The organism is Ancylobacter novellus DSM 506 (genome assembly GCF_000092925.1).
Lineage (GTDB): Bacteria > Pseudomonadota > Alphaproteobacteria > Rhizobiales > Xanthobacteraceae > Ancylobacter > Ancylobacter novellus.
In genome coordinates this window covers 4,431,990-4,544,597 of record NC_014217.1, presented here as the reverse complement: position 1 = coordinate 4,544,597, position 112,608 = coordinate 4,431,990, and the positions used below count along the sequence as shown (strand labels likewise).

Annotated in this window: 105 protein-coding genes and 3 pseudogenes (2 of these 108 running past the window's edge); 50 read left to right on the top strand and 58 right to left on the bottom strand. The window is 66.8% G+C overall.

The features are described 5' to 3' along the window. Together SNOV_RS21405 and SNOV_RS21400 are read right to left on the bottom strand one after the other, a co-directional pair. On the bottom strand, positions 1–666 hold the start of the coding sequence (locus SNOV_RS21405) for an ATP-binding protein (RefSeq protein WP_013169066.1). 1,278 nt of this gene lie to the left of the window's left edge; 666 of the gene's 1,944 nt are visible here — the first part of the coding sequence; the start codon lies at positions 664–666; its stop codon lies beyond the left edge, outside the window. After that, positions 663–2,039: an ABC transporter substrate-binding protein gene (locus SNOV_RS21400; protein WP_013169065.1), complete on the bottom strand. Its 1,377-nt coding sequence runs from the start codon at positions 2,037–2,039 to the stop codon at positions 663–665. Before SNOV_RS21400 ends, SNOV_RS21405 begins: the two co-directional genes overlap by 4 nt. Before the next feature lie 157 nt (positions 2,040–2,196). On the opposite strand from SNOV_RS21400, the gene SNOV_RS21395 reads away from it, so the two are divergent. The 6 genes from SNOV_RS21395 to SNOV_RS21370 all read left to right on the top strand — a co-directional run bounded on the left by SNOV_RS21395 (position 2,197) and on the right by SNOV_RS21370 (position 8,127). Further along, positions 2,197–3,276 (top strand): LacI family DNA-binding transcriptional regulator, encoded by a 1,080-nt coding sequence (locus tag SNOV_RS21395; protein WP_013169064.1) that lies wholly within the window; start codon positions 2,197–2,199, stop codon positions 3,274–3,276. Positions 3,277–3,278: 2 nt separating this feature from the next. Further along, positions 3,279–4,043, top strand: a complete 765-nt coding sequence (locus SNOV_RS21390) for a glucosamine-6-phosphate deaminase (protein ID WP_013169063.1) — start codon at positions 3,279–3,281, stop codon at positions 4,041–4,043. A 52-nt stretch (positions 4,044–4,095) separates the two neighbouring features. Next, positions 4,096–5,259 carry an extracellular solute-binding protein gene (locus SNOV_RS21385; protein ID WP_013169062.1) on the top strand — a complete coding sequence of 388 codons (1,164 nt, stop codon included), beginning with the start codon at positions 4,096–4,098 and terminating at the stop codon, positions 5,257–5,259. 80 nt (positions 5,260–5,339) lie between these two features. Further along, positions 5,340–6,410 carry an ABC transporter ATP-binding protein gene (locus SNOV_RS21380; protein WP_013169061.1) on the top strand — a complete coding sequence of 357 codons (1,071 nt, stop codon included), beginning with the start codon at positions 5,340–5,342 and terminating at the stop codon, positions 6,408–6,410. Continuing rightward, entirely contained in the window at positions 6,407–7,288 is an 882-nt protein-coding gene (locus SNOV_RS21375; protein ID WP_013169060.1) for an ABC transporter permease, read from the top strand. The genes SNOV_RS21380 and SNOV_RS21375 overlap by 4 nt, the downstream gene beginning before the upstream one ends. Positions 7,289–7,296: 8 nt before the next feature. Next, entirely contained in the window at positions 7,297–8,127 is an 831-nt protein-coding gene (locus SNOV_RS21370; RefSeq protein ID WP_013169059.1) for an ABC transporter permease, read from the top strand. A gap of 71 nt (positions 8,128–8,198) precedes the next feature. Here SNOV_RS21370 and uxuA read toward each other — a convergent pair whose 3' ends face one another. Genes uxuA through SNOV_RS21355 form a run of 3 tightly spaced genes read right to left on the bottom strand, consistent with a single transcriptional unit; the run spans position 8,199 to position 11,664 of the window. Next, positions 8,199–9,413 (bottom strand): mannonate dehydratase, encoded by a 1,215-nt coding sequence (uxuA, locus tag SNOV_RS21365; protein WP_013169058.1) that lies wholly within the window; start codon positions 9,411–9,413, stop codon positions 8,199–8,201. Continuing rightward, a complete protein-coding gene (locus SNOV_RS21360) occupies positions 9,410–10,927 on the bottom strand; it encodes a mannitol dehydrogenase family protein (protein WP_013169057.1) in 1,518 nt (505 codons plus the stop codon). Before SNOV_RS21360 ends, uxuA begins: the two co-directional genes overlap by 4 nt. Next, the gene (locus tag SNOV_RS21355; protein WP_041782501.1) at positions 10,924–11,664 is read right to left on the bottom strand and encodes a GntR family transcriptional regulator; all 741 of its coding nucleotides are present in this window, start codon (positions 11,662–11,664) and stop codon (positions 10,924–10,926) included. The genes SNOV_RS21360 and SNOV_RS21355 overlap by 4 nt, the downstream gene beginning before the upstream one ends. Positions 11,665–11,775: 111 nt before the next feature. Between SNOV_RS21355 and SNOV_RS21350 the strand changes: the two genes are divergently transcribed. Next, positions 11,776–13,314 carry a UxaA family hydrolase gene (locus SNOV_RS21350; protein ID WP_013169055.1) on the top strand — a complete coding sequence of 513 codons (1,539 nt, stop codon included), beginning with the start codon at positions 11,776–11,778 and terminating at the stop codon, positions 13,312–13,314. A 25-nt stretch (positions 13,315–13,339) separates the two neighbouring features. Continuing rightward, positions 13,340–14,527, top strand: a complete 1,188-nt coding sequence (locus SNOV_RS23180; RefSeq protein WP_013169054.1) for an AGE family epimerase/isomerase — start codon at positions 13,340–13,342, stop codon at positions 14,525–14,527. On the opposite strand, the gene SNOV_RS21340 is transcribed toward SNOV_RS23180, so the two are convergent. From SNOV_RS21340 to SNOV_RS21270, 15 genes are all read right to left on the bottom strand, one after another. Next, positions 14,492–14,935 carry a Rossmann-fold NAD(P)-binding domain-containing protein gene (locus SNOV_RS21340; RefSeq protein WP_013169053.1) on the bottom strand — a complete coding sequence of 148 codons (444 nt, stop codon included), beginning with the start codon at positions 14,933–14,935 and terminating at the stop codon, positions 14,492–14,494. The two genes, SNOV_RS23180 and SNOV_RS21340, sit on opposite strands and share 36 nt — an antisense overlap. Positions 14,936–15,039: 104 nt before the next feature. Then, positions 15,040–15,999 carry a LysR family transcriptional regulator gene (locus SNOV_RS21335; RefSeq protein ID WP_013169052.1) on the bottom strand — a complete coding sequence of 320 codons (960 nt, stop codon included), beginning with the start codon at positions 15,997–15,999 and terminating at the stop codon, positions 15,040–15,042. A 15-nt stretch (positions 16,000–16,014) separates the two neighbouring features. After that, entirely contained in the window at positions 16,015–16,890 is an 876-nt protein-coding gene (locus SNOV_RS21330; RefSeq protein ID WP_244413031.1) for an HpcH/HpaI aldolase/citrate lyase family protein, read from the bottom strand. A 29-nt stretch (positions 16,891–16,919) separates the two neighbouring features. After that, positions 16,920–18,122, bottom strand: a complete 1,203-nt coding sequence (locus SNOV_RS21325) for a CaiB/BaiF CoA transferase family protein (protein WP_013169050.1) — start codon at positions 18,120–18,122, stop codon at positions 16,920–16,922. Between the two features lie 14 nt (positions 18,123–18,136). After that, positions 18,137–19,258 carry a zinc-binding dehydrogenase gene (locus SNOV_RS21320; protein WP_041783745.1) on the bottom strand — a complete coding sequence of 374 codons (1,122 nt, stop codon included), beginning with the start codon at positions 19,256–19,258 and terminating at the stop codon, positions 18,137–18,139. A 20-nt stretch (positions 19,259–19,278) separates the two neighbouring features. Next, a complete protein-coding gene (locus SNOV_RS21315; protein ID WP_013169048.1) occupies positions 19,279–20,562 on the bottom strand; it encodes a TRAP transporter large permease in 1,284 nt (427 codons plus the stop codon). Beyond that, positions 20,553–21,137, bottom strand: a complete 585-nt coding sequence (locus SNOV_RS21310; protein WP_013169047.1) for a TRAP transporter small permease — start codon at positions 21,135–21,137, stop codon at positions 20,553–20,555. The genes SNOV_RS21315 and SNOV_RS21310 overlap by 10 nt, the downstream gene beginning before the upstream one ends. Positions 21,138–21,144: 7 nt before the next feature. After that, positions 21,145–22,149 (bottom strand): TRAP transporter substrate-binding protein, encoded by a 1,005-nt coding sequence (locus SNOV_RS21305; RefSeq protein ID WP_013169046.1) that lies wholly within the window; start codon positions 22,147–22,149, stop codon positions 21,145–21,147. A gap of 57 nt (positions 22,150–22,206) precedes the next feature. Beyond that, positions 22,207–23,655, bottom strand: a complete 1,449-nt coding sequence (locus SNOV_RS21300; protein WP_013169045.1) for an aldehyde dehydrogenase family protein — start codon at positions 23,653–23,655, stop codon at positions 22,207–22,209. A gap of 614 nt (positions 23,656–24,269) precedes the next feature. Continuing rightward, positions 24,270–24,452, bottom strand: coding sequence for a hypothetical protein (locus tag SNOV_RS21295; protein ID WP_041782498.1), 183 nt, complete (start codon positions 24,450–24,452; stop codon positions 24,270–24,272). A 246-nt stretch (positions 24,453–24,698) separates the two neighbouring features. Beyond that, positions 24,699–26,240: an amidohydrolase family protein gene (locus SNOV_RS21290; protein WP_013169044.1), complete on the bottom strand. Its 1,542-nt coding sequence runs from the start codon at positions 26,238–26,240 to the stop codon at positions 24,699–24,701. Further along, the gene (locus SNOV_RS21285) at positions 26,228–27,091 is read right to left on the bottom strand and encodes a carbon-nitrogen hydrolase family protein (protein ID WP_013169043.1); all 864 of its coding nucleotides are present in this window, start codon (positions 27,089–27,091) and stop codon (positions 26,228–26,230) included. The genes SNOV_RS21290 and SNOV_RS21285 overlap by 13 nt, the downstream gene beginning before the upstream one ends. 6 nt (positions 27,092–27,097) lie before the next feature. Beyond that, positions 27,098–27,886, bottom strand: a complete 789-nt coding sequence (locus tag SNOV_RS21280; protein ID WP_013169042.1) for an ABC transporter ATP-binding protein — start codon at positions 27,884–27,886, stop codon at positions 27,098–27,100. Further along, entirely contained in the window at positions 27,883–28,800 is a 918-nt protein-coding gene (locus SNOV_RS21275; protein WP_013169041.1) for an ABC transporter permease, read from the bottom strand. The genes SNOV_RS21280 and SNOV_RS21275 overlap by 4 nt, the downstream gene beginning before the upstream one ends. Before the next feature lie 73 nt (positions 28,801–28,873). Next, the gene (locus SNOV_RS21270) at positions 28,874–29,932 is read right to left on the bottom strand and encodes an ABC transporter substrate-binding protein (RefSeq protein WP_013169040.1); all 1,059 of its coding nucleotides are present in this window, start codon (positions 29,930–29,932) and stop codon (positions 28,874–28,876) included. 580 nt (positions 29,933–30,512) lie between these two features. Between SNOV_RS21270 and SNOV_RS21265 the strand changes: the two genes are divergently transcribed. The 9 genes from SNOV_RS21265 (at position 30,513) to SNOV_RS21225 (ending at position 40,984) form a co-directional block, all read left to right on the top strand. After that, positions 30,513–31,259 (top strand): GntR family transcriptional regulator, encoded by a 747-nt coding sequence (locus tag SNOV_RS21265; protein ID WP_013169039.1) that lies wholly within the window; start codon positions 30,513–30,515, stop codon positions 31,257–31,259. Positions 31,260–31,982: 723 nt separating this feature from the next. Beyond that, positions 31,983–33,476, top strand: coding sequence for an ABC transporter substrate-binding protein (locus tag SNOV_RS21260; RefSeq protein WP_244412811.1), 1,494 nt, complete (start codon positions 31,983–31,985; stop codon positions 33,474–33,476). A 67-nt stretch (positions 33,477–33,543) separates the two neighbouring features. Further along, positions 33,544–34,599 (top strand): ABC transporter permease, encoded by a 1,056-nt coding sequence (locus tag SNOV_RS21255; protein WP_013169037.1) that lies wholly within the window; start codon positions 33,544–33,546, stop codon positions 34,597–34,599. Beyond that, the gene (locus SNOV_RS21250) at positions 34,599–35,435 is read left to right on the top strand and encodes an ABC transporter permease (RefSeq protein WP_013169036.1); all 837 of its coding nucleotides are present in this window, start codon (positions 34,599–34,601) and stop codon (positions 35,433–35,435) included. Before SNOV_RS21255 ends, SNOV_RS21250 begins: the two co-directional genes overlap by 1 nt. Then, a complete protein-coding gene (locus SNOV_RS21245; protein WP_013169035.1) occupies positions 35,435–37,099 on the top strand; it encodes an ATP-binding cassette domain-containing protein in 1,665 nt (554 codons plus the stop codon). The genes SNOV_RS21250 and SNOV_RS21245 overlap by 1 nt, the downstream gene beginning before the upstream one ends. Further along, positions 37,100–38,029 carry an NAD-dependent epimerase/dehydratase family protein gene (locus tag SNOV_RS21240; RefSeq protein WP_013169034.1) on the top strand — a complete coding sequence of 310 codons (930 nt, stop codon included), beginning with the start codon at positions 37,100–37,102 and terminating at the stop codon, positions 38,027–38,029. Beyond that, a complete protein-coding gene (locus SNOV_RS21235) occupies positions 38,026–38,781 on the top strand; it encodes an SDR family NAD(P)-dependent oxidoreductase (protein WP_013169033.1) in 756 nt (251 codons plus the stop codon). Before SNOV_RS21240 ends, SNOV_RS21235 begins: the two co-directional genes overlap by 4 nt. Before the next feature lie 10 nt (positions 38,782–38,791). Further along, positions 38,792–40,219 carry a dihydropyrimidinase gene (gene hydA / locus SNOV_RS21230; protein ID WP_013169032.1) on the top strand — a complete coding sequence of 476 codons (1,428 nt, stop codon included), beginning with the start codon at positions 38,792–38,794 and terminating at the stop codon, positions 40,217–40,219. Positions 40,220–40,222: 3 nt separating this feature from the next. Then, positions 40,223–40,984, top strand: a complete 762-nt coding sequence (locus tag SNOV_RS21225) for an SDR family NAD(P)-dependent oxidoreductase (protein ID WP_013169031.1) — start codon at positions 40,223–40,225, stop codon at positions 40,982–40,984. Here the strand turns inward: SNOV_RS21225 and SNOV_RS21220 are convergent. Genes SNOV_RS21220 through SNOV_RS21205 form a run of 4 tightly spaced genes read right to left on the bottom strand, consistent with a single transcriptional unit; the run spans position 40,981 to position 43,975 of the window. Continuing rightward, a complete protein-coding gene (locus SNOV_RS21220) occupies positions 40,981–42,027 on the bottom strand; it encodes a CobW family GTP-binding protein (protein ID WP_013169030.1) in 1,047 nt (348 codons plus the stop codon). The genes SNOV_RS21225 and SNOV_RS21220 overlap by 4 nt on opposite strands. A gap of 2 nt (positions 42,028–42,029) precedes the next feature. Next, entirely contained in the window at positions 42,030–42,332 is a 303-nt protein-coding gene (locus SNOV_RS21215; RefSeq protein WP_013169029.1) for a hypothetical protein, read from the bottom strand. A gap of 9 nt (positions 42,333–42,341) precedes the next feature. Continuing rightward, entirely contained in the window at positions 42,342–43,241 is a 900-nt protein-coding gene (locus SNOV_RS21210) for a polysaccharide deacetylase family protein (protein ID WP_013169028.1), read from the bottom strand. A 47-nt stretch (positions 43,242–43,288) separates the two neighbouring features. Beyond that, positions 43,289–43,975, bottom strand: coding sequence for a FadR/GntR family transcriptional regulator (locus SNOV_RS21205; RefSeq protein ID WP_013169027.1), 687 nt, complete (start codon positions 43,973–43,975; stop codon positions 43,289–43,291). 214 nt (positions 43,976–44,189) lie between these two features. On the opposite strand from SNOV_RS21205, the gene SNOV_RS21200 reads away from it, so the two are divergent. Then, positions 44,190–44,804 carry an ureidoglycolate lyase gene (locus SNOV_RS21200; RefSeq protein WP_244412809.1) on the top strand — a complete coding sequence of 205 codons (615 nt, stop codon included), beginning with the start codon at positions 44,190–44,192 and terminating at the stop codon, positions 44,802–44,804. A gap of 122 nt (positions 44,805–44,926) precedes the next feature. Then, positions 44,927–45,133 (top strand): annotated as a pseudogene (locus tag SNOV_RS21195) (DUF763 domain-containing protein); the annotation flags it as partial. Between the two features lie 683 nt (positions 45,134–45,816). On the opposite strand, the gene SNOV_RS21190 reads toward SNOV_RS21195, so the two are convergent. Beyond that, on the bottom strand, positions 45,817–46,701 hold the full coding sequence (locus SNOV_RS21190; protein WP_013169024.1) for a LysR family transcriptional regulator: 885 nt from the start codon (positions 46,699–46,701) through the stop codon (positions 45,817–45,819). 172 nt (positions 46,702–46,873) lie between these two features. On the opposite strand from SNOV_RS21190, the gene SNOV_RS21185 reads away from it, so the two are divergent. From SNOV_RS21185 to argE, 8 genes are all read left to right on the top strand, one after another. Continuing rightward, a complete protein-coding gene (locus SNOV_RS21185) occupies positions 46,874–47,287 on the top strand; it encodes a RidA family protein (RefSeq protein WP_041782488.1) in 414 nt (137 codons plus the stop codon). A 100-nt stretch (positions 47,288–47,387) separates the two neighbouring features. Further along, positions 47,388–48,170 carry a transporter substrate-binding domain-containing protein gene (locus SNOV_RS21180; protein WP_013169022.1) on the top strand — a complete coding sequence of 261 codons (783 nt, stop codon included), beginning with the start codon at positions 47,388–47,390 and terminating at the stop codon, positions 48,168–48,170. A 39-nt stretch (positions 48,171–48,209) separates the two neighbouring features. Continuing rightward, complete coding sequence (locus tag SNOV_RS21175; RefSeq protein ID WP_013169021.1) at positions 48,210–49,583, top strand: MmgE/PrpD family protein; 1,374 nt, start codon at positions 48,210–48,212, stop codon at positions 49,581–49,583. Positions 49,584–49,611: 28 nt separating this feature from the next. Then, positions 49,612–50,292: an amino acid ABC transporter permease gene (locus tag SNOV_RS21170; protein WP_013169020.1), complete on the top strand. Its 681-nt coding sequence runs from the start codon at positions 49,612–49,614 to the stop codon at positions 50,290–50,292. Next, a complete protein-coding gene (locus SNOV_RS21165) occupies positions 50,289–50,933 on the top strand; it encodes an amino acid ABC transporter permease (protein ID WP_013169019.1) in 645 nt (214 codons plus the stop codon). Before SNOV_RS21170 ends, SNOV_RS21165 begins: the two co-directional genes overlap by 4 nt. Positions 50,934–51,007: 74 nt before the next feature. After that, positions 51,008–51,820 (top strand): amino acid ABC transporter ATP-binding protein, encoded by an 813-nt coding sequence (locus SNOV_RS21160; RefSeq protein WP_013169018.1) that lies wholly within the window; start codon positions 51,008–51,010, stop codon positions 51,818–51,820. A 116-nt stretch (positions 51,821–51,936) separates the two neighbouring features. Then, complete coding sequence (locus SNOV_RS21155) at positions 51,937–52,890, top strand: agmatinase (protein ID WP_013169017.1); 954 nt, start codon at positions 51,937–51,939, stop codon at positions 52,888–52,890. Between the two features lie 117 nt (positions 52,891–53,007). Next, positions 53,008–54,138 carry an acetylornithine deacetylase gene (argE, locus tag SNOV_RS21150; RefSeq protein WP_013169016.1) on the top strand — a complete coding sequence of 377 codons (1,131 nt, stop codon included), beginning with the start codon at positions 53,008–53,010 and terminating at the stop codon, positions 54,136–54,138. Positions 54,139–54,413: 275 nt separating this feature from the next. Here the strand turns inward: argE and SNOV_RS24290 are convergent. The 3 genes and pseudogenes from SNOV_RS24290 to SNOV_RS21135 form a co-directional block, all read right to left on the bottom strand. Beyond that, a pseudogene (locus tag SNOV_RS24290) lies at positions 54,414–54,725 on the bottom strand (LysR substrate-binding domain-containing protein); the annotation flags it as partial. 146 nt (positions 54,726–54,871) lie between these two features. After that, a complete protein-coding gene (locus SNOV_RS21140; RefSeq protein ID WP_013169015.1) occupies positions 54,872–55,543 on the bottom strand; it encodes a pyridoxamine 5'-phosphate oxidase family protein in 672 nt (223 codons plus the stop codon). Between the two features lie 48 nt (positions 55,544–55,591). Beyond that, positions 55,592–56,593 carry an MBL fold metallo-hydrolase gene (locus tag SNOV_RS21135; RefSeq protein WP_013169014.1) on the bottom strand — a complete coding sequence of 334 codons (1,002 nt, stop codon included), beginning with the start codon at positions 56,591–56,593 and terminating at the stop codon, positions 55,592–55,594. Between the two features lie 105 nt (positions 56,594–56,698). On the opposite strand from SNOV_RS21135, the gene SNOV_RS21130 reads away from it, so the two are divergent. After that, the gene (locus tag SNOV_RS21130) at positions 56,699–57,595 is read left to right on the top strand and encodes a LysR family transcriptional regulator (protein ID WP_013169013.1); all 897 of its coding nucleotides are present in this window, start codon (positions 56,699–56,701) and stop codon (positions 57,593–57,595) included. Positions 57,596–57,639: 44 nt separating this feature from the next. Here the strand turns inward: SNOV_RS21130 and SNOV_RS23640 are convergent. From SNOV_RS23640 to SNOV_RS21095, 8 genes and pseudogenes are all read right to left on the bottom strand, one after another. Beyond that, positions 57,640–57,714 (bottom strand): annotated as a pseudogene (locus SNOV_RS23640) (methylated-DNA--[protein]-cysteine S-methyltransferase); the annotation flags it as partial. Positions 57,715–57,764: 50 nt separating this feature from the next. Then, complete coding sequence (locus tag SNOV_RS21125; RefSeq protein ID WP_013169012.1) at positions 57,765–58,094, bottom strand: cytochrome C oxidase subunit IV family protein; 330 nt, start codon at positions 58,092–58,094, stop codon at positions 57,765–57,767. A gap of 5 nt (positions 58,095–58,099) precedes the next feature. Then, on the bottom strand, positions 58,100–58,822 hold the full coding sequence (locus SNOV_RS21120) for a heme-copper oxidase subunit III family protein (protein WP_013169011.1): 723 nt from the start codon (positions 58,820–58,822) through the stop codon (positions 58,100–58,102). Between the two features lie 27 nt (positions 58,823–58,849). Then, positions 58,850–59,575 (bottom strand): cytochrome c oxidase subunit 3, encoded by a 726-nt coding sequence (locus SNOV_RS21115; RefSeq protein WP_013169010.1) that lies wholly within the window; start codon positions 59,573–59,575, stop codon positions 58,850–58,852. Beyond that, the gene (locus SNOV_RS21110) at positions 59,572–61,344 is read right to left on the bottom strand and encodes a cbb3-type cytochrome c oxidase subunit I (RefSeq protein WP_013169009.1); all 1,773 of its coding nucleotides are present in this window, start codon (positions 61,342–61,344) and stop codon (positions 59,572–59,574) included. The genes SNOV_RS21115 and SNOV_RS21110 overlap by 4 nt, the downstream gene beginning before the upstream one ends. Before the next feature lie 30 nt (positions 61,345–61,374). Beyond that, a complete protein-coding gene (locus SNOV_RS21105) occupies positions 61,375–62,208 on the bottom strand; it encodes a cytochrome c oxidase subunit II (RefSeq protein WP_013169008.1) in 834 nt (277 codons plus the stop codon). A gap of 51 nt (positions 62,209–62,259) precedes the next feature. Then, positions 62,260–63,120 carry a DUF2189 domain-containing protein gene (locus SNOV_RS21100; protein ID WP_013169007.1) on the bottom strand — a complete coding sequence of 287 codons (861 nt, stop codon included), beginning with the start codon at positions 63,118–63,120 and terminating at the stop codon, positions 62,260–62,262. A 305-nt stretch (positions 63,121–63,425) separates the two neighbouring features. Further along, the gene (locus tag SNOV_RS21095; protein WP_013169006.1) at positions 63,426–64,193 is read right to left on the bottom strand and encodes a LamB/YcsF family protein; all 768 of its coding nucleotides are present in this window, start codon (positions 64,191–64,193) and stop codon (positions 63,426–63,428) included. Between the two features lie 188 nt (positions 64,194–64,381). Here SNOV_RS21095 and SNOV_RS21090 point away from each other — a divergent pair, with 188 nt between their 5' ends. The 13 genes from SNOV_RS21090 to SNOV_RS21030 all read left to right on the top strand — a co-directional run bounded on the left by SNOV_RS21090 (position 64,382) and on the right by SNOV_RS21030 (position 80,207). Beyond that, entirely contained in the window at positions 64,382–66,724 is a 2,343-nt protein-coding gene (locus SNOV_RS21090) for a xanthine dehydrogenase family protein molybdopterin-binding subunit (RefSeq protein WP_013169005.1), read from the top strand. Beyond that, the gene (locus SNOV_RS21085; protein WP_013169004.1) at positions 66,721–67,560 is read left to right on the top strand and encodes an FAD binding domain-containing protein; all 840 of its coding nucleotides are present in this window, start codon (positions 66,721–66,723) and stop codon (positions 67,558–67,560) included. Before SNOV_RS21090 ends, SNOV_RS21085 begins: the two co-directional genes overlap by 4 nt. Next, positions 67,557–68,777, top strand: a complete 1,221-nt coding sequence (locus SNOV_RS21080; protein WP_013169003.1) for a xanthine dehydrogenase family Fe-S subunit — start codon at positions 67,557–67,559, stop codon at positions 68,775–68,777. The genes SNOV_RS21085 and SNOV_RS21080 overlap by 4 nt, the downstream gene beginning before the upstream one ends. A 162-nt stretch (positions 68,778–68,939) precedes the next feature. After that, complete coding sequence (npdG, locus tag SNOV_RS21075; protein ID WP_013169002.1) at positions 68,940–69,590, top strand: NADPH-dependent F420 reductase; 651 nt, start codon at positions 68,940–68,942, stop codon at positions 69,588–69,590. Between the two features lie 14 nt (positions 69,591–69,604). Beyond that, positions 69,605–70,387: a coenzyme F420-0:L-glutamate ligase gene (gene cofE / locus SNOV_RS21070; RefSeq protein WP_013169001.1), complete on the top strand. Its 783-nt coding sequence runs from the start codon at positions 69,605–69,607 to the stop codon at positions 70,385–70,387. Next, positions 70,384–71,358, top strand: a complete 975-nt coding sequence (gene cofD, locus SNOV_RS21065) for a 2-phospho-L-lactate transferase (protein ID WP_013169000.1) — start codon at positions 70,384–70,386, stop codon at positions 71,356–71,358. The genes cofE and cofD overlap by 4 nt, the downstream gene beginning before the upstream one ends. Next, positions 71,355–72,053 carry a 2-phospho-L-lactate guanylyltransferase gene (gene cofC / locus SNOV_RS21060; RefSeq protein ID WP_013168999.1) on the top strand — a complete coding sequence of 233 codons (699 nt, stop codon included), beginning with the start codon at positions 71,355–71,357 and terminating at the stop codon, positions 72,051–72,053. The genes cofD and cofC overlap by 4 nt, the downstream gene beginning before the upstream one ends. A gap of 4 nt (positions 72,054–72,057) precedes the next feature. Then, positions 72,058–74,502 carry a 5-amino-6-(D-ribitylamino)uracil--L-tyrosine 4-hydroxyphenyl transferase CofH gene (gene cofH, locus SNOV_RS21055; RefSeq protein WP_013168998.1) on the top strand — a complete coding sequence of 815 codons (2,445 nt, stop codon included), beginning with the start codon at positions 72,058–72,060 and terminating at the stop codon, positions 74,500–74,502. 102 nt (positions 74,503–74,604) lie between these two features. Further along, complete coding sequence (locus SNOV_RS21050; protein WP_013168997.1) at positions 74,605–76,095, top strand: pyridoxal-phosphate dependent enzyme; 1,491 nt, start codon at positions 74,605–74,607, stop codon at positions 76,093–76,095. A gap of 39 nt (positions 76,096–76,134) precedes the next feature. Then, positions 76,135–77,097, top strand: coding sequence for a CoA transferase subunit A (locus SNOV_RS21045; RefSeq protein ID WP_013168996.1), 963 nt, complete (start codon positions 76,135–76,137; stop codon positions 77,095–77,097). After that, complete coding sequence (locus tag SNOV_RS21040; RefSeq protein ID WP_013168995.1) at positions 77,090–77,860, top strand: CoA-transferase subunit beta; 771 nt, start codon at positions 77,090–77,092, stop codon at positions 77,858–77,860. The genes SNOV_RS21045 and SNOV_RS21040 overlap by 8 nt, the downstream gene beginning before the upstream one ends. Before the next feature lie 25 nt (positions 77,861–77,885). Beyond that, the gene (locus SNOV_RS21035) at positions 77,886–78,869 is read left to right on the top strand and encodes an LLM class flavin-dependent oxidoreductase (RefSeq protein ID WP_013168994.1); all 984 of its coding nucleotides are present in this window, start codon (positions 77,886–77,888) and stop codon (positions 78,867–78,869) included. A gap of 63 nt (positions 78,870–78,932) precedes the next feature. Beyond that, the gene (locus SNOV_RS21030) at positions 78,933–80,207 is read left to right on the top strand and encodes an ArgE/DapE family deacylase (RefSeq protein WP_013168993.1); all 1,275 of its coding nucleotides are present in this window, start codon (positions 78,933–78,935) and stop codon (positions 80,205–80,207) included. A 181-nt stretch (positions 80,208–80,388) separates the two neighbouring features. Here the strand turns inward: SNOV_RS21030 and SNOV_RS21025 are convergent, their stop codons facing one another. The 10 genes from SNOV_RS21025 to SNOV_RS20980 all read right to left on the bottom strand — a co-directional run bounded on the left by SNOV_RS21025 (position 80,389) and on the right by SNOV_RS20980 (position 90,161). Further along, positions 80,389–81,111, bottom strand: a complete 723-nt coding sequence (locus SNOV_RS21025; RefSeq protein WP_013168992.1) for an ABC transporter ATP-binding protein — start codon at positions 81,109–81,111, stop codon at positions 80,389–80,391. Then, the gene (locus tag SNOV_RS21020) at positions 81,104–81,913 is read right to left on the bottom strand and encodes an ABC transporter ATP-binding protein (protein WP_013168991.1); all 810 of its coding nucleotides are present in this window, start codon (positions 81,911–81,913) and stop codon (positions 81,104–81,106) included. The genes SNOV_RS21025 and SNOV_RS21020 overlap by 8 nt, the downstream gene beginning before the upstream one ends. After that, positions 81,910–82,944 (bottom strand): branched-chain amino acid ABC transporter permease, encoded by a 1,035-nt coding sequence (locus SNOV_RS21015; protein WP_013168990.1) that lies wholly within the window; start codon positions 82,942–82,944, stop codon positions 81,910–81,912. Before SNOV_RS21015 ends, SNOV_RS21020 begins: the two co-directional genes overlap by 4 nt. Then, positions 82,941–83,813, bottom strand: a complete 873-nt coding sequence (locus SNOV_RS21010) for a branched-chain amino acid ABC transporter permease (protein WP_041783736.1) — start codon at positions 83,811–83,813, stop codon at positions 82,941–82,943. Before SNOV_RS21010 ends, SNOV_RS21015 begins: the two co-directional genes overlap by 4 nt. A gap of 92 nt (positions 83,814–83,905) precedes the next feature. Next, complete coding sequence (locus SNOV_RS21005; protein ID WP_013168988.1) at positions 83,906–85,066, bottom strand: ABC transporter substrate-binding protein; 1,161 nt, start codon at positions 85,064–85,066, stop codon at positions 83,906–83,908. 239 nt (positions 85,067–85,305) lie between these two features. After that, a complete protein-coding gene (locus tag SNOV_RS21000; RefSeq protein ID WP_013168987.1) occupies positions 85,306–86,517 on the bottom strand; it encodes a diaminopropionate ammonia-lyase in 1,212 nt (403 codons plus the stop codon). A 55-nt stretch (positions 86,518–86,572) separates the two neighbouring features. Further along, positions 86,573–87,001 carry a CBS domain-containing protein gene (locus tag SNOV_RS20995; RefSeq protein ID WP_013168986.1) on the bottom strand — a complete coding sequence of 143 codons (429 nt, stop codon included), beginning with the start codon at positions 86,999–87,001 and terminating at the stop codon, positions 86,573–86,575. Between the two features lie 25 nt (positions 87,002–87,026). Beyond that, entirely contained in the window at positions 87,027–88,424 is a 1,398-nt protein-coding gene (locus tag SNOV_RS20990; protein ID WP_013168985.1) for an NAD(P)(+) transhydrogenase (Re/Si-specific) subunit beta, read from the bottom strand. A gap of 10 nt (positions 88,425–88,434) precedes the next feature. Beyond that, entirely contained in the window at positions 88,435–88,905 is a 471-nt protein-coding gene (locus tag SNOV_RS20985; RefSeq protein ID WP_013167484.1) for an NAD(P) transhydrogenase subunit alpha part 2, read from the bottom strand. A gap of 92 nt (positions 88,906–88,997) precedes the next feature. Continuing rightward, the gene (locus SNOV_RS20980; protein ID WP_013168984.1) at positions 88,998–90,161 is read right to left on the bottom strand and encodes a Re/Si-specific NAD(P)(+) transhydrogenase subunit alpha; all 1,164 of its coding nucleotides are present in this window, start codon (positions 90,159–90,161) and stop codon (positions 88,998–89,000) included. Between the two features lie 533 nt (positions 90,162–90,694). Between SNOV_RS20980 and SNOV_RS20975 the strand changes: the two genes are divergently transcribed. Next, the gene (locus SNOV_RS20975) at positions 90,695–91,519 is read left to right on the top strand and encodes a GntR family transcriptional regulator (RefSeq protein WP_144296028.1); all 825 of its coding nucleotides are present in this window, start codon (positions 90,695–90,697) and stop codon (positions 91,517–91,519) included. 114 nt (positions 91,520–91,633) lie between these two features. On the opposite strand, the gene SNOV_RS20970 is transcribed toward SNOV_RS20975, so the two are convergent. The 4 genes from SNOV_RS20970 to SNOV_RS20955 are packed head-to-tail and all read right to left on the bottom strand — an operon-like array spanning position 91,634 to position 96,045. Further along, positions 91,634–91,987 carry a helix-turn-helix domain-containing protein gene (locus SNOV_RS20970; RefSeq protein ID WP_041782479.1) on the bottom strand — a complete coding sequence of 118 codons (354 nt, stop codon included), beginning with the start codon at positions 91,985–91,987 and terminating at the stop codon, positions 91,634–91,636. Between the two features lie 60 nt (positions 91,988–92,047). Further along, on the bottom strand, positions 92,048–92,833 hold the full coding sequence (fabI, locus tag SNOV_RS20965; protein WP_013168982.1) for an enoyl-ACP reductase FabI: 786 nt from the start codon (positions 92,831–92,833) through the stop codon (positions 92,048–92,050). A 27-nt stretch (positions 92,834–92,860) separates the two neighbouring features. Continuing rightward, on the bottom strand, positions 92,861–93,826 hold the full coding sequence (locus SNOV_RS20960) for a phosphate acetyltransferase (RefSeq protein ID WP_013168981.1): 966 nt from the start codon (positions 93,824–93,826) through the stop codon (positions 92,861–92,863). A 5-nt stretch (positions 93,827–93,831) separates the two neighbouring features. Continuing rightward, positions 93,832–96,045, bottom strand: coding sequence for a DUF3141 domain-containing protein (locus SNOV_RS20955; protein ID WP_013168980.1), 2,214 nt, complete (start codon positions 96,043–96,045; stop codon positions 93,832–93,834). A gap of 235 nt (positions 96,046–96,280) precedes the next feature. Between SNOV_RS20955 and SNOV_RS20950 the strand changes: the two genes are divergently transcribed. Both SNOV_RS20950 and SNOV_RS20945 read left to right on the top strand, forming a co-directional pair. Next, positions 96,281–97,603, top strand: a complete 1,323-nt coding sequence (locus SNOV_RS20950) for a DUF3300 domain-containing protein (protein ID WP_013168979.1) — start codon at positions 96,281–96,283, stop codon at positions 97,601–97,603. A gap of 10 nt (positions 97,604–97,613) precedes the next feature. After that, positions 97,614–98,525 (top strand): DUF2950 domain-containing protein, encoded by a 912-nt coding sequence (locus tag SNOV_RS20945; protein WP_013168978.1) that lies wholly within the window; start codon positions 97,614–97,616, stop codon positions 98,523–98,525. 19 nt (positions 98,526–98,544) lie between these two features. Here SNOV_RS20945 and SNOV_RS20940 read toward each other — a convergent pair whose 3' ends face one another. Beyond that, on the bottom strand, positions 98,545–99,045 hold the full coding sequence (locus tag SNOV_RS20940; RefSeq protein ID WP_013168977.1) for a hypothetical protein: 501 nt from the start codon (positions 99,043–99,045) through the stop codon (positions 98,545–98,547). Between the two features lie 307 nt (positions 99,046–99,352). On the opposite strand from SNOV_RS20940, the gene arcD reads away from it, so the two are divergent. From arcD to SNOV_RS20915, 5 genes are read left to right on the top strand one after another with little or no spacing between them, the layout of a single operon-like run. Then, entirely contained in the window at positions 99,353–100,849 is a 1,497-nt protein-coding gene (gene arcD, locus SNOV_RS20935) for an arginine-ornithine antiporter (protein ID WP_013168976.1), read from the top strand. An 11-nt stretch (positions 100,850–100,860) separates the two neighbouring features. After that, positions 100,861–102,243 carry an amino acid permease gene (locus tag SNOV_RS20930; protein ID WP_013168975.1) on the top strand — a complete coding sequence of 461 codons (1,383 nt, stop codon included), beginning with the start codon at positions 100,861–100,863 and terminating at the stop codon, positions 102,241–102,243. Next, the gene (locus SNOV_RS20925) at positions 102,243–103,247 is read left to right on the top strand and encodes an ornithine carbamoyltransferase (protein ID WP_013168974.1); all 1,005 of its coding nucleotides are present in this window, start codon (positions 102,243–102,245) and stop codon (positions 103,245–103,247) included. Before SNOV_RS20930 ends, SNOV_RS20925 begins: the two co-directional genes overlap by 1 nt. Positions 103,248–103,252: 5 nt before the next feature. After that, positions 103,253–104,227: a carbamate kinase gene (gene arcC / locus SNOV_RS20920; RefSeq protein ID WP_013168973.1), complete on the top strand. Its 975-nt coding sequence runs from the start codon at positions 103,253–103,255 to the stop codon at positions 104,225–104,227. Then, positions 104,224–105,465, top strand: coding sequence for an arginine deiminase (locus SNOV_RS20915; protein ID WP_013168972.1), 1,242 nt, complete (start codon positions 104,224–104,226; stop codon positions 105,463–105,465). Before arcC ends, SNOV_RS20915 begins: the two co-directional genes overlap by 4 nt. Here the strand turns inward: SNOV_RS20915 and SNOV_RS20910 are convergent. Continuing rightward, entirely contained in the window at positions 105,459–107,243 is a 1,785-nt protein-coding gene (locus SNOV_RS20910; RefSeq protein ID WP_049785767.1) for a tetratricopeptide repeat protein, read from the bottom strand. The two genes, SNOV_RS20915 and SNOV_RS20910, sit on opposite strands and share 7 nt — an antisense overlap. Positions 107,244–107,450: 207 nt before the next feature. Between SNOV_RS20910 and SNOV_RS20905 the strand changes: the two genes are divergently transcribed. Further along, entirely contained in the window at positions 107,451–107,975 is a 525-nt protein-coding gene (locus SNOV_RS20905; protein WP_041782477.1) for a hypothetical protein, read from the top strand. A 74-nt stretch (positions 107,976–108,049) separates the two neighbouring features. On the opposite strand, the gene SNOV_RS20900 is transcribed toward SNOV_RS20905, so the two are convergent. The 6 genes in view from SNOV_RS20900 to SNOV_RS20875 are tightly spaced (at most 11 nt apart) and all read right to left on the bottom strand, a layout consistent with a single transcriptional unit that may run on beyond the window. Further along, positions 108,050–109,015: a YncE family protein gene (locus SNOV_RS20900; protein WP_013168969.1), complete on the bottom strand. Its 966-nt coding sequence runs from the start codon at positions 109,013–109,015 to the stop codon at positions 108,050–108,052. Beyond that, positions 109,012–109,536, bottom strand: coding sequence for an SRPBCC family protein (locus SNOV_RS20895; RefSeq protein ID WP_013168968.1), 525 nt, complete (start codon positions 109,534–109,536; stop codon positions 109,012–109,014). The genes SNOV_RS20900 and SNOV_RS20895 overlap by 4 nt, the downstream gene beginning before the upstream one ends. 11 nt (positions 109,537–109,547) lie before the next feature. Beyond that, positions 109,548–110,552, bottom strand: a complete 1,005-nt coding sequence (locus SNOV_RS20890) for a vWA domain-containing protein (RefSeq protein WP_013168967.1) — start codon at positions 110,550–110,552, stop codon at positions 109,548–109,550. Beyond that, positions 110,549–111,109, bottom strand: coding sequence for a hypothetical protein (locus tag SNOV_RS20885; RefSeq protein WP_013168966.1), 561 nt, complete (start codon positions 111,107–111,109; stop codon positions 110,549–110,551). The genes SNOV_RS20890 and SNOV_RS20885 overlap by 4 nt, the downstream gene beginning before the upstream one ends. Beyond that, positions 111,106–112,176 carry a vWA domain-containing protein gene (locus SNOV_RS20880; RefSeq protein ID WP_013168965.1) on the bottom strand — a complete coding sequence of 357 codons (1,071 nt, stop codon included), beginning with the start codon at positions 112,174–112,176 and terminating at the stop codon, positions 111,106–111,108. The genes SNOV_RS20885 and SNOV_RS20880 overlap by 4 nt, the downstream gene beginning before the upstream one ends. Further along, a protein-coding gene (locus SNOV_RS20875) for a hypothetical protein (protein ID WP_013168964.1) crosses the window boundary here: on the bottom strand, positions 112,173–112,608 show its 3' portion. It continues 491 nt past the right edge of the window; 436 of the gene's 927 nt are visible here — the last part of the coding sequence; its start codon lies off the right edge, out of view — the gene reads right to left on this strand; its stop codon occupies positions 112,173–112,175. The genes SNOV_RS20880 and SNOV_RS20875 overlap by 4 nt, the downstream gene beginning before the upstream one ends.

Genomic DNA, 112,608 nt, shown 5'->3' with positions numbered 1-112,608 from the left:
GGTAAGGTGCGCCTGTGCGTTGAGCACGAGGATGGCCTCGGTCTTGGCATTCTCGTCGCGCAGCACCTTCTGCGCGTTGGAGGCGGCGTCAGGCTCGCCGACCTGCTCCAGCGCGGCGTGGATGTTGAAGCGGGCGTCGTCCACCAGCGGCTCGACTTCGTCCACGAGATCGGCCTGTAGCCAGCGCAACTCCTCGACGATGGTGCGGGTGCGACCCTCTATGTCGAAACGCTCCGTCGCAGTCCGGTCCACCGCGTCGAGATTGGCGGTGAGGGACTCGGCCTGCCGGCGCAGCGCGCCGAAGCCGGTCGCCGCCCCGGCGGCCGGAGCCGTGTCGAGCAGGCCGCGCAAATCGTCCAGCCGCGCGCGGGCACGGGCCATGGCGCCGGCATGGGCCTCGCGCCGCTCGGCGGTGGCGAGCTCGGTGGCGGCAGCGGTGAGCCGTCCGCCGGCCTCCGACAGGCGCGCGGCGAAGACGAGCGCCGGCACATGCCCGCGCGCCGTCGATTCCAGCTCGGCGCTGAGCCGCGCATAGGAGAGCCAGCCGACGATGCAGGCGCCGACCGCCAGCGCACCGACGCCGATGAAGGCGGTCAGCAGCCGCCCGCCAATGCCGAAGCGCAGCGGTTGCGGAGGATCGGTCGGCAGCGTGTCCGGCGCGGTCATGGCGCGGCAGTTCCCGTTTCGCCTTCCGGCAGCCGGCCGAGCGTCACCAGCCGGGTGCGCGCACCGGCGGCGGCCGCCTTCGCCGCGGCGAGGTTGTCGCCGATCCAGTCGCGCAGCCGAGCCATCAGCTTCGCCTGCGCTTCTGGCGGCTGGAGGCCACGCGGCACCCTTGCCAGCCGCGTCTCCTCTACGATTCGGGCCGCTTCCGCCTCCGAGAAGGGAACGGCACCGAGCAGGGCGCGGGCCTGCGTCGCCGCCTTGGCGGCAGCCTCGTCCGGCGCCTGCGCCAGGCTCGCCTCGACCTCGTTCACCGTTCGCCAGATCGTGGCGCTATCGGCGAGACGGAAGGTTACCAGTTCGTCGAACATCAGATTGATCAGCTCGTAGCGCGCGGCGGAACGGCCGGCGTCGAAGCGCCAATCATCGGCGCCGTCGGCAGTCTGGAACGGGTTCGGTCCGTCGCTCCGACCCTCGGCATAAAATTCCGGCCGGATCGGCTGCCGGCCGACCGCCGGATCGAGCAGCAGCCGCTGGCCCGCTACCGAGAGCAGGAAATCGACGAAGGCATCCGCCGCCTCGCGGTTCTGCGCCTGCCGCAGCAACGCAATGCTAGCGGGGGCGAAGATCTCGGGGTCAGGCACGGTGAAGCGCACGGGGCCAGCATCGAGCCCCGCTGGCTGGGCCAGGAAATCAATGGTGATGCCGATGCCGAAACGCCCGCGCGCCACGCCTCCCGATACGCCGAAGCTGCGCGCCGTGACGGTGGCGAGATTGCCGCCGATCTGGCGCCAGGTCCGCCAGCCCTGCTCCCAGCCTTCAGATTGCAAGAGCGCCTCGACCACCAAATGCGTCGTGCCGGAGCGGGAGGGCGAGGAGATGCCGACATGGCCGGCATAAATCGGTGCTGTCAGGTCCCGCCAGCTGCGCGGAACCAGAAGCCGGTGGCGATCGAGATAGGCTTCGTTCCAAGCGAGCCCGTAGGCGGACAGCGCAAAGCCCAGATAATGGCCATCCGGGTCGTTGACCGGATAGCCCGCCACGGTCGCTGGGGCGCCGGTGTCGCGCGGGGCGAGCGGCAAGAGCAGGCCTTCCAGTTTCAGAAGCTCGAAGGCGTCTGGCGCCGAGGCCCAGAACAGGTCGGCATTGAGCCGATCGCCGCCCGCGAGCTGGGCAACAGCGGCGGTGGTCTTGCGCTGGATGAACTCGATTTCAATGTCACGATGCGCAGAGCGAAAGGCGTTGCGGTAGACCTCGATCATCGACGGAGGGAAGGAGGTAACGACCCGCAGGGGACGCGCCTCGCACGCCATCGTCCAGCCGAGGATGCATAGCCCGGCAACGAACAACCCGTTCCTGAGGATGTTTCCGGCCAAGCATCCACTCCGTCAGCCCACAAGCACGAGGGTGTGCTCGTGGCGCTAGGACCAAAGCAGCTTGGACCTTGCATGGCAAACAGGCTGACAACGACATTGACACGAAATGAAACCGGTTTCATTCTCATCATGAAACCGGTTTCATTGGTGCGAAACTTTGGCCAAGCCACCGTCACACACGTCCGCTCCCACCATCCGCCTCGTCGCGCGTGAAGCAGGCGTGTCTCAGGCCACGGTGTCGCGGGCTTTCTCGCAACCCGAGTTGCTGACGCCCACGACGGTGCAGAAGGTCCTCGGAACGGCACAACGTCTCGGCTACGTGCCCAATCAGGTGGCGCGGGCGCTTTCGACGGGACGCGCAGGCAACATCGCTCTGATCCTTCCGGACGTGGCAAATCCCTTCTTCTCCACGCTCATGCGTGGTGCGCAGGCGCAGGCCTACAAGCGCGGCTATGCCACTTTCCTCGGCGACTCGGACGAGACCGCGCATCTCGAGGAAGTCCTGCTCGGCAAGCTCGCGGCCCAGGTCGACGGCTTCGTGCTCGCCTCTCCCCGTCTTGACGAACAGGTCATCCGCAAGCATGCCGCCCGCCGGCCCGTCGTGGTGATCAATCGCGATCTCGATGGCATTGGCCGCGTGCTGGTCGACACCGCCAGCGGTTTCGAAGCCGCCGTCGGCCTGGTGGCAGAGCTCGGACACCGCACGATCGCCTATGTCGGCGCGCCGGTCTCGTCCTGGTCGAGCCAGCAACGGGCATGCGCCGTCGCCACCGCCGGTGCCGCCCACGGGCTGCGCGTCGTCGAGATAGCAGCGGGCCGCCCGAGCCACGAGGCAGGACGCTCCTGCGTGGCGCGTCTGCTGGAAAGCGGCGCCACCGCGGCGCTCGCCGTCGACGACGTGGTGGCTCAAGGAATCATGGCCGGCCTTGCCGAGCGCGGTCTGTCCATACCGCGTGACTTCAGCGTGGTCGGCTGCGACGACGTCATCGCCTCCACCACCTATCCGCCGCTGACCAGCGTGAACGCCCATTGTGCGCTTGCGGGCGCCAATGCCGTCGATCTGCTGCTCAACGGTTTTGCCAATCCGACCCCGCCGATCGAGAGCCACATCATCAAGGGCGAACTCATCATCCGCGGCTCGACCGGGCCTGCACCCGCCCTTGCGCCGGCACTCGGCGGCAAGGCCCGCGGCCGGAAGGCGGCGCCGACCGAACCCGATCCGTCCAGCAGGAAGTGAACATGATCGACATCCACCTCTACGAGACCAAAACGGCGAACGGCAAGGCGGCTGCCGATTTCGGCGCGACCGCCATCCGCAGCGCCATCGCCGCAAAGGGCAAGGCCAATGTCGTTATCGCGACGGGCGCCAGCCAGTTCGAGATGCTGGAAGCGCTGGTCGCTGCGCCGGGAATCGACTGGTCCAAGGTCACCGCCTTCCACCTCGACGAATATATCGGCATGCCCGAGACGCATCCGGCGAGCTTCCGCAAATACCTGAAGGAGCGCTTCACCGGTAAGCTGCCGACGCTCGGTGCCTTCCACTTCGTCGTCGGCGATGCGCCGGATCTGGATGCCGAACTGGCCCGCATGAACGCGCTGCTCGACGCGCATCCTATCGACGTGATGTTCGCGGGGATCGGCGAGAACGGCCATCTCGCCTTCAACGATCCGCCGGCCGATTTCGAGACCGCCGCCGCCTACAAGGTGGTCGAGCTCGAAGAGCGCTGCCGTCGCCAGCAGTTCGGCGAAGGCTGGTTCCCGACCTTCGACGATGTGCCGACCGAAGCCATCTCGATGACCGTCCGGCGGATCATGTCGAGCGCCGTTGTCGTGCTCACCGTGCCGGACGAGCGCAAGGCCGAGGCCGTCCGCCACGTGCTGGAGGGGCCCGTCACCAATATGTGGCCGGCTTCGATCCTCCAGCAGCACCCCTCTTGCCACCTTTTCCTCGACCGCGCCGCGGCAAGCCAGCTCGCCAAGAAGCCGGCGCCTGCGAACGCGTGAACCTTCCTGCCTCAGTGCCGATCACCAACAACAGCCAGAGTGGAGAGAACGAATGTCTTGCATGAGCTGGAAATCCAGCCTGTTGGCGGCGGGCGCCGTGCTCGTCTCGACGACCTTCGGCGCCATGGCCGAACCGGTCGTGATCAATGTCATCGACGTCGCCGGCGACCTTGAGGTTAGTGGGCCGGCGCTGGAGAAGTTCCAGGCCGAGCACCCCGACCTCGTCTCGAAGTTCGTCTTCACCCAGGCGACCGCTCCCGAGCTCGCCGGCAAGCTCAAGGCGCAGCAGGATGCCGGGCGGGTCGACATCGACTTCGTGCTGACCGGCAATGACGCGCTTGCCGCCGGCATGGAGCAGGGCCTCTGGATGGAGATCCTGCCGAAATACGCCGACAAGTTCCCTAACCTGAAGGAACTCTACATCCCCGGCGCCTATCTGATGCAGGAGATGGCGCGCGGCCAGGCCTTCGTCATCGACTGGTATCCGTCCGGCCCGCTGCTCGAATACGCGCCCGATCGCGTGAAGGACGTGCCGAACACCCCCGAGGCGCTTATGGCCTACTGCAAGGCCAATCCGGGCAAGTTCATGTATGCCCGCCCCGCCAACTCCGGCCCCGGCCGCACCTTCGTGATGGGCCTGCCTTACCTGCTCGGCGACAAGGATCCGAAAGATCCGATCAACGGTTGGGACAAGACCTGGGCCTATCTGAAGGAGCTCGACAGCTGCATCGAGTACTACACGGCCGGCACCACGGCCTCCATGAAGGAGCTGGCTAACGGCACGCGCGACATCATCGCCACCACCACCGGCTGGGACATCAATCCCCGCTACCTTGGCATCGTCCCGGAGGAGTACAAGATCGGTGCCTTCAAGAACTTCACCTGGGTGGGCGACGCCAACTACATGGCGGTGCCGAAGGGTGTTTCCGAAGCCAAGCTCAAGGTCGTGCTCGAGCTTATGGCCTACCTGCTCAAGCCCGCCCAGCAGGCCTACATGTATGACCACGGCTACATGTATCCCGGCCCGGCCATCAAGGGCGTGACGCTCGACATGGCGCCGAAGGACAGCCAGGAGACCATCGCCAAGTTCGGCCGTCCCGAATATGCGAGCCTGATCGCCGACAACCCGACCGAAGCCCCGCTCGATGCCAAGCCCCTCGTCGCGATGTTCGACAAGTGGGACCGCGAGATCGGCGCGGCCAAGATGAAGAAGTGAGGCGTTTCCGGCGGGCCGTCGAGAGGCGGCCCGCCGGAACTCTTTCGACCGTTCCTTTGCACCAGCAGGATTTACGCGCGATGGCGATAGCTTCCGCCGGCTTTCGTGAGCTGCGGCTCGACCGCATGAGCCGGAATTTCGGAGCGCACAACGCGCTGAAGGAAATCAGCTTGACCGTGCAGCGCGGCGAGTTCATCGCCCTGCTTGGTCCTTCCGGTTGCGGCAAGTCGACCGCGCTCAACTGCCTGGCCGGGCTGCTGTCGCTCAGCGACGGGTCGATCTGGCTCGACGACAGGCGCATCGACACGTTGAAGCCGGAAGAGCGTGGCTTCGGCATGGTGTTCCAGAACTACGCCCTGTTCCCGCACATGGATGTGCGCCGCAATGTCGGTTTCGGCCTGCAGATGCACGGCGTCTCCAAGAGCGAGATTGCGCGCCGGGTCGACGAGGCCCTCGGCGTGGTTCGTCTGGGCTCGCAGGCGGCGAAACTGCCCGGCCAGCTCTCCGGCGGCCAGCAGCAGCGCGTCGCCATCGCCCGCGCCATCGCCATCGAGCCGCCGCTCGTGCTGATGGACGAGCCTTTGTCCAATCTCGACGCCAAGCTGAGGCTGGAGATGCGCGCGGAAATCCGCCGCATCCATCGCCTGCTGGGCTCGGCCACCATCTACGTCACCCATGACCAGGACGAGGCGTTGTCGCTGGCCGACCGCATCGTCGTGCTGCGCGACGGCGAGGTCCGGCAGATCGGCACGCCGCAGGAACTCTATCGCCAGCCGCTGCACGCGGACGTCGCGGAGTTCATGGGCTTCCGCAACGCCCTGCGCGGCAACGTGGTGCGGCGCGAAGGCCGCGGGATCGAGGTCGATTGCGGCTTCACGGCACCGCTTCGCGGCCAGGCGGTCGACGTCGCCGGCGACCGGATCATCGTCTCCATCCGCCCCGCCGATCTCGTCCCAATACCTGATGGTCCCATCAATGCCGAGGTGACCGGTCTCGAATATCGCGGCGAGGCCTATTACGGCACGGCGACCGGCCCGGCCGGCCAGGAACTCTACTTCCGCACCGACGAGCCGCTGGCGGTCGGCGAGGCGGTGCGGCTCGGCGCACCCGCAGATCGGACGCTGGTCTATGCCGCGGGGAACGAAGGATGACGGCCCCTCCCGCACGACGGCCCACGCTCGCAGACCGCGGCATAGACGGGGTGACGCTCCTCGTCCTGCCCGCCGCGCTCTTCGTGGTGCTGCTGTTCGTCTACCCGTTCCTCTACGGGCTGCTGCTGTCCTTCGCGCCGAAGGAAGGCGGCCTTCTCGGCAACTACACCCGCTTCTTCTCCGACCCGTACATGTACGGGACGATCTGGCTGACGCTTCGCCTCGCCCTGCCGGTGACGCTGCTCAACATCGCGCTGTCGGTGCCGATCGCGATGCAGGTGCGGCACATGAAGCATCAGCGTCTGCTGACGACCATTCTAGTGCTGCCGATCACCCTCGGCACGGTGCTCGTCGCCGAGGGGCTGCTGAACTATCTCGGCCCACAGGGCTGGCTGAACCGCACGCTGATCTTGTTCGGCCTGATCGAGCGGCCGATTCGCCTCGTACACAATTACTGGGGCGTGTTCATCTCGCTGGTGATCACGGGCTTCCCCTTCACCTTCCTGCTCACCCTGTCGATGATCTCGGGCATCGATCCGGCGCTGGAGCAGGCGGCCGCGACCCTCGGGGCTCGCGCGCGACAGCGCTTCCGTCACATCGTACTGCCGCTAATCGTGCCCGGCCTGGCGGTGACGTTCTGCCTCGCCTTCGTCGACGCCTTCTCGGTGTTTCCCTCGGCGGTGATGCTGGGCGCGCCGGCCGGCGAGACCCGCGTCATCTCCTTCGCGGCGGCGCAAGCGGCCTTCGAGCAATACGATTACTCCTACGCCTCGGCCATCGCGATGATAATGGCCGTGGTGCAGTTCGGCTTCGTCGGATTGGTGCTGACGCTGCGCGGCCTGTTCTACAAGGGCCCCGCGGGCGGCGGAAAGGGCTGAGCACGGCCATGGAAAGCGCGCTGGAACGCCTCTGGCGGACCCTTATCTGGGCCTTCGTCGTCTTCTTCGTGGTCAATGTGATCGCGATGATATCGACGGTCGTCGTCAACTCCTTCGGCACGCGATGGCTCAATTCGTGGCTGCCGGCCGCCTTCACCTTCCGCTGGTACGCCGCGGCGTGGAAGGAGTTCCAGCTCGGCGACGTGCTGCTCGTCACTTTCCAGATCGCTGGGGCTGTGGTGCTCATCTCGGCGCTGATTGGCGTCCCGGCGGCTTACGCGCTGGCCCGGCGCAACTTTCCCGGCAAGCCGCTGGTGATGCTGCTGTTCCTGCTCCCGCTGCTCGTGCCGCCGATCACCTTCGGCGTGCCGCTGGCGACGGTGCTCTACAAGGTCGGGCTCGCCGGCACGATGTGGGGCGTCATCATCGCCAATCTCGTACCGACGGTGCCGTTCACGGTGATCCTGATGATCCCGTTCATCGAGCAGATCGATCCCCGGGTGGAGGCGGCCGCGCGGGTGTTCGGCGCCGGCACCAGGCGCCTGTTCATCCACGTGCTGGTGCCGCTGCTGGTGCCCGGCATCCTGGCGGCGACGCTGCTCGCCATGGTGCGCACGGTGTCGATGTTCGAGCTGACCTTCCTGACCGCCGGTCCGACCAGCCAGACCCTCGTCGTGTCGCTCTACTATTCCGTCTTCGCGGCGGGCGTGCGTGCCGGCCAGTCGATCGACGCTATGGCGGTGATCTACATGCTGAGCACGCTGATCTGGCTCATCGTCGCTCTGCGCTTCGTCAACCCGACGCAGATCGTGGCCCGGGTGAAGAAGGCACCCGCCTGACGGCTCCACGGGCAACGAAAAAGGCCCCGTTCCGGACTGGAGCGGGGCCTTTTCTTTGAAGCGGGAAACGCTCAGCGGAAGCTGGCGAGCATCTCGTCGGGCAGGCGGTCGAGCACGCGCATGATGCCGCGCAACTCGCCGAGGCCCTTCAGGCGCCCGGCAGCGGTGTAGCCGGGGTTGACCACCTTGTCGGATTCGAGATCGACCAGCATACGATGGCCGTGATCAGGCCGCAGCACGATCTTCCGATCCTCCGGCCGCTTGCGGTTCTCGGCCATCAGCATGGCGAGCACGGCGGGCATGTCCACATCGCCGTCGAGATGGTCGGCTTCCTGGAAGCCGAGCTGATCGTCGTCGCGCCGCGTCGCCCGCAGATGGGTGAAATAGATCCGGTCGGCGAAGCGGGCGGCGATGGCCGCCAGATCATTATCCGGGCGCACGCCGAGGCTGCCTGTACAGAAGCACAGTCCGTTTGCCGGTGACGGCACAGCGGTGAACAGCGCTTCGAAATCCTCGGCCGTCGAGGCGACGCGCGGGAGGCCGAAGATCGGGCGCGGCGGATCGTCCGGGTGGATCGTCAAGCGGACCCCGAGCGACTGCGCGATCGGCGCGACGATGTCGAGGAAGGCGATCAGGTTGTTGCGCAGGCGCGCGGCATCGGTGCCGGCATAGGCGGCGAGATAGTCGCGAAACTCGTCGATGCTGAGCCCCTTGGTCGTCCCGCCGGGAAGGCCCGCCAGCACGGTGCGGATAAGGCTCGCCACGTCCTCCTCGCCGAACCCGTCCGCGGTTCTGCGCGCCTCGGCCCGCTGCTCCGCGCTGTAGTCGGCCTCGGCGCCGGGACGCTTGAGGACATGAAGATCGAAGGCCGCGAAGCGCTTCTGGTCGAAGCGCAGCGCCGTGGCGCCGGTCGGCAGCGGCCAATCGAGGTCGGTGCGCGTCCAGTCGAGCACAGGCATGAAATTGTAACAGACGATCCGGGGCCCGACCGCGGCCACGGCCTCGAGGCTGGCGATCCAGGCCTCGATGGCGACGCGTGCGGCCCGTCCCTCACGCTTGATCTCGTCCGCGACGGGGATGCTCTCGACGACGGACCAGCGCAGCTTCGTGCGGTCGCCGGGGGCGTCCTCGATGATGGCGCGCCGCTCCTCGACCTGTCCGCGGGTCCAGGCGACTCCCGGCGGCACGTGATGGAGCGCGGAGACGATGTCGGTCGCTCCCGCCTGCCGGGCATGGTCGAGCGTCACGGGATCGCTCGGACCAAACCAGCGCCAGCCCTGTCTCATCGTCCTGCCTCCGGCTTGAATTCGAATTCCGCGACGGCGCGTCCGGCGCCGACGCGGTAGAGGGTCGACAGCGCCTCACGGACGGCGCCGACAAGGCGTGGATCAGCCGCGAGATCGGTATCGAAGATCTCGCGCGTGCCGAGCAGGCTGGGAACCAGCGCATCCGGCGACGGCCCCGCCGCATCGGCGAGGGCGCGCAGGCGCGCGGCGAGTGGGTCGCGCACATCGATGGCCCGCCCCTGCTCGTCGATCCCGCTCACGAAGCGCATCCAGGCGGCGAGCGCCAGAGCGAGGCGCGCGATGGGCGCGCCGTCGGCGAGGCGGGCGCGGATGGTCGCCAGCAGCCGCTGGGGTATCTTCTGCGAGCCGTCCATCGCGATCTGCCATGTCCGATGATGCAGCGCGGGATTGGCGAAGCGACGGAGCAGCGCTGCCTTGTAGGCGGCAAGATCGGTCTGGACCGGCACACGGAGTGTCGGGGTCACTTCGCGGTCCATCAGGCCGCGGATGAAGGTCTTGAAGCCCGGTGCCGCGATCGCCTCCGCCACCGTATCGTGACCGGCGAGATAGCCGAGATAGGCCAGCGAAGAGTGCGAGCCGTTCAGCAGGCGCAGCTTCATCGTCTCATAGGGCGCCGCATCGGCGACGAGCTCGGCGCCTGTCTCCTCGAAGCGCGGACGGCCGCCAGTGAAGTCGTCCTCTATGACCCACTGCCGGAAAGGCTCCGTCACCACCGGCCACGTATCGGTCAGTCCAAGCCGTGCATCCACGGCTTCGCGGTCGGCCTGCGTCGTCGCCGGGACGATGCGGTCGACCATCGTGCAGGGGAACGCCACCTCGTTCTCCACAAAGTGGCCGAGACCGGCGTCGCGAAGATCGGCAAGACGGCTGGCGACGCGCCGGACGAGCCTGCCATTGGCCGGGAGATTGTCGCAGCACAGCACGGTGAAGGGGGCGATGCCAGCCGCGCGGCGGCGTGCCAGCGCCTCGACCAGGAAACCCGGCGCGCTGCGTGGCTGGTCGGGCGTTGCGAGATCGTGGAGGATGTCGGGATGGTCCTCGCGCAATTCGCCGGTCGCAGGATCATGGCAATAGCCCTTCTCCGTCACCGTCAGCGACACGATTCGCACCTGCGGGGCGCTCATCGCCTCAAGCAGGGCCGCGGGCGCTTCCGGTGCGACCAGAAGGCGGGACACCGAGCCGACGATCCGCGCGCGCTCGCCCTCCTCGTCGCGCTCGACCAGCGTGTAGAGGCCGTCCTGTGGCGCCAGCGCGTCACGCGTCTCGGGCGAGCGCAGGCTCGCGCCAAGGATCGCCCAGTCGCGCTCGCCGGCCGCCATGCGGTCGTCGACGAAGACGGCCTGATGCGCCCGGTGAAAGGCCCCGATACCCAGGTGAACGATGCCGACACTCTGGCCGGCGCGATCATAGGCCGGCGACGCGATGCCTGGCGCGAGTCGCCCCAGCGACGCAGCCGAAAGCCTTGGCACCGAGAGCCTTGGCAGCGAATTCATCGCGTGGGCCTGTCCTTATGCCGCACGGTGCGAAGCGGCACCGCGGCCGGCTCGCCTTCCGAGGTCGTGCGCACATCGGCGTCGAAATAGTCAGGGCGCGCGCGTAGCAATTCGTCGAGGCCAGGCAACACGTTGCCGAGATGCTCCGCCATCGCCCGGTCGGCGGCGTTGGGGTCGCGGGCAGCGAGGCCGGCGAGAATCGCGCGGTGCTCGCCCATCACCATTTCGCGGCGGCCGGAGATGGGCAGGTGAAGCACGCGGCAGCGATCGACCTGCACCTTCTCCTGCCGCGCCACCCGCCAGAGGTTCGGATGACCCGACAATATTGCGATGCGCCGATGGAATTCCTCATCCTCGGCGTGGAAGCCGGCCCAGTCGCTCGCCTGCTCGCTGGCCTGCTGCCGGTCGAGGATGAGACGCAGTTCGGAGATGTCAGCATCCGTCACCTTCGCGGCGGCGTGGCGGACCGCCACGCGTTCCAGCGCTTCGCGGATCACCATACCGTCGCGCAGCGCCTCGACGCTGATATGCGACACGAAGGTGCCGCGCTGCGGGAAGATGTCGATGAGCCGCTCATCCGCGAGACGCAGCAGCGCCTCGCGGATCGGCGTACGGCTAACGCCATAGCGCTCGGCCAGCTCTTTCTCCGACACAGGCGCACCCGGCAGCATCTCGCCGCCGACGATGCGCTCACGCAGCAGCTCATAGATGCGCGCCGAGGCGGGGATAGCCCGCATCGAGACTCCGGAGATCGGCGATGAGGAGAGCTGCGGCTCTGGACTCTTCATGGTTGGCATGTCCAAACTAATATATTAGCATATCACAAAAGGCAAACTGATCGGCGGGCGATGAGCGACGTATCCCTATCCTCATTTCGGGCAGAGCCGCGCATCCTTCGGCTCGACGGGGCTGACAATGTCGTCGTCGCGGTGGACGCGATCCAGCCGGGCGACCGCACGAGCGGGGTCCTTGCCTGCGACAGGATTCCTCGCGGGCACAAGATGGCCCTGCGCCGGATCAGCGCTGGCGAGCCGCTCATAAAATTCGGACAGCCGATCGGCGTGGCGAGCGCCGACATCGCGCCCGGCGAATGGGTGCACGTCCACAATGTGAGCGCGACCACCCTGCCCCATGGCGACTTCGACGCAGCCACGCTCGCGGTCGATCAGCCCGCCTTCGGCGTTCCCTCGACCTTTCAGGGGTACCGCCGCAGCGACGGGCGTACCGGCACGCGCAACTACATCGGCATCCTCACCTCCGTGAATTGCTCGGCCTCGGTTGCGCGCTTTGCCGCCGAAGCGATAGAGCGCTCGGGTCTTCTGGATTCTTATCGGAACATCGACGGCATCGTGCCGATCGTCCATGGCACGGGCTGCGGCCTCGCCGAGCGGGGCGAGGGCTACGAGGTTCTGCGCCGGACGCAGTGGGGCTATGCCTGTCATCCCAATTTCGCCGCCGTGGTGATGGTCGGCCTCGGCTGCGAAGTGCTGCAGATCGCCCGGATGAAGAAGGAATGTGGGGTCGAGGAAAGCGACGGCTTTCGGACGCTGACGATCCAGGAGACCGGTGGTACGCGCCGTACCGTGGACCAGATCTCCGGCACCATCCGCGAGATGCTGCCGCGCGCAGCCTCCGCACGGCGCGAGACGCGCCCCGCCAGCGAACTCATGCTCGGCCTGCAATGCGGCGGCTCGGACGGTTACTCCGCTCTCACCGCCAATCCCGCGCTCGGCTTCGCCTCGGACCTTCTGGTGCGCGACGGTGGCACCTCGATCCTCTCCGAGACCCCGGAGATCTACGGCGCCGAGCATCTGCTGGTGCGCCGCGCATCTCCCCGCGTCGGAGACCGGCTGATGGAGCGGCTGCGCTGGTGGGAGGGCTACACCGCGCGCAACGGTGCCGAGATGAACAACAACCCCTCTCCCGGCAACAAGGCCGGCGGGCTCACCACCATATTGGAGAAGTCCCTCGGCGCCGTCGCGAAGAGTGGCCAAGCCGTACTGCAGGCGGTCTATGAATATGCGGAGCCGGTGCGCTCGCACGGCCTCGTCTTCATGGACACGCCCGGCTTTGATCCGGTCTCGGCCACCGGCCAGGTCGCCGGAGGAGCCAACCTCATCTGCTTCACGACCGGGCGGGGTTCGGTATTTGGCTGCAAGCCGGTGCCTTCGCTGAAGCTTGCTACCAACAGCGAAATGTACCACCGCATGACAGATGACATGGACATCAACTGCGGCGAGATACTCGAGGGCGTCTCGCTCGAGGCAAAGGGCCGCGAGATATTCGATGCCCTGCTGCGCGTGGCATCCGGCGAGCGGACCAAATCGGAGCGGCTCGGCTATGGAGACGCCGAGTTCGTACCCTGGCAGATCGGCGCGGTGATGTGAGCGGCGTCACGATAGAACCCGCTCAATGACCGCTATTTTCGCCCCTGCACAGGCCACCGACCTTTCGGCATGGCTGAAAGGCCGATTCATCCCTCGCTGGGTCGAGCGCACCTGCCGACCGGGCCTCCGCGGATATGTGGAGGAGTATCGCGCGAGCGAGCAATGGCAGCCCCTGCCGAGCGAACACACCACCATGGTGACCGGCCGGCTCGTCTACACCTTCAGCATGGCATATCGGTTCGACAAGGCGCCGGGAACGCTGCGTGGCGCCGAGCATGGGCTCGCTTTTCTCCTCGATAGCTGCCGTCTCACAACGGGGCATTTTGCGCATCGCGTGGGCAGCGACGGGCGGGTCGTCGATCCGCGCGGCGATCTGTACGATCTCGCCTTTGTCCTTCTGGCGCTTGGCGGCTACAGCGCGGCGACCGGAAAGACGGAAGTGCTAACGGTCGCCGAAGAGATCGCCGTTCGTCTCGACAGCGAATGGCTCGACCCTCTGGGAGGCTATCGTGAGCCTTCGGGGGCGGAGCTTCTCCGTCTGCAATATCCCCAGATGCACCTGTTCGAGGCGTTTCAAATGCTCGCCGCTGCCGATTCGAATGGTGGATGGCTCGGACGTGCAGAACGGATCGTCGACCTCGCGGCGCGCCTCGTGGACGAACACGGCGCGATCGATGAGTGGTTCGGCCCCCAATGGGATGCCGTCGAGCCCAAAAGGCGGCAGAGGGAGATCGGCCATCATTTCGAATGGGCTTGGCTCCTCTTCGTCTATGCCACGAAAACCGGCTCGACACGCGCAACTCACCTGGCTTGGCGTCTGTTCGACTTCGGCCTCAAAGCCGCCGGAGTTCCTGCCACAGGACCAGATCAAACGATCCCGAATTCCATCGACGCCTGGGGTACGTTCACGTCGGCCCGCCGCCCATTCTGGCCCACGGTCGAATTGGCGAAGGCATCCCTCGCAGCTGCGACCTTGGACGGAAAAAATGACCGCCGCACCTTAGCGGCGCGAAGCTTGGAAACTGTTCTTTCGCAAATTGATCAAAATAATGATACTTGGATAAATGAAATAGAATTTCATAGTTTAAATATCTGCGCCTCCCTACCAACCAGGACATTATACCACATAATTCCGTGCCTTATATTCTATGCTAACATAAATAATCCAGAAGTATATTTAGATAATATCAATATTCTCGATCCATTTAGATAAAGATAAACGCATATTCGCATATGTCACGCGTATCTTTCTAGAGACGTTGACTGTTACATTCCGCTGATGCGGTGATGGCTCCAGAGCCCAAAAATTAGCAAAGCACCTCCTGGCTTTTCTCTCCTTTTGGCGGAGAACGTCCTGCGCTTCCTCGCGCTCGATGACGTCGTAGCCGGTCGCGACGACGGCGATGAACCGCAGCCGCCGCACCTTCGCGAGCGCGGCGGCGATGACGGGCACCTTGTTGGTGATGACGACGTCCGCCCGCTCGATGTGCGCGCTGACCTCCTCGGGCGCGGACGCCTGATGGAGAACTACCTCGCTGGAACGCGAAGAACTACCTCGCTGGAGGGCGAAGGACGGCAAGGACATGTCGTTCAGGAAGGTCGAGCGGTCGAGAAACAACACGTAGCGGCTCAGCCGTCATCGGTCGATCTCCGGTTCTCGCTTGAAGGGAACCATGCCGTGGGGGGCGGACGGGATTGATGCGTTTGCAGGCGCCGAGGCCCTAGCTATCTCAGGCGTCTGGCTTTCCACTCGTCGGTGGCTGCCAGCGACAGCAGTGTTTCCACCGCCACCTCGGCAACCGCCATCGTGGCCCGCGAAGACGGCCGGTTCAGCGGCGTCGCCAGGTAGACGGTACGACGGAAGCCCGGATCGACAATGCGGAACGTATGGATCGGCAACCTGCCCGCCAGGCTCGATATCGATCCGGGATGACGGGCCGCCAGGGAACAGATCGTCGCGCCGTGGCCGCGACGCACCAGTTCGAAGATCTGCGGCGAGGCATCGATCTCGATGGCGATATTCAGGGGGACGGCGTGGCGCCGTGCCGTCGCCTCGACGAGCACCCGCAGACCATGCTCAGGACCCGGCATCACCAGTTTCAGATGCTGCACGTCGCGCATGCGGATCTCGTCCCTGTCGCTCAGGAAGGGAGCAACCACGGCCCGATCATACGTGGCGATATAGAGCTCCTCCTCGGCGATAGGGCGCAGCGAGGCACTGCGATCGCTCGCGGCACCACCCCCGAACACCACGGCAGCGTCGAGCGTGCCCTCGCGCAGCCAACTCGTAATATAGCCGGACATGCTCTCGACCACCCGCAGGCGGACCTGCGGAAAGCGCGCGAGACAGGTCTCGATAAGCTGTGTGGTCAGCAGCCCGACCAGCGAGCCGGGCACGCCGAAACGAACGGTGCCGACCGGAGGCTTCTCGCGGCTGAGCATGCTCGCCTTGGCATCCTCCGCCTGTTTGAGAATGGCATAGGCATGGGAGAGAAACTCCCGCCCCTGCTCGGTGAGCGTGAGCCCGCGCGCCCACCGCTCGAACAGCGCCGCGCCCAGTTCGTCCTCGAGATCCCTCAGCCGGGCGCTCAGCGAGGGAGGGCTGCTATGCAGAACCTTCGCGGCGGCTGCGAGCGAGCCGGTTTCGGCGATCGCTACGAAGGCACGCAGATCACGAAGGTCCATATCGCTTCAGGCCCGCTATGCGACTCGCGCTCTTTGCACCCTCATATCAGCCAGACTTGCCGCCCGGGCAAGAATGGCGCGGGCGCGATCTGCCACGGGCAGATCGACCATCGCGCCGCGGAAGGTGACCGCTCCCCGGCCTTCGGCGAGCGCCTGCTCGAACACATCGAGCGCCCCCCGCGCCCAGTCGATCTCGCTCGGCGAAGGCGCGAACACCTCGTTGAGGATGGGCACCTGACTGGGATGGATGCAGAAGCCGCCGGTAAAGCCCATTTCCCGCGCCTGCTGGATGGTGCGGCGGAACTTCGCCTCGTCGGCATAGTCGGCGACCGTGCCGACGAAGCCGATGGGCTGGATGCCGGCATTGCGCGCGGCGACCACCGCCTGCGCGTTGTGGATGTAGAGCGTGTCGTAGGTGGGCGAGGCGCCGAGCGAGACGGCGAGATCCTCGGCCCCGACGATCATGCCGGTGACGCGCGGATGGGCGGCGGCGATCGCCGGCATGTTGAGCAGGCCCTCCGCGGTCTCGATCATCACCACGAGCCGCGTGTGGCCCGACGCCATGCCACGCTCGCGCTCCAGTTCGTCGATGATCTCGGCGATGGCGCGCACATGGGAGGCATCGGGGACTTTCGGCAGGGTGAGACAGCAGACATGCGGGCAGATCGAGGCCTCGATGTCGGCCGTCGCCTGCCGCCATGGCCGGTTGATGCGCACCACCACATCCACCCCCTGCCCGGCGAGACGCGCGGCCGCCGACGCCACGGCGCGGCGGGCCTCCTCCTTTTGGCCCGGAGGAATGGCATCCTCCAAGTCGAGTTGGATGCAGTCCGCATCGCGTTCCGCCGCACGGGCGAGGAAGCGTTCATTGAGGACGGGAACAAACAGCATGGAACGCCATGCCGATGGAGAATTCGTCATCAGGAAACCTCTGCCGGCTGCGGGGTTGTCGCCATCCCGAGCTCCCGCCGGAGCTCCTCCGTGTGCTCGCCGATTTCGGGAGCGGCGCGGCGGAACGGGGCGGGCGTGGCGGAGAAGCGCGGAATGATGTTGTGCATCGGCACGGAGCCGAGATCGCGGTCCGGGATCTCGACGATTGCCTCGCGACCCTCCACGAAGGGGTGGTCCATGAGGTCGGCCACCGAGCAGACCGGCCCAACGGTCACCCCGGCGGCTTCGAACAGGAGAAGGTTTTCGGCCTGGTCGCGGCCAGCGATGAAAGCGGCGATGATCGCGTCCAGCTCGTCACGATGGGCGACACGCGCCGCATTATCGACGAAGCGCGGGTCGGTCTTGAGCTCAGGTCGGCCGATCGTGTCGAAGATGCGTTCGGCCATGGACTGCATCGAGCCGGACAAGGCCACATAGGCGCCATCCGCGCATTCGTACACATTGCGCGGCGCGGTGTGCGACGACTGGTTGCCGGCGCGGGGCGTCGGCTCCCCGGTGAGGCGGATCTGCGCCGCTTCGGCGCCGATCAGCGAATGGATGGGCTCGAACAGCGACAGGTCGAGCACCTGCCCCGGCGCATCGCCCAATTCGACCGCCCGCAGCGCTGCGAGGATCGCCGCCGTGCCGTAGAGGCCGGCCACCATGTCTGCCATGGCGAGCGGAGGCAGCGTCGGCGGCTTGTCGGCATGCCCGTTCATGAAGGCCCAGCCCGACATCGCCTCGACCAGCGTGCCGAAGCCCGGACGCAGCCGCCAGGGGCCCGTCTGCCCCCAGCCCGAGACGCGCAGGATCACAATCTTGGGGTTGCGGGCGAGCAGTTGGTCCGGCCCGAGCCCCCAGCGCTCCAGCGTGCCCGGTACGAAGTTCTCGACGAGCACCTGCGCCGTATCGACGAGACGCAGCAGCATCTCGCGCCCGTCGGCGGCGTGGATGTCGAGCGCGACGCTCCGCTTGTTGCGGGCATAGACCTTCCAGAACACCTCGACGCCCTCGACGCGCCAGTTCCTGAGGTCGTCGCCCTTGCCGGGACGCTCGATCTTGATGACGTCGGCGCCGTAGTCGGCCAGCACATGCGTCGTCATGTTGCCCGCGACGAGGCGGGACAGGTCGACCACGCGCACGCCGTCGAGCGGGCCGCGCCCGTCGGGCGCGAAAGGAATGGTTCGGGGCATGACCGACCTCCTCCTCAATCCATCACGATGAGCGGCTTGATCTCCTGCAACGCGTGCATGCGCTCGAGTGCCGTGTTGACCTCGTCGAGGCTGTAGCGGCCGGTGATCATCTTGCCGAAGGGGATGCGATCGATATGCGCGGAGGCGAACTGCAGCGCCTTCCAATAGGATTTCACGTCGCCGGAGAACGAGCCGATGACGCGGATGTTCTTCTTCACGATCGTGGAAGGGCTGAAGGTGGTGGTGCCGCTGCCGAGTTGGCCGACCGTGAGGTAGCGTCCGCCCTTGCGCACCAGGTCGAGGCCCTCGCCGAAGGCATTCGGATGGCCGGTGAACTCCATCACGATATCGGGGCCGCGTCCGTCCGTGACCTCGCGCAATGCCGCGAGGCGCTCGTCATGGGTCGTGCCCTCGATCGTGAAGGTGTGCGTCGCCCCGAAGTCACGGGCGAGCGCAAGCCGGGTCTCCGGCGCGCCGATGACGCTGACCGTGCACGCGCCGTTGACGCGGGCGACAGCCGCCGCCAGCACGCCGAGCGGCCCCGCACCCTGGATCGCCACATGCTCGGAGGGCTCGATACCGCCGAGATTGTCGAAGGCGTTCATCACCGAGCGGAAGGCGCAGCTGCACAGGCTGGCGACGCCGTCGTCGAGGTTGTCCGGCACACGCACGCGGCCCGATTCCGGCAGCACGTAGCCGTATTCCGAGAAGCCGCCGAGAAGATAAGGCGGCTTCTCGATGTTCTCGTACATATAGGCGCGGCGGTTCTCGCACAGCGTCGGCTGCCGGGCGATGGTGCAGTAGAAGCAGTGGCCGCAGGCGGTGTGCGTCCACAGGATGCGGTCGCCAATGGCGAGTTTCTGCCCGACGCTGTCGCGCTCGGCGCCCTCGCCGATGGCGACGACACGCCCCACCATCTCATGGCCGAGGATCACCGGCAGGTCGACGGCCAGGGACAGGTTGCCCCGCGACAGATGCACGTCGGTACCGCAGATCGAGCAGGCGGTGGTCTTTACGATCAGGGCGCCGGGTTCGGGGCCTGACGGAACCGGCACGCATTCAATCTTCACCGGCTGGCCGAACTGGCGGACCACCGCCGCGCGCGAGAAGTCGGGAAGCTTGGTTTCGCCCTTCATCAGCATTGGGTCACACACGTTTAGAGGTAACGGAACCAGAGGGTCACGAACGGCACGAAGGTGATGATCGCCTGACCAAGCAGCGCCGCGCCGAAGAACCATCCGAGGTAGGGGAGCATGTCGGCGAGCCGGGCATTGGCTGCCCGCGCCGCGACGTAGAGATTGGCCGCCATGGGCGGGGTCAGCAGGCCGATTTCCAGATTGGTCGCGGTGACGATGCCGAAATGCACCGGGTCGATGCCGAACTTCTCTGCCGCCGGCGCCAGCAGCGGCCCCATCAGAAGGATCGAGGCATTGGTCTCCATGAAGGTGCCGACCAGCAGCAGGACGATGTTGACCATCAGCAGGAAGGCGAACGGGCTCTCGATATGGGTCGCCACCCACAGCGCGATGTCCTGCGGCACCTGGTTGAGCACCATGGCGCGGTTGAAGACGCCGGTCATAGCGATGACGATGAGGATGCCCGAGCCGGTGATCGCCGCCGAGCGGAACGCCCGCGCGAAATCCTGCGCGGTGAGCAACCTTCGCAGCAGCGAGACGCCGACCGCGTAGAGGCAGCCGATCGCCGCAGCCTCGGTCGGGGTCATGATGCCCCCGTAGATGCCACCGAGAATGACGACCGGAAGCGCCAGAGCCGATGAAGCGTCCAGCAGGACAAGTCGCTTCGGCTTATCCTTGGCGAGCACGTCGCCGCCATCCGGCCGCGCCTCGGCCCCGTTCTCCAGCAGCCGGCGCGACAGCGCGTTGTGCACGACGAGGAACAGCACCGCCATCAGCGCCGCCGGAACCAGCGTGGCGATGAAGAGCTGCGAGATCGAGACGCCGACCGTGGCGCCGTAGAGGATGAGCGGGATCGACGGTGGCACCAGCACGCCGAGCAGGCCGGCGGAGGAGGTGAGCGAGGCGACGTAGCCCTTCGGATAGCCACGCTTGATCATGGCCGGGCTGACGATGCCGCCGATCGCCGCCACCGTGGCGACCGACGAGCCGGTGATCGCCCCCATCATCGCCGAGGCAGCGATGGTGATGTAGCCGAACGCCGCCCGCACGCGGCGCAGCATGAGTTCGGCCAGCGCGATCAGCTCGGCGGCCATGCCGCTGCGGTTCATCAATTCGCCGGTCAGCATGAACAGCGGGATGGCCACGAGCGGGTAGCTCGAGATTTCCTCGTAGGGAATGTTGCTCAGCCCGGCGATGGAGAGCCCATAGGCGCCCATCTGCAGGAAGATGACGAGGCCGAAGGTGACGGCGAGCGGCGCGCCGAGGACGAGGAGGAGGGCCATCAGGCCGAAGGTCAGCGCCATGGATTGTACCCTCCCGGGTCGCGGCCTTCCAACGCGCGCCAGATGTCGAGGGTCGCGTGGAAGGTCATCAACATCGCCCCGGCCAGCACGAAGCCGGCGGGAATGGCGACGGGGGTGCCGAGGTCGATCAGACGCTCGCCCGAGGAGCGGGCATAGTCGAACAGATCCCAGGCGAGCGCGATGAGGAACAGACCGAAGACGAGGCAAAGCACCGCCGCCACCGCGTCGAGGGTGCGGCGGAGCCGACCGGGCGGAAGCATCTCGACGATGTCCGCCGTCAGGTGCCGGTGCAGATGGCTGCACAGAGCTCCCCCGATGAAGGTGAGCGGCGACATCGCGACCATCGCCCACTCGCCCGTGTCGGGGATCGGCAGGTTGAAGAACCGGATGGCGACCGACATCGCCACCGCCGCGATGGCAACCACCATCGCCGTGATCACGACCGCGTTCTCCATCCGCGCCAGGACCAGCTCGACGCGCATGAGCGCGCCGAGCAGGGAACCGGCACTTCGATATGTCGCCGGGCCGGCCCCCGGATCATGGCCGGTCATCGGGGTGGTCTCGTCATAGGCCATCGCCGCCTCACTCGCCCCGGGCCGCGGCGATTTCCTTCTTGAGCGCAGCGATGCGTTCCGCGCCATAGACCGGCTCGAGCTTCTGCCAGCCGATCTGGCCGATGCGTGCGAACTCGGCCATCGCTTCCGGCGTAGGTACCAGCACCTGCACGCCACCGGCCTTGATCTTCTCGAGGAAGGCGGCGTTGGCAGCACGGTTGAGAGCGACGCCCTGGCTCGCCGCTTCCTCGGCGGCCTGCTTGACGATCTTGCGCTGGTCCTCGCTCAGCCGGTCCCAGAAGCGCTTGCTGACGGTGATGGCCCCCATCGCGTAGACGTGGTTCGTCAGCGTCATGTATTTCTGCGCTTCGAAAAGGCGCGAGTTGTAGGTAATGCTGGCGCCGTTGTCCTGGCCGTCCACCGTTCCCTGCTGGAGGGCGACGAACAGGTTCGGCATCGGCATGGTGACGGCCTGCGAGCCCGCCGCCTCGAAGAAGCTGCGGATGGAGGCGGAGCCCGGCACGCGGACCTTCAGATCCTTCAGGTCGTTGGCATTCGTCACCGGATGCTTGGAGTTCGTGACGGCGCGAAAGTCGAGCTCGAAATAGGCCAGCGCCACCATATTGTGCTTGGCCAGCGTCTCGCCGAGCGTGCGCTGGAGAATGCCATCCGGATTGTAGAAGATCTTGTCGACTTCTTCATTGTTGGTGGCGATGTAGGGCAGATAGTGGATGTCCAGCAGCGGATCGAGCCCGGTCAGCGAGCCGACATTCAGAAAGGCGAACTCCACCGCTCCGCGGCTGAGGTCGCGGCCGAGCGCCTCGTCGCCGCCGATCTGGCTGTTGGGAAACACGGTGATGTCGATCTCGCCATTGGTCCGCTCCTTCACGAGCTTGGCGAAGATCTGACTGGCTTCGTCGGCGGCGTTGCCCTGCGCGAACACATGGCCGAGGCGCGCCTTCTGTGCCGCTGCCGGCTGCGCGATGGCAACGAGCGAGACGGCCGCGAGAGCGGCGATGATAAATTTCTTCATGATTTCCTCCCAGTAACTGCCGTCTTCGTTTTGTTTTTGGGAAACGACAGTCGATTTTCAGGTGTTGTGGTCAATGACCACCGTCTTGGCGACGGTGTACTCCTTCAACGCTTCGAAACCTTTCTCGCGGCCATGGCCGCTCTTGCGGAAGCCGCCGAACGGCAATTCGATGCCGCCGCCCGCCCCGTAGCCGTTGATGTAGATCTGGCCGGCGCGGATACCCTTGGCCATGCGCATCTGGCGGCCGCCATCGCGCGTCCACACGCCGGCGATGAGGCCGTAATCGGTGCCGTTGGCGAGACGGAGCACGTCGTCCTCATCGTCGAACGGCAGTGCCGCGAGCACCGGGCCGAAGACCTCCTCGCGCGCCAGTTCATGCTCGCGCGGCACGAGGCCGAACAGCGTCGGGGGCACGAAATAGCCGGCCTTGCTGGCGTCGGGATGGATCTTGCCCTGCGCGACCACCTCGACCTTGTCGCGGGCCGCACGCTCCAGGAAGCTCATCACGCGGTCGCGCTGCACGGCGTTGATGACAGGCCCGCTGTCCAGGTCCTGCTCGGGATATCCGACCTTCATCAAGGCCATGCGGTCGGCAAGCTTGCGCATGAACGGCTCGTAGATCGAGCGCTCGATGAGCACCCGCGAGCCCGCCGAGCAGGTCTGACCGGCGTTCTGCACGATCGCGCCGATGATGACCTCGCACGCCTTGTCCTGGTCGGCGTCGGCGAACACGATCTGCGGCGACTTGCCTCCGAGCTCAAGGACGCAGGGCACATGGTTTCTCGCCGCGGCGGTCTGCACCAGCGTGCCGACTTCCGGCGAGCCGGTGAAGGAGAGAAGATCAAGCCCCGCATGGCTCGACAGGGCGGCGCCCGCCTCCTCCCCCAGTCCGGTGACGACATTGATGACGCCTGCCGGAAAGCCGATTTCCTCGGCGAGTTCGGTGAAGCGCAGGCATGAGAGCGAGGCTTCCTCGGCCGGCTTCAGGATGGCGGCGTTGCCCGCTGCGAGCGAGGCCCCGAGCGTGCGGCCGAACATGGAGGCCGGATAGTTCCAGGGGATGATGTGGCCGGTGACACCGCGCGGTTCGCGCAGCACGATCACCTGATAGCCGGAGAGGAACGGGATGGTGTCGCCGTGGATCTTGTCCGCCGCCCCGCCATAATATTCGAAGTAGCGGGCGGTCACGCGGATGTCGTTGCGCGCAAGCTTCATCGGCTTGCCGGTGTCGGCCGCCTCGATCTCCGCGAGTTCCTCGAGCCGGTCGAGAATAAGCAGGCCGAGCCGACTGAGAAGCCGGCCGCGCTCCACTGCGGCCATGGCGCCCCATGTGCCTTCGAAGGCATTGCGCGCGGCCGTCACGGCGCGGTCGATGTCAGCCGTTCCCCCGCGCGCGATGCGGCCGATGATCTCGCCGGTGCTGGGATTGACCACCTCGAGCGTGGCGCCCGAGGCCGGTTTCACCCAGCGGCCATCGATGAAAATCTCGTCGCGCCCCATCGGCATCCTCCGCACTCCTTTTTTGCGTTTGCGGGATGCTCTTACGATTGGTCGCCCTTCGACAATGGCGAAAAATCATAAGCTCCATTCGGATTTTCCGAATGCTGTGCCTTAGGCGGGGATGCTTTTTGGCGAAGCCCAGGGGGCTTCGTCGGAGTACCGGCAGCACGTGAGCAAGCGGCGCTGCGCGGCGATTGAGCTTCTTTCGCACAGGGAGGCTAGCAAAAGACGTGCTGAAGCTGCTCATAAATGTGCGATCGGCCGCCCTCGGCACCTCAACAGATCGTCTAAAATTTCATGGAGATCGAGGCCTGCGATTTCGTCCAGATCTGGAAGCTCGACTACATCTATGCGCCGTTGGCCATTTCTTCATTGGTAATGCGGGCTCTTCCCGCAGCCGTCGCCCTCCCACTGGTAGGGCTGACCCATTACCGGGCGTGGCGGCTCGGTCAGGCGGGACCGTCCGCACCGTGCATCGAGCTACCGAGGAGGCAGAACAGCGCATCGTCGCATTGGCGCCCATGAAGGCCGCCCTCCGGACGTTCGGCGCGATGATGAAGAGTATGGCGCGCTGGGGTCGTCGCTGACGGAGTGACGCTGAAAAACTCAGTTATCTGGAGTTAGGGCGCATAGATTAAAAAGGATGCCGTCGTCGCCGCTGCGATGCGATGGCTTAGCAGGGCGACCTCCGAGACCTCCTGGCTGCCGACGCCGGCATAGACGACGATGAGAATGCCGAGGCCGAGCGAGCCGCCGAGCTGGTGCGCGACATTGACAAGGCCGAGGCGGCGCCGTGATCGCATTCGGCTACACGCGAAACGCCGGCGACCGTGAGCGGTTCAAGGCCCGCTCCATTGCCCAGCCCGATGAGGATCATCGGCAGGGCGATGTCGGACCAGAACGTCGCTTATGGACCGGCGTGGCCGATCTCTTCCTGCCAGCAGATGGTGCGGGCGGTCTCCTACCTGAGAGAATCCATAGGCGGCGTCGCTCAGTTCGCCCTTGCCATGCGCGGCGCGGGCCTGGCGTGTCGACGAGCCGCTATTGTGTCAGCTTCTCGAAGAATTAGCGTAAAATGGGCTCACCTGTGCGTCGGGCAGATAGTCCTCGTAGAACTTCTTCACATGGGGGAACACGGCAAGGCCGAGTTCGCGACGTGCGACCTCCTCGGCGCTGCGCGGCGTGGCGAGCGTATCGGCGATCTCCGCCAGCACCGCGTCGCGATCCACCTTGGTGAAGCGCCCCTCCTCATAGACGACTTCGCCATTGATGACGACCGCGTCGACCGCCCCGGTCTTGGCGCGCTGCACCAGCGCGTCGAGCATCGGGATGTCGGGATCCTGGAAGGGATAGGTCGCCTTGGTCCAGTTGATCAGCGCCGCGTCGAAGAAGCGCCCTTCGTCGAGCCGGCCGATGGAGGCGCCGAAGGCCGTGGTCATGGCGCCCGCTTCGGTCGCCATCTTCACCACCTGCGGGCAGGTCGGCACGTCCGCGTCGTCCATGCCCGGCACGCGATGGACGCGCAGCGCGAGGCGCAGCTCGGAGAGCATGTCGCGGTCGTCGTTGATGCCCGCCTCATCGAGCCCCATGCCGACATTGATGCCCTTCGCCTCCCACCTGTTGAGCGGGGCGAGGCCCGAGCGCAGGCGGAAGTTGGAGGAGCAATTGTGGCAGATGCAGGTGCCGGTCTCGGCGACGATGTCGATATCCTCCTCGTTCAGCCACACGCCGTGGCCGAGCGTCATGTGCGGGCCGAGCACCCCGAGATCGTAGAGATGGCGCAGCGCCGTCTTGCCGGTGCGGCGGCGGGCATATTCCTTCTGATAGATCGTCTCCAGCAGATGCATGTGCATCGGCACGCCGGCCGCCTTCGCCTTGGCGTCGAGCGCTTGAAGCCCCTCATCCGTGCACCAGTGCAGGTTCGCCGGGGCGAGCTGGATGCGGGTGAGGCTCTGGCCGGCGTTCTCGGCCGTGAGCTGGTCGAACAGCTTGAGGAAATCGTCGAAGCGCATGGCCTGCGCCTTCAAGTGCCGGGCGAGCTTCTCGCCGAGCTCCGCCGGCAGCCGGGCGCAGAAATCCTCGTCGGCCTCGTAGACGAGGCGGTTCTGCTCGCGCACTGCGTAACAGTAGGAGGCGCGCATGCCGAGCGCGCGATAGGCACCCAGCACCTTGCTCGCCGCGCCGTGGATCGCCTCATAGCCGCCCGGCATCCAGCCATGGATGTGCTGCACCGTGGTGATGCCGGAAGCGATCATCTCGAAGGCCGAGTAGAGCGTGTCGAGCGTCAGGTCGAGCCGACGCGCCGGCAGGCGGCTGGCGAACCACAGCTCCAGCGCATGGTCGGGCGAGCCGAGCTGTAGGGGCGTCATGCCGACATGGTGATGGCTGTTGACGAAGCCCGGCAGCATGGCGTGGTCGGGGTACTTGCGGATCTCGGCTGTCGGGGCGAGCTTCTGCATCTCCTCCAGAGCGCCCGTCGCGACGATCACACCGTCACGCGACAGCACCGCTCCATCCTCGATGACGATCGGCGTAAAGCGATCCTTGATGCCGGTGACGACCCAGCGGGCCTGGACGATCAGTTCAGCCATGATGCTTCCTTGGACTGTAAGGGCAGGCGCAGGCGCCGTGCCGTGGCATTGGTCTGCCGGGCGCGGGCGATGCGCTCCGGGTCGAGGGAAAGAAGGAGGGGCCGGGTGTCGCCTTGCGGCAGTCCGGCGATGAAATCCCCGTCCGGGCCGAAGGCGAGGGTCTCGCCGTCATGGTTCACCGGGCGGCCGGAGACCGTCTCGGTGCCGTAGCGCGACGCCGCCAGCGCATAGACGGCGTTGGCGCGGGCACTCGCCCGAAGCTCCGCGGCGAAAAGCCCCTCCGGGTCGCCCGGAGCCGGTCCACCCACGAGAACCGCCACCAGATCGGCGCCCGAGGCGGCCGCGGCACGCCAGCATTCCGGGAAGCGGCGGTCATAGCAGACGAGTGCCGCCACCCGCAGCGCCCCGATCGCTACCGAGCCGATCTCCGCCGGGCCGGGCGCGAAGTGATCCGCCTCGCCGAAAGGCTCGCCCATGCCCGCGGGCGGCAGGTGGATCTTGGCGGCGGCCCGCTCGATCCGCCCGTCCCCATGGGCGAGCAGCGCCGCGTTGCAGGGCTGCCCATCGTCACGACAAAGCGACAGCCCGAACAGCACGGCGATGCCGTGGGTCGTCGCGACATGGCGCATCCGCGATACGGTGGGCCCGTCCTCCGCTTCCGCCAGATCGGCCCATGCCTCCGGTTCTTCGCCGGCTACATAGGGATGGGCGAACAGCTCGGGCAGAACGGCAAGCATCGCGCCGGCGCGGGCGGCGGCGGCGATGCCGGCCTCCGCCTCCCGCCATTGCGGCGCAGGATCGCGGCCAGCCGGCCCGATGGGCACGGCGGCGACGGTGAGCACGCGGTTCATGGCAGACTATACCGCTTCCTGTTCAGCGAAGGCGCGGTCCACCTCGTCCGCAAGCAGCTCGGCGAACATGTCGCGATAGGCGTGGTAGCGCGGATCGCGACTCTCCCGCGGGCGTGGCAAGTCGATCGGCACGATGGTCTTCACCCGGCCGGGACGGGCGGTGAACACCACCACGCGGTCCGCCAGCGAGATCGCCTCGTCGATCGAATGGGTGACGAGCAGGATCGAGGCCCCGCTGTCGCGCCATATCTGCAGCAGGAAGTCCTGCATGCGCGCCCGCGTCTGCACGTCGAGCGCCGCGAAGGGCTCGTCCATCATCAGCACCTTCGGCCGCATGGCGAGCGCCCGGGCGCAGGCGGCGCGCTGGCGCATGCCGCCAGAAAGCTCGTCAGGCTTCTTGTCGAGCATGTCGCCCAGACCGACGCGCTTGAGCATCTCCACCGCGATCTCCCGCCGGCGAACCGGCTGGACGTGCTGGACGGAAAGCCCGAAGGCGACGTTGTCGGCGATGGTCAGCCACGGAAAGAGCGAGGCTTCCTGAAAGATGAGGCCCCGTTCAGCGGAAGGCTCGGTAACGGGCTCACCGTCGCAGGCGATGCGCCCGCCGGAGACCTCTTCCAGCCCCGCGATCATGTAGAGCAGGGTGGACTTGCCGCAGCCCGAAGGGCCGAGCAGGACGATGAACTCGCCCGGCGCGACGTCGAAGGTGAGGTCGCTCAGGGCTTGCACGGGCGCGCGGCCTTCCGGCGTCCAGCGCTTGGAGACCGACTGGATCGAAACGGCGGGGCGGGTCATCGTGCGCCTCCCTGGTTCGGCGCGATCCACCACAGCATCTTGTGCTGGACCTGGCGCAGCGCGAAGTCCGAGAGGAAGCCGAGCAGGCCGATGATCGCCATGGTGAAGAAGACCAGCTTGGCGTTGAAGGTCGAGCGCGCCATGGAGGTGATCTGGCCAAGGCCCGTACCGACACCAACCGTCTCGGCGATCAGGACCACCATCCAGGCGGCGAACAGGTTTAGCCGCAACGTCATGAACAGGCTCGGCAGAATGGCGGGCAGGATGACCTTCCAGAAGGTCTGGCGCTGGCTCGCGCCCATGATGCGGGCGACATGGATGTAGTTCTTCGGCACGCTTTCGATCTGCGCGCCGGTCGAGAGCACGATGGCGAAGAACACCGTGATGAAGACGAGGAAGATCGCCGGCACGTCGCCGATGCCGAAGACGAAGATCGCCACCGGCAGCCAGGCCACCGGCGAGATCGGCGCCAGCAGCAGGATGGTCGGCAGCAGCAGGTTGCGCAGGAGCTTCACGTAGTGGATCGCCGCGCCGACCGCGACGCCACAGGCGAAGCCGAGCGCGAGACCGACCACCACGCGCATCAGCGTCCAGCCCATGGTGGCGAGCAGCGCGCCGACGCCGCCGCCCGTCGCCACCGAGCCGATGCGGTTGGAGCGATCGAAAAACTGCAGCGTGCCAGGAATGTCGGCGAGGAAGAGATGCGGCGGCGGCAGCAGGAGCGGGTTCAGCATGCCGAAGAACCACAGCGCTTCCCACAGGCCGGCGAACAGGCCGACCGACACCAGCCCCCAGCCAACGGCCGAAAGGCGACGGCGCCAGGCCGGAGACAGGAGCAGCGGGGCGGACGGTGCCGGCCGCGCGGGCCCGGCATCGCCCAGACCGGAACGTCCGGCATCTGCGCTCATCGTCATGACGTCCTTCCTGAGTTGCGTCGGGCAAAGGGCTCCCGGCCGGGCACGGGCACCGGCCGGGTGCGAGCGGGGCTCAGGCCGACTTCAGCTTGAGGCTGTCGTAGAGCGGCTTGTCGGCGGCGATGACCGCCTCCATGAGGCTCCAGTCGAACGCCTTCTCGTCAGGCATCTTCTTGACGTAACCGAGTTCCACCATCGACTTGCCGCGGTCGATGATGAACTGGGTCTGGCTGCGCTGGTCGACGACGATCGGCTGCTTGCTGGAAGCGTCGACGGCCGCCTCCATGCTGGTCTTGTAGTACTTGCCCACCGTGTCCTTCAGCGCGGCGCTCTTGTCCGCCTCCGCCTGCGACTGGGCGACGAACAGCGCCTTGATGACGGCCTTCACCGCCGCCGGATTGCTCTCGAGCAGCGGCGTGCGCACGGCCAGCACGCAGTCCGAATAGCCCTTGCCGTAGACGTCCGTGCCGTTGGAGAGGACCGTCGCCCCCTTGCGGCCGAGCACACATTGCGAGGCGTAGGGCTCGATGTGGCAGATCGCGTCGATGGCGCCCGCCATGAAGGCCTGGGCCAGCTCCGGGGAGGTGTCGAGATACTTGATCTCGACGTCCTTGAAGGAAAGGCCGGCCTTCTTCAGGTAGTCATAGGGAAGAACTTCCAGCGTATCGGCCTGGAAGGTACCGAAGGTCTTGCCCTTCAGGTCAGCCGCGGAGGTGATTCCTTCCTTGGCGACGATGATGCAGCCCTCGACGCCACCGCCGGCGACGATCTTCACCGGCGCGCCGGCATCGTAGAGCGTAAGGAAGTTCGAATAGGGGATCATCGACATGTCGACGAGCCCCGCGCCGAACATAGTGGTGATCTCGGTGTTGGACGGGGTGACCACGAACTCCAGATCGACGCCGTCCGCCTTGGTCAGCTCCCGCTCCTTGGCGAGGAAGATACCCATGTTGCAGAAGCCGGAGCCGTGCGTCGCCTTGATGGTCGTGTTGGCGGCGCGTGCCGCGCTCGTCGCCAGAAGGCCGGCGAGCGACGCCGGCAGCGCGATGGTCGCCGCGGCGCCGGCCACGGACGATTTCAGGAAACTGCGCCGCGAGAAATTACGAAAGAAGGTGCCGTCACGATCACACATGATCCCCTCCGGATCTTGAGAACCGATACGACCCCATCCTGCCAGCCCGATCGTTGTCGAACCGCCGGATCAGCCGTCACGGCCTGGTGCCGCAACAGCGGGATCCGCGGACGGGATCACGATGATGGGCACGCCAACCCGAAAGAGCATTTTCGCCCTGCGCTACACCAAGGGTGCGGCGAAAACAGCCGCAACTATACTCGGCAAATACGACCTAGGAAGCGCAAATAAACGTCTCGAATTCTGCCATTTGACTAAAAAATATGCCGACGACCACCAACCTACTTGATCTGTGTCGTCACCCAACGCGACCGACGGCACGACCGTAAACGCCGGTGCGGCTCCTCCGACATCGCCCCGACAGGACAAGACGAATCCCGAGGCGCCGAAATGAGCACCTCCTTCAGAGCCTTCCGGCGGTTCGCGGGAGGGAAGTAAAAGCCGGCTCCCAAGGCCGCGCAAGATTTTTCTGTATGTTGAATACAATTTACTCTAACAGGCTACGATGCAGGCATAATGTGATTATAATTGCAGCGCCTGAACGACGACCCGCAGCCGGCGGGCATGGTAGGATTGAGCGGTGACGGAACAGTCGGACATCCCGAGAAAGAGAGGGCGCCCGCGTAAGCTCCGCCCCGCGGACGCCGCCGGCGCGGAACGGCTTCCGCGCGCCGGTCTGCATGAGCGCGCCGCTCGTCAATTGCGCAGCATGATTGTTGCCGGCAAGCTTCCGGGGGGCGCTCCGATAGTAGAAGCCGAGCTTTGCGAGGCTCTCGGCATTTCCCGCACGCCGCTGCGCGAGGCGGTGAAGATGCTCGCCGCGCATGGACTAGTGGAACTGCGCCCGAACCGCAGTGCCCGCGTCGCGCCCATGGATGCGAGCCACGTCACCGATCTGTTCGAAGCATTGGGCAATGTCGAGCGGATCGCCGCCGAATATGCCGCCCTCCGGCTGACGGCGACGGAGCTCTTATCCCTGCGGCAGATGCAGGAGACCATGGAGCGTCACTACGGCGAGGGCGACCTAGCCGCCTATTTCGCGGTCAATCAGGCCATTCACAGCGCCATCCTTGCCGGCGCCCACAACGCCACGTTTGTGGAGATGCACCGCTGGCTGTTCACCCGCGCCGAGCGCGCCCGCTATTTCGCGCTGGGCCGGCACTCGCGCTGGGTGGAATCCATTCAGGAGCACCGTGACATCCTTGCCGCGCTGGAAGCGCGCGACGGCTACCTCGCAGGGCGCCTGCTCGCCGCGCATGTGCTGCACACTGGAACCAACGTGCTGGCGATGTTGGCTTCCGGCGGCGGCGTCGACGCCGCCGCCTGATTTGGAACATTTTGACCCGTGGCGAACGCCGCTCCCAAGCCTTCAAGCGCACCGTCGGCGACTGCCGGCACTCTTATGGGCCGGCTGCTTGCCTGACGGGTTGGCGAATAAGCCGATCTTCCCGCAGCGGCTGCGGGAGCGACGTCGATGAAGGGTGGTACAGTCTACGCGTGCTCAGGTCGCCAATGCGGATAGATGACAGGGCGGCCCGCCAAGGATCGCACCTCAGAGTAGACAACTCCGAACATAGGTCTGACCACTAAGAGCCGTTGGACTAGGCGCGCTGCAGCTTACGTCGTGACCGCTGCCATGCAAAAAATCGCCCTCCGACGAGAACGGCGCCCCGAAAATGCGGCTGCGGGGGCGCTAAGTTTCACTAATAATCAATATATTTCAATATTTTAGGAGATGCAGAACTAGCGCCTATTGGTGCTCATTTGTTAAGCTTTGGCTCGATCAAAATTTAGGATTGCGCGGTTCATGAACGAGCGTAACGTAGCAAGAGGTCAGACCAATTTCGATCTCCGAACTCCGTTTAGGTAGGACTCACCCATGCTTCGTAATCCGACGGCCGGAATCCCCACTGTCGCGCGAGCGAGCCTTCCATTTTCCCCGGCTGCCGCGCGGCGCACGGCAGCTGGCTTTGCAGCGGCGCTACTGGGTGTGAGCCTCGTTGGGAGCTTTGCGCCTACAGCTCATGCGCAGGGCGCCAAGACCACCCTCGTGGTCGCTGCACCGCGCACGCCGGAATCCCTCGACCAGGAATACCCGCCGACCGAGGCCGGCCATGAAGTCCGCCGCAACGTCAATGAGCGCCTGCTCGCCTACGCTCAGAAGAAGGGCGACGACGGCGTGCTCTATGAGGACTTCACCACCATCACCGGCGCGCTGGCGGAGAGCTACGAGCTCTCGCCCGACAAGACCTCGATCACCTTCAAGCTCCGCAAGGGCGTGAAGTCCTACCGCGGCAACGAGCTCAACGCCGACACGGTGATGTGGTCGTTCGAGCGCGGCTGGAACATGAAGTCTAACTTCCACTGGTACATGACGCAGATCTTCAAGATCCAGGATCCGAAGGCTGCCTTCACCAAGATCGACGACTACACCGTGAAGGTGACGATCCCCAATCCGTCACCGCTGCTCGACCGCATCTGGATCAATAGCGATCTCGGCATCCTCGATGCGACGGAGGTGAAGAAGCACCTCACATCCGACGACCCCTGGGCGGGGCGCTGGCTCTCGACCAATACCGCCTCCTTCGGTCCCTACCAGATCACCAAATACGCGCCAGGCCAGGAAGTGGTCTATGAGGCGAACACCAATTACTGGCGCGGCCCGGCCAAGCTCACCAAGGTGATCCTGCGCGAGATGCCCACTTCCGCGAACCGGGTCGCCGCCCTGCAGGCAGGATCGGTCGACGTTGCGGAATATCTGCTGCCGCGCGAGCTGGCGCTGCTGGAAAAGATGCCGGGCGTCACCGTCCACAAGGTGTTCGGCAACTACATTCACCGCGTGGAGTTGAACAACGCCAAGCCGCCCTTCGACAATGTGAAGGTGCGCCAGGCAATGAACTATCTCGTGCCGCGCGAGGAAATCCTCAAGAGCGTCTATTTCAACACGGCGCGCTTCACCAAGAGCCCGATCTCCGAGATCTACCCCGCTTTCACCGACGAGTATTTCTTCTTCAAGAACGACCCGGCCAAAGCCAAGGCGCTGCTGGCCGAGGCGGGCATGCCCGAGGGCTTCAAGACGCAGCTCGCCTATCGCACGGGCGACCAGATCGAAGAGGAGATCGCGGTCATCCTTAAGTCGGCCTTCGCCAAGGCGGGCGTCGAGGTCGAACTCCTGAAGATGCCGGCCTCCACGCTGGTCGAGCGCTACACCAAGGGCGAAGTGCCGATGTACTTCTTCCGCGACATGGCGATCGTGCCGGACGCGGCTTACGTCGCCAATCTCTGGCTCAACAGCGCCTCCGCCATCAACTACTCGAAGTTCAAGAGCGAGGAAGTCGACCAGAAGATCAATGCCGGGCTGACCAGCACGGACGAGGCCCAGCGCGTCGCCGACATGAAGCGCGTGCAGCAGCTCACCATGGAATCTGCGCCCTGGGTGTTCCTGATGAACCCCGGCTACCAGCTCGCCACCCGTTCCAACGTCAAGGGCTACTCCTGGTACACGCCGAACGGCAACGCCTTCTACGACATGTACAAGGACTGACCCCGGCACCCGCGCGCTCCGGCGTCCGCGCCGGAGCGCATCGCTTCCCGAGAACCGACGAGCCGAGATGAACGCAGCCCGCGCCGGCCTCTCACGCTTCTGGAACCCCATCCCCCGCCCCCTGCGCATCGTCGCGGCCCGGCTCGCCATGCTGGTGCCGCAGATGTTCGGGGTGATGATGGTGACGTTCCTCCTCGTGCGCCTGCTTCCCGGCGACCCCGCTTTGCTGCTGCTCGGCAACATGGCAACGCCGGAGACGATCGCCGCCTTCCGCGAACGTCTCGGTCTCGACCTTCCGGTATGGGACCAGTTCCTGCGCTATGTCTGGAACGCGGCGCATGGCGATCTCGGCGTCTCGATCTTTACCTCCAATCCCGTCGTCACCGACCTCATGGAGCGTGCGCCGGCGACGCTGGAGCTCATCGGCTACGCCATGATCCTCACCATCCTCGTCGGCGTCACTCTGGCGGTCATCTCGGTGGTCCGGGAGGGCGGCGCGGTCGATATCGGCAGTCGCGTCTACGGGCTGGCGGCCGGCGCCATTCCCGATTTCTGGATCGGCCTGCTGCTGATCTACTTCTTCTTCTACACCCTCGGCTGGGCACCTGCCCCCTTCGGACGCATCGACACCTTCGTCTCGCCGCCGCCGACGGTGACCGGCTTCTACACAATCGACAGCATCATCGCCGGCGATCCCGCCGCCTTCTTCTCCTCGGCGGGGCGGCTGGTGCTGCCGGTGGCGACGCTCGCCATTGTCAATGCCGGGGCGCTGATGAAGATGACCAAGACGGTGTTCTCCGACGTCTACCGCAGCGACTTCATCCGCCACGCCCGTGCGTCCGGCCTGCCGGAGCGCGTCATCCGGCGCGCGGCGCTGCGCAATTCGCTGCCGCCGATCATCACGCTGGTCGGCTTTCTCGTCGGCTTCCTGCTCGGGGCGGCGGTGCTGGTGGAGACCATCTTCGCCTGGGGCGGGCTTGGGCAATATGCGGTGCAGTCGGTGGTGAACAGCGACTATCCGGCCCTGCAGGGCTTCGTGCTGGTCGCCGCCGCCTTCATCCTCACCGTCTACACCATCGTCGACATCCTCTACGAACTCGCCGATCCGAGGATCAGGGTCTGATGGCGCATTTCCTCCGCTATCTGCGTCGCCACCCCGCCGCTGTGGTCGGGCTCGCGCTGCTTCTCGTGCAGATCATCGCCATCATCTTCGCGCCCTGGCTGACCTCCTATTCGCCGGTGGAGGCCGACCCGCTCTCCTCGCTCCAGCCGCCCTCGGCCGAGCACTGGTTCGGGACGGATGTGTCGGGCATGGATATCTATGCGCGCGTCATCTACGCCACCCGCATCAACCTGCTCATCTCCATCGTCGCGGTCGCCTTCGCCTTCATCGTCGGCGTGCCGATCGGCCTGTTCATCGGCTTCTACCGCGGCTGGCTGTCCTCGCTGGTGATGCGGCTGTTCGACTTCATCCAGTCCTTCCCCGTCTTCGTGCTCGGCATGGCGCTTGTATCCGTCATGGGGCAGGAAATCTGGAACGTCGCCATCGTGCTCGCCGTGCTGTTCATCCCGATGTTCGCGCGCGTCATCCGCGCCGAGGTGCTCTCGCTGCGCGAACGGCCCTTCGTCGGCGCCGCGCGGTGCAGCGGCGCGACCGATTTCTCCATCATGTTCCGCCATATCCTCCCCAATGCGTTGACGCCGGCCATCGTGCAGATATCGATCAGCGTCGGCCTCGCCATCCTGCTGACCGCCGGCCTGTCCTTCGTCGGCGCCGGCGTGCGCATGCCGACGCCGGAATGGGGGCTGATGGTCTCGACCGGCGCGCAGCAGATGATCCTCGGCGTGTGGTGGGTGGCGCTGTTCCCCGGCATGGCCATCGTCATCGCCGTGCTCAGCTTCGCGCTGATCGGCGACATGGCGAAGGACCTGTCCGACCCGACGACGAGGGACCGCTGATGCGCGCGCCCGGTGGAATGCCGCTGCTCAGCGTCGAGGACCTCACTGTCGACTTCGGCGAGGGCACGGCGAAGGTCCTGTCCGATGTCTCCTTCGAGCTGCGCCGCGACGAGGTGCTCGGCATCGTCGGCGAGACCGGCGCGGGCAAGTCGGTGCTGGCCCGCGCCCTGATCGACCTGCTGCCGGAGGGCGGGCGCATCGTCGGCGGCGACCTGCGGCTCGACGGCGCGTCCATCCTCGATATGGACGCGGCCGAGCGCCGCCAGATGCGCGGCGGGCGCATCGCGCTGATCGGCACCAACGCCAAGGCGCTGCTCGATCCCGTGGAGACGGTCGGCGCCCAGATTGCCCGCGTGCTGCGGGCCCATAAGCCGTGCAGCCGAAAGGAAGCATGGGCGGCGGCGGTGGACCTGCTGGCGCAGGTCGGCATCGTCAATCCGGAGCGCCGTGCGCGGGCCTATCCGCATCAGCTTTCCGGCGGCATGGCGCAGCGCGTCGTCATCGCCATGGCGATGGTTGCCAATCCGGAGGTGGTGCTGGCCGACGACGCCACACTCGGCCTCGACGCCACCATCCAGGTGCAGGTGCTCGACCTTCTGGTGAAGCGCTGCCGCGACCTCGGCGCCGGCGTGGTGCTCATCACCCACGATCTCGGCATCATCGCGCATTACTGCGACCGCGTCGCCATCATGAAGGATGGGCGCATCGTCGAGCTCGACGAGGTCGGCCATTTCCTCGAGGCGCCGAAGGACGGCTACAGTCGCACCCTGCTCGACGCCGCCAAGGTCCGCCCTACCCCGCGGACGGGCGAGGCGGCGGACGAGACGGGCGAGCATGCGCCGTGCCTTCTGGAGATCGGCCGGCTGGTCAAGACCTTCCCCATATCCGGCACCACCGAGGTGGTCCGCGCCATCGACGACGTGTCGTTCAGCGTGCGCAAGGGCGAGACGCTGGCGCTGGTCGGCGAGAGCGGCTCGGGCAAGACCACGGTCGGCCAGTGCCTCGTGCGGCTGCTGGAGAGCGACAGCGGCGGCATCGCCTTTGACGGCACCGACATCACCAACATGCCGGCCCACCAGTTCCGGCCGCTGCGCCGGCGCATCCAGATGGTATTCCAGGAACCCTATGTAGCGCTCAATCCACGCTGGCCTGTGCGCGCGCTGATCGGCGAGCCCCTGCAACTCGACCCGGCGCTGGACCGCGGGGCCCGCGCGCGGCGGGCGCGGGAGCTGCTCGACCTCGTGCATCTTCCGGCAAGACTGGCCGACTCCTATCCGCACGAGCTCACCGCCGGCGAGCAGAAGCGGGTCGGCATCGCCCGGGCGCTGGCCACCGGCCCGGATTTCGTGGTGTTCGACGAGCCGACCACGGCGCTCGACATCCGCGTGCGGGCGCAGATCATCGACCTCGTGCGCGACCTCCAGGCGGAGATCGGCATGTCGGCCCTGTTCATCACCCACGACCTCAACTCGGTGCGCTCGCTCGCCCACAATGTCGCGGTGATGCGCCACGGCAAGATCGTCGAATATGGCGAGACCGAAGCCATCTTCGCCCGCCCGGCGCAGGACTACACCCGCATGCTGCTCGCGGCCGAGCTGCCGATCGAGCAGGGCGCCGCCCAGCGCGAGCGCGCCGAGACCCTCCGCCTCGCAGGAACCGCCTGAATGGAAAAGTGCATCCTCGTCACCGGCGGCGCCGGTCTGGTCGGCAATGCCGTGCGGCGCCGGCTGGAGGCGCAGGGCCGCAAGGTCGTCGCCATCGATCTGGTCGAGCGCACCCGCGAGGGTCTGCCGCTCGTCGCCTGCGACCTCACCGACATCCACCGCCTGCACGCCATCGCGGCCGAGCATCCGGTCGAGGCCATCGTCCATTGCGGCGCCCATTCGGGGCCGATGGTGGCGCGCGACAATCCCTATTCGATGGTGCAGGTGAACGTCGTCGGCACCGCCAACATGCTGGAGCTGGCTCGCATCCACAAGGCGCGGCGGCTGGTGTTCTGTTCGTCGACCAGTGCCTATGGCGACACGCCGGAAGGGCCGGTGCCGGAGGACGTGCCGCTGCGCCCGACCTCGGTCTATGGCGGCAGCAAGGCGGCGAGCGAGGCGCTGCTGTGGACCTATTGGCGCCAGTTCGGCGTCGATGCGCTGGCGATAAGGCTGTCCTGGGTCTACGGGCCGGGCCGCACCACCGACTGCGTGATCCGCACCATGATCGAGGATGCGCTGGCCGGCCGTCCGACCCGCATGCCCTTCGGCGCCGACTTCCACCGCCAGTTCATCCATGTCGAGGACGCGGTGGGTGCGCTGCTGCTAGCGCTCGACGCCGGGGACACGCCGCGCCGCGTCTACACCGTCACCGGCGACACCTATCTCACCCTAGGCGAGGTCGGCGACGCCGTGAAGCGGGTGCTGCCACAGGCCGACATCGCGCTCGCGCCCGGACCTGACCCGGTCGACGAGGTGCACCGGCGCTTCGACATCTCGGCGGCCAAGCGCGACTTCTCCTATGCGCCCGCCTACGACCTCGAGACCGGCATCCGCTCCTATGCCGAGTGGATCGCCGCCCGCAACGCCCTGGACCGGAGCCCGTCATGAAGGAATTCTCGCTCGAGGGCCGCACCGCGCTCGTCACCGGCGGCAGCCGCGGCATAGGCGGCGAGGTGGTGGAGCTTTTCGCGCGCTACGGCGCCCGCGTCGCCTTCTGCCATTATGGCGACGGCGCCAATGCCGCGGCGCTGGAGGCTCGGCTGGCGACGGCGGGGCACGAGGTGCACGGCAAGGAATGCGACGTCGCCGACGAGGCGGCGGTAGACGAGATGGCCGATTGGGCCAAGCGCACGCTCGGCCATGTCGACATCCTCGTGAACATGGCCGGCATCGGCGGCGACAAGCCCTTTGTCGACCTCTCCGTCGCTGATTGGGACCGCATGATCGGCGTGCATCTGCGCGGCACCTTCCTCGTCACCCGCCACTTCTTCGGGCCGATGCTGGAAAAGGGCTGGGGCCGGGTGATCAACTGCTCCTCGCAGCTCGCCTATCGCGGGGCGCCAAACCTCGCGCATTACGTGGCGGCCAAGGCGGGCATCGCCGGCTTCACCCGCGCGCTGTCCTATGAGGGCGCGCCGCACGGGGTGACGGTGAACGCCATAGCTCCCGGCGCCACCGAGACGGTGCTGCTGAACGGGCTTACCGAGGAATGGCGGGCGATGAAGCTCAGGGAGATCCCGCTCGGCCGGTTCGGCGAGGTATCGGAGATCGCGCCGACCATCCTGCTGCTGGCATCGGATGCCGGCGCCTTCTACGTCGGCCAGACATTGTCGCCCAATGGCGGCGACATCATGATGTGAGGACAGATCGATGAGCGACTACGATCTCGTCATCCGCGGTGGCACCGTCGTCACCGCTTCCGACACCATGAAGGCGGATGTCGGCATCCGCGCGGGCCGCATCGTCGCGGTAGCCGAGAGCCTAACCAATGCCGCCAAGGCCATCGATGCCTCGGGGCTGCTCGTCATGCCCGGCGGCATCGACAGCCATGTCCATATGGCTCAGCCGGCCTTCGGTGGTCCGGCCATGGCGGACGGCTTCGAAAGCGGCACCCGCTCGGCCATCGCCGGCGGCACCACCACGGTGCTGCCCTTCGCCCTGCAGCCGCGCGGCGCCAGCCTTCGCGCCAGCGTCATGGATTACCACAAGGAGGCGGATGGCCAGTCCTATTGCGACTACGGCTTCCACCTCATCGTCAGCGACCCGAGCGCGAGCGTACTCGGCCAGGAGCTTCCCGCACTGGTGGCCGACGGCTACACCTCGTTCAAGGTGTTCATGACCTATGACGATCTGGTCCTGAACGACCGGCAACTGCTCGAAGTGTTCGACTGCGCCCGTGGCTGCGGCGCCCTCGTCATGGTGCATTGCGAGGGCTACGACGCCATCCGCTTCATGACCGAGAGGCTGGAGCGTGCCGGCAAGACCGCGCCCTACTACCACGCCATCTCGCGCCCCCAGTCGGTCGAGCGCGAGGCGACGCACCGCGCCATCAGCCATGCCGAGCTCACCGACGTGCCGATCATGGTGGTGCACGTCTCGGGCCGCGAGCCGATGGAGCAGATACGCTGGGCGCAGCAGCGCGGGCTCAAGGTCTATGGCGAGACCTGCCCGCAATATGTCGCGCTCACCGCCGACGACCTCAAGGGCCTCAACATGGACGCGAGCGGCGGCAAATATGTCTGCTCGCCGCCGCCGCGCGACGCCGCGAGCTGGGAGGCGATCTGGGAAGGCATCCGCACCGGCGTGTTCCAGACCTTCTCCTCCGACCACTGCCCGTTCTTTTACGAGGGCGAGATGGGCAAGCTGAACCCCAAGGCACGCACTTCCTTCCGCTGGGTGCCGAACGGCATCCCGGGCGTCGAGACCCGGCTGCAGATCCTGTTCTCGAAAGGTGTCGTCGAGGGGCGTATCTCGCTCAACGAGTTCGTCGCACTCACCTCGACCAACCACGCGAAGATGTACGGCCTCTATCCGAAGAAGGGCTCCATCGCCCCCGGCTTCGACGCCGACATCGTGCTGTGGGACCCTAATCGCAAGGAAACCATTCGGCAGGAGCTGATGCACCACGGCGCCGACTACACGCCCTATGAGGGGCTCGCGGTGACCGGCTGGCCCGTCATGACGCTGCTGCGCGGAAAGGTGGTCGCGGAAGAAGGCAAGATACTGGGCGCGCTGGGCGACGGCGGCTTCCTCAAACGCGCGCTCTCGCCCTATGCGGTGCCGGCCGGAGGAGCGTGAGCGATGGAGGAGAGGCCCGTCCTCATCATCACCGGGGCCGGCATCGGCATCGGACGTGCCACCGCCCTCGCCTTCGCCCGCGCCGGCTATTATGTCGTGGTGACGGACGTGCTGGAGGAGGAGGGCCGCGACGTCGCCCGCCGCATTCTCGCCGAGGGCGGCCGGGCCGAATTCGCCGCACTCGACGTCACCTCCTCGGCGGCGACCGATGTGCTGGTGGCCGATGTCGAGGCGCGGCACGGGCGCATCGACGTGCTCGTCGCCAATGCCGGCATCGCCAAGAAGCTGTCATTGGCGCAGATGTCGGATGAGGAATGGGATCGCACCTTCGACGTTGACCTCAAGGGCATCATGCGGCTCGTGCGGGCGGCCGCCCCTCGCATGCGGGCTCGCCGGTCCGGCCGTATCGTCGCGCTGTCCTCGATCATGGGCGTCGCCTATGGCTGGGACGAGCATGTGCATTATTCCGCCGCCAAGGCTGGCGTGGTCGGACTGGTGCGCGGCCTGGCGGTGGAACTCGCGCGCAACGGCATCACCGTGAACGGCGTCGCGCCCGGCTATATCCGCACCGCGCAGGCGCTCTCGAAGGAGCATTCGCTCGGGCCGGAGGGGCTGGAAGCGGCGGCATCCTTCATCCCGCTCGGGCGCGTCGGCGAGCCCGAGGACATCGCCGACGTCATCCTCTTCCTCGCCTCGGAGGCGGCGCGCTACATGACCGGGCAGGTCGTCACCGTCGATGGCGGGCTGCTGGTGGGCCGCTATTAGGCCGCGGCGTCGCCGGCCGGCCTCAGGCGATTGAACGCCTCGAAGGAGCGCTGCACCAGCGTGGGATCGAGCCCGCGCGCGATCACCACGATCTCGGTGAGCGGGACGCCGCGCGGCCACGCCTTCAGGTGCAGCGGGGCGTGGACGATATGCTGCACGCCCTGGATCACCACCGGGCCCTCGACGCCTTCCAGCGCCAGCAGGCCCTTCAGCCGCAAGATCGCGGCCCCGTGGCGGTTCAGCAGCATGGAAAGCCACAGCGCGAAGCGCGGCCATGCCAGCGGCTGCGCGTTGCGCAGCACGAAGGCGCGGATGTCGCGATGGGCATTCACGTCGTGCGTGCCATGCGCATGGAAGCGCCAGCGCGTGCTCGCCACCGCGTCCAGCCACCGCGCCACCTCGGCGGGGCGGGCCGTCTCGTCATGGAGATCGGCGAGCAGCCGTTCCGGGTCAGGCACCGCGTGCTCGTCCAGCGCGACAAGGGTGGCGGTCGGATTGACGGCGCGCAGGCCCGCTTCCAGCGCTGCGATTTCCTCCGTGTCCGCGAGGTCGGCCTTGCTCACCACCAGCCGGTCGGCCGCCGCCACCTGCCGCAGCGATTCCGGGTAGGCGTCGATGTTCGATAGCCCGTTCGGCACGTCGACCACGGTGACGATGTTGCCCACGCGGAAATGGTGGCGCAGCATCGGGTCGGCGGTGAGCGTGGCGACGATGGGCGCCGGGTCGGCGATGCCGGTGGTCTCCACCACGATGCGCGCGAAGGCCGGAATCTCGCCGCTGCGGCGGCGCTCCATCAGCGTGACGAGCGCATTCTTGAGGTCGCCGCGCACGGTGCAGCACACGCAGCCGCTCTTCAGCAGCACGATGTCCTCGTCCACCGCCTCCAACAGCAGGTGGTCGAGGCCGACCTCGCCGAACTCGTTGATCACCACCGCGGTGTCTCCGAGCGCCGGCAGCGCCAGCAGGCGCCGCAGCAGCGAGGTCTTGCCGGCGCCGAGGAAGCCGGTCAGCACGTGCACGGACAGCTTGTCGCCGCCGTTCATCGCTATGTGGCCTCCAGCCGCGTGATCAGCGCCTCGTCGAGCGGGTCGCAGGGCTGCCCGGCAAGGCGCTCGGCCTCCGGCCATATCGCGCCGAAATGCTCGACCACCGCCATGCGGCCGGTGCGCGAGCGCAGGGTGAAGCGCCCCGCCCATTCGCCGAGCGAAAGGCCGTAGAACGCCAGCACTTCATTGGCAGTCGCGGCGCGGGCACGCCGCTCCGCGGTCGGCGTGGCGCCGGCCGTCTCCGCGCCGGTGCCCGCCGTCCAGTGGTCGCTGCCGCCGAAGGCGCCGCAGAGCCCGCACATCGGCGTGGCTCAGGGTGCCGGCCGCGCGCTGCCGCTGCGCGGATAGCGGCGGGCGAAGTCATCCGCAATTTCCTCCATCGTGACGAACTTAACGCCGGAATGGCCCTTCATGTAGTCGAACAGGCGCTCGTGCATCTTCAGCACGTGCGGGCGGCCCGACACGTCGGGATGGATGGTGATCGGGAAGACGGCGTAGTTGTAGTTCTCGTAGACCCAGTCGAACTGGTCGCGCCAGGTGTCCTCGATGTCGCGCGGCGAGACGAAGCCGTGGCTGTTCGGCGCGGCCTTGATGAACATCATCGGCGGCAGGTCGTCGAGATGCCAGGAGGCGGGGATCTCGATGAGATCGGTCTCCTCGCCCTGGGCATAGGGCTTCATCCAGGTCGAGGGGTGCTGCGAATAATCGATCTTGGTCCAGCTGTCGCCGACCGTCACGTAATAGGGATGATGGTCGTTGTGCATGAGGGAGTGATCGTATTTCACGCCCTTCTGCTTCAAGAGCTCGTTGGTCTTGGAGCCGAACTCCCACCACGGCGCCACATAGCCGCGCGGCGGCTTGCCGGAGAGCTTGGTGATCAGCTCGACGCATTTGTCGAAGATCGCCTCCTCCTGCTCCGGCGTCATGGCGATCGGATTCTCGTGGCTGTAGCCGTGCATGCCGATCTCGTGGCCGGCGTCGGCCACCGCCTTCATCTCGTCCCAGAAGCTCTCGATGGAGTGGCCGGGGATGAACCAGGTGGTCTTGATCCCCCATTTCTCGAAGAGCCGCAGCAGCCGGGCACTGCCGACACGGCCGGCGAAGGCGCCGCGGGAGATGTCGCAGGGGCTGTCCTCGCCGCCATAGGAGCCGAGCCAGCCGGCCACCGCATCGACGTCGATTCCGTAAGAAACGAAGATTTCCTTGGCCATGCGCAATCCTTTCCGAGAAAGCCGACGGCGTCCGTCGCGCTGGAGGTTCAGACGAACTCGGTGATGGCGATGCCGGCGCGGTCCGCGGTGCGGCTGAGGTGCCGGCGCATGTAATAGCCGGCGCCCTCCGGATCACCCATCTTGAGCGCCTCGACGACGCGCTCGTGCTCCATGACCGGATCCCACAACTTGTCGCGCTTCACCGGCAGGCGCGAGCTCTCCAGCAATATGCGTGCGAAGCTATGGTGCATGTCGGCCAGCAGCCGGTTGCGCGAGAAGCGCATGATGAGCTTGTGGAATTCGAAGTCGATCTCGGCGAAGGCGGCGAAGTCGAGCGCATGGGCCGCCTTGCGGAACGACTGAAGGTTTTCCTCCAGCTCCTCGATCTCGGCATCGGTATGGTTCATGGCCGCGAGCTGCGCGGCATGGCTCTCGGCGATATAGCGGAACTGGTAGACCTCCGCCGGCGAGTAGCGCGCGGCGAAGCGCCAGGAGGGCGTCGCGGTCGCCTCGGCCGCGTCGCTCGCGGCACGCACGAAGGTGCCGCGGCCGGGTTCGATGGAGATCAACCCAATCGTCGCGAGTATCGAGAGCGCCTCGCGCAGCGTTGCGCGGCTGACGTCGAGTTCCTGCGCCAGTTCGCGCTGCGGAGCCAGCGGCTGGTTCGGCGCCAGCCTTTTCTCCTCGATCATCTTCGTCAGCGTGGCGACCACGACCTGCGCGGCGGAAGGCATGGGTTCGCGCTTGCGCTTCGGCGAGATTGCGGTCTGACCAATTTCGCGGGAGTTCACTTGCACCGTTCTACGCATATCATTACTGTCTAGCGATCATGAAAGAATTGCATCCACGTCCCGGTCTGACCAGTCCAAATTTTCGTCACTTCCAGCATCGATGGGCCGGTCTCGAACCTTGCTGTATGGATAGCGGCGGCATCAGGTTGAAATATACGTGAGTGAGCTTTCGAAGCGTGACGAGGTCGGCGCGGTCGATCCTGCCGGCGCGGCAGACGGCGCACGCGCAGGCAGTGACGCGCGTGTGCCAGAGCGAGACTTGGCGCTAGAACTCCAACTCGTCAACGAGGAGCTTTTTCGCCCCTATGGGGCGCTGGTGCAGCCCGCCACGCTGCACCCTTTGCGGGTGAATGCCGGCACCGCCTTGCGGCACGACGTAACATCGTTCGATCGGGACCAGCGGTCCAGCAGCCGGCTGATCGCATCCGTCTTCGAGACACAGCCGCAGGCGCTGCCTCTTTCCATCGATCTCTTGGAGCGGCATCCCTACTCGCAGCAAGCGATCATCGAGATGAGCGGCGCGGATTTCGTCCTTGCGGTGTGCTTGCCGGACGGAAATGGCGACCCGGAGCTAGGCTCGTTGCGCGCCTTTCTTTTCCCACGAGGTTCTGGGGTGATCTACCACCGGGGCGTCTGGCACACGCCCATTATCGGCACCGGGAAGACCGGCAGGTTCTTCGTGCAATCCTGGCAGGATGGAACCGCCAGCGATTGCCTGGAGACCGCCATTGCTCGGCATTTGATCTATTTGAGCGGCCAGGCCGGAATGTGATTGCTCCGCGGCAGGCTAGGATAATCCGCGCGGCGACGGAGTCCGGAGACGTCCCTCCTGGTCATTTCCGCCCGCCGTCGTCGCTTCCGGCTATAATGGCGCATCGAACGGTCGAGGGAATTATGCCACGCTGCGCCGGAAGCGCCGGGCTGCTTTTGCATACGGGCCGGGTGCCGCCATGGCTGGCGGAGCGCATGACGGAGCTCGGCGCGGTCATCAGCGAAGCCATTATCCGCCATTATAGCCGCGACGAGCTGCTGCGCCGGCTGGCGCATGCCTTCTGGTTCCAGTCCTTCGGCGCCGTCAGGGGCACGGACCGGCACTCTTCACCCGGTTACAAGCCGCCGGCGCCGGCAGCTATCTTGCCGCCCTCGAACATGGCCGCAAAACCGACCATGCATTAGATTGGAGCCGGACCACTCAAGCGGGGCAGGCTAATGTCATGAATTGGCGGATGCCGGTCGATGCATACTGCCACAGGCGGCGATCTATCGCGGGGCACGGGTCGACACGATCTGGCCGAACCTGCTTGGCGCTTGTCGGCATCGAGCGCCGCCGTCTTCACCCTCACTGGCCTTCTGCCGGTTCTGTGGACACGAGGTTAAGCTAATTTGGCTCGCTCCTCGAACTCGACTGGGCTGAGATAGCCCAGTGTCGAGTGCCTGCGGCGACCGTTGTAGAAGCGCTCGATATAGTGGCAGCGAAAACAGTCCGCATGAGCGCCGGTCTTCGGTTAGAAGGCCAGTTTCGACTCGTAAAACAGGCGAAACACGCTGAGACAGGTTCGCACGCGACTACGCGCTCCGCCAGCCAGTTAAATAATTGATATAATTAACATTTTGGCTCCAGATACGCCGCGATAACCGCCGGAAAGTCCGGCACTTCTCCGGATCGCGGCCTTCTCCAAGGCGCCAGTTTCCGTCTTTGAACGGCACGCTTAAGTGAGTTTTCTCTCCCAGCTGGAAAAACGTCTCCAGCACCCCTGCAAGCATCGTCACATCAGTCGGATCCGCTAGACGCCGGGCGTGTAGGAATGAACACGCCTCAACACATTCAGGAATACTTTTATGCGCTGACTGATAGGTCGCGCGGTCGAGAATATCGCGCAACCCTCGTGCTGGAAGATCGGCCCATTTTCCTCGATCATCAGATTGAAACGGTTCTTTATGAGGTCGCCGTAGTGGGTCGGCAGCATCCCCTGATAGAAGCCCGTCGCCACCATGGCGGCGACCGCATCGAGGCCCGCGGCCTCCGGGCCAAGGTTGTACCGTCCGGACTGAATGGCTTTCTCCACATAGGGATGCGGACGATAGACCAATGGCAGCCAGCGCGTTTTCGAGGCCTCCACGGATTGCGCGACGTAGATCCTGTGCACCTCGCGATACAGCGGCAGATGGAAGAAGTCGCGATCGTCGGTATATTTGCCGCGGATAACCAGATCCACCCGACCGTCATTCAATGACTGCGCCAATTCAGTGAACGTCATCACGAAAATCTGCGGCTCTACCCCCGGAGCGAGGCTCCGCATGGCGGCGAGGGCTTCGGGCAGCTTGCAGTCGGGATGGGTCAGCGTGTGCTCGCCGATCCCGATCGCGAGCCGCCCCGACAAGATGCCATGGACGGCATCGATCTCGGGGCGGATACGCCCGAGCGCCTGAAAGGCCGCCGATGCCAGGTCGAGCGCGACCTCGCCCTCCTGCGTCAGGCGGAACCCTCTGCGCCCTCTTTCGCACAGCTTGACGCCGAGGCGCGCCTCGACCTCGCGGACGTGGCGGCTGATCGACGGCTTTGACATTGCGAGCCTCTTCTCGGCCGCCGCGAAACCGCCGGCCTGCGCCACCGCGCAAAACACTCGCAGGGAGCGCAGATCCCGCTCGTCGAAATCAAGCTTCAGCATGCGCGATACCTATCAGAAAATGAAACAGTGGTCGCAAAAAAATCGCTTTTCGGGGTGTGACGAGGCCCCTACTGTCAGGAAGCTCATAAGAATATCCGTGCAGATCTTCTGATCGGCTCCGCTCGCGGAGCCACTCATGAAGCTTGCATACAAGCATAAACAGGACGCAGCGATGGCCCACACCAGAATTCGTAAGTTCAATACCAAGGACACCTATCCCGAGCAGAACATCGACAACGACCTCTGCCAGGCCGTCATTGCGCGTGGAACGACCGTGTACCTGCGCGGCCAGATCGGCCAGAATCTCGACACGTCCGAATGCGTAAGCGTCGGCGACGTCGCTGGCCAGACCGAGCAGGCGATGAAGAACATCGACATGCTGCTGAAGGAGTGTGGCAGCCAGCTCGATCACATCACCAAGCTGACGATCTACATCTCCGACCCCCGCTACCGCGAGGATGTATACCGCGTGGTCGGCCGCTGGCTGAAGGGCGTCTTCCCGGTCTCGACCGGCATCGTCGTCACTGCGTTCGCCCGCACGGAGTATCTCGTCGAGGTGGACGCGACGGCGGTCATCCCGGACTGAGTGTCCCGAACACTCTGATCCAGCCTGCCAAGACGGTTCCGCGGTGCACCCACGGAACCACCCCGACAACATCAACCTTCCAGCTATAAAGGTGTAGGCAATGACCACACGTATTCTGTTCGCCGCCGCCATTGGACTGATGGCAACGCTTGGCGCTGTTCCGGCCGTCGCCGACGCGCTGGACGACATCATCGCCCGCAAGACCATTCGCGTCGCCGTCCCGACCGACTATCCCCCGTTCGGCTCCGTCGGCGCCGACATGCAGCCGCGCGGCATGGACATCGATGTCGCCAACCTGATCGGCGAAAAGCTGGGCGTGAAGGTGGAGCTGGTGCCGGTCACCGCGCCGAACCGCGTCGCCTTCCTCCAGTCGGGCAAGACCGACCTCACCATCTCCTCGCTCGGCAAGACCGAGGAACGCGCGAAGGTCATCGATTTCAGCATCGCCTACTCGCCCTTCTTCGATGCCATATTCGGCAAGAAAGAGCCACCGGTGAAGGAATATGCCGACCTCTCGGGCAAGAAGATTTCGGTAACGCGCGGCTCCATGCAGGACAAGGAACTCGCGGACCTCGCGCCGAAGGCGGTCGTTCAGCGCTTCGAGGACAACAACAGCACCATCGCGGCGTTCATGTCCGGTCAGGTCGAGATGTTCGCGTCGGGCACCCCCGTCGCCGCCGCCATCAAGCGCCGCAATCCGGATCTCGACCTCGAACTGAAGATCGTGCTCGCGAACTCCCCCTGCTATGTGGGCGTCGTGAAAGGCGAGACGCGGCTTCTGGACAAGGTCAACGAGATCATCCGCGAGGCCAAGGCCAAGGGCGAGATCGACAAGCTGTCCGTGAAGTGGCTCGGCGCCCCCGCCGGCGAGCTTCCCGAGTGACGAACCGTCACTGCTGATACCCGGTATAGGCGGTCCGCAATGAGTCTCGCTCCCCAGCCCCCCACACTGCTCCTGTCGGAGTGGGCCACAGGCGTGACCGCCGCCGGCATTCCCGATCGTATCCGCCAGATCGTGACGTCATGCGTGATCGATACCATCGGGGTCGCCCTCGCCGGCGCGCGGACCCCGGTGGCGGGCACCGCCCGCCACTTCGCGGCACGCAACCATCCTCCTGGACGCGCGGAAATCTGGGGAACGACGGACAAGATGTCGGCCCTCGCGGCAGCGTTCTGCAACGGGACGGCTGCCCACGCGCTCGATTTCGACGACAATTGCTATGCCGGCTTCGTCCATGGCTCGGCCGTCATTGTGCCTGCCGCCGTCGCCGTGGCGCAGGACTTCGGCGCGACGGGCGCGCAGCTGATCACCGCGATTACTGCCGGCGCGGAATGCGAATATGCGGTCGGCGCTGCCGCCGGCCAGGGACTCTACGACAAGGGTTGGTGGACCACCGGCCTGCTCGGTCCCATCGGCGCGGGCGTTGCCGCCGGCCATCTTCTGAGGCTCGACCCGCGGCAGATGCGGTCCTGCATCGGGCTCGCCGTCACCAGCGCGGGTGGTGCCAAGACCTGTTTCGGGAACGACGCTAAAGCTCTGCTGGCCGGTCAGGCCAGTGAGAGCGGCGTCAAATGGGCGACTCTGGCGGCCAATGGCGCGAGCGGCGCGGACGAGCCCTTCGTTTCGCCGAACGGCTTTGCCGCCCTCCATATCGATGGCCCGTTCGACATCTCGGCCTTCACCGATCTCGGCCGTTCATGGCGTCTGGAGACGCCCGGCATCGACATCAAGAAGTTTCCGATCTGCCTGTCGTCCCATGCGGCGGTGGATGTCGTGGTCGAGATCATGGTGCGGGAGGGTTTTTCGCCGGACGATGTCGAGGAAGTCCTATGCGACGTTCCTCCCGTCGTCGTGGCCAATCTGAAATATGGCTCGCCCGCCACCACGCGCGAGGCGCAGTTCTCCATGGAGTTCGCGATTGCCGCGACCCTGTGCTTCGGCGCACCGGGGCTCGAGCAGCTGAACATGGGCGTTCTCGAGAGCCCCGCCATGCAGGTGATGATGCCGCGCGTGCGCATGGCGGTCGGCCCCATGTGGGACGCGGAGCGGCGCGCGGCGGCCCCGGAGGGAGCCTCCGTCGTCATTTCCCTCAAGGATGGCCGCCGTTATTCCGGCTATCAGTCCCACGCGCTGGGAACCGCCTTCAATCCCGTGCCCCCCGCGCATCTGCGGGAGAAGTTCCTGCGCTGCGCGGAGCCCGCGATCGGGGAGCCCGCGGCGCAGCGACTTCTGCAGGCCCTTGAAGGTCTCGACGCGGACGTGCCGGTTCGTGACCTCCTGAACGCCGCCCTCTGACACGCCCAATGACGCGGAAGCCTGTTGAATGAGCCTTTCATCGTTCATTGATGTCCTCCATAGCTGGCCGAGCCTGCTCAACGGTCTGGGCATGACCGTCTTGCTCACGCTCATCTCGTGCCTGCTAGGGGTGATCCTCGGCACTCTGTGCGCCTGGGCGAGCCTGAAGGGGCCGAAGCCTCTTCGCTGGTTCATCCGCGCTTATGTCGAGTTCTTCCGCAACACGCCGTTCCTGGGCCAGATCTTCTTCATCTTCTTCGGGCTGCCCGCGCTTGGCCTGCGGATGGACCCGTTTACGGCGGCGCTGGTCGCCCTCACCATCAATCTCACGGCCTATGCCTGCGAGATCATCCGCGCCGGCATCGAGGCGACGCCCGCCGGCCAATTCGAGGCGGCGAGCAGCCTCGGGCTGAAGCCGGCGCAGGCCTTCTTCCTCATCATCATTCCCCCGGCGTTCCAGCGGGTCTGGCCGGCGATGACCAGCCAGCTCGTGATCATGCTGCTGGCTTCGGCACTGTGCAGCCAGATCTCGGTGGCCGAGCTTTCCTACGAAGCCAACATGATCGCCAGCCGGACCTTCCGGAATTTCGAGGCCTACATCGTCGTCACGATCATGTATCTCGCGCTCGCCGTCCTGTTCCGGGAATTGCTGACCTGGGTCGGCCGCCGCTTCGTCTTCGGCGAATTTGCCACGGCGGGTCAGCGATGAGTGAGTTCTCGACCTGGGACGTCTTCCGCAACCTGCTCGCCGCGGTTCCGTGGACGATCTACCTCTCGCTCATCGCCTTCGCGGGCGGCGCCGTCGTCAGCCTGATCCTGCTCAGCCTGCGCCTCGCCTTTCCGCGCGTCGCCGGCAGGCCGGTGCATCTCTACGTCCAGGTGTTTCAGGGAACGCCGTTGCTGATGCAGCTCTTCCTTGTCTATTTCGGACTGGCGCTGATGGGCATCCAGACGACGCCCCTGCTCGCCGCGAGCCTCTGCCTCTCGGTCTATAGCAGCGCTTATCTCACCGAGACCTGGTATGGCTGTGTCCTCGCGGTGCCGAAAGGGCAGTGGGAGGCCTCCTCCAGCCTCGGCCTCCCGCACTGGCAGCAGATGCTCCTGATCATCCTGCCGCAGGCCCTGCGTCTGTCCGTCCCGCCGACGGTCGGGCTCATGGTGCAGATCGTCAAGAACACCTCGCTCGCCTCCATCGTCGGTTTCGTCGAACTGACCCGCGCGAGCCAGATCATCGCCAACGCGACCTTCGAGCCGTTCCTGGCCTACGGCGCCGTGGCATTCATCTACTTCGTCATCTGCTTCTCGATCTCGCTGTGCGGCAGACATCTCGAGAAGAGGATCCGGATCTGACCCGGCCGGGCGCAGCAACGCGCCTGTCTCGGACAGAACGCCCGATCCAACCGCATGGAAGGCTCACGCTCATAATGTCGAACCTCGCCCCGTCTGCTCCGCCCGCGCAGGCCGCCCTCACCTCTGCCGCCCTCACCTCATCCGCGCTGTCCGGCGTCGCCGTCGAGCTTTCCGGCGTGCACAAATGGTATGGCGAGTTCCATGTGCTGAAGGACATCAACCTGCGGGTGTTGCGCGGCGAGCGCATCGTCATCTGCGGGCCGTCGGGCTCGGGCAAGTCGACCATGATCCGCTGTATCAACCGGCTGGAGGAGCACCAGCAGGGCTCGATCATCGTCGACGGCATCGAATTGACCAACGACCTCAAGCGCATCGACGAGATCCGCCGCGAGGTCGGCATGTGCTTCCAGCACTTCAACTTGTTCCCGCACCTCACCGTGCTGGAGAACCTCACTTTGGCGCCGATCTGGGTACGCAAGACGCCCAAGAAGGAGGCGGAAGAGCTCGCCATGCACTTCCTGCGCAAGGTGAAGATCCCCGAGCAGGCCAACAAGTACCCCGGCCAGCTCTCCGGCGGCCAGCAGCAGCGCGTCGCCATCGCCCGCGCGCTGTGCATGAAGCCGAAGATCATGCTGTTCGACGAGCCGACCTCGGCCCTCGACCCGGAGATGGTCAAGGAGGTGCTGGAGACCATGGTGAGCCTCGCCGAGGAGGGCATGACCATGCTGTGCGTGACCCATGAGATGGGCTTCGCCCGTCAGGTGGCAAACCGGGTGATCTTCATGGATGCCGGGCAGATCATCGAGATGAACGAGCCGGAAGCGTTCTTCTCCCACCCGCAGCACGAGCGCACCAAGCTCTTCCTCAGCCAGATACTCGGACACTGACGAGAGCCGGACATCCCCTCCTCACGGCCGGGCAGCACCCACCGTACCCGCCAGAGCCGGACCATCGCTCGACATCGGCCATGGCGAACTCGACGCCGACGACAAGGAAAACGCGTATGCCCCTCACGATCCCTGCCAAGCCCGAGCACACGACCTTCCTCTATTCCGAACCCTGCGCCGATCTCGATGCGCTCAGCGCGGACATCGCCTATCTCGGCATCCCCTATGGCGAATCCTACACCTTCGGCGAGATCGCCAGCGACCAGAGCCGCGGCGCGCTGGCCATGCGCCGGGCGACCGACCGGATCCTGCGCTCCATCGAGCGCTATGACTTCGACATTGGCGGCCCGCTCTACGATAACCGCCAGATTCGCGCGGTCGACTGCGGCGATGTCTATGCCGATCCGCGCGAACTGAAGGACCACCTCAAGCGCGCCGAGGATGTCGTGCGCAAGATCGTGGCCTCGGGCGCGATGCCGATCGTTCTGGGCGGCGATCACTCGATCCCGATCCCCGTGATCAAGGCCCTCGACGACCAGGGGCCGATCACCCTCATCCAGATCGACCAGCACCTCGACTGGCGCGAAGAGATCAACGGCGTCACCCACGGGCTGTCGAGCCCGATCCGCCGCGCGTCCGAAATGGACCATGTTGGCGAGATCTTCCAGATCGGTCTCCACGCCAGCGGCAGCGGGCGTCAGGAGGAGTACGATGCCGCGAAGGCCTATGGCGCTCACCTAGTCTCCGCCTACGACGTCCACGAGCGCGGCATTCAGCATGTGCTCGACATGATCCCGGATGGCGGCCGCTACTACCTCACGGTCGATCTCGATGCCTTCGAGCCCGGCATCGCGCCGGGCGTCGCGGCCCCCTGCGCGGGCGGCATGACCTTCATGCAGACCCGCAGCCTGATCCATGGACTCGTGAAGAAGGGCCGGGTCCTTGGCATGGACGTGGTGGAGATCACCCCCGCCACCGACGTGAACCAGATCACCTGCATCACGGCGGGTCGCCTGATCGTCAATCTCGTCGGCGCGGCGGTGCGGGCCAACTATTTCGAGCCCAAGTAGAACCGCCGGATATCCGTTAGACGAACATGACCGAGCGCCGCGTGGAGCACTCCCGCGCGGCGTCTGGGCTTCGGTCCGACAGCCCGCCCCCTTCAATCCGATGCGGAGCCTCCCGGAATGAACGTCGTCCAGATCCTCGAACGCCTGGTGAGCTTTCCCTCGGTGGTCGGCACACCGAATGGCGACGTCGTGGACTGGATCGTGCGTTATCTGGAAAGCCATTTCGTCAGGGTCAACGTCCTGCCCGGCCCGGAAGGCGATCGCGCCAATCTCTTTGCGACGCTGGGACCGGAAGACCGACGCGGCTATATCCTCTCCGGACATATGGACGTCGTTCCGGCGCAGGAAGCGGAATGGCGCTCGGACCCCTTCACGCTCCGCGCAGAGGGGGAAAACCTTTACGGGCGCGGCACAAGCGACATGAAGGGCTTCCTCGCGGCCGTGCTCGCAAGCGTGCCCGCGCTGCGGGCCCTGCGGCTCGACCATCCGATCCACATCGCGTTCTCCTATGACGAGGAAGCCGGCTGCCGCGGCGTGCCCCATCTGATTTCCCGGCTGACCGAGCTGTGCGCGCCTCCCCTCGGTGCGATCATCGGCGAGCCGAGCAACATGCGCGGCGTACGCGCCCACAAGGGCAAGGCCGCCGCGCGCATCAGCATCGAAGGCCGTGCCGGTCATTCGTCGCGGCCCGATCAGGGAATCAACGCGATCCACCTCATGGTGGATGTGCTCTCCAAGGCCGTGGAAACGGCCGGGGCGCTGACCCAGGGCCCGCATGATCCGACCTTCGAGCCGTCCTATTCCTCGATGCAGGTCGGCACGCTGAAGGGCGGGCAGGCGCTCAACATCATCCCCGATCTGTGCGTCGCGGAAATCGAGGCGCGCGCCATTCCCGGCATCGCGCCGACCGCGCTGCTCGAGCCGGTGCACGCCGTTGTCCGCTCGCTCGCCGCGCACGGCATCAACGCGACATGGGAGCCGCTGAGCGACTACCCGGCGCTCTCCCTTCCCCCCGACGCGCCGTTGTCGGCGCTGGTGGAACGGCTCACCGGAGCGCCCTCGCTGGCCGCGGTGAGCTATGGAACGGAAGCCGGGCTCTACCAGAACGCCGGCATCCCCTCGATCATATGCGGACCCGGCGACATCGCCCGCGCGCACAAGCCGAACGAGTTCATCCGCGCGGAAGAGCTGACTTCATGCCAGACATTCATCGAGGCGCTGGGCGGATTCCTGTCGATCAGGTCTTGAGGTATCGGCTTTGCGCGAGTTTTGCTTTCTGCCGATACCGGACATACAGAACTTCGACTTTGAGAGGGGGCTAAATCGCAAACCTCTACATCAAAACCCGAGAAATCGGTTGAAACAGACGCGACACCGCCCGGCGGCGGCGCGATTGGTCGTGACGACGGACATGGTGTGGCGACCGTGGCGGTGCGGTGCAGTGATGTTGGTACACATCGACGTGGCGCCACACGGCTCACGTTCACCGCCGGCGCGAAGTGCAGGCTTACCCCGGCTCGGAGCATCAAGCCGAAGCGGTTGGTCGGTAGGCCGACATCCTCCAGCGGCCGGAACAGCAGCGCGCCGCTGTGGATCTCATTCTGCACGCCGATCGGCGTCATCACCGAGACACGGTCGCCGAGCAAGGCAAGCTCAACCAGCATGCGGATGGAATCGACCTCGACCAGCGGCTGCAGCACCAGCGCCGACTTCTGCAGGAATGGCTCGATGACGTTGCGGATCGAGATCTCCGGTTTGGCCACCGCCATCGGATGAGCGATGCAGGCCGCCAGCGCGCGCTGGCCAGCGGCAGGGCTTGTGCAACGGCATTGCAGGACTTCTGGTAGGCACGACGCGCACGATCGCGCCTCTCAGCCGGCCCGTTTGGCACGGCATAGACGATGCCTACCGCAGGCCGGAATAGTGCCGATGTTCCGGCGGTCGCCGTTGCCACTTGCGCACGGCATCCGCGCCGCCGGCTTCAGAGCGAACCTCCCGGGTCATTCCCTCGATGTTCCGCGGCGGCCTGTAGTTCGTGGCGCAGGCGTTCATTCTCGCGCCGCAGGGCTGCGAGTTCGTCGCGCACGGGAATGAGCACGACCTCGAGCTCGGCCTGCGTGAAGCGCGGCGTGATGTGCTGCGGGCAGTTCCAGTCGAACGCCTGCACGGCGATGAGGACGAGGCGCTCGACGCGGCCGGGATAGCCCGGCACGGCCAGCCGCTCCGCAAGGGCGGGATCGTCCGCGGCGTCGATGATCCGCATATGGCCGAAGATCTTCAGGCGGCGCCGGTGCGCATAGTCCATCAGGAACAGCGAAACCCGGTCGTTCGCCTGGACATTGCCGGTGGTGATGTACTGCCGGTTGCCGCGAAAATCGGCGAAGCCCAGCGTTCCATCATCGATGGTCGATAGGAAACCCGCCGGCCCGCCGCGATACTGCACATAGGGCCAGCCGGTCTCGGAGACGCTGGCGAGATAGAAGCCGTCGCGCGCGGCGATGAAGGCGAGTTCCGGCGGACCGAGCCGCTGGCTCTCGGAGGTTTCGCCCGAGCGGCCACGCGCGCCGATGCGCGCCCATTGGACCGCGCTGCCATAGTGCTCCTGCGCGGCGGCGACGGAGGGCGTCGTGGCGATGTCGAGATATTTGCTCATATCGGTCGTACCCCAGCGGCGCCGGCGCGGCGGCCGGCGCAGCCGATTTCAACCCTGAAACGCCCAGTCCGCCACCTGCCAGCGCATCTGCCCCCGGTCGGCGACTATACGGCCGAGCCCGGGGAAGGGCATGTGCGTCGCGGCGATCAGCGCGCCTTCCGAGGCGGCGCGGGGAAAGAAGCGATCCCGCATCGCCTGCGCCGCCGCGCGGTCCTGCTCGAACAGGAAGAAGACATCGGTCGTGCCGGGATGCACGACCGGAAAGATCATGTCGGACACCATGATGAGGCTCTGTCCGCCATCCTCGATCCGCACGCCGATATGGCCGGGCGTGTGTCCGGTGAGATCGACGATGGAGACGCCCCGCACGATCTCGCGCTCACCGTCGATCGCCTGCAGCTTCGGGTAGAGGCGCACGACCTCCTCCGCCATGCGGAAGCTGGTTTGCAGATAGTCGGGCGCCCCGTTGCGCTTGGCCGGGTCGGTCCAGTGGGTCACGTCGCGGCGGTCGATATAGAGTTCCGCCTTCGGGTAGTTGTTCTTACCGCCGGCGATCAGCCCGCCCATGTGGTCCTGATGCATATGCGTCACGATCACCGCGTCGATCTGGTCCCGCCGCAGGCCGAGCGCATTCAACGCTTCCGGTAGCGCGCCGGTCTTCCCGATCGAACCCGCCGGACCGGCGTCGATCAGGATGCGGCGCTCGCCATCCTCGACGAGATACTGGTTGAACAGGAACCGCACGCCGCTCGGCCGGGCGGTGAACTGCGCGGTCGCGGCCTGCTCGACTTCCGCGGCGCTGCGCCCCGGGAAGAAGGCGTAGGGCATGTCGGCATAGCCGTCCGTCAGCGCCGTCACGGTGAAGCGGCCGATACGAATCTGCGCCAGCGGCGTCACGCTGACGGGCATCGGGGACGTTCCGGCGGCTTCCGGCGTTGCGCCGAACGCAGGCGCGGAAGCGCCGGCCATCAGGCCGCCTCCGAGAAGGCTTCCCCCGACGAGGCCGAGGGGGAGTGCACCGGCAAACGCACGGCGGGACAATTGAGGCATGGCACTCTCCTTCCGGTGTGTTGGCGTGACGAAGCTATGCCATCCATAAACAGACGGGTATCCTGCCGGTCTGGGAGATGACCTCCCGAATTTCGGAAGGATGCCATGGATCGTTTCGAGGCGATGTCGGTGCTGCTGACGGTGGTCGAGGCGGGCAGCCTTTCAGCCGGCGCCCGCCGGCTCCGTGCGCCGCTGGCCACGGTCAGCCGCAAGGTCGGCGAACTCGAGAAGCACCTCGGCGTGCGCCTCGTCCAGCGTACCAGCCGAGGCCTTGTGCTCACGGAGGAGGGCCGCACCTTCGTCGCCGCATCACGCCGCATACTGGAGGAACTGGATGCGGCGGAGCGGCAGGCCGCCGGCGATCATGGCGCCCTGCGTGGCGGACTTCATGTGACCGCGCCGATCGCTTTCGGCGAGCGCCATGTGCTGCCGATCGCGCTGGAGTTCCTGAAGGAGCACCCGGAAATCGATCTTCGCCTGACGCTCGCCGACCAACAGGTCAGGCTGGCCGACGAGCATATCGACGTGGCGCTGCGGATCGGGCATCTGGAGGACAGCGCGCTGATTGCGACGCGCGTGGGCGCCGTGCGCCGGGTGATCTGCGCAAGCCCCGCCTATCTCGCCCGCCGGGGCATCCCGCGCCAGCCGGACGATCTCGCCGAGCATGACGGGATCAGCTTCCAGGGATTTGCGACGGCGCCGGAGTGGCGCTACCGGAGGGACAGTCCGGCCTTCGCCGTGGAGCCTCGTCCCAAATTCGCGGTCAATACGACGAATGCCGCCATTCAGGCGGCGCTGGCGGGTGTCGGCATCATCCGCGTGCTGTCCTACCAGGTCTCGGAGCACCTGCGCTCGGGCGAGTTGCAGGAGTTGCTCACGGAGTTCGCGCCCGAGCCGCTGCCGGTAAGCCTCATTCATGCGCCAGCCGATCCCCTGGGACGGAAGGTGCGGAGCTTCCTCGACTGGACCGCACCCCGCCTGCGCGCCCGGATGGCTCACTAGCACGCGCTGTCAGCGCGCCATAGGTCGTGTCTCGCTCCAGCAGATAGATTGCGTTCGGTCGCCTCGGCGCTGCGCCTCAGCAGCTGGAAACGGGTGATGCCGGCATCGCTCCAGGTGATGCCGCAATAGCCGCTCGCCGTTTCGAAGACGACCTGATCTCCTCACCCACTCACAACAGGCCGGGATTAACGGTGCGGGTCAGCAGCGTGTAGTCCGACTCGAGTACCATGATGGCGACGAAGACCAGCACCGCGCCGACCGGCAGCAGGATGGCATAGACCAGGGTCAGCCGCTCCCAGGCCATATGCATGAAGACGGCGACGATCAGTCCCGCTTTGAGCATCATGAACAACAGGATCAGCGAATATCTGAGATGCCCCTGCAGGTGGAAGTAGTCGACCAGGTAGGAGCAGGTGCTGAGCACGAACAGCCAGCCCCATACCACGAAATAAAGCCGGATCGGGTGCTGCGCGGTGTCATGGGTTGCGACATGGGTCATTTTGCTCACCACAGATAGAAGAAGGCGAAGATGAAAACCCAGACCAGATCGACGAAGTGCCAGTAGAGGCCCATGATCTCGACGGATTCGTAGCTCCCCTTCCGGCTGGTGAAGAAGCCGCGCCTTCCCGTATCGAAATCTCCGCGCAGCACCTTGCGCGCAATGGCGATGAGGAAGATCACGCCAAAGGTGACATGCGTGCCGTGGAAACCGGTGATCATGAAGAAGCTGGAGCCGAACTGCGCGGCGCCCCACGGATTCTCCCATGGCCGGACGCCTTCATGGATCAGCTTGGTCCATTCGAAGGCCTGCATGCCGACGAAGGCGGCGCCCAGCACCGCCGTCGCCAGCATGAGCATGGCGGTGGTGACGCGGTCGCGCCGGTAGCCGTAATTCACCGCCATCGCCATGGTGCCGCTGCTGCTGATCAACACGAAGGTCATGATGGCGATCAGCAGCAGTGGGAACGACGTGCCGCCGATCTCCAGCGCGAACACCTCGCTGGGATTGGGCCAGGGCACCGTCGTCGACATGCGCGCCGTCATGTAGGAGATCAGGAAGCAACTGAAGACGAAGGTGTCGCTCAGGAGGAAGATCCACATCATGGCCTTCCCCCAGGAGACGTTCTTGAACGCCCGCTGGTCGGACGAGAGGTCGGCGGCGATGCTGGCAAGGCCGGAGGATTGCCGGACCTCGTCCGCCTCGTTCCTCAGCGATATCTGCACCATCGACCGCTCCTTCGGCTCAGGACATCTTCAGCTCAACACCTGACGACAGATCTCGAAGAAATCGCCGGCCCAGCCGGCGATCAGCGCAAACAGGACCAGCCACACGACGAGCAGGAAATGCCAGTAGATGGCGCACAGCTCGACGCCGAGCGGCAGCCTGCCCCGTTCGCCGGGGATTTTATCGCCTCTGGCCTCATCGGCGCCGAACGCGCGAAAGGTGACGCGCGACAGTGCGACGAGCCCGCCCAGCACATGCAGCCCGTGCAGTCCGGTCATCAGATAGAAGAAGGCATTGGCGGGATTGGAGGCGAGAAAATAGCCCTCCCCCACCAGTTCGCGCCAGACCACGAGCTGGCCGATGACGAAGGCGAGCGTGAAGATGCCGGCACCGATCAGCCCGAAGCGCACGCCGTCGAGGTTCGCATGGCGGGATTGCACCTTGGTCCATTCCAGCGCGGCACTGGCAAGGATGAGCAGGCCGGTGTTGAACCAGAGCAGCCGTGGCACCGGCAGCGGCCACCAGTCGGCGGCCTGCAGCCGCATCGAATAGGCGCTGATGGAGAGCGCGAACAGTACCCCGGCAACCGCCAGGAAAACGCCGAGCCCGATCTTCGCCGTCGGCGGCGGGTGTGCGCTCGGCGGCTCGTCGATGACGCCGATCTCCAGCCAGGGCTTGGACATGATCCGCTGCGTCGACAGCCACCAGGCGGCGATGCCGATGAGGATGGCGAGAAAGGCGAGGACGATGCTCATGGCGTCCGGCTCGCCATCTCGCCGGCCAGCGGCGGCTGGTTCTGTGGGATGAAGTCCTCCGGCGCGCCGGGAACGTTGTAGTCATAGGCCCAGCGATAGACGATCGGCAGTTCCTTGCCGAAATTGCCGTGCGGCGGCGGCGTCACCGGGGTCTGCCATTCCAGAGAGCAGGCGCGCCACGGATTGCCGCCGGCCTCGCGCCCATGGCGCAGGCTCCAGATCAGGTTGAACACGAAGGCGAGCTGCGCCGCGCCGACCAGCAGCGCCATCACCGTGATGAAGATGTTCAGGTCGTGCGCCGACTGCGGATAGATCGCGGTCTCGCCCATCTCGTAATAGCGCCGCGGCACGCCCATCAACCCGAGATAGTGCATAGGGAAGAAGATCAGATAGGCGCCGAGGAAGGTGACCCAGAAATGGAACTGTCCGAGCGGCACGTTGAGCAGCCGCCCGGTCGCCTTCGGATACCAATGATACATGGCGCCGAAGATCACCAGGATCGGTGCCACGCCCATCACCATGTGAAAATGGGCAACGACGAACATGGTATCGGACAGCGGAACGTCCACCACCACATTGCCGAGGAACAGCCCCGTCAGCCCGCCATTGACGAAGGTGACGATGAAGGCGAGCGCGAACAGCATGGGCACGGTGAGGTGGATGTCGCCGCGCCAGAGCGTCAATACCCAATTATAGACCTTGATCGCGGTCGGTATCGCGATGATCAGGGTGGTGGTCGCGAAGAAGAACCCGAAATAGGGGTTCATGCCGCTGACATACATGTGGTGCGCCCACACCACGAAGCTGAGCGCGCCGATCGCCACGATCGCCCATACCATCATCCGGTAGCCGAAGATGTTGCGCCGGGCATGGACGCTGATGAGATCGGAGACGATGCCGAACGCCGGCAGCGCGACGATATAGACCTCGGGATGGCCGAAGAACCAGAACAGATGCTGGAACAGGATCGGGCTGCCGCCGCCATAAGGCAGGCGCGCGCCCTGCTCGATGATCTCCGGCATGAAGAAGCTGGTGCCGAGCAGCCGGTCGAACAGCATCATCACGCACCCGACGAACAGGGCGGGAAAGGCGAGCAGCGCCATCACGCTGGCGGTGAAGATGCCCCACACGGTGAGCGGCATGCGCATCAGCGTCATGCCGCGGGTGCGGCCCTGCAGCACGGTGACCACGTAGTTGAGGCCGCCCATGGTGAAGCCGATGATGAAGATCATCAGCGAGACGAGCATCATGATGATGCCCCAGGCGAGGCCCGGCGTACCGGCGGTGATCGCCTGAGGCGGATAGAGCGTCCAGCCGGCCCCGGTCGGCCCGCCCGGCACCGCAAAGCTGGCGAACAGCACCACGACCGCGAGCAGATAGAACCAGAAGCTCAGCATGTTGGCATAGGGAAACACCATGTCCCGCGCGCCGAGCATCAAGGGGATCAGGTAATTGCCGAAGCCGCCGAGGAACAGCGCGGTCAGCACATAGACCACCATCATCATGCCGTGCATGGTGATGAGCTGGTAATAGGCATCGGCGTCGATGAAGGAGAGCGCACCGGGGAATGCCAGCTGCAATCGCATCAGCCAGGACAGCATCAGCGCGACCAGACCGATCGACAGCGCAGTGACGGAATATTGCACGGCGATGATCTTCGCGTCCTGGCTGAACACATAATGCGTCAGCCAGCTCTTCGGATGGTAGAGCTCGACATCTTCGACTTCGGCCCGCGGTACGCCAGCCGCGCCAAGCGGAACATCGACCATCGGCACCCTCCCTCGGCAAGGTAGCCCTGCCTATTGTTGCGCCTTCACTTCAGCCTTCTGCCCTTTGGTTCCGTCCTGCTGCGCGATCATCCGCCTCTGCTGGCCATCCAGCCAGGCGTCATAGGCAAGCTGCTCCTCGACCACGACCGATCCGCGCATATAGGGATGGCCGGTGCCGCAAAGCTCCGCGCAGAGGATGTCGAACGTGCCGGTGCGTGTCGGGGTGAGCCAGAAATAGGTGCTGGAGCCCGGCAAGATGTCCATCTTGGCCCGGAACTCCGGCACGTAGAAATCATGCAGCACGTCGGTGGAGCGCAGCACCACCTTGACCGGCTTGCCGATCGGCAGATGCAGATCCTCGCCCTGCAGCACGACATCGTCCCGGCCGTCGGGATCGCTCCTGTCCAGGCCGAGCGGGTTGTCGTCGGCAATGCGGTCGACGCTGGTCCTGCCGAGCTTGCCGTCCTGGCCCGGCAGCCGGAAGCTCCATTGCCATTGCTGGCCGACGACCTCGATCGCCGAGGCGTCCGACGGAACGTTGATGAAATGGCTCCACACGAAGAGGCCGGGCGCCAGCATCGCCGCGACCCCGAGGCCGGTGATGACGGTGAGGCCGGTTTCGAGCCTGCGGTTCTCCGGCTCGAAAGCGGCCCGATGGCCCTCGCGGTGGCGGAAGCGCCAGACGCAATAGGCCATGAACACCAGCACGGCGACGAAAACGACGCCGGTGATCCAGAAGGTGATGATGATGGTGTCGTCGATATATTGCCAATTCGACGCGATTGGCGTCCACCACCACGGGCTCAGGAAATGAAACAGAACGGATCCGACGGCCACCAGAACTAGAACCAGGACGACATGCATCACATATATCCTTGGCCGTCGTTCGATCCGCGATCCCGTTACTGCTCGTTGCTATTGGACGACCTTGCGATAGAGATGCCACGTGGCATGACCGAGCACCGGCATGACCACGACGAGGCCGACCAGCAGCGGAATGGCACCCAGCACCAGCCCGCCGGCGACGATGAAGCCCCAGGTGAGCATGGGGACCGGATTGACCATGAAGGCGCGGACCGAGGTGCGCACCGCGACCGACACGCCGACCCGATGATCGAGCAGCAGCGGGAAGGACACGGCGCTTATGGCGAGCACCGCCACCGCGAACAGGAAACCGACCCCGACGCCGACCACGATCAGCGCCCAGCCCGGCCCGGTGGTGAAGACCGCGGTGACGAAGGCCGACACCGATTCCGGCAGGTCGGGGCCCAGCGTCATCTGGTAGATCCCCATCGCCACGAGCAGCCAGACCAGGAAGATGCCGACCAGCAGCAAGCCGAGCTCGATGATGGCGGCGAGCGAGGGGGAGGTGAGCACGTTGAAGGCGTCGGTCCAGGTGACCGATTGGCCCTGTTCGCGGCGCCGACTCATCTCATAGAGCCCGGCGGCGGCGAACGGACCGAGCAGCGCGAAGCCGGAGACCAGCGGGAACAGCAAGGGCAGGAGGCCGTTGCCGAGCGTCGCGGCCCCGATCAACAGGCCGGCGAGCGGGTAGATCAGGCAGATGAAGATCACATCCGTCCGATAAGCGCCGAAGTCGCTAAACCCCCGTCTCAGCACATCCTTGAGATCGGCGACGGTGATCCGCCGCACCTGAGGGACCACCAGACTCGCTTCTTCCGCCGGGTGATGGAAAGCATGCTCCACAGATTTGACAGCGCCGAAGGTCTGCCTGATCTGATCGAAGCTCCATACGACAGGATTCCGGATCGTCATCGCCATTCCTCCCGAACGACCTGCCCGAGGAGATGTCCGTCGCGATTGGACGCGCCCAAGAAATACAGATCACGGACGTGCCGCGACTACTGAAAAAGCAGTATACGCCGAGCGACTTCTCTTGTCAGCTTGCTTCTTGGGCGTCCGCGACAGCACAATAGGTCAACAGTACTTATCGAGCGGTGCAGCACATCGCGGCTGTGTGCGTACGTGTTTGCAGGTCCGCCGGAACGCAGGCGCGGACGCCCGCGTCGAGGATGACGCTTTTCATCTCCCGAAGGGGCTCCAGCGCCGGCGAACCGTGGTTACGCAAGCAGGACGGGCAGCGGCACCACCTCGATGCCGGCCTCGTCCAATGCAGTTCGCACCTGCTTCATGACGGGCACCGCGGTCTGTTCGTCGCCGTGGACGCAGAACGAATGCACCTTCGCCGGAATCCGCCGGCCTGAGAGGCTGATGAGAGCGCCTTCCTCGATGATCCGGAGCACCTGCTCGGCCGCGCGAGCCGGATCGCGGATGACCGCGTCCGCGCGCTCGCGCGAGAGCATCTTGCCGTTGTCGTCGTAGGCCCGATCGACATAAGCCTCATTGGCTACCCGCAGCCCGAGGCGCTCGCCGGCACGCATCATTTCCGAGCCGACATTGGCGACGTAGATCAGGTTGGGGTCGGCGGCCCGAATGCCCCGCCCAACCGCCATGGCGTAGGCTTCATCGTCATGCGCCATGTTGTTGAGCGCTCCATGCGGCTTCACATGAGTCACCTTGGCGCCGACCATACCCGCCAGCGCCTGAAGCGCGCCTATCTGATAGGTCACAAGGTATTCAAGATCGGTCGCATCCATGCGGATCTGACGTCGACCGAAACCCCAAACGTCGTTGAAGCCGGGATGCGCGCCCACTGAAACGCCGCTTGCCAGCGCGCTCTTCAGCGTCGCTACCATGATGGTGGGATCGCCGGCATGCATGCCGCATGCGATGTTGGCCGAGCCGATGAGCGGCATCAGCTCGGCATCGTTACCGACATGGAACTTGCCGTAGCTTTCCCCGATATCCGCATTGATGTTGATCTGCACGGGCGGCCTCCTTGGCGCGTCATGACCCCGGTGACGACGCGCCGGAATCGGGGTTCACAGGAAGGATCGGCACTCTATGTTGCTATCTTACTAAAATTAGTATGTTATGCCGTCAACTCGCTGATCCTTCTATTATTGCGCGTGAGATTGGATCGGAAGAGCCGGGTGATGCAGTACGTGAGGGCGGAATGACGGACCAGGGAGTGGGTTCACGTCTCCTGCGCAAGGAGGACGACCGCTTTTTGCGCGGGCGCGGGCAATATGTCGGCGACATCCGTCTGGCGGGCATGAAGGACGTGGCGTTCGTGCGCAGCCCGCTGGCACATGCGCGGGTCCGGGGCGTCCATGTGCCCGAGCACCTCGCCGGCTCGGTGTTCACCGCCGCGTCGCTGGCGGGCGTGAAGCCGATCCGCGCCGTGTCCGGCCTCCCCGGATTCAAGCCGTCCGACCAGCCCGTGCTCGCGGTCGACAAGGTCCGGCAGGTGGGCGAGCTGCTCGCCATGTGCGTCGCCGACACCCGCGCCCTGGCGGAGGACATGGCGGCCGAGGTCGATCTCGATCTCGAGGAGCTTCCCGCCGTCCACGACATGCTGGAAGCGCGCAAGCCCGGCTCCGCGCTGCTGCACGAGCAGTGGGGCGACAATGTCTTCCTGGAGACCCATGTCGAGGTGAACATCGAGGCCGCCCTCGACGCCCCGATCAAGGTCACCCGCGAGATCACGACCTCGCGCCAGAGCATGGCGCCGATGGAAGGCCGCGGCACCGTGGCCTATTGGGACAGCCGGATGGAGCAGTTGGTGCTCTACACCGGCAGCCAGATGCCGCACATTGTCCGGCAGGGCCTCGCCGAATGCCTCGGCCTGGAGCAGGAAAAGATCCGCATCGTCTCGCCCGATGTCGGGGGCGGCTTCGGCTACAAGGGTATTTTGCTGCCTGAGGATGTCTGCCTGGGCTGGCTTGCCATGCGCTGCGGCCATCCCGTGCGCTGGATCGAGGACCGCCGTGAGCACCTGACCGCGGGCGCGAATTGCCGCGAGCACCATTACCTCATCACCGGCTATGCCGACCGCGACGGCAGGCTGCTCGGCATCGACTGCGAGGCGACGGTCGATTCCGGCGCCTATTCTTCCTACCCCTTCTCGGCCTGTCTGGAGGCCGCACAGGTCGCCAGCATCCTGCCCGGCCCCTATGATTTTCCCTATTATCGTTGCCGCACCTGGTCGGTCGCCACCAACAAGTGCCCGATCCTGCCCTATCGGGGCGTGGCGCGGACCGGCGTGTGCTTCGCGCTGGAACTTGTGCTCGACGCCATCGCCCGTGAGGCCGGGATCGAACCGCACGAGGTGCGCCTGCGCAATCTGGTGCGGCCCGAGCAGATGCCGTTCGACAACATCACCCGCAAGCATTTCGACAGCGGCGATTATCCCGAGGCGCTGCGCCGCGCCATGGCGGCCATCGACCTCCCTGCGATCCGCGCCCGTCAGGCCGCCGGCGAGTCCGACGGGCGGCTGATCGGCATAGGCCATTCGATCTATTGCGAGCAGGGCGCGCACGGCACCTCGGTCTATGCCGGCTGGGGCATTCCCATGGTGCCCGGCCATGAACAGGCCACCGCCCGGATGACGCCCGATGGCGGGCTGGAACTGCGTGTCGGCGTGCACTCGCACGGGCAGAGCATGGAGACGACGCTGCCCCAGGTCGCGCACGAAATCCTCGGCATCGATACGGCGCGCATCCGTCTCGTCCATGGCGACACCGAATACACCCCCTTCTCTACCGGCAGCTGGGGGTCGCGCTGCGCGGTGATGGCCGGCGGCGCCGTCGCCACCGCCTCGCGCGAACTGGCCTCGCTCGCGGCGCGGATCGGCGCCCACCTCCTGCAGGCAGACCCGGCCGACGTCGTCATCCGCGACGGGCACGCAGTGTCCCCGACCGGATCGATCAGCCTCGCCCAGATCGCCCATGCCTGGTACCGGCGCCCGCAGGATCTGCCGGCCGACATCGATCCGCGCGGACTGGAAGTCACCATCGGCTACAAGCCGGTGCGCGACAGCGGCACCTTCAGCTACGCGGCCCACGCCGTGGTGGTCGCGGTCGATCCGGAAATGGGGGATGTCGAGATCCTCGACTACGTGATCGTCGAGGACGGCGGCAAGCTCATCAACCCGATGGTGGTGGACGGGCAGATCTATGGCGGGCTGGCGCAGGGCATCGGCACGGCGCTCTACGAGGAGATGCCCTTCGACGCGGCCGGGCAGCCGCTCGCCTCGACCTTCGCCGACTATCTCCTGCCCGGCCCGACCGAGGTGCCGGAGCCGCGCCTCGACCATATGGAATGGCTGGCGCCCTACACCGAATTCGGCGTCAAGGGCATCGGCGAGGGCGGGGCCATCGCGCCGCCCGCCGCGATCGGCAACGCCGTCAACGACGCACTGCGGGGGCTCGGCGTCGAAATGCTGCGCGCGCCCATCACGCCACGGCGCATTTTGGAAGCCATTGCGACGGCCGGCCATGCGGGGAGCGCATCATGAAGCCCGTCCGCTTCGATTATGAGCGCCCGGCCGACCTCGACGCCGCCGTCGCTCTTCTTCAGGACGACAGCCTGTCCATCAAGCTGCTGGCGGGCGGGCAGTCGCTCGGGCCGATGCTCAACATGCGCCTCGTCCAGCCGGACCTTCTGGTGGACATCTCGGCGCTCGACGCGCTGCGCCGCGTCGACGAGCGCGCCGACGAGATCATCGTGGGGGCGTGCGTCACCCATGCCGATTTCGAGGACCGGCGGGTTCCCGACGTCACCGCCGGCGCCCTTCCCGGCGTCGCCCGCGGCATCGCCTATCGGGCCGTGCGCAATCGCGGCACGGTCGGCGGCAGCCTGACCCATGCCGACCCTTCCGCCGACTGGATATCAATCCTATCGGCGGTGGGGGCCGGCGTGACGCTGCGCGGCGCCTCGGGCCTGCGCGAGGTGCGGGTGCAGGACTACATTCTCGGCGCGCTGTCGGCGGACCTGCAACCGGGCGAAATCCTCGAGGCCGTCCGCATCCCGCGCTGCGGTCCCCGCACCCGCTGGGGCTACTACAAGAGCTGCCGCAAGACCGGCGAATTCGCGCAGGCGATCGGCGCGGTCTTCTTCGATCCAGACCGGGATCTGTGCCGCGCCGTGATCGGCGCCACCGAGGCCCGGCCCATCGTGCTCGACGATGCCCGCCCGCTTTTCGGCGGCTCGCTGCACGATTTCACCACCGCGACCTTCGATGCCGATGCCGTGTCCGACGCGATCACGGCGGCCGGCATGAGCGATCCGTTAGACCGGCGTACCCATGTCGTCGCATTGCGGCGCGCCGTCCAGCAGGCAGAAGCGGCATGACCCTCGTCACTCTCAACGTCAACGGACGCGCGCTCACCGCCGAGGCCGAGCCGCGCACCCATCTCGCCGATTTCCTGCGCGAGACTCACAACCTGACCGGCACGCATATCGGTTGCGAGCATGGCGTGTGCGGCGCCTGCACGCTCATCATCGACGGCGAGCCGGCCCGCTCCTGCATCACCTATGCGGTGTCCTGCGCCGATGCCGAGGTCACCACGATCGAAGGGCTCGACGACGACGAGGTCGCCACGCAGCTGCGCGCCGCCTTTCGCCGCGAGCATGCCCTCCAGTGCGGCTTCTGCACGCCGGGCATGATGGTGTCCGCACGTGACGTCGTGCTGCGCCTGCCCGAGGCGAGCGAGCATGAGGTGCGCGTGGCCATGAGCGGCAATCTGTGCCGCTGCACCGGCTATGTCGGCATCGTGCGCGCGGTGCTGTCGGTCCTCGCCGAGCGGCGGGAAGCGGGCCAGCGCGGCGCCTCGGATGCCCGCAGCCGCCTCGGCCCGGTCGGCTCGGGCCATGCCGGTGCGACCACGCCCGAGGCCGGTGCGGCTGCGCAGCCGCGCAGAGCCGATGCCCGGCCGGCCGGCGCGCGCCCGACCGCTTCCGCGCGCGGCGTGCCGATCGAGCCGGACTGGACCCCGCAGACGACCTTCACCAAGGACTTCACCGTCGCCCACCCGCCGGAAAAGGTGTGGGACTTCTTCGGCGACGTGTCCGCGGTCGCCCGCTGCCTGCCGGGCGCCTCGCTCGTCGGCACGCCGAGCGACGAGCATGTCGAGGGCCAGATCCGCGTGAAGGTCGGGCCCATCACGGCCGACTTCCAGGGCGTCGCCGACATCAGCCGCGACGACGCGACCCGCAGCGGCCGGATCATCGGCGCGGGGCGCGACACGCGCAGCAATTCCGCCACGCGCGGCCTGATCACCTATGTGCTCAAGCCGGAGGATGAGGGACGCTCCACCCGCGTCGAGGTCTCGATCGGCTACACGCTGACCGGCATGCTCGCCCAGTTCGGGCGCTCGGGCCTCGTGCAGGACATCGCCGGGCGGCTCATCGGCGCCTTCGTGCAGAACTTGGAGGCCAGCCTCGGCCACACCGGGTCGGGCGGCGGCGCCGAGCCCGCCATGGTTTCCGAGCTGAATGCGGGCGGGCTCGTCTTCTCGGTCATCGCCGAGCGCCTGAAAGCCTTCTGGAACCGGATTTTCGGCCGATAGGGAAATCCGGCGCACCGGATTGATCGGATGCAGCAGAATTCCTCTATCATACTAACATTAGTATGATAGATTCACTTGGCGGAACGGGACGAGTATCTGCGTCCCGTCCCTGCCCGCCGCGAGAGGCCGCGTCACGGCCTGCGCTTCATCATGGGAAGTGAAATGCCAAGCGATACGACAATCGGAATTCTGGGCGGCACCGGCGATCTGGGCTCCGGCCTCGCCAAGGCGTGGGCGCGCGCGGGCTATGCCGTCATCATCGGCTCGCGCTCGGCGGAAAAGGCCGAGGCTGCCGCCGGCGAGATGGAAGGCAAGGTGCGCGGGGCCGGCAATGCCGACGCCGCCCGTGAGGCGGATGTCGTCGTGCTCGCCGTTCCCTTCGCCAGCCACGAGGCGACGCTTCTGGAAGTGCGCGAGGCGGTGCAGGGCAAGATCCTCGTCGATGCCGCCGTCCCGCTCGTGCCGCCGAAGGTCTCCACCGTTCAGCTTCCCGCCGAGGGTTCGGCGGCACAGATCGCCCAGAACCTGCTCGGTGACGGGGTCCGCGTGGTCTCCGCCTTCCACAATGTCGGCGCCGCCAAGCTGCATTCCGGCGGGCGTGCCGATTGCGACGTGCTGGTCTTCGGCAACGACAAGGAGGCCCGCGAGGCGGTCATCGAACTCGCCGGCGCCGTCGCCACCCGCGGCGTGGACGGTGGCGTTCTCGCCAATTCGGCCGCCGCCGAGGCCCTCACCTCGGTGCTGATCGGCATCAACCGCCGCTACAAGGTGCCGGGCGCCGGCATCCGGATCACCGGTCTCGATCTCTCCTGATCCCTCGCGCCGCCATGTCTTCCGCCGCCTCCATGCAACCCGTCTCCTGCTTCCCGATCCCGGGAATCCCGCTCGTCGAGCCGGGAGACGATCTGGCCGCGCTCATGGAGGCGGCGCTCAGGGACTGCGGGGTGGGACTGAGCGACGGGGATGTCCTCGTCCTCGCGCAGAAGATCGTCTCCAAGGCCGAGGGCCGCTATCTCGACCTCGCCGCCCTCGAGCCGTCGCAGCGCGCGCGGGAGATCGCGGCCCGGACCGGCAAGGATCCGCACCACGTCGAAGCGGTGCTGTCCCAGTCGGACGAGGTGGTCCGCGAAGGCCCGCGCGTCGTCGTCGTGGCGCACAGGCTGGGCTTCGTGATGGCCAATGCCGGCATCGACGAATCCAATATCGAGCATCCCGACGGCACCCGGCGTGTATTGCTGCTGCCGGAGAATCCCGACGCCTCGGCGGCCGCCCTCAAGCAGCGCCTCGACGCCGCCTTTGGCGTCGAGATCGGCGTCGTCATCAATGACAGCTTCGGCCGCCCGTGGCGTAATGGCGTGGTTGGCGTCGCGCTCGGCGCGGCCGGCGTCGCCTCGCTCGTCGACCGGGTGGGCGCCACCGATCTGTTCGGCCGGCGCATGCAGGTCACCGAGATCGCGGTCGCGGACGAGATCGCCGCCGCCGCCTCCCTCCTGATGGGGCAGGCGGACGAAGGGATTCCCGCCGTCCTCATCCGCGGCCTTCCACGGCACGGCCCGTCTCGCCCCGCCGCCGACCTCGTCCGCCCCCGCGAGAGGGACATGTTCCGATGAGCGGCACGCCATATTCCGGAACCTATGTCGCGCTTTCCGGTGGCGTTGGCGGCGCCAAGCTGGCGCTCGGCCTTTCGCGCCTCCTGGGTCCGGCGCTCTCGGTCGTGGTGAACACGGGCGACGATTTCGATCATCTCGGCCTGCGCATCTGCCCGGACATCGACAGCGTGCTCTACAAGCTCGCCGGGCTGAGCGACGAGCAGCGGGGATGGGGACGGGCCGGCGAGACCTGGAACTTCATGCAGGCGCTGGCCGGGCTCGGCGGGGAAAGCTGGTTCCAGCTCGGCGACAGGGACCTCGCGCTTCATGTCGAGCGCACCCGCCTCCTGCGCCAGGGCGAGACGCTCACAGAGGTGACGGCGCATATCGCCCGCCAGCTTGGCGTCGCCTCGCACATCCTGCCCATGAGCGACGATCCGGTCTCGACCGAGATCGATTCCTCCGAGGGGCGCCTGCCCTTCCAGCGCTACTTCGTCGAGCACCAGTGCCGGCCGGTCCTGCACGGCCTCCATTATGCCGGCGCGCGCGTCGCCCGCCTGAGCGACGCCGTCGCCCGTGCGCTGCAGGCGCCGGACCTGCGCGGCATCATCATCTGCCCGTCCAACCCCTATCTCAGCATCGACCCTATTCTGGCCATGCCGGCCTTCCTCAAGGCGCTTCAGGCGGCGGACGTGCCGGTCGTCGCCGTCTCGCCGATCATCGCCAACGCGGCGGTGAAGGGCCCCACGGCGAAGATCATGCGCGAACTCGGCGTCACGCCGAGCTCGCTCACCGTCGCCCAGCATTATCGCGGCCTGATCGACGGGCTCGTCATCGATTCCTCCGACCATGCCGAAAGCGACGCAATCTCCCTGCCCGTCCTGCAGACGCCGACCTTGATGAAGACGGCGGAAGACAGCGAGCGGGTCGCCCGTGCCGCGCTGGAACTCTGCGCGCGGCTCGCGGGCGAGGCGCGGAAGGTCGCGCCATGAGGGGAAGCGTCGAGGACAGCCGCCCCTGGGCCCTCGTACCGGTAAAGCGCCTCAGCCAGGCCAAGCAGCGGCTCGCGACGGCCCTTACTCCCGCCGAGCGCGCCGAGCTGGCGCGCGCGATGCTCCACGACGTCCTTGCCGTGCTCTCCCGCGCGACGACGCTCGCCGGCGTCCTCGTCGTCACCCCCGACGCGGAGGCCGCCGCGCTGGCACAGCGCTACGGGGCGATCGTCCGCGACGACCCGCTCGAACAGGGGACGAACACCGCCGTCCGGCAGGGACTGGAGTTCCTGCAGGAACAGGGGCGGCCGGGCGTTCTCGTCGTGCCCGGCGACGTGCCGTTCCTGACCTCGCTGGAAATCCGCGAGGTCGTCGACACGCTGCACCGGACGCCGCTAGTGCTGGTGCCGGCCACGCGCGACGGCGGCACCAATCTTCTGGCCGGCACGCTGCCGCTTTCGATCGCCCCGGCCTTCGGGACGGGAAGCTTCGCCCGCCATCTCGCCGCCGCCCGGGCTCGGGGCATCGCGCCCGCCCTCATGCACCTGAAGGGGCTCGGCCACGACGTCGACACGCCGGCCGATCTCGTCAGGCCGCCATCCCGCGCCGTCCGCACCTGCGCCGCGCTCGACCGGATATCCGCCCCGCGCCGGCGCCCTGCTCCGGCAGGAGCCTGCCTACCGAGGAGCCTTTGACGACATGACCCGCCATGCTGTTCTGGAGCGGCTCGCCGAGGGCTCGCGCCTCACCCCGGAAGAAGCCTATGCCATGGTCGAGATGGCCGATCTGTCCGGCCTCATGGACCTCGCCAGCCGGCGCCGCGATGCCTTTCACGGCCGCACGGTGTCCTATTCGCGCAAGGTCTTCATTCCGCTGACCCAGCTCTGCCGCGACGTCTGCCACTACTGCACCTTCGCCCACACGCCGAAGAAGAATGTGAAGGCGTTCCTCACGCGCGAAGAGGTCCTCGCCATCGCCCGCGCCGGCAAGCAGGCCGGCTGCAAGGAGGCCCTGTTCACCCTCGGTGACAAGCCGGAGCTGCGCTACCGCGTGGCGCGCGAGGAACTCGACCGGCTGGGGCACCCGACGACGCTCTCCTATCTCGCCGAGATGGCCGAGGCCGTGTTCGCCGAGACCGGCCTGCTCCCGCATGTGAATCCCGGCCTGCTCACGGCCGAGGACATCGCCATGCTGCGCAAGGTGTCGATCTCGCAGGGCATCATGCTGGAAAGCGTGTCCGAGCGGCTCTGCGCGAAGGGTGGTCCGCATTTCGGCTCCCCGGACAAGATCCCGGCCGCCCGGCTGGAGACCATGCGCCTCGCCGGCGAGCGGCGCGTGCCCTTCACCACCGGCATCCTCATCGGCATCGGCGAGACCCGCGCCGAGCGGGTCGCCTCGCTGCTCGCGCTGCGCGATCTCAACGACGCGCACGGCCATATCCAGGAAATCATCATCCAGAACTTCCGGCCCAAGCCGGGAACGCGGATGGCCGATGTCGAGGCGCCGTCGCTCGACGAGCATCTGTGGACCATCGCCGTCGCGCGCCTGCTGTTCGATCCCGGGATGAACATTCAGGCGCCGCCCAATCTCAGCCCGGGCGCGCTCAACCGGCTCGTCGCCGCCGGCATCAACGACTGGGGCGGCGTGTCGCCGGTGACGCCCGACCACGTCAATCCCGAGGCGCCGTGGCCGCATCTGCGGGTGCTGGACGCCGCCACACGCGCCGCCGGCAAGGTGCTGACCGAACGCCTCGCCATCTATCCGGAATACGCATCGCGTGCGAAGCGCTGGGTCGATGAGCGCCTTCGCCCCGCGCTGCTCGACCGGATCGACGCGGAGGGATGGCCGCGCACCGACGAATGGTCGCCCGGCGACCTCGGCCGCCCGCCGGAGAGCGAGACGCGGCGTCTCGCGCCTTCCTTCGTGGCGGAGCCCGGCGCGGCGGTACGGGCCGTGCTGGACCGGCTGGCCCATGGCGAGCCGGCACGCGAAGAAGACATCGTGACCCTATTCCGGGCGCGCGGCTATGACGTCACGGCGATCTGCCGCGCAGCGGACGATCTGCGCCGGCGGGTGAATGGCGACGTGGTCAGCTACGTCGTCACCCGCAACATCAACTATACGAACATCTGCTACTTCAAGTGCCAGTTCTGCGCCTTCTCGAAGGGAAAGCTCAGCGAGAACCTGCGCGGGCGGCCCTACGATCTTTCCATGGAGGAGGTCACCGGGCGCGTGCGCGAGGCCTGGGAGCGCGGCGCCTCCGAAGTCTGCATGCAGGGCGGCATCCACCCTTCCTATACCGGGCAGAAATATCTGGAGCTCTGCGCCGCCGTGAAGACGGCGGTTCCGGGCATGCACATGCACGCCTTCTCACCGCTCGAGATCCACCAGGGCGCACATACGCTCGGCATCGACGTCGCCGAGTTCCTCGGCCGCCTCAAGCAGGCTGGCCTTGGCACCCTGCCCGGCACGGCGGCGGAAATCCTCGACGACGAGGTGCGCGCGGAGCTCTGTGCCGACAAGATCAACACCGAGCAATGGCTCGACGTGATGCGCACCGCGCACGGGCTCGGCTTCCGGTCCACGGCGACGATCATGTTCGGCCATATCGACCGCTACGAGCACTGGGCCCGCCACCTGATGCGCATCCGCGACCTGCAGATCGAGACCGGCGGCTTCACCGAGTTCGTGCCCCTGCCTTTCGTGCATATGGAAGCGCCCATCTACCTCAAGGGTCGGGCCCGTCGCGGCCCCACCTTCCGGGAGACGCTGCTGATGCACGCCGTCTCGCGGCTGGTGCTCCACCCGCACATCACCAACATCCAGGTCTCCTGGGTGAAGCTGGGTCCGGAAGGCATAAGGCATTGCCTGTCGGCCGGGGTGAACGACCTCGGCGGGACGCTGATGGACGAGACCATCTCCCGCTCCGCCGGCGCCAGCCACGGCCAGGAGATGACGCCGCAGATGATGGAGGCGACGATCCGCTCGGCCGGACGCGTCCCGCGCCAGCGCGACACGCTCTATCGGGATGCCCCCGCGCCGCTGCACGCGCGGGCCTTCGCCAGCGCCGCGGCGCGCGCCGCCGCCGGTTGCGGGCCGCAGCCCGCCGGACTGTCGCTCAAGGAAAGCCATTCCGCCTGCTGAAACCGCGCGACGGGCTTTGACAGCCCTTCCTGCCCACGATAGATGTCTATCATACTAACATTAGTATGATAGACATCTAGTCAGATCCCAGGTTGCGAGAGAATGACCGAGCCGGCGACACAGCCCTCCATGATCGACGCCGAAACGCGCCGTCGCGCCATCGGTCAGGCACAGGCCCGCGGCATCCGGCTGCCGACCTTCCGTGAGCTGAGCGCGCCGGATGCCATTCCCGCCGCCATCTCCGAACGGCTCGCCGCCATCGACCCCGACGCCGCCGATCCGATGAACCTGTGGCGGATCCACTGGTACAACGGCGCCGACCGGCGCAGCCGGGCGGAGATTCCCGGTCATCTCGTGTTGCCGAAGGAACTCACCGGCACCGACGCGACCATCGTGGTGATGCTGGGCAACCGCTTCCCGATGATCGGCGCCCACAAGGTGCTGCCGGCCTATGCCGGTCTCGTCGCGGAGCTCGTGACCGGCCGCTTCGATCCCGGCCATCACCGGGCGGTCTGGCCCTCCACCGGCAATTACTGCCGGGGCGGCATCGCGGTCTCGCGCATCCTCGGCTGCTCCGGCATCGCCGTGCTGCCCGAAGGCATGAGCCGCGAGCGCTTCGAATGGCTGGAGCGCTGGGTAACCTCCCCCGAGGACATCGTCCGCACGCCGGGCACCGAGAGCAACGTCAAGGAAATCTACGACGCCTGCCACGAGCTGGCGCGGCACGACGAGAACGTGATCCTCAACCAGTTCTCCGCCTTCACCAATTACGTCGCGCACCGGGCCGTGACGGGACCGGCGTGCGAGCACGTCTTCCGCCATCTGCGGACGCGCAACCCGCACCTCGCCCTGTCCGCCTTCGTCTCCGCCACCGGTTCGGCCGGCACCATCGCGGCGGGCGACCATCTCAAGGCCGGGCACGGCACCCGCATCGCCGCCGTCGAGGCGCTGGAATGCCCGACCCTGCTGGAGAACGGCTATGGCGAGCACAACATCCAGGGCATCGGCGACAAGCATGTGCCGCTCATCCACAACGTGATGAACACGGATTTCGCCATCGCCGTTTCCGACCGCGCGAGCGACCATCTGAACCTGATGATCGCCAGCGAAGCGGGGCGCGGCTATCTCGCGCGCCGCCGCCGGGTCGATCCGGAACTGATCGCGCAGCTCGACGAGATCGGCATTTCCGGCCTCGCCAACATCGTCGCGGCGATCAAGCTCGCCAAATACATGCGCTACGGCGCCGACGACGTGGTGATGACGATCGCCACCGACAGCGCCGCCATGTACCGCACCGAGCGCGAGGCGTTCGCGGCGCGTCATTATCCCGACGGCTTCGACGAAATCGACGCCGGCACGGTCTTCGGCGAGTTCATCGCCGGCGCCGCGCCGGACGCGGTGCTCGAACTGGGCTTCCCCGACCGGCGGCGCATCTTCAACCTCGGCTACTACACCTGGGTCGAGCAGCAGGGCATTCCGCTCGACCGGTTCGAGGCCCGAAAGCACCAGACATTCTGGGACGAACTCTTCGATCAGCGCGCGGACTGGGACCGCCTGATCGACGAATTCAACGCGCTCGCGGACGGCAACTGAGCCGGCGCGCAAAAACACGTCCGGAGGAGAGATCTGCACATGACGACCGGCGTCGAGCCTTACGTCCAACTACGCGAGAAACTGTCGAAGCGTGACCGCAGCCTTCGCGAGAAGGTCATGTCGCTGGAAGAGGCGACGAAATTCGTACGCGACGGCGACACGGTCGGCATCGGCGGCTCCACCATGTCGCGCACGCCGATGGCGCTGATCTGGCAGCTCATCCGCGACCGCCGCAAGGAGCTGTCCTGCTCGCGCTGCATCATCTCGACGGACGGTGATCTGCTCTTCGGCTCGGGTGTCAGCAACCACATCGAAACCAGCTGGTTCGCGCAGGGCATTCTGTGGGGCCTGTCCAAGGTGATGCGCCACAACGTCGAGAGCGGCGGGGCCCGCTACGATGAGTGGAGCCACATGGCGATGGGCATGCGCTACCGCGCCGGTGGCATGGGCGTGCCGTTCCTGCCGATCCGCTCGATGCTCGGCTCGGACGTCGAGCGCATAAGGCCCGAGGCCAAGGAGATCGACTGCCCCTTCACCGGCGAGAGGCTCCTTCTGGTGCCCGCCCTCAATCCCGAGGTGGCGCTGATCCACGTGCAGCGCTGCGACGCCTACGGCAACGCGCAGATCGATGGCCTGCAGTTCATGGACATCGACCTCGCCCTCGCCGCCAACCGCGTCATCCTCACCACCGAGCGCATCGTCTCCAACGACCAGATCCGCCGGGCGCCGGACCAGACGAAGATCCCGTTCTTCTGCGTCGATGCGGTGGTGGAAGTGCCCTATGGCAGCGCTCCGCACGAATGCTTCGGCGTCTACGAGCCGATGCTCGCGCACATGGACGCCTATGTCCGCCAGGTCAACAAGGACCCGGTCGGCGCGATGCAGGATTATCTGGAGAAATACTTCTACGAGCCGGCGTCGTGGAACAAATACCTCGAGCTCATCGGCATGGAGGAAGTTCTCGAAGCCAGCCGGCGCGGCAGGAGCATCTACAATGACTGACACTCGAAACTACACCGCGTCGGAAATACTCGCGGTCCTCAGCTCCCGCCAGCTCACGGACGGCCAGGTCGTCTTCGCCGGCGTCGGCATCCCGCTGCTGGCGGCGACCCTCGCCCAGCGCCTCGACTGCCCCGGCCTCACCATCCTCTTCGAGGGCGGCGTCGTCGGTGCCTTCGTGGAGCCGGGTAAGCTCCCGCCCTCGACCAACGACCAGCGCTGCACCAAGCGCGCCAACATGGTGCTGGGCAGCGCCGATGTCCTGCTGCTGCTCCAGCGCGGCTATGTCGATGTCGGCTTCATGGGCGGCGCGCAGATCGACCAGTTCGGCAACCTGAACTCGTCCTTCATCGGCGATCCCGCGCATCCGAAGACGCGCCTTCCCGGCACGGGCGGCGGCAACGACATCTCCAGCCTCACCAACATGATCGTCGCGATGAAGCACGAGAAGCGCCGCTTCGTGGAGCAGGTCGACTTCATCACCAGCCCCGGCTTCATCCGCGGCGGCCGTTCGCGCGCCGAGAGCGGCCTGCCGATGGGTGGCATGTTCCGCGTCATCACCGAGCTCGCGGTCTTCGGCTTCGACGACACCGACCGCCGCATCAAGGTGCTCGCCCTCAATCCCGGCGTCAGCCGTGAGGAGGTGCAGGACAACACCGGCTTCGACCTGACCTTCGACGACCAGCTCGGCACCACAGAGCCGCCGACGGAGAAAGAGCTCGCCACGCTGCGCGTGCTCGATCCCGAACGCCTCTTCATCGGATGAGCCAAATATTCCTGGGAGGAATTCAATGACTATGCTGTCCAAGACGTTCGGCATCGCGGCGCGGAACTTCGTCGCCTACCCCAGCATGCCCGATGCCCGCGCTCTGGTTGACTATGGCGTTCGCGTCGAGGAACTCGGCTATGATTCCGTTTGGGTCTGGGATCACATGCTGCTGGGCGTCGACCCGAACTTCCCGATCATCGACTCGCTCACCACGCTGACCGGCATCGCCGCCCGCACCACCAAGATCCGCATGGGCACCGGCATTCTGGTGCTGCCGCTCCGCAACCCGGTCGCCCTTGCCAAGCAGCTTTCGTCGATGGACCAGCTGTCGAACGGCCGCCTCGTCATGGGCATGGCCGCGGGCTGGTACAAGCGCGAATTCGACGCCATGAGCCTGCCCTTCGGCAAGCGCGGCAAGATCATGGACCAGAATCTCGAGATCATGCGCCGCCTCTGGACCGAGGAACTCGTCACCGGCGACTACAAGATCGAGGACGAGGCCACCGGCGTGCAGTTGAACTACAAGCTGTCGAAGGCGGTGATGTATCCCAAGCCCGCGCAGCCGCATCTTCCCATCCTGATCGGCGGTTATGCCGATGCGGCGCTCAAGCGCGCCGGCGCCACCGGCGATGGCTGGCTGACCTATTTCTACCGCGCCGAAGACTTCAAGAAGTCCTGGGACAAGGTGCTCGGCTTCGCCAAGGAGGCCGGCAAGGATCCGAGCCAGGTCATGAACGCCTCGCAGCTGCCGATCATGGTCGGCCCGTCCAAGGACGCGGTCCGCGAGGACATGATGGACTGGCTCAACAAGGAATGGGATTTCCCCGAGCACAGCGACTGCACCCGCGAGAGCGCCATCATGGGCTCGGTCGACGAGTGCGTCGCCCAGCTGAAGGAGCATCTCGACGCCGGCGTCCAGAAGATCATCTTCGTTCCCTACAAGTATCAGATGGACCAGATCGAAACGATCGCCCGCGAAATCATTCCGCGCCTCAAGGCCAGCTGAGGTCCGCAGCGCCGCGGGGCGGCACCGCCGCCCTGCTCTCCCTTCAGGTCACGGAGACAATTCATGAGCACCGTCTCGCGGCAGGACATCCTGTCGGTCATCGACGCCAATCGCGACCAGGCGGTCGCTTTCCTGCAGAAGATGGTCTCCATCCCCAGCGTCACCGGGGACGAGGCCGCCATCCAGGACTATCTGTCCAAGTACATGGCCGGCATCGGCCTCGACGTCGACATGTGGGAGACCGACTGGGAGGAGCTGAAGAAGCACCCCGGCTACCGGCCGGTCGACCGCGGCTATGAGAACCGTCCGAACATCGTCGCCACCTGGAAGGGCCAGGGCGGCGGCCGGTCGCTGCTCCTCAACGGCCACACCGACGTCATCCCGGTCGGCAACGGAGAGGGGTGGAGTGACAATCCGTGGTCGGCCGCGATCAAGGACGGGCGCGTCTACGGGCGCGGCTCCTGCGACATGAAGAGCGGCGTCGCCAGCCACATCCTCGCCGTGCAGTTCCTGCAGGCCGCCGGCGTCAAGCTGAAGGGCGACGTCTACATCAACGTCGTCATCGACGAGGAAGTCAGCGGCCACGGCACGCTCGACACGGTGATCCGCGGCTACAAGGCGGATGCCGGCATTTCCGGCGAAACCAGCGACCTCGCCGTCCAGCCGGCCTGCATCGGCCGCATCTGGTTCGAGATCGAGATCCAGGGCAAGCCGGCCGGCGTGCAGCAGCGCTATCTGGGCGTGAGCGGCATCGAGCTCGGCTACAAGATCACGCAGGCGGTCAACGCGCTGGAGGCGCACCGCGTCGCCACCGTGTCCCACCCGCTTTACCCCAGCGCGATAGATTCCCTTCCCTGCCTGATCGGCAGTTTCCAAGCCGGCAATTATCCGAGCGCCTTCCCGGCGACCTGCCTGCTCAAGGGCAGCATCGGAACGGTGCCGGGCGAGGACCATGAGGGCGTCAAGCAGAGCCTGGTCGATCAGATCGCGAAGGCCGCCGCCGAGGATCCGTGGATGAAGGACCACCCGCCGGTGGTTCGGTTCGTCGGCTACGATGCGCAGGCGTCCGAAATCCCGCGCGACCACGCCATCGTGACCACGGTGAGCGACGTCTACAAGGAGATCACCGGCAAGGCCCCGGTCATCAGCGGCCGTCAGGGCGCGGCGGACACCCGCTTCCTGAACCTCTACGCCGATACGCCGACCGTCATCTTCGGTCCCGGCTCGACGGCCGTGATGCACGCCAATGACGAGTATGTCTCGATCGACGACTACGTCACCGCGATCAAGGTCATGGCGCTCAGCATCCTCGACTGGTGCGAGGCCGCCGAGGGCTGATCCCGCATCTTCCCATCCCTCGACTCGACGCCCCGGCATTCCCCTGCCGGGGCTTTTTTTATGCCGGGCTCACAAGACATCGCGGCGCGCAAAAAAAACAGGGTCGTCGCCGGGTCTGCGGCGACGGCCCTGTCGGATGAGAAGAGGAGGCTGGCGCGGCGCTATGCCGGCCGGCAGGGAGCTAGAGGCTATGCGCCATGCCCCCGCCCAGATAGGCCTCACGCACATGCGGATTGCTGATCATCTGCTCGCCCGGGCCTTCCAGCGCCATGGAGCCGGTCTCGAGGAGATAGGCGTAGTCGCACATCTCCAGCGCGGAATAGGCGTTCTGTTCCACCATCAGCACGGTGGTGCCGCTGTCGCGGATGCCGCAGATGATCTCGAAGGTGCGCTCGACGATGTTCGGGGCGAGGCCCAGCGAGGGCTCGTCGAAGAGGATCAGCGAGGGACGCGACATCATCGCCCGGCCGATGGCGAGCATCTGCTGCTCGCCGCCGGAGAGCGTGCCGGCCACTTGCCGGCGCCGCTCCGCCAGACGGGGAAACTGCTCGAAGGTGCGCTCGAGATCCGTCTCCACCGCCGCCCGGTCCCGGCGCAGATAGCTGCCCATCGCCAGGTTCTCCGCCACCGTCATGTGCGGAAAGACGCGCCGCCCCTCCGGGCAGTGGGCGATGCCCAGCGAGAGGATGCGGGCCGGCGAGGCACGCGTGATGTCCACGCCCTTGAACAGGATCTGCCCGCTGACCGGCGGCACGAGGCCGGAGATCGAGCGCAGCGTGGTGCTCTTGCCGGCGCCGTTGGCGCCGATCAGCGCCACCAGCTTGTTCTGCGGGACGGTCAGGCTGATGCCCTTGAGCGCCGTGACCTTGCCATAGCGGCAGACGATGTTGCGTATCTCAAGCACTCTTAGCTCCCTGGCCAAGATAGGCGCGGATCACCTCGGGGTCGTTCTGCACGACCGACGGCGGGCCTTCCGCGATCAGGCGACCATTGTTGAGAACGACGACGCGATCGGAGATGCCCATCACCATCGGCATGTCGTGCTCGACGAGAAGAATGGTCGTGCCGCGCTCGCGGATCTTCGCGAGAAGCCGCACGAAATTGCCGGTCTCGGTCGGGTTCATGCCCGACACCGGCTCGTCGAGCAGCAGTGCGCTCGGGTTCGTCGCCAGCGCCAGCGCGACACCGAGCAGGCGCTGCTCGCCATAGGGCAGGCTGCCGCCGAGTTCCGACGCACGGTGCTCGATGCCGACGAGGCGCAGGATTTCCCACGCCTGCTCGCGCAGCTCCGCCTCGGCCCGCGTGCTGCTCGGCAGCGCGAGAATGGTGGCCACAAGGCCGATGTGGACGCGCCGGTGCAGGCCCATCAGCACATTCTCGAAGACCGTGCAGCTGTCGAAGACGCTGGTGCGCTGGAAGGTGCGCACCAGCCCGAGCTTGGTCACCTCATGCGGCTTCAGGCCGGTCAGCGGCGTGCCGCGATACACCACCTTGCCCTTGGTCGGGCGCAGGAAGCCGGTGATGACGTTGAAGGCCGTCGTCTTGCCGGCGCCGTTGGGCCCGATCAGGCTGACGAGCTCGCCTTCGCCGACGGTGAAGTGCAGGTCGGAGATCGCGACCAGTCCGCCGAAATGGACCGCCACATGCTCGATGGAGAGCGCGACCGGCCGCTCGAGCGCAGCGGTCGCCGCAACAGGCGCGTTCATGCCCGCTCTCCTTTCCCGGCGACGGACGGCTCGCGGAGCGGCTCCGCCTTCGCCCGGTTGAACCATTGCTCGATGGCCGGGACAATGCCCTGCGGCAGCACGAACACCACCACGATCATCAGCAGGCCGTAGAGGATCCACTGGATCTCCGGGCCGACATAGGAACGCAGCACCACCGGGGCGAGGCCGAAGATCAGCCCACCGACCAGCGGGCCGGCCAGCGTGCCCTTTCCGCCGGTGATGACCATGATGACCATCGTCACCGTGTTGAGGAACATGAAGATCATCGGGTCGATGATCTGGATGTAATGGGCGTAGAGCGCCCCGGCGCAGCCGGCCATGCCGGCCGAGACGATCGCGGCGATCACGAGGTAGCGCGTCACGTCGATGCCGACCGACGTCGCCAGCGATTCATTGCCCTTCAGCGCGATCATCGCCCGGCCGAAGCGGGAGTTCACCAGCCGCTTGATGAGGATGTAGGCGAGGACGATGAAGGCGAGGACGACATAGTAGTTCTCGGTCTTCTCCCACAGCGTCATGTAGCCCAGTCCGGGAAAGCCGATCGTCAGCGGGGGAATGCCGGGAAGCGCGAGCGGGCCCTGCGTCAGCTCCACCCAGTTCAGCGAGACGAGCCGCGTCACCTCCGCGAAGCTGATGGTGACGATGACGAAATAGGCCCCGCGCACCCGGAAGGAGAGCTTGCCGATCACGAAGCCGCAGAGGGCGGCGACGAGCGTCCCGAACAGCAGCCCCAGCACCGGCGGCCACGGCTCGTGGACCACCCGGAACAGGCCGAACAGCTCGACGTCGAAGCCGAGCGCCGTCAGCGCGCTGGTATAGGCGCCGATGCCGAAGAACGCGACATGGCCGAGGCTGAGCTGCCCGGTATAGCCGAGCAGCAGGTTCAGGCTCATCGCGGCGAGGATGAAGATGCCGGTCGTGATGAGCGTGTGGAGGAGATATTGGTCCGTCAGCCACCAGGGAACGGAGGCGAAGAACAGCAGAACGATGATGGGGGTCAGACGGGTCATCCAATCCGCTCCACGCGCGCGAAGATGCCGGTCGGCCGGAACAGCAGCACGACGATGATGATCAGGAAGCCCATGGCGTCGCGGTAGCCGGAGGAGATGTATCCGGCACCGATCTCCTCGACGAAGGCGAGGATGAAGCCGCCGATGGTCGCACCGGTGATGTTTCCGAGACCGCCGAGGATGACGATGGCGAACGCCTTGAGCGAGGCCAGGTCGCCCATGGTCGGCGTCACCACGAAGACCGGGCCCAGCAGCGCGCCGGCGGCGGCCGCGAGGCCCGAGCCGAGGGCGAAGGTCATGGTGTAGATGGCGCGGATGTTGACGCCCATCAGCGCGGCCGTGTCCGTGTCCTGGAAGGTCGCGCGCATGGCGTTGCCGAGCCGGGTCCGGTTGATCAGGAAATAGGTGGCGATGATCAGCAGGATGGCGACGCCGAAGACGAAGATGCGCAGCCACGACAGGGAAATCGGTCCGATGACCAGCGGCTCGGTCGGAAAGGGCGAGGGAATGGACTTGGCGATACTGCCCCAGGCCAGGTGCTCGGTATTCTGAAGCACGATCCAGGCACCGATCATCAGCAGCATGGTGGTGTCGATGTCGGCCCCGCGCTTGGGGCGCAGCAGCACCAGCTCGATCAGCGCGCCCAGAACCATGCCGCCGGCGATGGCGAACAGGATCGAGACATAGAAATTCATGCCGAGCACGACAGCCACGAAGTAGAGGCCATAGGCGCCGAACGCATAGAGTTCGCCATGCGTGAAGTTGACGACGCGCATGATGCCGAAAATGAGCGTCAGGCCGATGCCGAGCAGCGCATAGGTGCCGCCCATGATCAGTGTATTGGCCAAGTGTTGGAGTAACTGGTCCACGTTCATGCCTCATCCGCGCCGCCTCGAGTGGGAGGCTGCTTCCTGCCAGGCCGAGAAAGACGGGCGGGCCCTGTCGGACCCGCCCCGTGCAATTACTGAAGAACTTCGACCTTGCCGTTGACGACCTTGCCGATATAGGTCGCCGGCACGCTCTGGCCGCTCTCACGCCCCTCGGGACCCGCCTTCTGGAAGGCGATGGGACCGTTCAGGCCTTCGGCCTTGATATCCCAGAGCGCCTTGCGGATGGCGTCCGGCTCGGCGACGCCGGCCTTCTCGATGGCGGCGGCGATGACGTTGATGCCGTCATAGCCGCGATAGCTCTCCGTCAGGCCGGCGGCATCGAAGCCCTTCTTGGACCAGGCGGCGATGAACGCTTCGGACTTCGCCGGATAGGCCGACTTCTCCGGCTGCCAGGGCGCGAAGAACACCATGTGCATCGTGCCTTCGGTCGCCTTGCCGGCCTGCGCGATGAGCTGGTCGGGATTCTGCGAGCCGCCGGTGGTGATGATCTGGCGCTTCAGGCCGAGCGCCTCGACCTGCTTCAGCACCAGGGTCAGCTGCTCGACCGCCGCGGTGATGAAGAGCGTGTCCGCGTCGGACGCCTTGATCTTCGAGAGCTGCGCGCTCATGTCCTGCGCCGACTGGTCCATGATCTCGACCAGCCCGACCTCGACGCCGTGCTTCTTCAGCATCGCGGAGAAGTCCGTCGCCGAGCCCCGGCCCCAGTCATTGTTGATGACCAGGAAGTCGGCCTTCTTGATGTTGAACTTGTCGAGGACCTTCGCGAGGTTCTCCGCCTCCAGCGACGACGGCGCCGAGATGCGGAAGACGTAAGGGTTGCCCTGCAGCGTGATCTTGCTCGACGAGGAGGTCTCGACCAGCATCGGCACCTTGTACTGCATCAGCTTCGGCATCACCGCGAGGGTGAGGCTCGAGCCCCAGGCGCCCATCATCACCGGCACCTTGTCGCGGACGATCAGCTTCTCGGCGACGGCCGCCGCTTCGGTCGGGTTGCTCTTGTTGTCCTCGATCACGAGGCGGACCTTCTTGCCCAGCACGCCGCCGCGGGCGTTGATCTCATCGGCCGCGATGCGCGCGCCGTCGGCGACGAAGGTTCCCGAAGCCGCGAAGGCTCCGGTCAGCGGCATGTTCACGCCGATCGCGATGTCGTCCGCAGCCGCCGCTCCCGCGCCGAGCGCGAGGGCAAGGGCGCCCGCGACACCGATCTTCTTCACAAGACCTCTACTCATCATGAGTTCCTCTGTGGAAGTTGATTATTGTGTATTTTTTATTTGATCACTGCTGCGGTGACATCGACGCTTGGACGCTTGTTTCCCCGGACAAGCCCGTCGACGTGACCACTATCCCGCCATATGACCAGGATCATATCATCCTATTGTTAGAATGATATGATGTAAAGTTCGGGACATGCCTGTTTTCCGTGCCGATTCCGCGCGGAATTGCCTCAAGAGGAGGCGCCGCCACCGGGAATTCAGACCGGCGCCGCCGCGCGTCGCGAGGCCACCACGCGATCGGGATCGAGCTGGGTGAGGCGTGTGTAGAGGTCGCGGTCGGTGGCGCCTTCGGTATTGAAGAGCAGCACCCGCGACTCCGCATCGAGGCCCAACTGCTCGCGCGCCTTCGGGTCGGCAAGCACTGCGACGAGCGCTGCGAGGCCCGCGCCGCCGCTCTCCCCCGACACGATCGCCGGATCGCTGCCGATCGGCCGGCCAAGCCGGTTCATCACCTCCGGGGCGCTCGCCTCGTCGACGGTCATGAAGGCGTGGGCGACGCGCGACAGGATCCGCCAGGCAACGAGCGAGGGCTCGTAGCATTCGAGCATCGCCATCACCGTGGGCTCCTCGGCGTCGATCTTGACCGGCCGGCCGGCTTCGTGGCTCGCCAGCAGGCAGGCCGCCCGCTCCGGCTCCACGATGATGAAGCGCGGCGCCTTCTCGCAATAGGCGAGGGAGAGATAGCCCGCCATCGCGGCGGCGAGCCCACCGACCCCGGCCTGCAGGAAGCAGTGGGTGGGCGGTTGCGGCAGTTGGTCCACCACCTCCGCGCCCATAGCCGTATAGCCTTCCATCACCAGCGTCGGGATGCGCTCATAGCCCGGCCACGAGGTGTCGGAGACGAGCGTCCATCCATTGTCGGCGCACGCCTTCTCCGAAGCCGCGACGGAATCGTCGTAATTGCCGTCGACGCGCACGATCTCCGCGCCGAAGCGGGCGATCGCGGCCTCCCGCTCGGCGCTGACGCCGGCGTGCAGGAAGATGACGGCCCGGCATTTGACCAGCGATGCCCCCCAGGCGACGGAGCGGCCGTGATTGCCATCCGTGGCACTGGCGACGACCAGCTTCGAGGTCGCCGCGCGCACCGCCGGGTCGTCCAGCTCGGAAAGCGTGACCGGACGGCCGAGCGCGGCTTCCGCCGCCTCCAGCGCCAGCCGGATCACCGCATAGGCCCCGCCGAGTGCCTTGAAGCTGCCGAGACCGAGCCGGGCGCTCTCATCCTTCACGTCGATGCCGGCGACCCCGAGGTTGCGGGCGAGCGCGGGCAGGCTGAAGAGCGGCGTCGGCACATAATCGGCGCAGCGCTTGAAGACGGTACGCGACCGCTCCGCAGCGGCGGCATCGAGCGCCTCCCGATCCGCCGGCTCCAGCTTCTGGCCCCGATCGGCGAGCACATTGACGACCAGCATTCGTTACCTCCCAGTATAGGCAGAATCGTTTTGCTTATGATTAGTGTCGTGAGCGTCAGGACGCGATGTAGGCCTTCAGCTCCCGGCTTTCGCGCTCGGCGGCCTGAACCCGCGAGTTCACGACATCGCCGATCGACACGATGCCGAGCATCCTTCCATCTTCCATGATCAGCATGTGGCGCATCTGGCGCTCGGTCATCCGGCGCGCGATCTCGCTCACCATGTCCCGCGGCCCGCACACGGCGATCAGCCGCGACATGACCGAGGCGACATCGCCCTGCAGCGCCTGCGGGCCGCGCTCGGCGTAGCGGTAGACGATGTCGCGCTCGGTCAGCAGCCCCACGACCTCGCCGCAATCATCGACCACCGGGAGCGCCCCGATCCGGCGCCGCGCCAGAGTAAGGGCGGCCTCGATAAGAGGAACATGCGGTCCCGTCGTGATGATCTCGGATGATTTGGAGGCAAGAAGAGTTTCGGCATTCATGGCTTCCTCCAGCTATTGGGGGGCTTCAGATATTCTTGACGATATCCTCGACCATTTTCTTTGCGTCGGCGAAGAGCATCATGGTGTTATCGCGGAAGAACAGCTCGTTCTCGACGCCGGCATAGCCGGCGGCCATGCCGCGCTTGATGAACAGCACGGTCTTGGCCTTCTCGACGTCGAGGATCGGCATGCCGAAGATCGGCGACTGCGGGTCGGTCTTGGCCGCCGGGTTGGTCACGTCGTTGGCGCCGATGACGAAGGCGACGTCCGCCTGCGCGAACTCGCTATTGATGTCCTCGAGCTCGAACACCTCGTCATAGGGCACGTTGGCCTCGGCCAGCAGCACGTTCATGTGGCCGGGCATGCGGCCGGCGACGGGATGGATGGCGTACTTCACCTCGACGCCCTCCTCCTTCAGCTTGTCGGCCATCTCTCTGAGGGCATGCTGGGCCTGCGCCACCGCCATGCCGTAGCCGGGCACGATGATCACCTTCGACGCGTTCTTCATGATGAAGGCGGCGTCCTCGGCCGAGCCCTGCTTCACCGGACGGGTCTCCACCGCCCCGCCGGCCGCGGCAGAGGTGTCGCCGCCGAAGCCGCCGAGGATGACGGAGATGAAGCTCCGGTTCATGCCCTTGCACATGATGTAGGACAGGATCGCGCCCGACGAGCCGACCAGCGCGCCGGTGATGATCAGCGCGGTGTTGCCCAGCGTGAAGCCGATGCCCGCCGCCGCCCAGCCGGAGTAGGAGTTCAGCATCGAGACGACCACCGGCATGTCGGCGCCGCCGATCGGGATGATGATGAGGCCGCCCAGCACGAGGCTGACGATCACGATCGCCCAGAACACGGTATGGCTCTCGGTGGCGACGAGAACGCCGATCAGCACGACGAGCAGCAGAGCGAGGCCGGCATTGATGACGTGCCGGCCCGGCAGCATGATCGGCTTGCCGCTCATATTGCCGTTCAGCTTGGCGAAGGCGATGACGGAACCTGTAAAGGTGATGGCGCCGATGGCGACGCCGAGGCTCATCTCGATCAGCGCCTGGCCGTGGATGGCGCCGACCTCGCCGATGCCGAAGGCTTCCGGCGCATAGAGCGCGGCCGCCGCCACCATCACTGCGGCAAGGCCGACCAGCGAGTGGAAGGCCGCTACCAGCTGCGGCATCTGCGTCATGGCGATCTTGCGGGCGATGACCGCGCCGGCGCCGCCGCCGATGGCGAGGCCGCCGATCACCAGCCCCCAGCCCAGCGCGCCCGAGGGCGGGCTCGCGGCGAGCGTGGTCAGGATGGCGATGGCCATGCCGACCATGCCGAACAGATTGCCCCGGCGCGAGGTGACGGGGCTGGAGAGCCCGCGCAGCGCCAGGATGAACAGGACGCCCGAGACGAGGTAGAGCAGTGCGACGAGATTGGCGTTCATGGGCCCCGTCTCACTTCTTCTTCGAGTACATGGCCAGCATCCGGCTGGTCACCAGGAAGCCGCCGAAGATGTTCACGCTGGCGAGGATCAGGCCGATGAAGCCGAAGCCCTTGGCCCATTCCGTGCCTTCCGCGCTCATCGCGTCGACGCCGACCGCCAGCAGCGCGCCGACCACGATCACCGAGGAGATGGCGTTGGTGACGCTCATCAGCGGCGTGTGCAGCGCCGGCGTCACCGACCACACCACGTAATAGCCGACGAACACCGCAAGCACGAAGATGGCGAGGCGGAACACGAAGGGGTCGATCGCCCCGCCTGAGACCGCATGCGCCACCTGCCCGGCGACTTCCGCATAATGCTGCGCGGCGGCGTCGGCATAGGCCTGCGCCGCCTCGGCGGCCTGGCGCGCCACTTCGGCCGCCACCCGCGCCCCCTCAACCGCGTTCTGGGCGACCGGATCGCCCGCTGCCGGATTGGCCATTTCCCTAAATCCCCTGGAAGTCTGTTGTCCGAGCCCTGCCGCGCCCTCCCCGGCGCGACCGGCCCGCCCTGTCGATCATGACGAAGCAGCGCTCACGCCGCCGAGGCGGCGTCGCCGGCCCCTTGCGGCTTGAAGCCGGGATGCACCACCGCCCCGTCGCGGGTCAGCAGCGTCGCCTTCACCAGCTCGTCCTCCCACTTCACGGCAAGGCTCTTCGTCCCCTTGTCGATCAGCGTCTCCACGAAGGCGTAGAGGTTCTTGGCGTAGAGCTGCGAGGCCGTCGCTGCGAGGCGTCCCGGCACGTTGAGGTGCCCGACGATCTTCACCCCGTTGGCGGTGGTGACCACCTCGCCCGGCACGGCGCCCTCGACATTGCCGCCGCGCTCGACCGCGAGGTCGATGACCACCGAGCCCGGCTTCATCGACGCCACCATCTCGCCCGAGACGAGCTTGGGCGCCGGACGGCCGGGGATCAGCGCCGTGGTGATGACGACATCCTGCTTGGCGATGTGCGAGGCGACCAAGGCCGCCTGCTTGGCCTGGTACTCCGCCGACATCTGCTTGGCGTAGCCGCCCGCCGTCTCCGCCTGCTTGAACTCCTCGTCCTCCACGGCGATGAACTTGCCGCCGAGGGACTCCACCTGCTCCTTCGCCGCCGGCCGCACGTCGGTCGCCGAGACCACCGCGCCGAGGCGCCGCGCCGTCGCCACCGCCTGCAGCCCCGCCACGCCGGCGCCCATGACGAAGACCCGCGCCGCCGGCACCGTGCCCGCCGCCGTCATCATCATCGGGAAGGCCCGGCCGAACTCGCCGGCCGCATCCACCACCGCCCGATAGCCCGCAAGGTTCGCCTGGCTGGACAAGACGTCCATCACCTGCGCCCGCGTGATGCGCGGCATCAGCTCCATCGCGAAGGCCGACACGCCCGCCTTGGCCAGCGCCTCCAGATCCTTCTCATGCCCGTACGGGTCCATGATCGCGATCGCCAGCGCCCCGCGGTTCGCCCCCTTCAGGGCCGAAGCCTCCGGACGACGAACGGAAAGCACCACATCCGCGCCAGCCACCGCCGCCGCGTTGTCCGCAACGACCTGCGCACCCGCCGCTTCGTAATCCCCGTCGCCAACACCCGACGCGAGGCCGGCCCCGGAAGCCACGACGACCTCCGCACCCAACCCGACATAACGCTTAACCGTGTCGGGCGACGCGGCGACCCGTGGCTCCAAACCAGAGCTCTCTCTCAAAATACTGATGCGCATGGCGGAACCTTCAACGACACCTGGACGAACAAAGCAGCACTCCCCGACACGTCGCACCGCACTGCCGCAGCAAGCCGGCGGGAACTCGAGGCTCAATCATCCATCATGCTATTATCCTATCTTTAGTAAGACAATAATTTTTCGAGAGACCGACGTCTTTCCCCCGAACCGCATGGCGGGCCAATATCTTCCTGCCGGCAACGTCGCTTGTGGGAGCGGCGCCGCGTCGCCCGCAACCGGCCGGAAGCGCAGGCCCAAAGACGTTCGCCGGCCGAAGCCGCTACGGAAGTGGAAAATCGGTGGAGGTGATGCTGTCCGTCAGCAATTGCGCGACCGCGCGGAATCGACCGGGAGTCCATCCCCGTCGCAAAGCCTTGCCGCCCGGCGCTTTGCCCGGCGCAACCGCCGCACAATATGTCAGGTTAACATTCTATCTTCAGTATGATAGTTAGAAAGAAAGGAACGAGTTCCGCCATTTCCCCGGGCGCGGCGGCGAATGCACCGGCTACGCCCCAGAATACATGAAATCCAACATGAATGCTCCCTTGAACCTGCAACGTACCTACGACCGCAGCCGGGTGCCGCTTTACCTTCAGGTGGCCGAGGTCATGCGGCAACGCATCGAGGCGCGCCAGTGGCTGCCGGGCGCGAAGATTCCGACCCTCGAACAGCTCGAGGTCGAGTTCCAGGTCGCACGCGTCACCGTGCGCCAGGCCGTCGACATCCTGCGCAAAGAGGGGCTGCTCTACTGCCGTCAGGGACGGGGAACCTTCATCCTCGATAACAAGACCGACAAGCGCTGGCTGAAGCTCGCCACGGACTGGCACTCGCTCGCCGAATCGCTGAAGGGCAACGTGCCCCGGCTCATCGCCGCGCCGACGCCGACCTCCCAGCCGATCCTCGCCGCCGGAGACGGCAAGCTTGCGGATAGCTACGTCTTCCTGCGGAGCGTGCAGTTCAAGGACGACGAGCCCTACGGCATCGTGAACCTCCGGCTCGCGAGCCATATCTACGATCTCGATCGCGCGGCGTTCGAGACCCGGCCGGCCCTGCCTATCCTCGCCGAACTCGATCAGGTCGAGGTGAAGTCAGCTCGCCAGTCGATCACCATCGGGGGCGCCGACCCGGAGGTCGCCGACCTGCTCAAGATCGCCCTGGGTACGCCTACGGCGATGTGCCGCTGCATCATCGTCGATTCGCACGGTATCGCGATCTATGTGGCCGATATCATCTATCGCAGCGACTATATCCGCATCGACATAGACCTTCTGGCGAACGGTTCGTCCAAAACACAAACGGCAAAGTCTTCCGAACGGAAGTCTCGGAAGACCAGCGGAACCGCCAAGCAGAAGGCTTGATAGGCTGACCCCGCCGCTGATCCTCGCTTCGGGAAGTCGTCTCTCGCTCCGTTTGACGCGAGCCTGTTGGCACGGGCCATAGCGCCGTCTGCTCTCACCGTCTTGGGGCGCCTGTCAGCGGCGATCGCCGTCGCCACCTTGCTGGGCGCGCCATTGCGAGGGCGTCACGCCGGACCAGCGCCGGAAAGCATGATCGAAGGAGCTGTTGGCGGTATAGGACAGGGCTTCGGCGACACGCCCGATCGGCAGGCGCGTCAGCGCGAGCAGCTCGCGCGCGGCCGTGAAGCGCACCTCGTCCTTGATCGCCTCGAAGCTGGTGCCCGCCCGCGCGAGCTGGCAGGCGGGCGGGCGCGGCTCGAGGTTCAGCTGGGACGCGACGGCACCGCGGTCGGCCTCGTCGAGCATCAACCGGGGGCGGATGGCGTGGCGGACCTGCGCGGCGGTGTCCTCAAGATCGCCGCGCATCATGTTGCAGCCGATGGCGACGACGAGATCGTGGATCTGCCGTCATGCCGAGAGACCGGCGCCTCAGTCGATGATGTTGTAGCCGCCGTCGATATAGAGCACCTGCCCCGTCATCAGCCGCGCCGCGTCATGGGCGAGGAAGGCGGTGGCGACGCCGACATCGTCGATGGAGACGAGCTCGCGCGCCGGCGCCTTCGCCTTCGCCTTCGCCAGCAATTCGTCGAACTCCGGAATGCCGGAGGCCGCGCGCGTCGCCAGTGGGCCGGGCGAGATGGCGTGCACGCGGATGCCCTTGGGGCCAAGCTCGGCCGCCATGTAGCGCACCGCGCTCTCCAGCGCCGCCTTGGCGACGCCCATGATGTTGTAGTTCTCTACCACCCGCTCGGAACCGTAATAGGTCATGGTGAACAGCGTGCCGCCGTCCTTCATCAGCGGCTCGGCGAGATGCGCCATGCGCATGAACGACCAGCAGGAGATCTCCATCGTCTTCAGGAAACCGTCGAGCGGCACGTCGGTGACGCGGCCGGCCAGCGTGTCGCGCGGCGCGAAGGCGATGGAATGCACGAGGAAATCGAGCTTGCCCCATTGCTCGCCGACGGCCTCGAACACCGCCTCCATCTGGCCGGGCACGGCGACGTCGAGGGGCAGGAAGATCGGCGCCTCCAGCTCCTGCGCCAGCGGCTCCACGAAGCGCCGCGCCTTGTCGTTCAGATAGGTGACGGCAAGCTCGGCACCGAAGGCCCGGAAGGCGCGCGCGCATCCCCAGGCGATGGACTGGTCATTGGCGATGCCGACGACCAGTCCCTTCTTGCCTTCGAGCAGCTTGGCCTTGACGGCGGGTATGGACATCGCGGGCTCCGGTCCAGGGGCGATCACCTATTCCGCCACGATCGGCGTGGCGCGCCGGCGCATCGCGTAGAGCGCGGCGATGGCGCAGGAGGCCAGACGGGTGCGCACCGAATCCGCCCGCGAGGTGAGGATGATCGGCACGCGCGCGCCGAGCACGATGCCGGCGGCATCGGCATGGGCGAGGAAGGTCAGGTTCTTCGCCAGCATGTTGCCGGCTTCGAGATCGGGCACGACGAGGATCTGCGCGTGCCCGGCGACGGGAGAGACGATGCCCTTGATCCGCGCCGCCTCGGGGTCGATGGCGTTGTCGAAGGCGAGCGGCCCCTCGACCAGGCCGCCGGTGATCTGGCCGCGCTCGGCCATCTTGCACAAGGCCGCCGCCTCGATGGTGGAGGGGATCTTGGTGGTCACCGTCTCGACCGCCGAGAGGATCGCGACGCGAGGCGTCCCGAGGCCGATGCCGCGCCACAGGTCGATGGCGTTCTGGACGATGTCGCGCTTGGCGTCGAGGTCGGGAAAGATGTTGATCGCCGCATCGGTGATGAACAGCGTCTCGGCGTGGCCCGGCACGTCCATCACGAAGACATGGCTGATGCGCCGCTCGGTGCGCAGCCCGGTGGCGGAGGACGCCACCTCCTTCATCAGCTCGTCGGTGTGCAGGCTGCCCTTCATGAGCAGTTCGCCGCGCCCCTCGCGCACCAGCGCGACCGCCTTGGCCGCCGCCGCATGGCTATGCGAGACATCGACGATCTCGATGCCGGACAGATCGAGGGCGAACTCTTCGGCCACGGCGCGGATACGGGCTTCCGGTCCGACCAGGATCGGCACGATGAGGCCGGCCTCGGCCGCCTCCAGGGCACCGCGCAGCGAGGTCTCGTCGCAGGGATGGGCGACGACGGTCGGCGCCGCCGAGCTGGCGCGGGCCGCGGCGATCAGCCGGTCATATTTGGACAGTTCCGGCGCCGCGGCGGGCGGGGCGAGCGTATCGGCCATGATGTTCAGCTCTCCTTGCCGGCGACGGCGGCCAGCCTCGGCCGCGGCGTCCGGCGGGCGGGTGGCGCTTCGCCGAACAGCTTGCGGATCTCCTCGAAGCGCTCGGCCGCCGCCCCTTCCAGCGGGCCGCGCGCGGTCAGCACCTCGTCGAGCAGCGTCAGTATGTCCTGACGCTTGCCGGCGTCCTCCGGCAGCAGGCCGGGGATCGCGGCGATGGCAGCGGACGGGTCGATCAGCAGCATGAAATATTGCTCGCGCACCAGCGCCTTGAAGCGCTCCAGCGTCAGCTGGCGGGCGTGCTCGCCATTGAGCCGCAGCCGGCGGATCGCCTCGAAGCCGCGCTCGTCGGCGCTCTCGCGCGCCATGCCGACATAGACCATCGCCCGCACCGCGCCTTCGAGCAGGCCGCCCTGGGTGATATTCGCGCGCAACTCGGCGATGCGCTTGGCGATCAGCTCGGCATGCAGCCGGCTCTTGGGCGCGCTACGCGGACGGACGTCGGAACCGGGGTCCACGCCCACCGCCGCCTGCAGCACCGGCAGGCCATAGACGGTGCGGAAGGTCAGCTCGGCCTGATGCTCCACCGCCTTGCGGTAGCCTTCCAGCGCCTCGACCATGTGACGGGAGAACTGTTCCTGCGCCTTGAGGAATGGATTGTGCGGCGCCGCCGGCCGGCGCTCGGCGCGGGCTTCCTCCGCCGCGGCGTCGAGCCAGCCGAGGAACGGGTTCTGCGCGCCGAACATCTCATAGCCGAGCCGCAGCGGGTGCAGTTTGCGACCCATCTCGGCCATGGCCGGATTGACCGCCGCCCGCACCAGCGGCTGCAGATAGGCGCGGTAGAGCGCAAGGTTGATCTCCGAGACCCGGGCGGCGGTAGCGAAGCGGCGCTCGTCGGCGGGGTCGTTGCCCCCCAGCGCGCGGATGTCGTCGAGGTCGCGCGCCTCGCAGCGCATGAACCATTCGCTCGCCGGATGGTCCGGGTCCTCCCCCGGCTTGGGTTCAAAGATCGCCTCGTAGAGGCCGGGCGGCAGCACGTCGATGAAATCGATGTTGGAGGCGAATTCCCGGTGCTCCTTCCGCGCCACGCTGGAAGAGACGAAGATGCCGAGATGGCCGATCCTGTCGTGCACCGTGTAGACGATGGTCTGGCCATAGGAGCGTATCTCGTCGACGCTGTCATAGAGGTCGAGGATCCAGTCCAGCGCCTGCTGCGGCGGGGTGATGTTGTCGCCGCGCGAGCACAGCACCACGATGGGCGAGCGGATGTTGCGCAGGTCGACCGTGGTGCCGTCGGAGGTGCGGATGTCGCCGCAGGCGAGCTTGTTGCCCACGAACAGCTCGTCGACGATGAACTGCATCTCCTCGGCGTTCAGCGTGACGTGGCCGCCCCACCATTTCTCAAAGCCGAGATAGCGCTCCAGCTCGGTGTCGATCCTGGAATAGAGGTTGTACTGCTTGGTCCAGAGCGTGTTGGCCGGGTTCTGGTTCTCGAAGTTCTGCACCAGCCACGCACCGTCGAAGATGCCGGCGCCGAGATCGCCGGTGAGCGCGGTGAGCCAGCTTCCCCCGAGCAGCCCGCCGGAATAGCGCATCGGGTTCACGCCCTGCACGCCCGCCCAATAGGAGAGCGGCGAGCCGGCGATGATGATCGGGCCGAACAGCTCGGGCCGGATCGCCGCCAGCATCATCACCGCCCAGCCGGCCTGGCAGTTGCCGATGACGCAGGGCTTGCCCTCGGCCTGCGGGTGGCGGGCGGCGACGATCTCGAGGAACACCGCCTCGGCCCGCGCAATGTCCTCGATGGTCTGGCCCGGTACCGGATCGGGCAGGAAGCCGACGAAATAGGCCGGATGGCCGGCATTCATCGCCACGCCGATCTCGCTGTCGGCCTTGAAGCCGCCGATGCCCGGCCCGTGGCCGGCGCGCGGATCGACCACCATGAAGGGGCGCTTGGCCTCGTCGACCAACAGGCCCTCCGGCGGGAGGATCCGCACGAGAAGATAGTTCACCGGACGCGGCAGATTGCGCCCGTCGACCACCAGCTCGGCCTTGTAGTCCAGCACGTTGGGCGCCGGCTCGGCCATGTGCGCTTCGTACTGGAGCCCGCGCTTGTGCATGGCGTCGAGAAACAGCGTCCAGCGCTGGGCGGCGTCGACCAGATAGGAGGTGGCGTCGGAGATCAGCGCGCTGTTCATCCTGCCGGTGACGTCATTGTCCATGGTCGTCATCCCGAATTGTTGCGCCGCAAGCTTAATATCGCAGTTGCACAATAAAATGAAGGCGACGCCCCCTGCCCTGGCAAGTATGTAACTTACCGTATGCTACGTTCCCCGTGTTCACGCGAACCTCCGGCCGGGGTACAGGCTGAACAGCCGACGGGACGGACGATCCGGTATCGCGCCTGAGTGTGGAGTGGTCCCGGCGAGCCTCGCCGGACCGGGGGAGGAAAGCCAGATGGGTTGGAGATCGGCCGGCGCCGTCACGCTCGCCATCCTCGTGGCCGCCGGCCTGAGCGGTCGCGACCCTGCGGCGGCGCAGTCGCCTCCCCCCTTCGACATGAATGCGCCCGCGGCCGCGCCGGCGCCGGCGACCCCGGTCTTCACGGCGGAGGAGCTGCGCGGGCTGCTCGCGCCCTATGCGCTCTATCCCGACGACCTTCTCGCCCAGTTGCTGCCGGCTTGCGCCTATCCGATCGAGATCGTCCAGGTCTCGCGCTGGCTGGAGAAGAACAAGGAAGCTGTCGCCAAAGGCGACTTCGCCGGGATCGACGCCCAGTCCTGGGATCCGTCGGTGAAGGCGCTGGCCCGCTTTCCCGACGTCATCGCCAAACTTAACGCGGACCTCGACGCCACCAGCGACATTGGCGACGCCTTCGTCAACCAGCCCAAGGACGTGGCCGACGCGATCCAGTTTCTCCGCGCGCAGGCGCAGGAGAGCGGCGCCCTCGCCAGCACCCCGCAGCAGACCGTCACCGTCGAGAAGCAGGGCGAGACGAACTACATCGTGATCGAGCCCGCCGAGCCCGGCGTGATCTACGTGCCGACCTACGATCCCGCCGTGGTGTACGATCCCGGCCTGTCCTCGCTCGGCGCCGGCCTCATCGGCTTCGGTGTTGGCGTCGCGGTCGGCAGCGTGATCGACGACGCGTGGGACTGGGGCCGCGGCTGGGTCTATCCGCCCCGCTGGCCGGGCTATCCGGGGTACCGGCCCGGTCGTTACGGCAACAACGTCAACATCGGCAACGACATCACGATTGGCGGCGGCAATACCCGTCCGTGGCGGCCGGACCCCGATCGCTATCGTCCCGGCCAGGGAAGCAAGCCCGGACTGGCCACTCCCGGCACGCGGCCGGGCACCGCAGGCCGGCCGGGGCAGGTCGGCAATGTGGGCGGCAATCTCGGCGACATGAACCGTCCGGCGGCGGGGCAGCGCCCGAATGCGGGCGGCCTCCCGGCGCGTCCCGATGTCGGCCGTCCCGATGCCGCGCAGCGCCCTGCGGCAGGCCGCCCCTCGACCCCGGCGCAGCCGCCGCGGAGCGCCGCGGCAAAGCCAGGCGCCAAACCCGCCGCCAAACCAGCCCAGAGGCCCAAGTCCCCCGCCGCCAGCCGCCCGGCGCCGAAGGCCCCGCCCCGCCCGACGGCCTTCAGCGACGTGCGCGCCGGCGGCAATGCGCACGGCTATTCCCAGCGCGGCGCCACGAGCCGCAAGTCGGTCTCGCGGCCGCCCGTGCCCCGTGGAGGCGGGCGGCCCGGCGGCGGTGGCGGACGCAGGCGCTGAGGAGGAGATCATGGCGACATCCCGCATAATGCGTCTGGCGACCGCCCTTGCCTTCGGCACGGGGCTCCTGACGATCCCCGCGGCGGCGCAGGAGAAGTTCCCCTCGCCGGAGGCCGCCGCTTCCGCCTTGGTCGAGGCGGCACGCCAACCCGGGCCCGCCGCGCTGGAGCGCGTCTTCGGTCCCGGCGGGCGCGAGCTGCTGGCGTCCGGCGACGAGGAGACCGACCGCTTCCGCCGCGAGGTGTTCCTCAATCTCGCCGCCGGCTGGGTCGATGTCGCCGATGGGGATGACGGGCGGAAGGTGCTGGTCTTCGGCAAGGTCCGCTGGCGCTTCCCGATCCCGCTGAAGGAGACCGGCGGCGCCTGGACCTTCGATCTCGCCGCCGGCCGGCAGGAGATCATCGACCGGGCGGTAGGCCGCAACGAGCTGACGGCGATCGGCGCCTGCGCCGACTATGTCGCCGCGCAGAACGAATATTTCGCCTCGCTGCATGACGACGAGCCGGTCCGGCAATATGCGCGGCGCTTCATCAGCACGCCCGGACGCCATGACGGGCTCTACTGGCCGCCCGCGACGCCGGACGACCGCAGCCCGCTCGGCGAGCGCATCGCGGCGGCGGCGCTGCAGCGCGACGCCGGCGGCAAGCCGCAACCCTATGAAGGCTATTTCTACCGCATCCTCACCCGGCAGGGGCCGAACGCCCCCGGCGGCGCCTATGACTATCTGGTCAAGGGCCGGCTGCTCGGCGGCTTCGCCATGCTCGCCTATCCCGAGAGCTGGGGGAAGACAGGCGTGATGACCTTCCTGTGCGACCAGCGCGGACAGGTCTACGAGATCAATCTCGGACCGGAGACGCCCGCCATCGCCGCCGGCATGACCGCCTTCGATCCGGGACCGGACTGGAAACCCGTCATGCCGTGAGCGTGGTCCACGGGGGTTCCTATTTCCTGCCCCAGGTCAGGAACAGGCCGACATCGCCCGGCATGCCCTTGGGCCAGTCGACGATCATCGCGGTCAGGCCGAAGCCCGCCGGCTTCAGCCGGTCGCGCCACAGCTCGTAAGCCTGCCGCGGCCGGCCGGTCAGCGTGTCCGGCCAGCCCTCGACCGTGTTGTTGATGGCTCGCCCATGGTCGGTGCACAGGCTGTTGGGGAAGCGCATCACCATCAGCTCGGTCTCCCCGCGTTCGGCCGCCGAGCGCAGCTTCACCAGAAGGTTCTGGGTGATCTCCTCCAGCCTCGCCGGCGTCAGCTCGATCGGCGCCGCCAGCGTCTTGGCCAGTTCCTCGCGCGCCCGGTCGGCCTTCTCCACCGCCTCCACCATCTCCTTGGCGTGCGCCGTGGCGACCTTGTCCATGTAGCTGCGCAGGTCCTCCGCCGACATGAAGCTCTCATCGCCCAGCGGGCGCTGATGCGGCGCGGATATCTGGTCGGTGTCGCTCATCGTCAGGCTCCATGCCAAGGAGAGGTAGATTCGGGATGCAGGGCGGGATGGTGCTCGGCCGGGCGCTCGCCCGATGCCGCAGGCCCGACCGCGGGAGGAAACCTCGGATCGCCCCGACATCTGCGCCCATGACGGGCGGCGCGGAAGGCCTGCGGGGTAACATACGGTAAGATACTTCAGGCCGGATGGGCTTGCTGGTGTCCTGTGCCCGTTCAGCGCGCCGGTCGCGCCGGGCGGTCTCGAGGCCGAGTGGCCCCGGGGATTGCGCGCGGCCCGAAGGACCGGCGCCCAGAGGGGCGCCTTCACCATGTCCGATGCAACCGCTCATATCCCGCTCGGCGGCGTCTCCTCGCCGGCGACACCTGCCGCCGGCAAGCTCACGCTGCTGCCACTCGTCGCCCTCGTCGTCGGCTCGATGATCGGCGGCGGCGTCTTCAACCTGCCGAGCGACATGTCGCGGGGTGCTTCGCCGCTGGCGATCATCATCGGCTGGCTGGTCACCGGCGTGGGCATGCTCACCCTCGCCTTCGTCTATCAGGGCCTGTCGCTGCGCAAGCCGAACCTCGACAACGGGCCCTATGCCTACGCCAAGGCGGGCTTCGGCGACTTCATCGGCTTCAACAGTGCCTGGGGCTACTGGATCAGCGCCTTCCTCGGCAACGTGGCCTATGCGGTGGCGATCTTCTCCGCGCTGTCCTATTTCGCGCCGGTCTTCGGCGACGGCAACAATGTGATCTCGATCGTCGGCGCCTCGCTGGCGCTGTGGGGCATCCACGGGCTGATTCTCAAGGGGGTGAAGGAGGCGGCCTTCGTCAACGCCATCACCACCGTGGCCAAGCTGGTGCCGATCCTGGTGTTCATCCTGGTCGCCATCGTCGCCTTCAACTTCGACCTGTTCCTCTCCGCCTTCCGCAACATGGGCGCGGGACTGGGCGAGGGAGGCGCGGGGCTCGGCAGCCTGCTCGATCAGGTGAAGAGCACCATGCTGGTCACGCTGTGGGTGTTCATCGGCATCGAGGGGGCGAGCGTCTATTCCGCCCGTGCCGCCAAGCGCTCGGATGTCGGGCGCGCCACGGTGATCGGCTTCGTCGGGGCGCTGGCGGTCTATGTGCTGGTGTCGCTGCTCGCCGTCGGCATCATGAACCAGCCCGAACTCGCCGGGCAGAAGGTGCCCTCCATGGCGGGCGTGCTGGAGTACGTCGTCGGCCCCTGGGGCGCCGGGCTGATCAATCTCGGCCTCATCATCTCCGTCGGTGGCGCCTTCCTGAGCTGGACGCTACTGAGCGCGGAAATCCCCTATACCTGCGGCAAGGACGGCACCTTCCCGCGCTGGTTCTCGGTCGAGAACAGCCGCGGCACGCCGGTCAACTCGCTCTGGGTGACGAACCTGTGCGTGCAGGCCTTCCTGGTGCTGACCTATTTCTCCAAGGACGCCTACAATTTCTTCTACTTCATCGCCTCGGTGGCGATCCTGCCGCCCTATGTCTTCTCCGGCGGCTATGCGCTGAAGCTCGCCTTGACCGGCGAGAGCTACAAGGGCGAGGACAAGCAGCGCCGGCGCGATCTGATCGTCGGCCTCGTCGCCACGCTCTACGGGCTGTGGCTCGTCTATGCCGCCGGCCTGCAATACCTCCTGATGGCGACCCTGCTCTTCCTGCCCGGGCTCGTCATCTACGCCATCGCCTGCCGGCAGCGCGGGGTGCGGGCCTATACCGGCAGCGACCTCATCATCGCCGCCGTCATGGTCGGCCTCGCCGTGCTCGCCTTCTACCTGATCTGGACCGGCGCCATCAGCCCGCTCTGAGGAGGCGTATCATGCCCAGCTCAAGCGGTGCGGGGAAAGGCAGGCTGGGTCTCGCCGCCTGCACCGCCCTCGTCGTCGGCAACATGATCGGCTCCGGCGTGTTCCTGCTGCCGGCCTCGCTGGCGCCCTACGGGCCGATGGCGCTCGCCGGCTGGATCGTCACGGCCATCGGCGCCATCGCCCTCGCCATCGTGTTCGGCCGGCTGGCCCGGCTGGTACCGAAGACCGGCGGTCCCTATGCCTATACGCGCGCCGGCTTCGGCGAGTTCGCCGGCTTCCTCATCGCCTGGGGCTACTGGATCGCGCTGTGGGCCGGCAATGCCGGCGTCGCCGTCGCCTTCACCGGCTATGTCGGCCACTTCGTTCCCGGCGCGGCGAGCGGCCTGCCCGGCCTCGCCGTCGGGCTGGCGGCGCTGTGGACGCTGACGCTGGTCAACATAAGGGGCGTCGGCACCGCCGGCCTGGTGCAGGTGGCGACCACGGTGCTGAAGCTATTGCCGCTGCTCGCACTCGTCGTCGCCGGGCTGACCGTGGTCGACACCAGCCACTTCGTGCCGTTCAACCCGAGCGGGCTCGATCCGTTCGCCGCCATCGCCGCCTGCTCGGCGCTGACGCTCTGGGCCTTCCTCGGGCTGGAATCGGCCACCGTGCCGGCGGGCGACGTGGTCAATCCCGGCCGCACCATCCCGCTGGCGACGGTGTTCGGCACCAGCTTCGCCGCGGGGCTCTATATCCTCGTCACTATCGTCGCCTTCGGCACCGTGCCGCTCGCCTCGCTCGGCTCCTCCACGGCGCCGCTGGCGCTGGTGGCCGAGCATCTGTGGGGGCCGGCCGGCGGCTTCCTGGTGGCGGCGGGGGCGATCGTCTCGACCTTCGGCACGCTGAACGGCTTCACGCTGCTCTCCGGCCAGGTGCCCTACGGCGCCGCGCGCGACGGCGCCTTTCCCGCCTTCCTCGGCGAAGCCTCGCCCTCGGGTGCGCCGGTCAACGCGCTGATCGTCTCCAGCCTGCTCTCCAGCATCCTGATCGCGATGAACCTCAGCCGCGAGCTGGTGGAGCAGTTCACCTTCATCATCCTGCTGGCGACCCTGACCAGCCTCGTCCCCTACATCTTCTGCGCGCTGGTCGAGCTCGTGCTCTACGCCACCGATCCGATCCACTACCGGCCGCCGCCCCGCCTCGGCGGTCTGGTGGCGCTCGCGACGATCGCCTTCCTGTTCTCCATCGGCGCGATCTACGGCGCCGGGGCGGAGGTCGTGTTCTGGGGCTTCCTGTTGCTGATGAGCGGCCTGCCGGTCTTCGTCTGGATCAAGCGCCACAACCTCAACGCCCGCGCCGCCGCGGCGCCGCGGCATCCCACCCCTGTGAGCCCGTCCTTCAAGGAGACGCACTGATGTCGTTCAACCTCAGAAACCGCTCGCTCCTGACCGTGCAGGACTACACGCAGCGCGAGTTCCAGTTCCTGCTCGACCTCGCGCGCGACCTGAAGCGGGCGAAGTATTCCGGCACCGAGCAGCCGCATCTGAAGGGCCGCGAAGTGGTGCTGATCTTCGAGAAGACCAGCACTCGCACCCGCTGCGCCTTCGAGGTGGCCTGCCACGACCAGGGCGCCAACGTGACCTATCTCGATCCGGCCGGTTCGCAGATCGGGCACAAGGAATCCTTCAAGGACACCGCCCGCGTGCTCGGGCGCATGTTCGACGCCATCGAGTATCGCGGCGCCTCGCAGACCGGCGTCGAGCAGCTCGCCAAATATGCCGGCGTGCCGGTCTATAACGGCCTCACCGACGAGTACCATCCGACCCAGATGCTCGCCGACGTGATGACCATGCGCGAGCACTCGGACAAGCCGGTGCACGAGATCAAATACGCCTATGTCGGCGACACCCGCTCCAACATGGGCCATTCGCTGATGATCGCCGGCTGCCTGATGGGCATGGATGTGCGCATCGCCGGCCCGAAGAAGCTCTGGCCCTCCGACGAGTTCGTCACCATCGCCCGCGACCTCGAGAAGCGCTACGGCGCCAAGCTCACCATCACCGACGACCCGAAGGCGGCGGTGAAGGGAGCCGACTTCATCCATACCGATGTCTGGGTCTCGATGGGCGAGCCCAAGGAGGTGTGGAAGGAGCGCATCAAGCTGCTCAAGCCGTTCCAGGTGAACGCGGCGCTGATGAAGGCGAGCGGCAATCCGCGCGTGAAATTCATGCACTGCCTGCCGGCCTTCCACGACACCGAGACCACGGTCGGCAAGGACATCGCCGACAAGTTCGGCATCCATGACGGGCTCGAGGTCACCGACGAGGTGTTCGAGAGCGAGGCCAATGTCGCCTTCGAGCAGGCGGAGAACCGGCTGCACACCATCAAGGCGCTGCTCGTCGCCACGCTCGGGGAGTAGGGACGATGCTCGTCGTCACTGCGCTGGGCGGCAATGCGCTGCTGCGCCGGGGCCAGGCGCTCACGGCCGAGAACCAGCGCGAGAATGTCGCCGTCGCCGCCCGCTCGCTGGCGCCGGTGGCGATGGAGCACCAGCTCGTCGTCGGCCATGGCAACGGCCCGCAGGTCGGCCTGCTGGCCCTCCAGGGCGCCTCCTATGGCAAGGTCGAGACCTATCCCTTCGACGTGCTCGGCGCCGAGACCGAGGGGATGATCGGCTACATGATCGAGCAGGAGCTGGGCAATCTCCTGCCCTTCGAGCGCCCGCTCGCCACGCTGCTGACCATGGTCGAGGTCGACCCGGCCGATCCGGCCTTCGGCAACCCGACCAAGTTCATCGGCCCGATCTACACGCGCGATGACGCCGACCGCATCGCCGCCGAGAAGGGATGGACCTTCAAGGCGGACGGAGACGCCTTCCGCCGCGTCGTGCCCTCGCCCATGCCGAAGCGCATCTTCGAACTGCGCCCGATCCGCTGGCTGCTGGAGCAGAACACCGTGGTGATCGCCGCCGGCGGCGGCGGCATCCCCACCATGTACGAACCGGGCGAGGCGCCGGACGGGCGGCGGCGCCTCGTCGGCGTCGAATGCGTCATCGACAAGGACCTCGCCACCGAGCTGCTGGCCCGCGAGCTCGGCGCCGACCTGCTCGCCATCCTCACCGATGTCGACGCCATCTATGTGGACTGGGGGACGCCCAGCCAGAAGGCGATCCGCCGCGCCTCGCCGCAGGCGCTCGCCGCGCTCTCCTTCCCCGCCGGCTCCATGGGTCCCAAGGTCGAGGCGGCGTGCCGCTTCGCCATCGCCACCGGCAAGCGCGCCTGCATCGGCTCGCTGAAGGACCTCACCGGCATGATCGCCGGCACCGCCGGCACCACCGTCACCACCGAGGCGGACGGCATCGCCTTCGCCGACAGCGCCTCCCAGGGAGCATCGTCATGAGGCAGTTTGGAGTTCACTCGGAAGCCGGCGTGCTGCGGACCGTGATGGTCTGCCGTCCGGGCCTCGCCCATAAGCGGCTCACCCCCGGCAATTGCCGCGAGCTGCTGTTCGACGACGTGCTCTGGGTGCAGGAAGCGCAGAAGGAGCACTTCAACTTCTGCAACAAGATGCGGGAGGTCGGCGTCGAGGTGCTCGAATTCCACGACCTGCTGGCCCGCGTGCTGGAGATCAAGGAGGCGCGCGACTGGGTGCTCGACCGGCGCATCACCGCCAACCATGTCGGCTCCGGCATGCTGAAAGAGCTGCGCCAGTGGCTCGACGAATTGCCGCCGATGAAGCTCGCCGAGCACCTCGTCGGCGGCATCGCCCGCTTCGAGCTGCCCTTCGAGCCGCAGGGCATGTTCGGCCGCTATCTGGAGCCGACCGGCTTCGTCATCCCGCCAGTGCCCAACACCATCTTCACCCGCGACAATTCCTGCTGGATCTATGGCGGGGTGACTGTGAACCCGATGTACTGGCCGGCGCGGCGGCCGGAGACGCTCCTCGTCACCGCCATCTACAAGTTCCACCCGGAATTCCGCAACGGCGACTTCAAGGTGTGGTGGGGCAATCCGGACGAGGATTTCGGCCCCTCGACGCTGGAGGGCGGCGACGTCATGCCGGTCGGCAACGGCACCGTCTTCATCGGCATGGGCGAGCGCACCACGCCGCAGGCGGTCGGCCAGCTCGCCCGCGCGCTGTTCCTCGGCGAGGCGGCGACCCGCGTCGTCGCCTGCCAGATGCCGAAGTCGCGCGCGGCGATGCATCTCGACACGGTGTTCACCATGTGCGACCGCGACCTCGCCAACGTGTTCCTCGACGTGTGCCAGCAGATCACCTGCTACAGCCTCAGGCCCGGCGACAATGAGGAGGACGTCGACTACACGGTCGAGGACCGCCCCTTCCTGACCGAGGACGGCACCGGCGTCGCGGCCGAGGCGCTCGGCCTCCAGCATCTGCGGATCGTCACCACCGGCGGCGACAGCTACGAGCAGGAGCGCGAGCAATGGGACGACGGCAACAATGTCGTCGCCCTCGCGCCCGGCGTGGTGGTCGGCTACGAGCGCAACTCCTACACCAACACCAAGCTGCGCAAGGCCGGCATCGAGGTCATCACCATCGAGGGCGACGAGCTCGGGCGCGGGCGCGGCGGCGGGCACTGCATGACCTGCCCGATCCTGCGCGACCCGATTCAGTAGGCGCGGGCGTCGTGCAGGCGCGCCGGCACCTCGAAGCCGGCCTCCGCGGCGTCGGCGATGATCTTGGCGCGGTCGGCGGCGTTGAAGTTGCGCTTGTTGAGCTCAACCTCGAACTGCGCGAAGAAGGCGGGCCGCATCTTCAGGAAGGTCGCGCGGCTCGCCGCGGCCTCCTCGGCGCGGCCGTTGCGCGCATAGATCAGCGTCGCCACGAAATGGTAGATCGGGAAGCGCTGCAGGTCGGCGCGCCGTATCAGCACCAGCGCGCGGGCGTCATCGCCGTCGAGATAGGCGCCGAGCGCCAGCAGGCCGGAATAGAGGCCCGTGGTGCCCGGATTGCGCGCCAGCGCCTCCTCCATCATCGCCATGCCGCGGGCATGCTCGCCCGCCTGCATCAGCCGGCTGCCATATTCGCCCAGCAGCTCGGTGTCGTCGGGATTGAGGCGGTAGGCCTGCTCGCCATATTGCAGCGCCGCCTGCGGCTCGCGGTTGAAGAAGCGCGCGGTCATCATCGCTTGCAGGGCGCGCACATTGGCCGGATCCAATTGGATGGCGCGCTGCGCCGCCTCGATGGCGCGTCCCACCGGCGGAGGGCGCGCGACCGGGTTGAAGCCGAAGCGGTCCTCGTCGAGATAGGCATAGGACAGCATCGCCCAGGCGGTGGCGTTGCCCGGCGTCGTGGCGACGCCGCGCCGCAGGCAGGCGCGGACCTTGGCGTGCAGCTCCGCGCTCAGTACGCTCCTGTACTCGTAGAATTGCAGCGCGCACTGGTAGCTGTCGGACATCTGCGGCGGCGACCGGTCGTCGCGCGCGCGCTCGACCGATCGGAACAGCACGCCATAGGGCTGCGCCACGGCGGTGGCGACGCGCGAGGCGATGTCCTCTTCGAGGGTGATGGTGTCCGGCGCCTTCGGGTCGATGTCGTAGATGTCCGACCACAGCATGGTGCCGCTGGTGCGCTCGACCAGCCGGGCGGTGACGCGCAGGCGCGTATCGTCGGCCCGGACGCTGCCGTCGAGCAGATAGCGCGCCGCCGGCCATCGTGCCGGGTCGGACGGACCGGCGCCCTCGGGAGCGACCACCGTGACCTCGCGGAAGCGCACGAGACGGGCCACGAGCTCGTCCGAGATCGCCGCGGCCCGCAGGGCGATGTCCTTGCCGCCGAGATCGGCGAAGGGCAGCACGAGGATGGACGGCTGCGCCGCGGCGGCTGCCGAAGCGGCGCTCTCCGCCCGTTCGAGGCGGGTGCCGAGCCAGACCAGCGCGAACAGGCAAGCGATCACCGCGCCCGTCACCGCCCAGCGCCAGTGCTGGCGGTCGCCCTCCGCCGCTCCCGGCGGAGCGGCCGGCGCGGGGAGCGGAACGGTCGCCTCGGGCTCGCCGCGCAGGGACACCTGGGCACGATAGAAGAAGTGGGGGACGTAGCCGCCCTTGGGGATCTCGATGCCGATGGCGTCGTCGCGGCCCGTGGCGAGGTAGTAGTGTTCGAGCTCGCGCCGCAGGCGCCCGGCCTCGATGCGCACGACCGGATCGAGCTGCGGATCGAAGGTCCCGTCGCGCCCGAACACCTCGATGCCGATGGAATAGGCCTTGATGCGCTCCTGCCGGCCTTCCAGAGTCTCCTCGACGACATAGGCGAGGAAATCGGCGAGGCGGCTGGAGCGTCTGAGCTCGGGGCTCGCCAGAATGCGTTCCAGCTGACGCTGCACGTCGGCGGTGACCGGCTCGGCCGGCTTTTCCTCGTCCCCGCTGCGCGACGTGCCTCCAGCGAACGCACTCATAATACGCCCCATCACGCTCCAACCTAGCCAACCGAGGCAGGATAGCGGCGAAGTATGAGATCGGATTGCGTTGAATCAAGCAGCAGCACTGCACGATGACTTCAGCCGTCCAAGTCCCCGCTTCGCGGACCTGCCTCGACATCGGCATTCCCCTGCGTCATTCTCCGGATAATCGCGCATTGGGGGACGACGATGCGGTGCTTGACGTTGGCAGTCGCGCTGGTCGCCATCGGAAGCCTGGAGGCATCCGCTCAAAGCGATCCGCCCAAAAGGCGTTTCGACCTCACATCCGGGATCGTCTTCACCTGCAGTCCGGCAACGGGAATAGACTGGACGGGCAAGGCGTGTGGCGAACTGACGAGCGAATTCAGGAAACGGGCCGAGCTGGCCGGGCTGAAGTTCACCGAGGTTCTCATCACGGCGGATTTCAAGACGAAGAGGTTTCCCGTCGCCAACGGCTTCGACCAGGACAAGGCGATCCGCGTGTTCTGGTTCATGCATGCGCCGTCCGGCCCGGCCGGCGAGGTCAGCGCCAAGCTCATGAGCAACGTCGTGTTCGAGCCAACGCCGGCCGAGATACCCAATGTCGTTCCGGGACAGCGGATACCGATAAACTTCTATACCCAGTCGGTGGCCCTCGACCCCGGCGCGCGCCATTCGGACGCGCAGCCCTATCTGAAGCAGATCACCGACGCCTTCTTCAAGTCCGGCGAGATGGTAATCCAGAAATAGCGGCCCGCCGGAGCGGCGTCTCCTTCCGCAGATCCGTCCATTCCTGAGCCGGTCCGCTGCCGTTACGGCGCGGCTCAGTCGCGCGCGGGTGCGATGACCGCCATCATGCGCGGACCGGTCGCGACCGGCACGCGCCGGCTGCAACTCGGCGTCGGCTGGAGCAGCTCGACGATGCACAGGCTGTCGTCGGCCCAGTTGGCGACGATCAGGCGGTCGCCGGCGATGACGGCGCCTTCGGGGTACTCGCCGACCTTCATCTCGACGACGATCTTGCGCGTGGCGCGGTCGAGCAGCGCGAGCTTGCCGCTCTGCTGGCTGGTCACCGCGATGCGGGCGCCGTCCGCCGTCACCGCGACGCCGTAGGGCATCAGCCCGATGCGGATGCGCGCGACCTCCTTCATCGCCTCGGTATCGACGATCGACAGGTCGTTGCTCTGCACATTGGCGACGTAGAGCTCCCTGCCGTCCGGCGAGAGCGCCAGCGCGAAGGGCGCCCGTCCCGTGGGAATGATGGCGACGCGCTGCATCGTGGCGATGTCGACCACGCTCACCTGGTTGCTCTCGCGGTCGGCGACATAGGCGCGGCCGGAGCGACCGTCGACCACGAGGCCGGCGGGCGATCTGCCGATGGCGGCGCGGCCCGTCTGCCGTCCGGTCGCGGCGTCGATGCGGATGAGCGCGTCGGCGCTCCAGTCGCTGACCAGCAGCGCGCGGCCCCCGTCGATAACGGCGATGCCGAAGGGTTCCTTGCCGACAGTGAAGCTCTCCCCGGCACGCCGTGCCGCCACATCGACGGGCGTGACGAGGCCGAGATCGGGATGGGTGACGAAGAGCCGGCGCCCGTCCGGCGTCGCCGCCACGGCGGCGGGCACGCGCGGCAGCCGGATCTCGTCGACGACGCGGCCCACCTCCGCATCGACGAGCGAGAGAATGCCCGCCTGCTGCGACACTACCGCAATGAACGGCGGCGCCTCGCCGGCCGCGGCCGGACCGGCGATCAGGGCGAGCGCGGCGAGCAGGCCGCGCAGGCGCGCCCTCACGAGCCGCCCGCCTTGGCCTTCAGCCCTTCCAGCCCCTGCTTGATGAAGTCGGTCATGGCGGCGATGGCCGCCTCGTCGTTCAGATTGTCCGGCGGGAAATTGCTGGTGTCGGCGCGGTAGAAGCGCGCGCTCCAGGCGACCTCGCTGCCGCTGCCCGCGGGCTTCACCTCGATGGTGGCGGTGTAGAAGCTGACGGGAAGCGCGTCGGCGTTCTCCTTCAGCAGGCGGTAGGAGATGCGTTTCGCTCCGGCGTCGACCTCGTCGAGCCCCTCGGTGATCTCGCCCTTCTCCAACGTGAGCACGCGCTCGGCGCCGGCCGCGTCGCCACCGGTGGCAGCCACCTTTGTCACCAGTTTGTGCCACTGGCCGATGCCACCAAAACTGGAGACGAGCTTCCACACCGTGTCGGGCGTGGCGGGGATCGCGAGGGTCTCGTCCGCCCGCTGCGGCGTCGGGCCGTGCGCGGGCAAAGTCGCGGGAAAAAGGAGCAGGACGAGCGCGATCACGAGACGTTCAAGCATCATGTTTTCCTTCATTGGACGGGAAGCCGGTCCGGGCGCCGGGAGGAAACGGCGCCGAGGCCGAAGAGGACGCAGAGGCAGAACAGCGCCAGCGCCGCCGGCACCGCCGCGGTGTCGATGCGGGTGACCACCGGCCGGGCGCTTGTGTCGGCCTCGACCGCGGCGATCAGCGCCGGCGCGCCGTCGAGCGGGGCGAAGCCAAGCCCGGTCTGGGTGGCGAGCGCACGCAGATGCTCCTCGCGCATGGCGCTGAGATGCTCGGTGCCGGTCGCCGGCTCGCCGCCCCACGGCGCGTTGCGCGGGTTCCAGCCGGCGCGCGAGGGCGCGTCCTCGGGAGGCGGGCCGGAGCGGTTCTCCTGCGGTACGTCCTGCTCGCCGTAGAAGCCGACCTCGCGGCCGTCCTGGTCGAATTTCGGGATAGGCGAAGGATCGGTGCGGCCGACGCCGACGAGCAGGCCCGCCACCTCGCCCGGCTTGCCGTCGAAGGCCGGCAGCCGTCCGCCCGCCAAGGGCGGGGCTTCCTGGCCGTCGGTCATGAAGACGAGGTCGGATTTCAGCCCGGCTGCCATGGCGAGGGCGGAATGGACGCCACTGGTGACATAGCTGTCACCCTCCCACGCCATGCGCCAGTCGAGCCCGTCGATGGCGCCGTCGATGGCCGCGAAGTTCCCGCACACCTCCGCCGGCTCGAAGAGCATAAAACTGCGCCGTTCGGTGAAGATGCCGAGGCCGAGGCGCGACTGGCAGGGCAGGCCGGCGAGCAGGCCGCGCGTCGCCTGCTTGGCCGCGGCGAGGCGCGTCTGCGGTGCGCCACCGGTGGCGTAGTCGCGCACATTCATGCTGCCGGTGACATCGATGACGAGCAGGATGTCGCGCGCCGGCCGGGTGAGGGCGACGCGCGGCGCGAGCAGCGCGGCGAGCAGCGCGAGGAGCGCCGCGAGCAGCAGCCAGAAGCGCCAGTCGCGGGCGGGGACGAGCGGGGCGCCCGCCGTCGCCACCCTCGCCACCCTATTCATGGCAGCCCCCGCGGCAGGCCGGGCAGGTCGGTCCAGAGCTTCTTCGCGGCCTCGGGCGGAAGCTCTTCGCCCTCGACGTCGAGCTGAGGGAAGTCGCGCACCAGCCGCATGGCGACGTCGAGATTGTACTTGGCGTCCCAGAAGCCGGGATCGAGCGTGAGGGCCCGGCGGTAATTATCCTTGGCGAGCCGCACCAGCGGGATCGCCGGGTCGATCTTGTTGGAGCCGAGATGATCGATGGCGAGCCGCAGCCGGGCGTTGGCCATGTCGTACAGTGCGGCCACGGCGAGCCGCCGATCGCCACCGGCGGCAAGACGGTTGAGCAGCGGCTGCGCCTCGTCGAGCCGGTCGCGCACGGTCAGGAAATGCAGCCGCGCGAAGAGCAGCGCCGGCGGATCCTCCGGGCTCACGGCAACGTCGTGACCGGAGCCGAGCGAGGCGATCAGTGCATTGTCGTTGCGATCGATGAGAAGGCGCGCGGCGAACCAGCTCGCGGTGATCAGGCTCACCACCAGCACGGCCGTGCTCGCGATGACGACGAGGCGCCCGGCGTTCATGCCGCCCTCCGTGCCGGCGCGGCCTCGGCGGCCGGTGCGCGCGTCCTGCGCGCGGGCGCCAGACGGCGCTCGGCCAGCTTGGCGGCGAGCAGCAGCGCGACCGCGAAGCCCGCGACCGCGAAGGCCGGACGGGCTAGGTCCTGGCGCGGCACCCGCTCGACATAGCGGATGGGGCGCGTCTCCTGCCGGTCGATCTCGGCGATAGCGTCGGCCACCGCCTGCGGGCTCGTCGCCTCGAAGGCGCGATAGGGCAGGCCGAGACCCTGCAGAAAGAGGTGGAGATGCCGCTCGGGATTGGCCTGTGGTGTGTCCTCGCCCGGCGGCACCTCGAAGATGCCGGGCGAGCCGCGCGAGCGCAGGAACAGCCAATAGAGATGCACCGGCGTGCGGGCCGCGGCGTCGCGCAGCGCGTCCTGCACCCGCCGGTCGATCAGCGCCGCGCCGTCGGACACCAGCAGCACCGCGCGCGAGGTCTCGTCGGTATCATCGGCGAAATAGGAGAAGGCGAGCGCCAGGCCACGGCCGACATCGGTGAAGGCGAGGCCCGGCCGGTCGATGGCGTCGATGGCCGCGTCCACCACTTCGTGATGGTCGGTGAGCGGCAGCACCGGCATGGGCGAGGTGGAGAAGGCGGCGACACCGATGCGGTCATGCGGGCGGCGGGCGACGAACTCGGCCAGCAGGCGCTTGGCGGCGGCGGATTTGGATTCCTGATCGCCCGTGGGCGCGCGATCGGCGAAGCTGTTGTCCATGCTGGAGGAGCGGTCGAACAGCAGCACCAGATGCGCGCCGGTACCCTCGCGCTCGACGCTCTGCTCGCGACGATGCAGCCCGGCGAGACCGAGCACCAAAGCGAGGATGGCGAGGCATCCGGCAAGCCGCAGCGCGACCGCGACCGCGCGGGAGAACGGATCGACCGGCACCAGCGCCGCCGAAGGAATGCCGCGCCGGACGAAGGGGGTGGCGAGCAAGGGCAGGAGGGCGAGCGCCAACAGGGCCAGCACAAGCGGGTGGTCCACGCCCCAGTCCTGCGTCAGCCCGTCGAGGATGGCGCTCGCCCCGTTCATGGCCCACCTCGCTCGACGGCGCGCAGGCGGCGCGAGATGGCGACGAGCTCGAGCGGTGGCAGCTCGCGTTGGGCGCCCTGCGGATCGTCGCCGAAGAAGGCACGGCGCGAGGCGGCGAAGAGCCGCCGCACCTCGGCCTCCGCCGCGCGGAAGGCGGGATGCGCCTCGAAGAAGGCCGGCAGGTCCTCGGCGAACACGCCCCGGCCGGCGGTGGCGTCGAAGGCGCGGTGGAGGGCGAGCAGCGCGCCGCGATAGGACGGAGCATCCGGCGCCGAGGTCAGCGGCGCGGAGATGGCGCGAGCCGCCCGGGCGAAGGGGCGCGAACGCCGCCGGCCGAGGGGTCCCCACCCCTTCTGCCAGGCGAGGGCGAGGAAGGCGGCAAGCGCGAGCGCCAGCGCGGCCATCAGGCGCCGCAGGGTGGCGGCGGTCGGG

What these genes read in the sequence shown, in the direction of transcription:
- SNOV_RS21105 (WP_013169008.1), bottom strand. Translation starts at nt 62,208, where the DNA reads ATGCATGTCGTCCTGGTTCTAGTTCTGGTGGCCGTCGGATCCGTTCTG.
- SNOV_RS21215 (WP_013169029.1), bottom strand. Translation starts at nt 42,332, where the DNA reads ATGTGCGGGCTCTGCGGCGCCTTCGGCGGCAGCGACCACTGGACGGCG.
- SNOV_RS21210 (WP_013169028.1), bottom strand. Translation starts at nt 43,241, where the DNA reads ATGGCCAAGGAAATCTTCGTTTCTTACGGAATCGACGTCGATGCGGTG.
- argE (WP_013169016.1), top strand. Translation starts at nt 53,008, where the DNA reads ATGAACGTCGTCCAGATCCTCGAACGCCTGGTGAGCTTTCCCTCGGTG.
- SNOV_RS21160 (WP_013169018.1), top strand. Translation starts at nt 51,008, where the DNA reads ATGTCGAACCTCGCCCCGTCTGCTCCGCCCGCGCAGGCCGCCCTCACC.
- SNOV_RS21375 (WP_013169060.1), top strand. Translation starts at nt 6,407, where the DNA reads ATGACGGCCCCTCCCGCACGACGGCCCACGCTCGCAGACCGCGGCATA.
- SNOV_RS21045 (WP_013168996.1), top strand. Translation starts at nt 76,135, where the DNA reads ATGACGACCGGCGTCGAGCCTTACGTCCAACTACGCGAGAAACTGTCG.
- SNOV_RS21020 (WP_013168991.1), bottom strand. Translation starts at nt 81,913, where the DNA reads ATGAACGCGCCTGTTGCGGCGACCGCTGCGCTCGAGCGGCCGGTCGCG.
- SNOV_RS20895 (WP_013168968.1), bottom strand. Translation starts at nt 109,536, where the DNA reads ATGCTTGAACGTCTCGTGATCGCGCTCGTCCTGCTCCTTTTTCCCGCG.
- SNOV_RS21300 (WP_013169045.1), bottom strand. Translation starts at nt 23,655, where the DNA reads ATGCCGATGGGGCGCGACGAGATTTTCATCGATGGCCGCTGGGTGAAA.
- SNOV_RS21015 (WP_013168990.1), bottom strand. Translation starts at nt 82,944, where the DNA reads ATGACCCGTCTGACCCCCATCATCGTTCTGCTGTTCTTCGCCTCCGTT.
- SNOV_RS21115 (WP_013169010.1), bottom strand. Translation starts at nt 59,575, where the DNA reads ATGAGCATCGTCCTCGCCTTTCTCGCCATCCTCATCGGCATCGCCGCC.
- SNOV_RS21240 (WP_013169034.1), top strand. Translation starts at nt 37,100, where the DNA reads ATGGAAAAGTGCATCCTCGTCACCGGCGGCGCCGGTCTGGTCGGCAAT.
- SNOV_RS21330 (WP_244413031.1), bottom strand. Translation starts at nt 16,890, where the DNA reads ATGCTGTTTGTTCCCGTCCTCAATGAACGCTTCCTCGCCCGTGCGGCG.
- SNOV_RS21360 (WP_013169057.1), bottom strand. Translation starts at nt 10,927, where the DNA reads ATGAATTCGCTGCCAAGGCTCTCGGTGCCAAGGCTTTCGGCTGCGTCG.
- SNOV_RS21110 (WP_013169009.1), bottom strand. Translation starts at nt 61,344, where the DNA reads ATGGTCGATGTTCCGCTTGGCGCGGCTGGCGTACCGCGGGCCGAAGTC.
- SNOV_RS21050 (WP_013168997.1), top strand. Translation starts at nt 74,605, where the DNA reads ATGACCGAGCCGGCGACACAGCCCTCCATGATCGACGCCGAAACGCGC.
- SNOV_RS21135 (WP_013169014.1), bottom strand. Translation starts at nt 56,593, where the DNA reads ATGCCTCAATTGTCCCGCCGTGCGTTTGCCGGTGCACTCCCCCTCGGC.
- SNOV_RS20955 (WP_013168980.1), bottom strand. Translation starts at nt 96,045, where the DNA reads ATGGACAATGACGTCACCGGCAGGATGAACAGCGCGCTGATCTCCGAC.
- arcD (WP_013168976.1), top strand. Translation starts at nt 99,353, where the DNA reads ATGTCCGATGCAACCGCTCATATCCCGCTCGGCGGCGTCTCCTCGCCG.
- SNOV_RS21290 (WP_013169044.1), bottom strand. Translation starts at nt 26,240, where the DNA reads ATGGCTGAACTGATCGTCCAGGCCCGCTGGGTCGTCACCGGCATCAAG.
- SNOV_RS21080 (WP_013169003.1), top strand. Translation starts at nt 67,557, where the DNA reads ATGACCCTCGTCACTCTCAACGTCAACGGACGCGCGCTCACCGCCGAG.
- npdG (WP_013169002.1), top strand. Translation starts at nt 68,940, where the DNA reads ATGCCAAGCGATACGACAATCGGAATTCTGGGCGGCACCGGCGATCTG.
- SNOV_RS20930 (WP_013168975.1), top strand. Translation starts at nt 100,861, where the DNA reads ATGCCCAGCTCAAGCGGTGCGGGGAAAGGCAGGCTGGGTCTCGCCGCC.
- fabI (WP_013168982.1), bottom strand. Translation starts at nt 92,833, where the DNA reads ATGTCCATACCCGCCGTCAAGGCCAAGCTGCTCGAAGGCAAGAAGGGA.
- SNOV_RS21295 (WP_041782498.1), bottom strand. Translation starts at nt 24,452, where the DNA reads ATGCGATCACGGCGCCGCCTCGGCCTTGTCAATGTCGCGCACCAGCTC.
- SNOV_RS21085 (WP_013169004.1), top strand. Translation starts at nt 66,721, where the DNA reads ATGAAGCCCGTCCGCTTCGATTATGAGCGCCCGGCCGACCTCGACGCC.
- SNOV_RS21225 (WP_013169031.1), top strand. Translation starts at nt 40,223, where the DNA reads ATGGAGGAGAGGCCCGTCCTCATCATCACCGGGGCCGGCATCGGCATC.
- SNOV_RS21310 (WP_013169047.1), bottom strand. Translation starts at nt 21,137, where the DNA reads ATGGCCTATGACGAGACCACCCCGATGACCGGCCATGATCCGGGGGCC.
- SNOV_RS23180 (WP_013169054.1), top strand. Translation starts at nt 13,340, where the DNA reads ATGACCGCTATTTTCGCCCCTGCACAGGCCACCGACCTTTCGGCATGG.
- cofE (WP_013169001.1), top strand. Translation starts at nt 69,605, where the DNA reads ATGTCTTCCGCCGCCTCCATGCAACCCGTCTCCTGCTTCCCGATCCCG.
- SNOV_RS21170 (WP_013169020.1), top strand. Translation starts at nt 49,612, where the DNA reads ATGAGCCTTTCATCGTTCATTGATGTCCTCCATAGCTGGCCGAGCCTG.
- SNOV_RS20880 (WP_013168965.1), bottom strand. Translation starts at nt 112,176, where the DNA reads ATGAACGGGGCGAGCGCCATCCTCGACGGGCTGACGCAGGACTGGGGC.
- SNOV_RS21285 (WP_013169043.1), bottom strand. Translation starts at nt 27,091, where the DNA reads ATGAACCGCGTGCTCACCGTCGCCGCCGTGCCCATCGGGCCGGCTGGC.
- SNOV_RS20985 (WP_013167484.1), bottom strand. Translation starts at nt 88,905, where the DNA reads ATGGCCAATCCGGCAGCGGGCGATCCGGTCGCCCAGAACGCGGTTGAG.
- SNOV_RS21250 (WP_013169036.1), top strand. Translation starts at nt 34,599, where the DNA reads ATGGCGCATTTCCTCCGCTATCTGCGTCGCCACCCCGCCGCTGTGGTC.
- SNOV_RS21125 (WP_013169012.1), bottom strand. Translation starts at nt 58,094, where the DNA reads ATGACCCATGTCGCAACCCATGACACCGCGCAGCACCCGATCCGGCTT.
- SNOV_RS21090 (WP_013169005.1), top strand. Translation starts at nt 64,382, where the DNA reads ATGACGGACCAGGGAGTGGGTTCACGTCTCCTGCGCAAGGAGGACGAC.
- SNOV_RS21040 (WP_013168995.1), top strand. Translation starts at nt 77,090, where the DNA reads ATGACTGACACTCGAAACTACACCGCGTCGGAAATACTCGCGGTCCTC.
- SNOV_RS21385 (WP_013169062.1), top strand. Translation starts at nt 4,096, where the DNA reads ATGTCTTGCATGAGCTGGAAATCCAGCCTGTTGGCGGCGGGCGCCGTG.
- SNOV_RS21355 (WP_041782501.1), bottom strand. Translation starts at nt 11,664, where the DNA reads ATGCGGGCTATCCCCGCCTCGGCGCGCATCTATGAGCTGCTGCGTGAG.
- SNOV_RS20975 (WP_144296028.1), top strand. Translation starts at nt 90,695, where the DNA reads ATGAATGCTCCCTTGAACCTGCAACGTACCTACGACCGCAGCCGGGTG.
- hydA (WP_013169032.1), top strand. Translation starts at nt 38,792, where the DNA reads ATGAGCGACTACGATCTCGTCATCCGCGGTGGCACCGTCGTCACCGCT.
- SNOV_RS21190 (WP_013169024.1), bottom strand. Translation starts at nt 46,701, where the DNA reads ATGCTGAAGCTTGATTTCGACGAGCGGGATCTGCGCTCCCTGCGAGTG.
- SNOV_RS21235 (WP_013169033.1), top strand. Translation starts at nt 38,026, where the DNA reads ATGAAGGAATTCTCGCTCGAGGGCCGCACCGCGCTCGTCACCGGCGGC.
- SNOV_RS20890 (WP_013168967.1), bottom strand. Translation starts at nt 110,552, where the DNA reads ATGAATAGGGTGGCGAGGGTGGCGACGGCGGGCGCCCCGCTCGTCCCC.
- SNOV_RS21320 (WP_041783745.1), bottom strand. Translation starts at nt 19,258, where the DNA reads ATGAAGGGCGAAACCAAGCTTCCCGACTTCTCGCGCGCGGCGGTGGTC.
- SNOV_RS21155 (WP_013169017.1), top strand. Translation starts at nt 51,937, where the DNA reads ATGCCCCTCACGATCCCTGCCAAGCCCGAGCACACGACCTTCCTCTAT.
- SNOV_RS21255 (WP_013169037.1), top strand. Translation starts at nt 33,544, where the DNA reads ATGAACGCAGCCCGCGCCGGCCTCTCACGCTTCTGGAACCCCATCCCC.
- SNOV_RS21140 (WP_013169015.1), bottom strand. Translation starts at nt 55,543, where the DNA reads ATGAGCAAATATCTCGACATCGCCACGACGCCCTCCGTCGCCGCCGCG.
- cofH (WP_013168998.1), top strand. Translation starts at nt 72,058, where the DNA reads ATGACCCGCCATGCTGTTCTGGAGCGGCTCGCCGAGGGCTCGCGCCTC.
- SNOV_RS21130 (WP_013169013.1), top strand. Translation starts at nt 56,699, where the DNA reads ATGGATCGTTTCGAGGCGATGTCGGTGCTGCTGACGGTGGTCGAGGCG.
- SNOV_RS20925 (WP_013168974.1), top strand. Translation starts at nt 102,243, where the DNA reads ATGTCGTTCAACCTCAGAAACCGCTCGCTCCTGACCGTGCAGGACTAC.
- SNOV_RS21120 (WP_013169011.1), bottom strand. Translation starts at nt 58,822, where the DNA reads ATGGTGCAGATATCGCTGAGGAACGAGGCGGACGAGGTCCGGCAATCC.
- SNOV_RS21220 (WP_013169030.1), bottom strand. Translation starts at nt 42,027, where the DNA reads ATGAACGGCGGCGACAAGCTGTCCGTGCACGTGCTGACCGGCTTCCTC.
- SNOV_RS20915 (WP_013168972.1), top strand. Translation starts at nt 104,224, where the DNA reads ATGAGGCAGTTTGGAGTTCACTCGGAAGCCGGCGTGCTGCGGACCGTG.
- SNOV_RS21390 (WP_013169063.1), top strand. Translation starts at nt 3,279, where the DNA reads ATGATCGACATCCACCTCTACGAGACCAAAACGGCGAACGGCAAGGCG.
- SNOV_RS20910 (WP_049785767.1), bottom strand. Translation starts at nt 107,243, where the DNA reads ATGAGTGCGTTCGCTGGAGGCACGTCGCGCAGCGGGGACGAGGAAAAG.
- SNOV_RS21380 (WP_013169061.1), top strand. Translation starts at nt 5,340, where the DNA reads ATGGCGATAGCTTCCGCCGGCTTTCGTGAGCTGCGGCTCGACCGCATG.
- SNOV_RS20960 (WP_013168981.1), bottom strand. Translation starts at nt 93,826, where the DNA reads ATGGCCGATACGCTCGCCCCGCCCGCCGCGGCGCCGGAACTGTCCAAA.
- SNOV_RS21165 (WP_013169019.1), top strand. Translation starts at nt 50,289, where the DNA reads ATGAGTGAGTTCTCGACCTGGGACGTCTTCCGCAACCTGCTCGCCGCG.
- SNOV_RS21305 (WP_013169046.1), bottom strand. Translation starts at nt 22,149, where the DNA reads ATGAAGAAATTTATCATCGCCGCTCTCGCGGCCGTCTCGCTCGTTGCC.
- SNOV_RS21005 (WP_013168988.1), bottom strand. Translation starts at nt 85,066, where the DNA reads ATGATGAGTAGAGGTCTTGTGAAGAAGATCGGTGTCGCGGGCGCCCTT.
- SNOV_RS21205 (WP_013169027.1), bottom strand. Translation starts at nt 43,975, where the DNA reads ATGCCTTCCGCCGCGCAGGTCGTGGTCGCCACGCTGACGAAGATGATC.
- SNOV_RS21270 (WP_013169040.1), bottom strand. Translation starts at nt 29,932, where the DNA reads ATGTGTGATCGTGACGGCACCTTCTTTCGTAATTTCTCGCGGCGCAGT.
- arcC (WP_013168973.1), top strand. Translation starts at nt 103,253, where the DNA reads ATGCTCGTCGTCACTGCGCTGGGCGGCAATGCGCTGCTGCGCCGGGGC.
- SNOV_RS21035 (WP_013168994.1), top strand. Translation starts at nt 77,886, where the DNA reads ATGACTATGCTGTCCAAGACGTTCGGCATCGCGGCGCGGAACTTCGTC.
- cofC (WP_013168999.1), top strand. Translation starts at nt 71,355, where the DNA reads ATGAGGGGAAGCGTCGAGGACAGCCGCCCCTGGGCCCTCGTACCGGTA.
- SNOV_RS20970 (WP_041782479.1), bottom strand. Translation starts at nt 91,987, where the DNA reads ATGATGCGCGGCGATCTTGAGGACACCGCCGCGCAGGTCCGCCACGCC.
- SNOV_RS20940 (WP_013168977.1), bottom strand. Translation starts at nt 99,045, where the DNA reads ATGAGCGACACCGACCAGATATCCGCGCCGCATCAGCGCCCGCTGGGC.
- SNOV_RS21280 (WP_013169042.1), bottom strand. Translation starts at nt 27,886, where the DNA reads ATGACCCGCCCCGCCGTTTCGATCCAGTCGGTCTCCAAGCGCTGGACG.
- SNOV_RS21030 (WP_013168993.1), top strand. Translation starts at nt 78,933, where the DNA reads ATGAGCACCGTCTCGCGGCAGGACATCCTGTCGGTCATCGACGCCAAT.
- SNOV_RS21335 (WP_013169052.1), bottom strand. Translation starts at nt 15,999, where the DNA reads ATGGACCTTCGTGATCTGCGTGCCTTCGTAGCGATCGCCGAAACCGGC.
- SNOV_RS20945 (WP_013168978.1), top strand. Translation starts at nt 97,614, where the DNA reads ATGGCGACATCCCGCATAATGCGTCTGGCGACCGCCCTTGCCTTCGGC.
- SNOV_RS21325 (WP_013169050.1), bottom strand. Translation starts at nt 18,122, where the DNA reads ATGCCCCGAACCATTCCTTTCGCGCCCGACGGGCGCGGCCCGCTCGAC.
- SNOV_RS21275 (WP_013169041.1), bottom strand. Translation starts at nt 28,800, where the DNA reads ATGACGATGAGCGCAGATGCCGGACGTTCCGGTCTGGGCGATGCCGGG.
- SNOV_RS21245 (WP_013169035.1), top strand. Translation starts at nt 35,435, where the DNA reads ATGCGCGCGCCCGGTGGAATGCCGCTGCTCAGCGTCGAGGACCTCACT.
- SNOV_RS21350 (WP_013169055.1), top strand. Translation starts at nt 11,776, where the DNA reads ATGAGCGACGTATCCCTATCCTCATTTCGGGCAGAGCCGCGCATCCTT.
- SNOV_RS20980 (WP_013168984.1), bottom strand. Translation starts at nt 90,161, where the DNA reads ATGCGCATCAGTATTTTGAGAGAGAGCTCTGGTTTGGAGCCACGGGTC.
- SNOV_RS21315 (WP_013169048.1), bottom strand. Translation starts at nt 20,562, where the DNA reads ATGGCGCTGACCTTCGGCCTGATGGCCCTCCTCCTCGTCCTCGGCGCG.
- SNOV_RS21100 (WP_013169007.1), bottom strand. Translation starts at nt 63,120, where the DNA reads ATGACGATCCGGAATCCTGTCGTATGGAGCTTCGATCAGATCAGGCAG.
- SNOV_RS21185 (WP_041782488.1), top strand. Translation starts at nt 46,874, where the DNA reads ATGGCCCACACCAGAATTCGTAAGTTCAATACCAAGGACACCTATCCC.
- SNOV_RS20990 (WP_013168985.1), bottom strand. Translation starts at nt 88,424, where the DNA reads ATGAACGCCAATCTCGTCGCACTGCTCTACCTCGTCTCGGGCGTCCTG.
- SNOV_RS20885 (WP_013168966.1), bottom strand. Translation starts at nt 111,109, where the DNA reads ATGAACGCCGGGCGCCTCGTCGTCATCGCGAGCACGGCCGTGCTGGTG.
- SNOV_RS21175 (WP_013169021.1), top strand. Translation starts at nt 48,210, where the DNA reads ATGAGTCTCGCTCCCCAGCCCCCCACACTGCTCCTGTCGGAGTGGGCC.
- uxuA (WP_013169058.1), bottom strand. Translation starts at nt 9,413, where the DNA reads ATGAGACAGGGCTGGCGCTGGTTTGGTCCGAGCGATCCCGTGACGCTC.
- SNOV_RS20995 (WP_013168986.1), bottom strand. Translation starts at nt 87,001, where the DNA reads ATGAATGCCGAAACTCTTCTTGCCTCCAAATCATCCGAGATCATCACG.
- SNOV_RS21180 (WP_013169022.1), top strand. Translation starts at nt 47,388, where the DNA reads ATGACCACACGTATTCTGTTCGCCGCCGCCATTGGACTGATGGCAACG.
- SNOV_RS20950 (WP_013168979.1), top strand. Translation starts at nt 96,281, where the DNA reads ATGGGTTGGAGATCGGCCGGCGCCGTCACGCTCGCCATCCTCGTGGCC.
- SNOV_RS21000 (WP_013168987.1), bottom strand. Translation starts at nt 86,517, where the DNA reads ATGCTGGTCGTCAATGTGCTCGCCGATCGGGGCCAGAAGCTGGAGCCG.
- SNOV_RS21370 (WP_013169059.1), top strand. Translation starts at nt 7,297, where the DNA reads ATGGAAAGCGCGCTGGAACGCCTCTGGCGGACCCTTATCTGGGCCTTC.
- cofD (WP_013169000.1), top strand. Translation starts at nt 70,384, where the DNA reads ATGAGCGGCACGCCATATTCCGGAACCTATGTCGCGCTTTCCGGTGGC.